104 protein-coding genes, 1 tRNA gene and 1 pseudogene (1 of these 106 running past the window's edge) are annotated in these 114,590 nt (G+C 60.3%); 47 read left to right on the top strand and 59 right to left on the bottom strand.

The window, feature by feature from the left end:
• The 3 genes from E1K68_RS25470 to E1K68_RS25460 all read right to left on the bottom strand — a co-directional run.
• Window positions 1-304, bottom strand: partial view of a hypothetical protein gene (locus E1K68_RS25470; protein WP_003194866.1) — the 5' portion only. 230 nt of this gene lie to the left of the window's left edge; only the first 304 of its 534 coding nucleotides appear in the window; it begins with the start codon at window positions 302-304; its stop codon lies beyond the left edge, outside the window.
• Window positions 305-435: 131 nt separating this feature from the next.
• Window positions 436-636, bottom strand: coding sequence for a hypothetical protein (locus E1K68_RS25465; RefSeq protein ID WP_003194864.1), 201 nt, complete (start codon window positions 634-636; stop codon window positions 436-438).
• A gap of 193 nt (window positions 637-829) precedes the next feature.
• Complete coding sequence (locus E1K68_RS25460; RefSeq protein ID WP_003194862.1) at window positions 830-1,870, bottom strand: low specificity L-threonine aldolase; 1,041 nt, start codon at window positions 1,868-1,870, stop codon at window positions 830-832.
• 90 nt (window positions 1,871-1,960) lie between these two features.
• Between E1K68_RS25460 and E1K68_RS25455 the strand changes: the two genes are divergently transcribed.
• The 8 genes from E1K68_RS25455 (at window position 1,961) to fdhA (ending at window position 11,807) form a co-directional block, all read left to right on the top strand.
• Window positions 1,961-2,689 (top strand): TraX family protein, encoded by a 729-nt coding sequence (locus E1K68_RS25455; RefSeq protein WP_003194860.1) that lies wholly within the window; start codon window positions 1,961-1,963, stop codon window positions 2,687-2,689.
• 236 nt (window positions 2,690-2,925) lie between these two features.
• Window positions 2,926-4,179 carry a serine hydroxymethyltransferase gene (gene glyA / locus E1K68_RS25450; RefSeq protein ID WP_003194857.1) on the top strand — a complete coding sequence of 418 codons (1,254 nt, stop codon included), beginning with the start codon at window positions 2,926-2,928 and terminating at the stop codon, window positions 4,177-4,179.
• A gap of 22 nt (window positions 4,180-4,201) precedes the next feature.
• The gene (locus E1K68_RS25445; RefSeq protein ID WP_003176546.1) at window positions 4,202-5,452 is read left to right on the top strand and encodes a sarcosine oxidase subunit beta; all 1,251 of its coding nucleotides are present in this window, start codon (window positions 4,202-4,204) and stop codon (window positions 5,450-5,452) included.
• 15 nt (window positions 5,453-5,467) lie between these two features.
• Window positions 5,468-5,770 carry a sarcosine oxidase subunit delta gene (locus E1K68_RS25440; protein ID WP_003194855.1) on the top strand — a complete coding sequence of 101 codons (303 nt, stop codon included), beginning with the start codon at window positions 5,468-5,470 and terminating at the stop codon, window positions 5,768-5,770.
• Window positions 5,767-8,784, top strand: a complete 3,018-nt coding sequence (locus E1K68_RS25435) for a sarcosine oxidase subunit alpha (RefSeq protein WP_192002872.1) — start codon at window positions 5,767-5,769, stop codon at window positions 8,782-8,784. The genes E1K68_RS25440 and E1K68_RS25435 overlap by 4 nt, the downstream gene beginning before the upstream one ends.
• Before the next feature lie 136 nt (window positions 8,785-8,920).
• Window positions 8,921-9,553: a sarcosine oxidase subunit gamma family protein gene (gene soxG, locus E1K68_RS25430; protein ID WP_003194852.1), complete on the top strand. Its 633-nt coding sequence runs from the start codon at window positions 8,921-8,923 to the stop codon at window positions 9,551-9,553.
• 10 nt (window positions 9,554-9,563) lie between these two features.
• Window positions 9,564-10,421 carry a formyltetrahydrofolate deformylase gene (gene purU / locus E1K68_RS25425; RefSeq protein ID WP_057702207.1) on the top strand — a complete coding sequence of 286 codons (858 nt, stop codon included), beginning with the start codon at window positions 9,564-9,566 and terminating at the stop codon, window positions 10,419-10,421.
• Window positions 10,422-10,607: 186 nt separating this feature from the next.
• The gene (fdhA, locus tag E1K68_RS25420) at window positions 10,608-11,807 is read left to right on the top strand and encodes a formaldehyde dehydrogenase, glutathione-independent (RefSeq protein WP_003194849.1); all 1,200 of its coding nucleotides are present in this window, start codon (window positions 10,608-10,610) and stop codon (window positions 11,805-11,807) included.
• Window positions 11,808-11,944: 137 nt separating this feature from the next.
• On the opposite strand, the gene E1K68_RS25415 is transcribed toward fdhA, so the two are convergent.
• Complete coding sequence (locus tag E1K68_RS25415) at window positions 11,945-12,448, bottom strand: hypothetical protein (RefSeq protein ID WP_144020179.1); 504 nt, start codon at window positions 12,446-12,448, stop codon at window positions 11,945-11,947.
• Between the two features lie 221 nt (window positions 12,449-12,669).
• Entirely contained in the window at window positions 12,670-13,128 is a 459-nt protein-coding gene (locus E1K68_RS25410) for an anti-sigma factor (RefSeq protein ID WP_003194846.1), read from the bottom strand.
• A 135-nt stretch (window positions 13,129-13,263) separates the two neighbouring features.
• Between E1K68_RS25410 and E1K68_RS25405 the strand changes: the two genes are divergently transcribed.
• Entirely contained in the window at window positions 13,264-13,836 is a 573-nt protein-coding gene (locus tag E1K68_RS25405; RefSeq protein ID WP_003194844.1) for a DUF2780 domain-containing protein, read from the top strand.
• Here E1K68_RS25405 and E1K68_RS25400 read toward each other — a convergent pair.
• The gene (locus E1K68_RS25400; RefSeq protein ID WP_212614804.1) at window positions 13,833-14,717 is read right to left on the bottom strand and encodes an acyltransferase; all 885 of its coding nucleotides are present in this window, start codon (window positions 14,715-14,717) and stop codon (window positions 13,833-13,835) included. The genes E1K68_RS25405 and E1K68_RS25400 overlap by 4 nt on opposite strands.
• Window positions 14,718-14,888: 171 nt before the next feature.
• Here E1K68_RS25400 and E1K68_RS25395 point away from each other — a divergent pair, with 171 nt between their 5' ends.
• From E1K68_RS25395 to creD, 4 genes are read left to right on the top strand one after another with little or no spacing between them, the layout of a single operon-like run.
• A complete protein-coding gene (locus E1K68_RS25395) occupies window positions 14,889-15,389 on the top strand; it encodes an ATP-dependent zinc protease (RefSeq protein ID WP_212614803.1) in 501 nt (166 codons plus the stop codon).
• An 8-nt stretch (window positions 15,390-15,397) separates the two neighbouring features.
• Entirely contained in the window at window positions 15,398-16,066 is a 669-nt protein-coding gene (gene creB / locus E1K68_RS25390) for a two-component system response regulator CreB (RefSeq protein WP_003194839.1), read from the top strand.
• Window positions 16,066-17,505: a two-component system sensor histidine kinase CreC gene (gene creC, locus E1K68_RS25385; protein WP_212614802.1), complete on the top strand. Its 1,440-nt coding sequence runs from the start codon at window positions 16,066-16,068 to the stop codon at window positions 17,503-17,505. Before creB ends, creC begins: the two co-directional genes overlap by 1 nt.
• A 51-nt stretch (window positions 17,506-17,556) precedes the next feature.
• On the top strand, window positions 17,557-18,906 hold the full coding sequence (gene creD, locus E1K68_RS25380) for a cell envelope integrity protein CreD (RefSeq protein ID WP_034133932.1): 1,350 nt from the start codon (window positions 17,557-17,559) through the stop codon (window positions 18,904-18,906).
• 65 nt (window positions 18,907-18,971) lie between these two features.
• Here creD and E1K68_RS27985 read toward each other — a convergent pair.
• The 9 genes and pseudogenes from E1K68_RS27985 to E1K68_RS25335 all read right to left on the bottom strand — a co-directional run.
• A pseudogene (locus E1K68_RS27985) lies at window positions 18,972-19,061 on the bottom strand (outer membrane lipoprotein carrier protein LolA); the annotation flags it as partial.
• 8 nt (window positions 19,062-19,069) lie between these two features.
• A complete protein-coding gene (locus E1K68_RS25370) occupies window positions 19,070-19,699 on the bottom strand; it encodes a glutathione S-transferase family protein (protein ID WP_094773880.1) in 630 nt (209 codons plus the stop codon).
• 161 nt (window positions 19,700-19,860) lie between these two features.
• Window positions 19,861-20,043 carry a hypothetical protein gene (locus E1K68_RS25365; protein WP_003194833.1) on the bottom strand — a complete coding sequence of 61 codons (183 nt, stop codon included), beginning with the start codon at window positions 20,041-20,043 and terminating at the stop codon, window positions 19,861-19,863.
• On the bottom strand, window positions 20,040-21,143 hold the full coding sequence (locus E1K68_RS25360) for a PepSY-associated TM helix domain-containing protein (protein WP_212614801.1): 1,104 nt from the start codon (window positions 21,141-21,143) through the stop codon (window positions 20,040-20,042). The genes E1K68_RS25365 and E1K68_RS25360 overlap by 4 nt, the downstream gene beginning before the upstream one ends.
• A gap of 62 nt (window positions 21,144-21,205) precedes the next feature.
• Window positions 21,206-23,635, bottom strand: a complete 2,430-nt coding sequence (locus E1K68_RS25355) for a TonB-dependent siderophore receptor (protein ID WP_212614800.1) — start codon at window positions 23,633-23,635, stop codon at window positions 21,206-21,208.
• A 207-nt stretch (window positions 23,636-23,842) separates the two neighbouring features.
• Window positions 23,843-24,811 (bottom strand): FecR family protein, encoded by a 969-nt coding sequence (locus E1K68_RS25350; RefSeq protein ID WP_212614799.1) that lies wholly within the window; start codon window positions 24,809-24,811, stop codon window positions 23,843-23,845.
• A complete protein-coding gene (locus E1K68_RS25345; RefSeq protein ID WP_212614798.1) occupies window positions 24,808-25,326 on the bottom strand; it encodes an RNA polymerase sigma factor in 519 nt (172 codons plus the stop codon). The genes E1K68_RS25350 and E1K68_RS25345 overlap by 4 nt, the downstream gene beginning before the upstream one ends.
• A 154-nt stretch (window positions 25,327-25,480) precedes the next feature.
• Entirely contained in the window at window positions 25,481-26,188 is a 708-nt protein-coding gene (locus tag E1K68_RS25340; RefSeq protein ID WP_212614797.1) for a 3'-5' exonuclease, read from the bottom strand.
• A complete protein-coding gene (locus tag E1K68_RS25335; protein WP_212614796.1) occupies window positions 26,185-28,107 on the bottom strand; it encodes a putative nucleotidyltransferase substrate binding domain-containing protein in 1,923 nt (640 codons plus the stop codon). Before E1K68_RS25335 ends, E1K68_RS25340 begins: the two co-directional genes overlap by 4 nt.
• 246 nt (window positions 28,108-28,353) lie before the next feature.
• On the opposite strand from E1K68_RS25335, the gene E1K68_RS25330 reads away from it, so the two are divergent.
• Window positions 28,354-28,800 carry a response regulator gene (locus E1K68_RS25330; protein WP_019817416.1) on the top strand — a complete coding sequence of 149 codons (447 nt, stop codon included), beginning with the start codon at window positions 28,354-28,356 and terminating at the stop codon, window positions 28,798-28,800.
• 156 nt (window positions 28,801-28,956) lie between these two features.
• On the opposite strand, the gene E1K68_RS25325 is transcribed toward E1K68_RS25330, so the two are convergent.
• Window positions 28,957-31,134, bottom strand: coding sequence for a malate synthase G (locus E1K68_RS25325; protein WP_044271764.1), 2,178 nt, complete (start codon window positions 31,132-31,134; stop codon window positions 28,957-28,959).
• Between the two features lie 320 nt (window positions 31,135-31,454).
• On the opposite strand from E1K68_RS25325, the gene E1K68_RS25320 reads away from it, so the two are divergent.
• Window positions 31,455-31,967, top strand: coding sequence for an ACT domain-containing protein (locus E1K68_RS25320; RefSeq protein ID WP_003194815.1), 513 nt, complete (start codon window positions 31,455-31,457; stop codon window positions 31,965-31,967).
• A 222-nt stretch (window positions 31,968-32,189) separates the two neighbouring features.
• Here the strand turns inward: E1K68_RS25320 and rarD are convergent, their stop codons facing one another.
• From rarD to E1K68_RS25295, 5 genes are all read right to left on the bottom strand, one after another.
• Window positions 32,190-33,074 (bottom strand): EamA family transporter RarD, encoded by an 885-nt coding sequence (rarD, locus tag E1K68_RS25315; protein ID WP_212614795.1) that lies wholly within the window; start codon window positions 33,072-33,074, stop codon window positions 32,190-32,192.
• A 207-nt stretch (window positions 33,075-33,281) separates the two neighbouring features.
• Window positions 33,282-34,256 (bottom strand): serine/threonine protein kinase, encoded by a 975-nt coding sequence (locus E1K68_RS25310; RefSeq protein WP_034128855.1) that lies wholly within the window; start codon window positions 34,254-34,256, stop codon window positions 33,282-33,284.
• 161 nt (window positions 34,257-34,417) lie between these two features.
• Window positions 34,418-36,316 (bottom strand): PhoX family phosphatase, encoded by a 1,899-nt coding sequence (locus E1K68_RS25305; protein WP_003194810.1) that lies wholly within the window; start codon window positions 36,314-36,316, stop codon window positions 34,418-34,420.
• A 79-nt stretch (window positions 36,317-36,395) separates the two neighbouring features.
• On the bottom strand, window positions 36,396-37,160 hold the full coding sequence (locus E1K68_RS25300; protein WP_212614794.1) for a TOBE domain-containing protein: 765 nt from the start codon (window positions 37,158-37,160) through the stop codon (window positions 36,396-36,398).
• Window positions 37,161-37,218: 58 nt separating this feature from the next.
• The gene (locus E1K68_RS25295; RefSeq protein ID WP_212614793.1) at window positions 37,219-37,956 is read right to left on the bottom strand and encodes a ComF family protein; all 738 of its coding nucleotides are present in this window, start codon (window positions 37,954-37,956) and stop codon (window positions 37,219-37,221) included.
• Between the two features lie 92 nt (window positions 37,957-38,048).
• On the opposite strand from E1K68_RS25295, the gene bioB reads away from it, so the two are divergent.
• The 10 genes from bioB (at window position 38,049) to E1K68_RS25245 (ending at window position 50,653) form a co-directional block, all read left to right on the top strand.
• The gene (gene bioB, locus E1K68_RS25290) at window positions 38,049-39,104 is read left to right on the top strand and encodes a biotin synthase BioB (protein WP_014720209.1); all 1,056 of its coding nucleotides are present in this window, start codon (window positions 38,049-38,051) and stop codon (window positions 39,102-39,104) included.
• 146 nt (window positions 39,105-39,250) lie between these two features.
• Complete coding sequence (gene bioF / locus E1K68_RS25285; RefSeq protein ID WP_003194799.1) at window positions 39,251-40,432, top strand: 8-amino-7-oxononanoate synthase; 1,182 nt, start codon at window positions 39,251-39,253, stop codon at window positions 40,430-40,432.
• A complete protein-coding gene (locus E1K68_RS25280) occupies window positions 40,425-41,156 on the top strand; it encodes an alpha/beta fold hydrolase (RefSeq protein WP_137204203.1) in 732 nt (243 codons plus the stop codon). Before bioF ends, E1K68_RS25280 begins: the two co-directional genes overlap by 8 nt.
• The gene (gene bioC / locus E1K68_RS25275; protein WP_212614792.1) at window positions 41,149-41,961 is read left to right on the top strand and encodes a malonyl-ACP O-methyltransferase BioC; all 813 of its coding nucleotides are present in this window, start codon (window positions 41,149-41,151) and stop codon (window positions 41,959-41,961) included. Before E1K68_RS25280 ends, bioC begins: the two co-directional genes overlap by 8 nt.
• Window positions 41,958-42,638, top strand: coding sequence for a dethiobiotin synthase (gene bioD / locus E1K68_RS25270; protein WP_003194794.1), 681 nt, complete (start codon window positions 41,958-41,960; stop codon window positions 42,636-42,638). Before bioC ends, bioD begins: the two co-directional genes overlap by 4 nt.
• A gap of 106 nt (window positions 42,639-42,744) precedes the next feature.
• Window positions 42,745-43,026, top strand: a complete 282-nt coding sequence (locus E1K68_RS25265; protein ID WP_003194792.1) for a hypothetical protein — start codon at window positions 42,745-42,747, stop codon at window positions 43,024-43,026.
• A 326-nt stretch (window positions 43,027-43,352) separates the two neighbouring features.
• Window positions 43,353-45,158, top strand: a complete 1,806-nt coding sequence (locus E1K68_RS25260) for a phenylacyl-CoA dehydrogenase (RefSeq protein WP_003194790.1) — start codon at window positions 43,353-43,355, stop codon at window positions 45,156-45,158.
• A 318-nt stretch (window positions 45,159-45,476) separates the two neighbouring features.
• Window positions 45,477-46,766, top strand: coding sequence for a GGDEF domain-containing protein (locus E1K68_RS25255; RefSeq protein ID WP_212614791.1), 1,290 nt, complete (start codon window positions 45,477-45,479; stop codon window positions 46,764-46,766).
• Between the two features lie 90 nt (window positions 46,767-46,856).
• A complete protein-coding gene (locus tag E1K68_RS25250) occupies window positions 46,857-48,626 on the top strand; it encodes an acyl-CoA dehydrogenase C-terminal domain-containing protein (RefSeq protein ID WP_212614790.1) in 1,770 nt (589 codons plus the stop codon).
• 248 nt (window positions 48,627-48,874) lie between these two features.
• The gene (locus E1K68_RS25245) at window positions 48,875-50,653 is read left to right on the top strand and encodes an acyl-CoA dehydrogenase C-terminal domain-containing protein (protein ID WP_212614789.1); all 1,779 of its coding nucleotides are present in this window, start codon (window positions 48,875-48,877) and stop codon (window positions 50,651-50,653) included.
• Between the two features lie 226 nt (window positions 50,654-50,879).
• Here E1K68_RS25245 and E1K68_RS25240 read toward each other — a convergent pair whose 3' ends face one another.
• Complete coding sequence (locus E1K68_RS25240; RefSeq protein ID WP_003194779.1) at window positions 50,880-51,779, bottom strand: LysR family transcriptional regulator; 900 nt, start codon at window positions 51,777-51,779, stop codon at window positions 50,880-50,882.
• A gap of 209 nt (window positions 51,780-51,988) precedes the next feature.
• On the opposite strand from E1K68_RS25240, the gene E1K68_RS25235 reads away from it, so the two are divergent.
• The 4 genes from E1K68_RS25235 (at window position 51,989) to E1K68_RS25220 (ending at window position 54,395) form a co-directional block, all read left to right on the top strand.
• Entirely contained in the window at window positions 51,989-53,251 is a 1,263-nt protein-coding gene (locus tag E1K68_RS25235) for an aminotransferase class III-fold pyridoxal phosphate-dependent enzyme (RefSeq protein WP_212614788.1), read from the top strand.
• 225 nt (window positions 53,252-53,476) lie between these two features.
• On the top strand, window positions 53,477-53,842 hold the full coding sequence (locus E1K68_RS25230; RefSeq protein ID WP_212614787.1) for a type II toxin-antitoxin system RelE/ParE family toxin: 366 nt from the start codon (window positions 53,477-53,479) through the stop codon (window positions 53,840-53,842).
• Window positions 53,826-54,143: a DNA-binding transcriptional regulator gene (locus tag E1K68_RS25225; RefSeq protein WP_034133912.1), complete on the top strand. Its 318-nt coding sequence runs from the start codon at window positions 53,826-53,828 to the stop codon at window positions 54,141-54,143. Before E1K68_RS25230 ends, E1K68_RS25225 begins: the two co-directional genes overlap by 17 nt.
• 93 nt (window positions 54,144-54,236) lie before the next feature.
• Window positions 54,237-54,395, top strand: coding sequence for a YqaE/Pmp3 family membrane protein (locus tag E1K68_RS25220; protein WP_003194776.1), 159 nt, complete (start codon window positions 54,237-54,239; stop codon window positions 54,393-54,395).
• Between the two features lie 5 nt (window positions 54,396-54,400).
• On the opposite strand, the gene pqqE is transcribed toward E1K68_RS25220, so the two are convergent.
• From pqqE to rpsU, 14 genes are all read right to left on the bottom strand, one after another.
• Complete coding sequence (pqqE, locus tag E1K68_RS25215; protein ID WP_181004902.1) at window positions 54,401-55,552, bottom strand: pyrroloquinoline quinone biosynthesis protein PqqE; 1,152 nt, start codon at window positions 55,550-55,552, stop codon at window positions 54,401-54,403.
• Window positions 55,524-55,799 carry a pyrroloquinoline quinone biosynthesis peptide chaperone PqqD gene (pqqD, locus tag E1K68_RS25210; RefSeq protein WP_003194772.1) on the bottom strand — a complete coding sequence of 92 codons (276 nt, stop codon included), beginning with the start codon at window positions 55,797-55,799 and terminating at the stop codon, window positions 55,524-55,526. The genes pqqE and pqqD overlap by 29 nt, the downstream gene beginning before the upstream one ends.
• Complete coding sequence (pqqC, locus tag E1K68_RS25205) at window positions 55,796-56,548, bottom strand: pyrroloquinoline-quinone synthase PqqC (RefSeq protein WP_003194770.1); 753 nt, start codon at window positions 56,546-56,548, stop codon at window positions 55,796-55,798. The genes pqqD and pqqC overlap by 4 nt, the downstream gene beginning before the upstream one ends.
• An 11-nt stretch (window positions 56,549-56,559) precedes the next feature.
• Window positions 56,560-57,471 carry a pyrroloquinoline quinone biosynthesis protein PqqB gene (gene pqqB, locus E1K68_RS25200; protein WP_003194767.1) on the bottom strand — a complete coding sequence of 304 codons (912 nt, stop codon included), beginning with the start codon at window positions 57,469-57,471 and terminating at the stop codon, window positions 56,560-56,562.
• A 71-nt stretch (window positions 57,472-57,542) separates the two neighbouring features.
• Entirely contained in the window at window positions 57,543-57,617 is a 75-nt protein-coding gene (pqqA, locus tag E1K68_RS25195) for a pyrroloquinoline quinone precursor peptide PqqA (RefSeq protein WP_003194766.1), read from the bottom strand.
• 158 nt (window positions 57,618-57,775) lie between these two features.
• Window positions 57,776-60,145, bottom strand: a complete 2,370-nt coding sequence (gene pqqF, locus E1K68_RS25190; protein WP_212614786.1) for a pyrroloquinoline quinone biosynthesis protein PqqF — start codon at window positions 60,143-60,145, stop codon at window positions 57,776-57,778.
• A gap of 48 nt (window positions 60,146-60,193) precedes the next feature.
• A complete protein-coding gene (locus E1K68_RS25185; RefSeq protein ID WP_212614785.1) occupies window positions 60,194-60,988 on the bottom strand; it encodes a carbon-nitrogen hydrolase family protein in 795 nt (264 codons plus the stop codon).
• Between the two features lie 10 nt (window positions 60,989-60,998).
• A complete protein-coding gene (locus E1K68_RS25180) occupies window positions 60,999-62,702 on the bottom strand; it encodes an NAD(P)/FAD-dependent oxidoreductase (RefSeq protein ID WP_003194758.1) in 1,704 nt (567 codons plus the stop codon).
• Window positions 62,703-62,849: 147 nt separating this feature from the next.
• The gene (locus E1K68_RS25175; protein ID WP_212614784.1) at window positions 62,850-63,296 is read right to left on the bottom strand and encodes an Lrp/AsnC family transcriptional regulator; all 447 of its coding nucleotides are present in this window, start codon (window positions 63,294-63,296) and stop codon (window positions 62,850-62,852) included.
• A gap of 112 nt (window positions 63,297-63,408) precedes the next feature.
• Window positions 63,409-63,485, bottom strand: a tRNA-Ile gene (locus tag E1K68_RS25170).
• A gap of 15 nt (window positions 63,486-63,500) precedes the next feature.
• The gene (locus E1K68_RS25165; RefSeq protein WP_212614783.1) at window positions 63,501-67,244 is read right to left on the bottom strand and encodes a bifunctional diguanylate cyclase/phosphodiesterase; all 3,744 of its coding nucleotides are present in this window, start codon (window positions 67,242-67,244) and stop codon (window positions 63,501-63,503) included.
• 135 nt (window positions 67,245-67,379) lie between these two features.
• Window positions 67,380-69,227 (bottom strand): RNA polymerase sigma factor RpoD, encoded by a 1,848-nt coding sequence (gene rpoD, locus E1K68_RS25160; protein ID WP_003194751.1) that lies wholly within the window; start codon window positions 69,225-69,227, stop codon window positions 67,380-67,382.
• 67 nt (window positions 69,228-69,294) lie between these two features.
• Window positions 69,295-71,265: a DNA primase gene (gene dnaG, locus E1K68_RS25155; protein ID WP_212614782.1), complete on the bottom strand. Its 1,971-nt coding sequence runs from the start codon at window positions 71,263-71,265 to the stop codon at window positions 69,295-69,297.
• A gap of 442 nt (window positions 71,266-71,707) precedes the next feature.
• Window positions 71,708-71,923 (bottom strand): 30S ribosomal protein S21, encoded by a 216-nt coding sequence (gene rpsU / locus E1K68_RS25150; protein ID WP_002551877.1) that lies wholly within the window; start codon window positions 71,921-71,923, stop codon window positions 71,708-71,710.
• 203 nt (window positions 71,924-72,126) lie between these two features.
• Here rpsU and tsaD point away from each other — a divergent pair, with 203 nt between their 5' ends.
• On the top strand, window positions 72,127-73,152 hold the full coding sequence (tsaD, locus tag E1K68_RS25145) for a tRNA (adenosine(37)-N6)-threonylcarbamoyltransferase complex transferase subunit TsaD (protein WP_003194748.1): 1,026 nt from the start codon (window positions 72,127-72,129) through the stop codon (window positions 73,150-73,152).
• Between the two features lie 31 nt (window positions 73,153-73,183).
• Here tsaD and plsY read toward each other — a convergent pair whose 3' ends face one another.
• Window positions 73,184-73,753, bottom strand: a complete 570-nt coding sequence (gene plsY / locus E1K68_RS25140) for a glycerol-3-phosphate 1-O-acyltransferase PlsY (protein ID WP_212614781.1) — start codon at window positions 73,751-73,753, stop codon at window positions 73,184-73,186.
• A gap of 74 nt (window positions 73,754-73,827) precedes the next feature.
• Between plsY and folB the strand changes: the two genes are divergently transcribed.
• Both folB and folK read left to right on the top strand, forming a co-directional pair.
• Window positions 73,828-74,181, top strand: a complete 354-nt coding sequence (folB, locus tag E1K68_RS25135; protein ID WP_032895029.1) for a dihydroneopterin aldolase — start codon at window positions 73,828-73,830, stop codon at window positions 74,179-74,181.
• On the top strand, window positions 74,172-74,690 hold the full coding sequence (gene folK, locus E1K68_RS25130) for a 2-amino-4-hydroxy-6-hydroxymethyldihydropteridine diphosphokinase (protein ID WP_003194741.1): 519 nt from the start codon (window positions 74,172-74,174) through the stop codon (window positions 74,688-74,690). Before folB ends, folK begins: the two co-directional genes overlap by 10 nt.
• A 72-nt stretch (window positions 74,691-74,762) precedes the next feature.
• Here folK and E1K68_RS25125 read toward each other — a convergent pair whose 3' ends face one another.
• The 11 genes from E1K68_RS25125 to E1K68_RS25075 all read right to left on the bottom strand — a co-directional run bounded on the left by E1K68_RS25125 (window position 74,763) and on the right by E1K68_RS25075 (window position 88,929).
• A complete protein-coding gene (locus E1K68_RS25125) occupies window positions 74,763-75,995 on the bottom strand; it encodes a multifunctional CCA addition/repair protein (protein WP_034133902.1) in 1,233 nt (410 codons plus the stop codon).
• Window positions 75,996-76,058: 63 nt separating this feature from the next.
• Window positions 76,059-77,624 carry a SpoVR family protein gene (locus E1K68_RS25120; protein ID WP_003194736.1) on the bottom strand — a complete coding sequence of 522 codons (1,566 nt, stop codon included), beginning with the start codon at window positions 77,622-77,624 and terminating at the stop codon, window positions 76,059-76,061.
• Entirely contained in the window at window positions 77,621-78,892 is a 1,272-nt protein-coding gene (locus E1K68_RS25115; RefSeq protein ID WP_003194735.1) for a YeaH/YhbH family protein, read from the bottom strand. The genes E1K68_RS25120 and E1K68_RS25115 overlap by 4 nt, the downstream gene beginning before the upstream one ends.
• Before the next feature lie 113 nt (window positions 78,893-79,005).
• Window positions 79,006-80,928, bottom strand: coding sequence for a PrkA family serine protein kinase (locus E1K68_RS25110; RefSeq protein WP_003194732.1), 1,923 nt, complete (start codon window positions 80,926-80,928; stop codon window positions 79,006-79,008).
• A gap of 285 nt (window positions 80,929-81,213) precedes the next feature.
• Entirely contained in the window at window positions 81,214-81,543 is a 330-nt protein-coding gene (glpE, locus tag E1K68_RS25105; protein WP_034133901.1) for a thiosulfate sulfurtransferase GlpE, read from the bottom strand.
• Between the two features lie 9 nt (window positions 81,544-81,552).
• Window positions 81,553-82,404: a symmetrical bis(5'-nucleosyl)-tetraphosphatase gene (locus E1K68_RS25100; RefSeq protein WP_003194727.1), complete on the bottom strand. Its 852-nt coding sequence runs from the start codon at window positions 82,402-82,404 to the stop codon at window positions 81,553-81,555.
• Entirely contained in the window at window positions 82,404-82,784 is a 381-nt protein-coding gene (apaG, locus tag E1K68_RS25095) for a Co2+/Mg2+ efflux protein ApaG (protein WP_003194726.1), read from the bottom strand. Before apaG ends, E1K68_RS25100 begins: the two co-directional genes overlap by 1 nt.
• A gap of 212 nt (window positions 82,785-82,996) precedes the next feature.
• Entirely contained in the window at window positions 82,997-83,809 is an 813-nt protein-coding gene (gene rsmA, locus E1K68_RS25090; RefSeq protein WP_003194724.1) for a 16S rRNA (adenine(1518)-N(6)/adenine(1519)-N(6))-dimethyltransferase RsmA, read from the bottom strand.
• Window positions 83,806-84,795, bottom strand: coding sequence for a 4-hydroxythreonine-4-phosphate dehydrogenase PdxA (gene pdxA, locus E1K68_RS25085; RefSeq protein ID WP_212614780.1), 990 nt, complete (start codon window positions 84,793-84,795; stop codon window positions 83,806-83,808). Before pdxA ends, rsmA begins: the two co-directional genes overlap by 4 nt.
• Window positions 84,792-86,126, bottom strand: a complete 1,335-nt coding sequence (locus tag E1K68_RS25080) for a peptidylprolyl isomerase (RefSeq protein ID WP_136624693.1) — start codon at window positions 86,124-86,126, stop codon at window positions 84,792-84,794. The genes pdxA and E1K68_RS25080 overlap by 4 nt, the downstream gene beginning before the upstream one ends.
• A complete protein-coding gene (locus E1K68_RS25075) occupies window positions 86,107-88,929 on the bottom strand; it encodes an LPS-assembly protein LptD (protein WP_212614927.1) in 2,823 nt (940 codons plus the stop codon). The genes E1K68_RS25080 and E1K68_RS25075 overlap by 20 nt, the downstream gene beginning before the upstream one ends.
• A gap of 130 nt (window positions 88,930-89,059) precedes the next feature.
• On the opposite strand from E1K68_RS25075, the gene E1K68_RS25070 reads away from it, so the two are divergent.
• Genes E1K68_RS25070 through E1K68_RS25060 form a run of 3 tightly spaced genes read left to right on the top strand, consistent with a single transcriptional unit; the run spans window position 89,060 to window position 91,525 of the window.
• A complete protein-coding gene (locus E1K68_RS25070) occupies window positions 89,060-90,085 on the top strand; it encodes a phosphotransferase (protein WP_003194714.1) in 1,026 nt (341 codons plus the stop codon).
• Window positions 90,082-90,756 carry an N-acetylmuramate alpha-1-phosphate uridylyltransferase MurU gene (gene murU, locus E1K68_RS25065; RefSeq protein ID WP_212614779.1) on the top strand — a complete coding sequence of 225 codons (675 nt, stop codon included), beginning with the start codon at window positions 90,082-90,084 and terminating at the stop codon, window positions 90,754-90,756. The genes E1K68_RS25070 and murU overlap by 4 nt, the downstream gene beginning before the upstream one ends.
• Window position 90,757: 1 nt before the next feature.
• A complete protein-coding gene (locus tag E1K68_RS25060; protein ID WP_034133895.1) occupies window positions 90,758-91,525 on the top strand; it encodes a TerB family tellurite resistance protein in 768 nt (255 codons plus the stop codon).
• Window positions 91,526-91,690: 165 nt separating this feature from the next.
• Here E1K68_RS25060 and E1K68_RS25055 read toward each other — a convergent pair whose 3' ends face one another.
• Window positions 91,691-92,665 carry an alpha/beta hydrolase family protein gene (locus E1K68_RS25055; protein WP_003194707.1) on the bottom strand — a complete coding sequence of 325 codons (975 nt, stop codon included), beginning with the start codon at window positions 92,663-92,665 and terminating at the stop codon, window positions 91,691-91,693.
• Window positions 92,666-92,878: 213 nt separating this feature from the next.
• On the opposite strand from E1K68_RS25055, the gene E1K68_RS25050 reads away from it, so the two are divergent.
• The 4 genes from E1K68_RS25050 to trpE all read left to right on the top strand — a co-directional run bounded on the left by E1K68_RS25050 (window position 92,879) and on the right by trpE (window position 97,152).
• Window positions 92,879-94,027: an iron-containing alcohol dehydrogenase gene (locus E1K68_RS25050; RefSeq protein ID WP_003194705.1), complete on the top strand. Its 1,149-nt coding sequence runs from the start codon at window positions 92,879-92,881 to the stop codon at window positions 94,025-94,027.
• An 84-nt stretch (window positions 94,028-94,111) separates the two neighbouring features.
• Entirely contained in the window at window positions 94,112-94,786 is a 675-nt protein-coding gene (gene rpe / locus E1K68_RS25045; RefSeq protein WP_094773861.1) for a ribulose-phosphate 3-epimerase, read from the top strand.
• Window positions 94,783-95,601, top strand: a complete 819-nt coding sequence (locus tag E1K68_RS25040; protein ID WP_003194702.1) for a phosphoglycolate phosphatase — start codon at window positions 94,783-94,785, stop codon at window positions 95,599-95,601. Before rpe ends, E1K68_RS25040 begins: the two co-directional genes overlap by 4 nt.
• A gap of 69 nt (window positions 95,602-95,670) precedes the next feature.
• Complete coding sequence (gene trpE, locus E1K68_RS25035; RefSeq protein ID WP_034133894.1) at window positions 95,671-97,152, top strand: anthranilate synthase component I; 1,482 nt, start codon at window positions 95,671-95,673, stop codon at window positions 97,150-97,152.
• 122 nt (window positions 97,153-97,274) lie between these two features.
• Here the strand turns inward: trpE and estP are convergent, their stop codons facing one another.
• Window positions 97,275-99,197, bottom strand: coding sequence for an esterase EstP (gene estP, locus E1K68_RS25030; RefSeq protein ID WP_212614778.1), 1,923 nt, complete (start codon window positions 99,195-99,197; stop codon window positions 97,275-97,277).
• Window positions 99,198-99,609: 412 nt separating this feature from the next.
• Between estP and E1K68_RS25025 the strand changes: the two genes are divergently transcribed.
• From E1K68_RS25025 to E1K68_RS25010, 4 genes are all read left to right on the top strand, one after another.
• Window positions 99,610-100,203, top strand: a complete 594-nt coding sequence (locus E1K68_RS25025; protein ID WP_003194696.1) for an aminodeoxychorismate/anthranilate synthase component II — start codon at window positions 99,610-99,612, stop codon at window positions 100,201-100,203.
• A 9-nt stretch (window positions 100,204-100,212) separates the two neighbouring features.
• Window positions 100,213-101,262 (top strand): anthranilate phosphoribosyltransferase, encoded by a 1,050-nt coding sequence (gene trpD, locus E1K68_RS25020; RefSeq protein WP_003194694.1) that lies wholly within the window; start codon window positions 100,213-100,215, stop codon window positions 101,260-101,262.
• Entirely contained in the window at window positions 101,259-102,095 is an 837-nt protein-coding gene (gene trpC / locus E1K68_RS25015) for an indole-3-glycerol phosphate synthase TrpC (protein WP_034133891.1), read from the top strand. Before trpD ends, trpC begins: the two co-directional genes overlap by 4 nt.
• A gap of 140 nt (window positions 102,096-102,235) precedes the next feature.
• Entirely contained in the window at window positions 102,236-102,931 is a 696-nt protein-coding gene (locus tag E1K68_RS25010; RefSeq protein WP_003194690.1) for a lipoate--protein ligase family protein, read from the top strand.
• Here E1K68_RS25010 and crp read toward each other — a convergent pair.
• On the bottom strand, window positions 102,928-103,572 hold the full coding sequence (gene crp / locus E1K68_RS25005; RefSeq protein ID WP_003194688.1) for a cAMP-activated global transcriptional regulator CRP: 645 nt from the start codon (window positions 103,570-103,572) through the stop codon (window positions 102,928-102,930). The two genes, E1K68_RS25010 and crp, sit on opposite strands and share 4 nt — an antisense overlap.
• Window positions 103,573-103,818: 246 nt before the next feature.
• Here crp and E1K68_RS25000 point away from each other — a divergent pair, with 246 nt between their 5' ends.
• Window positions 103,819-104,241 carry an OsmC family protein gene (locus E1K68_RS25000; protein ID WP_003194686.1) on the top strand — a complete coding sequence of 141 codons (423 nt, stop codon included), beginning with the start codon at window positions 103,819-103,821 and terminating at the stop codon, window positions 104,239-104,241.
• A gap of 47 nt (window positions 104,242-104,288) precedes the next feature.
• Here the strand turns inward: E1K68_RS25000 and coq7 are convergent, their stop codons facing one another.
• The 6 genes from coq7 to hemJ all read right to left on the bottom strand — a co-directional run bounded on the left by coq7 (window position 104,289) and on the right by hemJ (window position 108,695).
• Window positions 104,289-104,936: a 2-polyprenyl-3-methyl-6-methoxy-1,4-benzoquinone monooxygenase gene (gene coq7 / locus E1K68_RS24995; RefSeq protein ID WP_003194684.1), complete on the bottom strand. Its 648-nt coding sequence runs from the start codon at window positions 104,934-104,936 to the stop codon at window positions 104,289-104,291.
• 85 nt (window positions 104,937-105,021) lie between these two features.
• The gene (locus tag E1K68_RS24990; protein WP_003194682.1) at window positions 105,022-105,360 is read right to left on the bottom strand and encodes a histidine triad nucleotide-binding protein; all 339 of its coding nucleotides are present in this window, start codon (window positions 105,358-105,360) and stop codon (window positions 105,022-105,024) included.
• A gap of 44 nt (window positions 105,361-105,404) precedes the next feature.
• The gene (locus tag E1K68_RS24985; RefSeq protein WP_003194680.1) at window positions 105,405-106,193 is read right to left on the bottom strand and encodes an SDR family oxidoreductase; all 789 of its coding nucleotides are present in this window, start codon (window positions 106,191-106,193) and stop codon (window positions 105,405-105,407) included.
• 61 nt (window positions 106,194-106,254) lie between these two features.
• The gene (locus tag E1K68_RS24980; protein WP_212614777.1) at window positions 106,255-107,211 is read right to left on the bottom strand and encodes a DUF805 domain-containing protein; all 957 of its coding nucleotides are present in this window, start codon (window positions 107,209-107,211) and stop codon (window positions 106,255-106,257) included.
• A gap of 68 nt (window positions 107,212-107,279) precedes the next feature.
• On the bottom strand, window positions 107,280-108,242 hold the full coding sequence (locus E1K68_RS24975; protein WP_212614776.1) for a nitronate monooxygenase family protein: 963 nt from the start codon (window positions 108,240-108,242) through the stop codon (window positions 107,280-107,282).
• A gap of 24 nt (window positions 108,243-108,266) precedes the next feature.
• Complete coding sequence (gene hemJ / locus E1K68_RS24970; RefSeq protein WP_003194674.1) at window positions 108,267-108,695, bottom strand: protoporphyrinogen oxidase HemJ; 429 nt, start codon at window positions 108,693-108,695, stop codon at window positions 108,267-108,269.
• Window positions 108,696-108,829: 134 nt separating this feature from the next.
• Between hemJ and argC the strand changes: the two genes are divergently transcribed.
• Both argC and erpA read left to right on the top strand, forming a co-directional pair.
• Entirely contained in the window at window positions 108,830-109,864 is a 1,035-nt protein-coding gene (gene argC / locus E1K68_RS24965; protein ID WP_212614775.1) for an N-acetyl-gamma-glutamyl-phosphate reductase, read from the top strand.
• 165 nt (window positions 109,865-110,029) lie between these two features.
• Window positions 110,030-110,380 (top strand): iron-sulfur cluster insertion protein ErpA, encoded by a 351-nt coding sequence (gene erpA / locus E1K68_RS24960; protein ID WP_003176443.1) that lies wholly within the window; start codon window positions 110,030-110,032, stop codon window positions 110,378-110,380.
• 65 nt (window positions 110,381-110,445) lie between these two features.
• Here the strand turns inward: erpA and E1K68_RS24955 are convergent, their stop codons facing one another.
• Complete coding sequence (locus E1K68_RS24955) at window positions 110,446-111,537, bottom strand: anhydro-N-acetylmuramic acid kinase (RefSeq protein ID WP_212614774.1); 1,092 nt, start codon at window positions 111,535-111,537, stop codon at window positions 110,446-110,448.
• 3 nt (window positions 111,538-111,540) lie between these two features.
• Complete coding sequence (locus E1K68_RS24950; RefSeq protein ID WP_034133885.1) at window positions 111,541-112,947, bottom strand: peptidoglycan DD-metalloendopeptidase family protein; 1,407 nt, start codon at window positions 112,945-112,947, stop codon at window positions 111,541-111,543.
• Window positions 112,948-113,156: 209 nt separating this feature from the next.
• Between E1K68_RS24950 and tyrS the strand changes: the two genes are divergently transcribed.
• Window positions 113,157-114,356 (top strand): tyrosine--tRNA ligase, encoded by a 1,200-nt coding sequence (gene tyrS / locus E1K68_RS24945; RefSeq protein WP_003194666.1) that lies wholly within the window; start codon window positions 113,157-113,159, stop codon window positions 114,354-114,356.
• The last annotated feature ends 234 nt before the right edge of the window (window positions 114,357-114,590 follow it).

The raw sequence follows: 114,590 nt of genomic DNA, 5'->3' as shown, positions 1-114,590 counted from the left end.
GGCGCTGCAATACCCGCTCCGCGCCTTTGCTTTGCAGGTCGTCAATGATGGTGCGGGCGGTGAAGGATTTGAATTGGCTGACGCACTTTCCCAGATCGGGCGCTTGAGCAATAAAGTGCAAGTGATTTTCCAGGATGACGTAACCGAACAAGTTTAAAGCGTGGTTGCTTTGTTGATATCGCCAGCAATCCAGAAGATGGTCCACCAGGTAGTTGCGGGTGAAGAGGGGGAGCCATTCCATGACAGTGCAGGTGAGGAAGTGGGGTTTTTCGGGTTCGGTGATGACATAGCGGCTTCTGCCCACGTGTTCATCCTTGATTTCGGGTGGGTGCGGAGCGTCCGAGGAGGCATTCCCACGCGGAGCGCAGGAGCGATCATGATTCAGCGTCGCGTCGCAGGCCATGAATCTGCGACGCGGCGCTTAGGCGTTAACAGTTATTGGGCGTAGATATGGACAACGAAGTGCTGGCCTGAGTTTGTCAATTCGTAGGCTTTGTCGTAGATGGTCAACGTCCGTGATGGCTCTTGAATGGTGTCCCCGATTTTGGCGTGTTTCCTGAACTCGTCCCAGTCTATGACCGTGGTGCTAGTGCTGCCGCCGCTTTGCAGTGTGTTGCCATTGCTTTGATATTCCATGAGAAACCTCTCCATTGATGTGCCTTTGCGGCCGATTATTCGGCTGGCGGTGAAACCCGAAAGGTGGCAGTTATCGCTGCGTTTTCCTTGCGGGTAACAAGAGGCTAGACAATGAAAGCGAGCTACGTAGCGGTCAGAAATATCAAAAAACAGTCTCGGCAATCGGCCAGTACCAACTGGCCGAATTCGTACGTTAAGCGTTCATTACTTCCCGAATATCGGCAGCCAATTCCCTTACACGCTCTTCCTCGGTATCCCACGCACACATGAAACGCGCACCGCCTTTGCCGATGAAGGTGTAGAAGCGCCAGCCCTTGGCGGTCAGCGCTGCAATCGCGGGCTCCGAGAGTTGCAGGAATACGCCGTTGGCCTGTACCGGGAACATCAATTCCACGCCGGGAATATCTGCCACTAGGCTGCTGAGCAGTTGTGCACAGTGGTTGGCATGACGTGCATGTTTGAGCCAGGCGTCGTTTTCCAGCAGGCCCACCCACGGGGCCGAGAGGAAGCGCATTTTCGAGGCCAACTGGCCGGCCTGTTTGCAGCGGTAGTCAAAGTCTTCAGCCAGTTTGTGATTGAAGAACAGGATGGCTTCACCCACGGCCATGCCGTTTTTGGTGCCGCCAAAGCACAGCACGTCCACGCCGGCTTTCCAGGTCAGGTCGGCCGGTGAGCAACCCAGGAATGCACAGGCATTGGCGAAGCGTGCGCCGTCCATGTGCAGGTTCAGGCCCAGCTCTTTACAGGTAGCGCTGATGGCGCGGATTTCTTCCGGGGTGTACACGCTGCCGACTTCGGTGGCCTGGGTCAGGGTGACTACGCGGGGTTTGGGGTAGTGGATGTCCTGGCGCTTGAGGGCGATCTCGCGGATCGATTCCGGGGTCAGCTTGCCGTTTTCGGTGCGGGCAACCAGCAGTTTGGAGCCGTTGGAGAAAAACTCCGGCGCGCCGCATTCGTCGGTCTCGACGTGGGCGGTTTCCGAGCAAATCACGCTATGGTAGCTCTGGCACAACGAGGACAGCGCCAGGGAGTTGGCGGCCGTACCGTTGAAAGCGAAGAACACCTCGCAGTCGGTCTCGAACAGATTGCGGAAACCGTCGGCGGCGCGGTGGGTCCATTCATCATCGCCGTAGGCGCGCTGATGGCCCTGGTTGGCTTGTTCCATGGCGGCCCAGGCTTCCGGGCAGATGCCGGAATAGTTGTCACTGGCGAATTGTTGGCTCTTGTCGGTCATGGCCCGTTCCTGTGGTCGATGTTGGTGCGCACTTTACCCAAGATTGCCGGGGGCGCGCACGCACTGTAAATGCAAAGTCGTTGGGGAATTATGCACGGTACTCACACCCTGCCTGTCGGACCTGTCCGAGATGGCGCTTTGGATCTGCTCAAGTGGCTGGCGCTGCTGAGTATGGTGCTTGATCACCTGCGCTATGTGGGGCTGAGCCTGGATGGGCTATACGTGCCGGGGCGCCTGGCGTTTCCATGGTTCTGCCTGGCGATTGCGGCCAATTTGCATCGCGTCCGTTACGCCCCGGTGACCGGCCATTGGCGCTACTTGGGTTGGTTGCTGCTGTTCAGCGTGATCAGCGAAGTGCCTTATCGGATGTTTATCGAAGATGCTGATACCTTGAACGTGTTGCCGACCCTGGCGCTGGGCCTGCTGGTTGCCCGAGGTTGGCAGCAAAAGGCGTTGGTTGATCGAGGATTGGCGCTGATCGCCGCTACAATGGCAGCCGTGTTTTCACAGCATTTGATGTTCGGTTTCTTTGGTGTATTGCTGCCACTGGCGTTATTGCTGGTGTTTCGACGGCCCTGGTATTTCAGCGTGCTGCCGGGTTTGGTCTGCGTCGCCGCCAATCAGTGGCAGATTCTGCTCAATAGCGGCACGCTTGTGGCGCTGTTGGGGTTGGCTACATGTCTGAGTGCGCCGCTGGCTGGGTTGGTCTTATTGCGACACGGCAAAAACGCCAAACCCCCGGCCATGCGACGCTGGGCCTATGCCCTGTATCCCATGCATTTTCTTCTGTTGCTACTCGTTCGCAAACTCATCGCCTAACCCCTGTGGGAGCTGGCTTGCCTGCGATGCAGACACCTCGGTCTGCCCGTTGCACCGCAGCGATGCGATCGCAGGCAAGCCAGCTCCCACACAAGCTTTTGCACATTCTTCAGCCCATGTCGTAAACGCACCTTTGCGTGGCGTGCGCAGGCATTTGGCCCGCACGCGCCAGCCCTACCATCGCATCAAAGGGCCCTGCGAGGGCCTCAACAATACGAAAGGCTGGGAGAGACGCGATGTTCAGCAAACAAGACCAGATTCAGGGATATGACGACGCACTGCTGGCGGCGATGAATGCCGAGGAGCAGCGCCAGGAAGATCATATCGAGCTGATCGCGTCGGAGAACTACACCAGCAAGCGCGTGATGGAAGCTCAAGGCAGCGGTCTCACCAACAAGTACGCCGAAGGCTACCCGGGCAAGCGCTACTATGGTGGCTGCGAGCATGTGGACAAGGTCGAAGCCCTGGCCATCGAACGCGCCAAGCAGCTGTTCGGCGCCGATTACGCCAACGTGCAGCCGCACTCCGGTTCCTCGGCCAACAGCGCCGTGTACCTGGCGCTGATCAATGCCGGCGACACCATCCTGGGCATGAGCCTGGCCCACGGCGGTCACCTGACCCACGGCGCTAAAGTGTCGTCCTCGGGCAAGCTGTACAACGCGGTGCAATACGGCATCAACACCGACACCGGCTTGATCGACTACGACGAAGTCGAGCGCCTGGCGGTCGAGCATAAGCCGAAGATGGTGGTGGCGGGTTTCTCGGCCTACTCCAAAACCCTGGATTTCCCACGCTTTCGTCAGATCGCCGACAAAGTAGGCGCGCTGTTGTTCGTCGACATGGCCCACGTTGCCGGCCTGGTCGCCGCCGGCCTGTACCCCAACCCGCTGCCTTATGCCGACGTGGTCACCACCACCACCCACAAGACCCTGCGCGGTCCACGGGGCGGCCTGATTCTGGCCAAGGCCAACGAAGAAATCGAAAAGAAACTCAACGCTGCGGTATTCCCCGGCGCCCAGGGCGGCCCGCTGATGCACGTGATCGCCGGCAAGGCCGTGTGCTTCAAGGAAGCGCTGGAGCCCGGCTTCAAGGCGTACCAGCAGCAAGTGATCGATAACGCCCAGGCCATGGCCGAAGTGTTCATCAAGCGTGGCTACGATGTGGTCTCCGGCGGCACCGACAACCACCTGTTCCTGGTCAGCCTGATCCGCCAAGGCCTCACCGGCAAAGAGGCGGATGCCGCTCTGGGTCGCGCCCACATCACCGTCAACAAAAATGCGGTGCCCAATGACCCGCAGTCGCCGTTCGTGACCTCGGGCCTGCGCATCGGTACCCCGGCGGTGACCACCCGTGGCTTCAAAGTGCCGCAGTGCGTCGAGCTGGCCGGCTGGATCTGCGACATCCTCGACAACCTCGGTGACGCCGATGTCGAGGCCAACGTGGCCAAGCACGTGTCTGCCCTGTGCGCTGATTTCCCGGTTTATCGCTGAGCGCGGTTTTGGAGTAATGACTATGCAACGCTACTCAGGCTTCGGCCTCTTCAAGCACTCCCTCAGCCATCACGAAAACTGGCAGAAGATGTGGCGCACGCCGACCCCTAAAAAGGTCTACGACGTGGTCATCGTCGGCGGTGGCGGGCATGGCCTGGCGACCGCCTACTACCTGGCCAAGGAGCACGGCATCACCAACGTGGCCGTGGTCGAAAAAGGCTGGCTGGGCGGCGGTAACACCGCGCGCAACACCACCATCGTGCGTTCCAACTACCTGTGGGACGAGTCGGCGCACCTGTACGAACATGCAATGAAACTCTGGGAAGGCCTGTCCCAGGACCTGAACTACAACGTGATGTTCTCCCAGCGTGGCGTGTACAACCTGTGCCACACCCTGCAGGACATCCGTGATTCCGAACGTCGTGTGAGCGCCAACCGCCTCAACGGCGTGGACGGCGAACTGCTGAATGCCCAGCAAGTGGCCGACGAAATCCCGTATTTGGATTGCTCGAAGAACACCCGTTACCCCGTACTCGGCGCCACCGTGCAACGGCGCGGCGGCGTGGCCCGTCACGATGCCGTGGCCTGGGGTTTTGCCCGTGCCGCCGATGCCTTGGGCGTGGACTTGATCCAGCAGACCGAGGTGATCGGTTTTCGCAAGGAAAACGGCGTGTGCATCGGTGTGGAAACCAACAAGGGCTTTATCGGCGCCAAGCGCGTCGGTGTGGTCACAGCCGGTAACTCCGGGCACATGGCCTCGCTGGCGGGCTTTCGCCTGCCGATCGAATCCCACCCGCTGCAAGCCCTGGTGTCGGAGCCGATCAAGCCGATTATCGACAGCGTGATCATGTCCAACGCCGTGCACGGTTACATCAGCCAGTCCGACAAGGGCGACCTGGTGATCGGCGCCGGTATCGACGGCTACAACGGCTACGGCCAGCGTGGCTCGTACCCGGTGATCGAGCACACCATCCAGGCCATCGTCGAGATGTTCCCGGTGCTGTCGCGGGTGCGCATGAACCGCCAGTGGGGCGGCATCGTCGACACCACGCCGGATGCCTGCCCGATCATCTCCAAGACCCCGGTACCGAACATGTTCTTCAACTGCGGTTGGGGCACGGGCGGCTTCAAGGCCACTCCAGGCTCAGGCAACGTGTTTGCCGCCAGCCTGGCCAAGGGTGAAATGCACCCGCTGGCCGCACCTTTTTCCATCGACCGTTTCCACAACGGTGCGTTGATCGACGAACACGGCGCTGCGGCCGTCGCCCACTAACAGGAGAAATTCCCTATGTTGCATATCTTCTGTCCTCACTGTGGCGAACTGCGCTCCGAAGAGGAATTCCACGCGTCCGGCCAAGCGCACATCCCGCGCCCGCTGGACCCGAATGCCTGCACCGACGAGCAGTGGGGCGACTACATGTTCTTTCGCGATAACCCGCGCGGCCTGCACCACGAACTGTGGATCCACGCCGCCGGTTGCCGCCAGTATTTCAACGCCACCCGCGACACCGTCACCTACGAAATTCTTGAAACCTACAAGATCGGTGAGAAGCCTCAGTTCACCGCCAAGGCCTCTGGAGAGAAGGTATGAGCCAGATCAATCGCCTGTCCAACGGTGGCCGCATCGACCGTAATAAAGTCCTGACGTTTACGTTCAACGGTCAGAGCTACAAAGGCTTTGAAGGCGACACCCTGGCCGCAGCCCTGCTGGCCAACGGCGTCGACATCATTGGCCGCAGCTTCAAGTACTCGCGCCCACGGGGCATCTTTGCCGCAGGCGCCGAAGAGCCGAACGCGGTGCTGCAGATCGGCGCCACCGAAGCCACGCAGATCCCCAACGTGCGCGCCACCCAACAGGCGCTCTACCAGGGCTTGGTCGCCACCAGCACCAACGGCTGGCCGAGCGTGAACAACGACATGATGGGCATTCTCGGCAAGGTCGGCGGCAAGCTGATGCCGCCGGGCTTCTACTACAAAACCTTCATGTACCCACAATCGTTCTGGATGACCTACGAGAAGTACATCCGCAAGGCGGCGGGCCTTGGTCGCTCGCCCACCGAGAACGACCCGGACACCTACGACAACTTCAACCGTCATTGCGACGTGCTGGTGGTGGGCGCAGGCCCTGCGGGCCTCGCGGCTGCGCTGGCCGCTGCGCGCAGCGGTGCTCGGGTGATCATCGCCGACGAGCAGGAAGAGTTCGGTGGCTCGCTGCTCGACTCCCGTGAAAGCCTCGACGGCAAGCCGGCCACTGAATGGGTCGCCAGCGTCATTGCCGAATTGAAAGCCCTGCCGGACGTGGTGCTGCTGCCCCGCGCCACCGTCAACGGCTACCACGACCATAACTTCCTGACCATTCACGAACGCCTGACCGACCACCTGGGTGACCGTGCGCCGATTGGCGTGGTGCGTCAGCGTATCCACCGCGTACGTGCCAAGCGTGTGGTGCTGGCCACCGGTGCGTGCGAGCGTCCGCTGGTGTACGGCAACAACGATGTGCCGGGCAATATGCTCGCAGGTGCGGTGTCTACCTACGTGCGTCGTTATGGCGTGGCACCGGGTAAAAAACTGCTGCTGTCGACCAACAATGACCATGCCTATCGCGTAGCGCTGGATTGGTTCGATGCGGGCCTCACCGTTGTCGCGGTGGCCGATGCGCGCCACAACCCACGCGGTGCACTGGTGGAAGAAGCTCGTGCCAAAGGTATTCGCATCCTCACCGGCAGCGCCGTGATCGAAGCCCGTGGCAGTAAGCACGTCACTGGCGCCCGCGTAGCGGCCATTGATGTTAAAGCGCATAAAGTCACCAGCCCCGGCGAGTGGCTGGACTGCGACCTGGTCGCCAGCTCCGGCGGTTACAGCCCGGTGGTGCACCTGGCCTCGCACCTGGGCGGCAAGCCGACCTGGCGTGAAGATATCCTCGGGTTTGTACCGGGCGAAGCACCGCAAAAGCGCGTGTGCGTCGGTGGCATCAACGGCGTCTACGGCCTTGGCGATTCCCTCGCCGATGGCTTTGAAGGTGGTGTGCGTGCGGCCAGCGAAGCCGGTTTTGCCCCGGTTGAAGGCACGCTGCCAAAAGCCTTGAGCCGTCTTGAAGAGCCAACCCTGGCACTGTTCCAGGTGCCCCACGAAAAAGCCACTGCACGGGCGCCCAAGCAATTTGTCGACCTGCAAAACGACGTGACCGCCGCCGCCATCGAACTGGCCACCCGCGAAGGTTTCGAGTCGGTGGAGCACGTCAAACGCTACACCGCGCTGGGCTTCGGCACTGACCAGGGCAAGCTGGGTAACGTCAACGGCCTGGCCATCGCCGCCCGTTCGTTGAACGTGACCATCCCGCAGATGGGCACCACCATGTTCCGTCCCAACTACACGCCGGTGACGTTCGGCGCCGTAGCGGGCCGTCACTGTGGGCATATCTTCGAGCCGGTACGCTACACCGCCCTGCAGGCCTGGCACGTGAAGAACGGCGCCGAGTTTGAAGACGTCGGTCAGTGGAAACGCCCGTGGTATTTCCCGCGCAACGGTGAAGACCTGCACGCCGCGGTGAAGCGCGAATGCCTGGCGGTGCGTGACAGCGTCGGCCTGCTGGACGCCTCCACCCTCGGCAAGATCGACATTCAAGGCCCGGATGCCCGCGAGTTCCTCAACCGTATCTACAGCAACGCCTGGACCAAGCTCGACGTGGGCAAGGCGCGCTACGGCCTGATGTGCAAGGAAGATGGCATGGTCTTCGACGACGGCGTGACTGCCTGTCTGGCCGACAACCACTTCCTGATGACCACCACCACTGGCGGCGCCGCCCGCGTGTTGCAGTGGCTGGAAATCTACCAACAGACCGAATGGCCGGACCTCAAGGTGTACTTCACCTCGGTCACCGACCATTGGGCAACCATGACCTTGTCGGGCCCCAACAGCCGCAAGCTGCTGGCGGAAGTCACCGACATCGACCTGGACAAGGACGGCTTCCCGTTCATGACCTGGAAGGAAGGCCTGGTGGGCGGCGTGCCGGCGCGGGTGTTCCGTATCTCGTTTACCGGTGAGCTGTCGTACGAAGTCAACGTGCAGGCCGACTACGCCATGGGCGTGCTGGAAAAAATCGTCGAGGCCGGCAAAAAGTACAACCTGACCCCGTACGGCACCGAGACCATGCACGTCCTGCGCGCCGAGAAGGGCTTCATCATCGTCGGGCAAGACACCGACGGTTCGATGACCCCGGACGACCTGAACATGGGCTGGTGCGTCGGCCGTACCAAGCCGTTCTCGTGGATCGGCTGGCGCGGGATGAACCGTGAAGACTGCGTGCGTGAAGAACGCAAGCAGTTGGTGGGGCTCAAGCCGATTGACCCGAACGTGTGGCTGCCGGAAGGCGCGCAGTTGGTGTTCGATCCGAAGCAGACGATTCCGATGAAGATGGTGGGTCACGTTACCTCAAGTTATGCGCATAACTCCCTGGGCTATTCGTTTGCCATGGGTGTGGTGAAGGGCGGCTTGAAGCGCATCGGCGAGCGGGTGTTCTCGCCGCAAGCGGATGGCAGCGTGATCGAGGCCGAGATTGTGTCTTCGGTGTTCTTTGACCCCAAAGGTGATCGGCAGAACGTCTGACACCTGATCGTTCCCACGCTCTGCGTGGGAATGCATTCCGGGGCGCTCTGCGCCCCAAGGGCGGACGCAGAGCGTCCATGGCGGCATTCCCACGCAGAGCGTGGGAACGATCAACAGAATTCAGAACAGGTGCTTTATGACAGCAGCCAATGTTTACCAACAACGCCCCACTACCGGTGCCAAGGCCGAGTCGTCGCTGCACCATGCCGACCTCGCCAGCCTGGTCGGCAAGGGCCGCAAGAATGCCGGCGTGACCGTGCGTGAAAAGAAACTCCTCGGCCACCTGACTATCCGTGGCGATGGCCACGACGCCGCCTTCGCCGCTGGCGTACACAAGGCCGTCGGTATCGAACTGCCCGGCCCGCTGAGCGTGGTCTTCAAAGGTGAAACCAGCCTTCAGTGGCTCGGCCCGGATGAGTGGCTGTTGATTGTGCCGAGCGGTGAGGAGTTTGCTGCCGAGCAAAACCTGCGCGCCGCCCTGGGCGACCTGCATATCCAGATCGTCAACGTCAGCGGTGGTCAGCAGATTCTTGAGTTGAGCGGCCCTAACGTGCGCGATGTGCTGATGAAGTCCACCAGCTACGACGTGCACCCCAACAACTTCCCGGTGGGCAAGGCCGTGGGTACGGTGTTCGCCAAGTCGCAACTGGTGATCCGTCATACTGCTGAAGACACTTGGGAACTGTTGATCCGTCGCAGCTTCTCGGATTACTGGTGGTTGTGGTTGCAGGATGCCTCGGCCGAATTCGGTTTGAGCGTTCAAGCCTGAGGAATCGCCCATGAGCCGCGCACCCGATACATGGATTTTGACCGCCGACTGCCCCAGCGTGCTCGGCACGGTGGACGCGGTCACCCGCTACCTGTTCGAACAGGGCTGCTACGTCACCGAGCACCATTCGTTTGATGACCGCCTCTCGGGTCGGTTTTTCATTCGTGTTGAGTTCCGGCAGCCTGACGGCTTTGACGAGCAGGCGTTCCGCGACGGCTTGGCGAGCCGTGGTGAAGCTTTTGGCATGATCTTCGAACTGACGGCCCCGAACTACCGGCCCAAAGTGGTGATCATGGTCTCCAAGGCCGATCACTGCCTCAACGACCTGCTGTACCGCCAGCGCATCGGCCAGTTGTCGATGGATGTGGTCGCGGTGGTGTCCAACCACCCTGATCTGAAGCCGTTGGCCGACTGGCACCAGATTCCCTACTACCATTTCCCCCTGGACCCCAACGACAAACCGTCCCAGGAGCGCCAGGTGTGGCAAGTGGTGGAAGACACCGGCGCCGAATTGGTGATCCTTGCGCGCTACATGCAAGTGCTGTCACCAGAGCTGTGCCGCAAGCTGGACGGCAAGGCCATCAACATTCACCACTCGTTGCTGCCGGGCTTCAAGGGCGCCAAGCCGTATCACCAGGCGTACAACAAGGGCGTGAAACTGGTGGGCGCCACGGCGCATTACATCAACAACGATCTGGATGAAGGGCCGATCATCGCCCAAGGCGTGGAGGTGGTGGATCACAGCCACTATCCCGAGGACTTGATTGCCAAGGGCCGGGATATCGAAGGGCTCACGTTGGCGCGGGCGGTGGGGTATCACATTGAGCGGCGGGTGTTTTTGAACGCCAATCGCACCGTCGTTCTTTAGATCGCTATCGCAGGCAAGCCAGCTCCCACAGTGGAACGGGTTCACACCCCCAGAATGTGGGAGCTGGCTTGCCTGCGATGAGGCCCTTACAAGCAACACAAGAAACAGCATCTGTACCCGAGCACTCAATGCGCTGCCCATCCAAGCGGCAACGCAGTTCCATAAAAACAACAGCGAGGTGAAAGCATGTCTGGTAATCGTGGTGTCGTGTATCTCGGCAACGGCAAGGTCGAAGTACAGAAAATCGACTATCCCAAAATGCAGGACCCCCGTGGCAGGAAGATTGAGCACGGCGTCATCCTGCGCGTGGTCTCCACCAACATCTGCGGCTCCGACCAACACATGGTGCGTGGCCGCACCACGGCCCAGACCGGCCTGGTGCTGGGGCATGAAATCACCGGTGAAGTGATCGAGAAGGGCAGCGACGTCGAGAACCTGAAAATCGGTGACCTGGTGTCCGTGCCGTTCAACGTCGCGTGCGGCCGCTGCCGTTCGTGTAAGGAACAACACACCGGCGTCTGCCTGACCGTCAACCCGGCCCGTGCCGGTGGTGCCTACGGCTACGTGGACATGGGCGACTGGACCGGCGGCCAGGCCGAGTACGTGCTGGTGCCGTATGCCGACTTCAACCTGCTGAAACTGCCGGATCGCGACAAGGCCATGGAGAAGATCCGTGACCTGACCTGCCTCTCTGACATCCTGCCCACCGGCTATCACGGCGCCGTCACGGCCGGCGTCGGCCCAGGCAGCACCGTGTACATCGCTGGCGCCGGCCCGGTGGGCCTGGCTGCTGCGGCCTCCGCTCGTTTGCTGGGTGCAGCGGTGGTGATCATCGGTGACGTCAACTCAATCCGCCTGGCGCACGCCAAGGCCCAGGGTTTTGAAGTGGTCGACCTGTCCACCGACACCCCGCTGCACGAACAGATTGCCGCGTTGCTCGGCGAGCCGGAAGTGGACTGCGCCGTTGACTGCGTGGGCTTTGAAGCGCGCGGCCACGGCCACGATGGCGTCAAGGCCGAAGCCCCGGCCACGGTGCTCAACTCGCTGATGGGCGTGGTACGCGTGGCGGGTAAGATCGGTATCCCAGGTCTGTACGTGACCGAAGACCCAGGTGCGGTCGATGCAGCCGCGAAAATGGGCAGCCTGAGCATTCGCTTCGGCTTGGGTTGGGCCAAATCCCACAGCTTCCACACCGGGCAGACGCCAGTGATGAAATACAACCGCCAACTGATGCAGGCGATCATGTGGGACCGTATCAACATTGCCGAGATCGTCGGCGTGCAGGTGATCAGCCTGGATGACGCGCCACGCGGGTATGGCGAGTTCGATGCGGGTGTGCCGAAGAAGTTTGTGATTGATCCGCATAGTTTGTTTAGTGCAGCTTGAGTTCAAGATAAAAGGGCGGCCAACGGCCGCCCTGCTGCATTATTTGAAAGCTAGGACTTTCATAGTGAGGTAACGCGCGTTTAGCGGCTTTGAATTCTCCACGCGACAACCCACGCTGAGAGGTCTGGTAGTCGTATTTATTTAAAAGAGCAACTTGTATGGGTGCAGTACTTGTTGATCGTGCCGGCTGTATTAGTGGTGGTTTCATTTTCCCAAGTGCCAGCATCCGGTTTAGGTAGCTCGCCGACGCGTTTGACCAGTCGGATTCGAGCGTCATCTCCCGCGCCAACATAATCGCATCTGATGTAGGCGACAGTTGTGCCCGGACTTTCTGTTTCATTGGGATCCTCCGATCCCTCTGTGCTTGAAATTACCCGTTGCGCCAGTGTGACCCTGTCAAAGTGTAGCCCTGCATTCAGGTAAGACTTCTCAGCGTCGGGTGCGCCGGGCTGATTGGAGCCTTTCCAATTACCAAACTGGTATTTGTAGGTTCCGTTGTCCAAAGAACCAGTGACCTGACTGAGATCTGGACAGCTTTCCGCCGACGCGTAAGTGGCTCCAAATAACGCAGCCAGCGATATAAAACCTGACAGGCAGAACATGCTCAGAGAAGGCTGTTTTTTGAATGTTGAGGGGTTCATCCTTGTTTGCTCCAGTGCTTGAAGGAGTCTCCATCATCAATATTTAATTTGATATGAGCTACTGTGAATGTTGACAGGTTTTTAGATTCATTTTTTATACGGTCTATAATCAAATTGAATAAGTATTCAAAATGTCTGATCGTGTGATGGGCGATTTACAGGTGACGTTGGAGCGGGCAAGCCCGCTCCGACAGTTTGAACCGAGTTTGCGCAGCCGATGATTAGCGAGTGGCCAGTGCCCCTTGATACACCGTAGGCCCGGTTGGCTGCTTACTCACTGAACCACCTTTGGTTTCAGAACTTACCATCAACTCCACCGGTTGTTTGATCGTCTCCTGCTGGCGGGGGTTCAGGCCAATGATGCCTTTGCCATCCTCCGGTAACAGGCCAAGTGACACCGGTGCGCCATCTTTAGGGATCGCCCAGAGTTCAAGGCTTTGGTCCGGTGCTGGCGCCGTGGAGGCAATCGGTTCTACTTCCAGGTAATCCTTGTGGGCCATGATCTGTGCGGCTGGCTGCTGGGTCGTGGTCACCAATGTCGCCGCGGATTTGACGCTGTCCTGGGTGTAGAGCGCGCCGCCGATACCGGCAACCACCACCACGCAGGCGCCGATGAACAGGCGAGGGCGGCTCCAGAACGCAGGCTTGTGCTCAATCACTGGGGGTTGGATCGCAGTCATAAGTCTCTTCTCGACAAATTCTATAGTCAGTTCATGGACCCGCTTATCCTCGATGGGTTCCTGAGGGGCTTTGGAACAACCGACGGGATACCCAGTCCAACGCCTGCTTTACCCCTATATCCAGAGGTTGTTTCGATGAAGATTTCACGCGGTTTTGCCCTGTCCTGCCTGTTGACCGTGGCCGCCGGCCCGGTATTCGCCGCAGGTTTCAGCCTTGGCGATGCAGCCAACGCCATTTCCGGCATGCAGGGTGGCAACAACAAGGCCGCTGCCGCCGCGCCCACGTCGCAGACGGCCGACCTGCTGACGGCCTTGACCTCGCAACTGAACATCACCCCCGAGCAAGCGGTGGGCGGCACGGGCGCTATGCTGGGCCTGGCCAAGAACAAATTGAGCGGCAATGACTTCTCGCAGCTGAGTAACAGTGTGCCGGGCCTCGACAAGCTGTCGGGTAATAACGCATTGGGCAGCCTCGGTGCCTTGAGCGGGATGCTCGGCCAAACCGGCGGCAGCAAGACCAGCGGCCTGGACGGCCTGTTGGGCAACGTGAAAAGCACCAATGACTTGAACACCGCCTTCAGCGCCTTGGGCATGGACAGCGGCATGGTCGGTCAGTTTGCCCCGGTGATCCTGAAATACCTCGGCGGCGAGGGCGCCAGCAGCTCCGTACTGGGTAAATTGGCTCAGGCTTGGGGCACCGGCAGCTAAGGCTCCTCGCGCAGTTGCTCGATGCGCGCATCCTTTTCCATCCAGAGCTGGTTGACCCAGTTCTGGACGGTCTGGCGAAAGGCCGGATCATTCTCGTAATCCCCTTGCCACAACGCCGAGCCCAGCTCGCGGGTGCGGATATCCACGATCACCTTCGGCACCGCGCCGCTGATCAAGTCCCAGAACCCCGGAATCTTTTGCTGCGGGTACACCACGGTCACGTCGAGGATCGCGTCCAACTGTTCGCCCATCGCCGCCAGCACAAAGGCCACACCGCCCGCCTTGGGCTTGAGCAACCGGTTATACGGTGAAGCCTGTTGCGTGCGCTTGGCCTCGTTGAACCGCGTGCCCTCCAGGTAATTGACCACGGTGACCGGCTGGCGTTTGAACAGCTCGCACGCTTGCTTTGTGATCTTCAAATCCTGCCCCGCCAGCTCCGGGTGCTTGGCCAGGAACGCCTTGGTGTAGCGCTTCATGAAGGGGTAATCCAGCGCCCACCAGGCCAGGCCGAGGAAGGGCACCCAGATCAGTTCTTTTTTCAGGAAGAACTTGAAGAACGGTGTGCGCCGGTTCAATGCCTGGATGAGTGCGGGAATGTCGACCCAGGATTGGTGGTTGCTGATCACCAGGTAAGAGGTATCGCCGCGCAGGTCCTCGCCACCGCGAATATCCCATTGGGTGGGGATGCACGCGGCGAAGATCAGCTTGTCGATCTCGGCCCAGGTCTCGGCGATCCACATCACCGCCCATGAGGCATAGTCACGCGAGCGCCCTGGCGCCACCAGCTTGAGCAGGGCGAAGACCATCAAGGGGCCGATCAGGATCAGCGTGTTGAGTAACAGCAGCAGTGTAACCAGACAGCCGGTGAGCAGGCGGCGCATAAGCAACTCTTGGAATTCTGTGGGCGGGCCATGATAAGCAAGGTGAGTCTAGAGGCCAAATCGCAAAATGCCCGACGAATGTTTCACACTGTGCGCGATATGCTCGGTCATCCAACTAAGTGCTGTGTTTGCGGTCTAGACTCCGCCCACTTCTTTCGAGGAAATCCTGCCGTGAAATTACTCCTTGCCGCGTTCGCCCTGGTTGCCGTACCTGTCATGGCGGCCGAGCCGACCCTTTACGGTCGCTATGAATACATCCAGTTGCCGGAGATCGGCCAGACCTTCAAGGCCAAGATGGACACCGGCGCACTGACCGCCTCGCTGTCGGCGCGTGACATCGAAACCTTCAAGCGCGACGGCGATGACTGGGTGCGCTTCCGCCTCGGCGGTGAAGACGCGGGCAACAAAGTGTATGAGCACAAGGTGTCGCGCATCAGCAAGATCAAGAGCCGCGCCGACGAAGATGATGACAAGGACGAAGCCAGCGTGGCCGAGCGCCCGGTGATCGACCTGGAAATGTGCCTGGGCGACGTCAAGCGCACCGTCGAGGTCAACCTCACCGACCGCAGCAGCTTCAACTACCCGCTGCTGATCGGCGCCAAGGCCCTGCGTGAATTTGGCGCTGCAGTTAACCCGGCGCGTCGTTACACTGCCGACAAACCGGACTGCTGATTGAACCCATGCCGCACATCCTGATTGTCGAAGACGAAGCGGCAATAGCCGACACGCTGATCTTTGCCCTGCAAGGCGAAGGCTTCACCACTACCTGGCTGACGCTCGGCCAGGCCGCGCTGGAACATCAGCGCCAGACCCCGGCCGACCTGGTCATCCTCGACATCGGCCTGCCGGACATCACTGGCTTTGAAACCTGCAAACAATTGCGCCGGTTCAGCGAAGTGCCGGTGATGTTCCTCAGTGCCCGGGATGCCGAGATCGACCGGGTGGTGGGGCTGGAGATCGGCGCCGACGATTATGTGGTCAAGCCTTTCAGCCCACGGGAAGTGGCGGCGCGGGTCAGGGCGATTCTCAAGCGGGTCGGCCCGGGTGTGGCGCCAACCCTGTTCCAAGTGGATCTGGAGCGCATGCAGATTCTCTATCGCGGCCAACCCTTGAGCCTCACGCGTCATGAGTTCCGCCTGCTGCAAAGCCTGCTGGAACAACCCGAGCGCGTGTTCAGCCGCGAACAATTGCTGGACGCGGTGGGCGTACCCTTTGATGCCGGTTACGAGCGCAATATCGACAGCCATATCAAAAGCCTGCGCAGCAAGCTTCGGAGTGTGGCGGCGGACGCCGAGCCGATCCAGACCCATCGTGGCCTTGGCTATAGCTACAGCCCGAGCCACAGCTGATGCGCCTGGGGCTGCGGATTTTCCTGGTGTATGCGCTGTTTATCGGCCTGACCGGCTACTTCGTGCTCAACACCGTGATGAAGGAAGTCCGCCCCGGCGTGCGCCAGTCCACCGAAGAAACCCTGGTGGACACCGCTAACCTGTTGGCCGAGATCCTGCGCGAGGACGTGAAGAACGGCACCCTTGGCCAGAGTCATTGGCCAGCGCTGCTCAAGGCCTATGGCAACCGTCAACCGGGTGCGGTGATCTGGGGGCTGCCGAAAAACCAGGTCAACCATCGCATCTACGTGACTGACGCCAAGGGCAGGGTATTGCTCGACTCCAGCGGTGAAGCGGTGGGCCAGGACTATTCGAAATGGAACGACGTGTACCTGACCCTGCGTGGCGAATACGGCGCGCGCTCCACCCGCAGCGATGTGGACGACCCGACTTCATCAGTGATGCACGTGGGGGCGCCGATTCGCGATAACGGCCAGATCATCGGCGTGGTCACCGTGGCCAAGCCCAACAGCTCGTTGCAACCCTACGTGGATCGCACCGAGCGGCGCCTGCTGTGGTACGGCGCCGGGCTGGTCACCCTGGGGCTGCTGCTGGGCGCGCTATTGTCGTGGTGGCTGACGGTGGCCCTCAGACGCCTTACCGCCTATGCCGAAGCCGTGAGCGAGGGCCGCCGCGCCGAGTTGCCGCATTATCGCGGCGGCGAGCTCAAGCAGTTATCCACCGCCGTGGAACACATGCGCACGCAGCTGGAAGGCAAGGCTTACGTAGAGCGCTACGTGCATACCCTGACCCATGAATTGAAAAGCCCGTTGGCGGCGATTCGCGGCGCGGCGGAGTTGTTGCAGGGCGATATGAGCCGCGAGCAGCAGCAGCGGTTTGTCGGCAATATCGACAGCGAAAGCGCGCGCCTGCAGCAGCTGATCGAACGCCTGTTGAACCTGGCCCAGGTGGAGCAGCGCCAGGGTCTGGAAGAGCAGTCGAGCATTCCTTTGGCCGCGCTGGTTGAGGATGTGCTCAAGGCTCAATGTGCGCGGATCGAAGGCGCCGGCTTGCACGTCGAGCAGGCCATCGCCGCCGATCTGCGGGTGTTTGGCGAACCCTTCCTGCTGCGCCAGGCTTTGGGTAACCTGCTGGACAATGCCCTGGATTTCACCCCGCCCGGCGGCACGCTGAGGTTCAGCGCCCAGGTGCGGCATCACGAGGTGCAGGTCAGCCTGTTCAACCAGGCCGAGGCGATTCCCGATTACGCCTTGCCGCGCCTGAGCGAGCGCTTCTACTCGCTGCCGCGCCCGGCCAGTGGGCGCAAAAGTACGGGCCTGGGGCTCAACTTTGTCGAAGAAGTGATGAAGCTGCACGGCGGCACCCTGCAGATCGGCAATGTGCCAGGCGGCGTGCAAGCGGTGCTGCATCTCCACACAGTCTCCACATTGCCCACATAAATCCCCCATACCGGCTGGGCAGACTCTCCCCATCAAAACAGGGAGAGACCCATGAACCGCAACCTGCTTTTCAAATTGGGCGCGATTGCGCTGCTGATCCTGCTGTTGCTGATTCCATTGTTGATGATCAACGGCATCATCAGCGACCGTCAGCAACTGCGCGACGGCGTATTGATGGACATTGCCAGAAGCTCAAGCTTTGCCCAGCGCCTCACCGGGCCGGTGATGGTGGTGCCGTATCGCAAGACCGTGCGTGAGTGGAAGCTCAATGAAAAGCTCAACAAGCGCTACGAAGAAACCCGTGAAGAACGCGGACGTCTGTATTTCCTGCCGGACCGTTTTGAACTCGACGGCAAGGTGCAAACCGAACTGCGCTCGCGGGGGATCTACCAGGCGCGGTTGTTCCATGCCGACAACCGTATCAGCGGGCGTTTCGAGCTGCCTGCGCAGTTGGGGATCACCGAAGACTTTGCCGATTACCGCTTTGAACCGGCGTTTCTGGCGGTGGGCATCAGTGATATTCGCGGCATTGAAAACGCGCTGAAGCTGGAACTGGGTGAGCAGCGGCTGGAGTTCTCGCCGGGTTCCCAAGTCGATTGGCTGGGCGAGGGTGTGCATGTGACGTTGCCCGAGCAAGACAGCAAGAAACCCGCCGTGGTGGAGTTCGCCTTCGACCTGCGCCTGCAAGGCACCGAGCAACTGCAAGTGGTGCCCGTGGGCAAGACCAGCCAGGTGTCACTGGCGTCCAACTGGCCGCACCCGAGCTTTATCGGCAACTTCCTGCCGGCTCAACGTGAGGTCACCGACCAGGGTTTCAGCGCCAATTGGCAGACGACATTCTTCTCCACCAATCTGGAACAAGCCCTGCAGAACTGCCTGGACGGGCAAGGCTGTGAAAACTTCAGCAACCGCAGCTTTGGCGTGAACTTCATCGACCCGGTAGACCAGTACCTCAAGAGCGACCGGGCGATTAAATATGCGCTGTTGTTTATCGCGCTGACCTTTGCTGGCTTCTTCCTGTTCGAGGTGCTCAAGAGTTTGGCGGTGCACCCGATCCAGTACGCTTTGGTGGGCGTCGCGCTGGCGTTCTTCTACCTGCTGCTGTTGTCCTTGTCCGAGCATCTGGGCTTTGCCCTGGCCTACCTGATATCCGCCAGCGCCTGTGTGGTGTTGATCGGCTTCTACGTGTGCCATGTGCTGCGCAGCGTTGCCCACGGCCTGGGGTTTTCGGCCGGACTGGCGGCGTTGTATGGCTTGCTGTACGGGTTGCTCAGTGCCGAGGATTACGCGCTGTTGATGGGCTCGCTGTTGCTGTTTGGCCTGTTGGGCACAGTGATGGTGCTGACACGCAAGCTGGATTGGTACGGCGTGGGTAAACGCAAGGTGGAGCAAGGGCAATGATCGGACTGCGCGAAGACCAGCAGATGAAGGCGAAGATGGTCAACTTCCTCAATCACACCGCCTCACACTGTAGGAGCGAGCTTGCTCGCGAAGAACGCCAAGACACCACGTTTAACCAGACTACCCGCGTTATCGTTGACGATTTTCGCGAGCAAGCTCGCTCCTACAGGGGCGGCTGAGTCTGCTGCATCGAAGGCCGCAGGCTGACCTCGGCGTACCAGGCGGCAAGCTTGGGGTTGTCCGAGCGCCACTGCATATCCGGATGACGAAAGTCGATATAACCCAGTGCACAGGCCACACTGATGGTGGCGATGTCGAAGTGGCTGGCCAGTTCGGCAATGGCGTCTCGCTCCAGCTCGGCGAGGGCGCGGCGGATCTTGTTGCGCTGTTCTTCCAGCCAGGGCGCCCAGTGTTTTTCTGGCGGGCGCATGGCGGTCTCGTAACGCACCAGCACGGCGGCATCCATGATGCCGTCAGCCATCGAGGCCAGGGTCAGGCGCCGCCAGCGGGCCGAGCCGTCGCGGGGGATCAGCGGGTTGCCGACATGCTGGTGGTCGAAGTAATCGAGGATCACCCGGCTGTCGTGCAATACCGAACCGTCGGCCAGGCGCAGGGCCGGGATCTTGCCGGTGGGGTTGCCTTGCACCACATCGGCGTCCGGGGTGATGGGCGTGGGCATGCAAGCGTGCAGGGCCACGCGGTCCTGTTGGCCGGTCTCGATCAGCAGCACGCGGACTTTGCGCACGAAGGGTGACGCTGGGTTGTGGAACAAGGTCATGCTGGGCGCGGACATGGGCATTCCTCGAGGTGAATTGTGGCTAGCCTAGAGGGTTGTGCGGTGCCTGGCGAGGGGGCCACGTTGTTTTTGCGGCCTCATCGCAGGCAAGCCAGCTCCCACATTGGACGGCGTTCACAGGTCAAAATGTGGGAGCTGGCTTGCCTGCGATAGCGACCTCAGCCGCGCCGCTTAACCAACCCCCATACACCCATCATTGCCGGTATCCCGAGCCCGATCCAACTCAACGAATCCCACCACCCATCCCCCAGCAGCGCCGCAAACAACCCGGCGGCACTGAGCAGGCCAATCCCCAGTGGTATGGCAAACACCTTCCAGAAATTCGACTGCCGCGGCTTCATACCTTGGCCGCCTTGCGCCGCACGACCCATAAGTAAATGCCGCTGACCAGCACGATGATGGTCAACACATCCAGCACCGCCCACAGGACTTTCATCGGCATGCCGCCGTAATCACCAAAATGCAGGGGTTGGGACATGCCCATGGCGTCCATGTACCACGGCCGTTCGGCGATGGCAGTGACGGCCAGGGTGCTGGCGTCGATCAGGACCGGTGTCAGCAAATGGGAGGTCAGGTGCGTGCTGCCTTTCATGAACACAGCGTAGTGATGTTCGCTGGAGAAGCGTGTGCCGGGGAAGGCGATAAAGTCTGGCTCCATACCCGGTACGGCCTTGGCGGCAATGCTCAACAGCTCGGTGGCGGTTGCGCGCTGGGTCAGCGGCGGGGCGTTCTTGTAGGGTTCGATCATGGCGCTGAGGCTGTCCTCGCGCCACGCCGCGATGATCAGGTCGGCGCAGGCGCTGATCACGCCAGTCACACCCACCACCAGCGCCCAGGTCAGGGTGACCACGCCGATCAGGTTGTGCAGGTCGAGCCAGCGCAGGCGGGTGGACTTATCCTGGCGCACCGTGGCGAACTTCAAGCGGCGCATGAACGGCAGGTACAACACCGTGCCCGAGATAATCGCCAGTACAAACAGAAGGCCCATGAACGCCAGCAGCAACTTGCCCGGCAGCCCGGCAAACATATCCACATGCAGGCGCAGCAGGAACAGGGTGAAGCCCCCATTGGCAGACGGCATTTCGACGGTTTCGCCAGTGCGGGCATCGAGCATGAAGGTGTGCGACGAGTTCGGCTCCGTGCCGGCGGTGGCCGCCATGATCGCGATCACGCCGTTGTTGTCGTCTTCGTCCCAGGCCAGGTACTGCATGGCCTCGCCGGGGCGATGGGCCTGGGCTTTGGCTACAAGCTGCTCGAGGTTGAGCCGGGGCGTATCGGCAGGCATCTGCGCCAGTTCGGGCTCATTGCCCAGCAGGTGGTCTATCTCGTGGTGAAACACCAACGGCAGGCCGGTAAGGGCGAGCAGTAGCAGGAATACGGTGCAGATCAGGCTGGTCCAGGTGTGGATGAAGGACCAGCGGCGGATGGTTTTGCTTTTCATTGTCTAGCCTTCAGATGCACCAAAGCCGCCCGGTGGGGCGGCCTGGCTGTTAACTCAGCTGATTACCACTGGTAGGTGGCGCTGGCGACGACGCTGCGTTGGTCGCCGAAGTAGCAATAGGAGCCATCACAGGTGGAAATGTAGTCCTTGTTGAACAGGTTGGTCGCGTTCACTTTCACCGACGCGCCCTTGAGGCTGTTGTCCAGGCGGCCGAGGTCATAGTGCACCGCGCCGTCGAACACAGTGTAGGCGTTGGCCTTGCCGGCCCAGGTATTGGCCTGGTCGCCGTAGGTGTTGCCGGTGTAGCGGGCGCCGAAGCCGATACCGAAACCGTCGAGCGCGCCGGTGTGCCAGGTGTAGTCGGTCCACAAGGACGCTTGCTGGTTAGGCATCAGTTGCAGGCGGTTGCCTTTGAACTCGCCTTTTTGCACTTCGGATTTGGCCAGCGTGTAGGCGGCGATCACTTTGAGGTTTTCGGTCACGTCAGATACGGCTTCCAGCTCCAGGCCTTTGACTTTCACTTCGCCGGTCTGGTCGGTGACAGACACACCACCGGACTGGAAGCTGCTGACCAGAACGTTCTTCTGGGTCAGGTCATACAGCGCGGCACTGAGTAGCGTGTTCGAACCCGGCGGTTGGTACTTGATCCCCAATTCCCACTGCTTGCCTTCGGTAGGTTTATAGGACTCTGTAGGAGAGGCACTGGCGTTGCTCGCCGGCTGGAAAGATTCGGCGTAGGAGATATACGGTACGAAGCCCGAGTCGAACACATAGCTCAGTGCCGCGTTCCCGCTGAAATTCTTGCTGCGGTCAGTATTGGTCGCGTCGTTTTTGTTGAAGTACGTGGTGCCCTGGTGCACCCAGTCTTCACGGCCCCCCAGGGTCAGGCGCCAGTTATCAAGAGCCATCTGGTCCTGGACGTAGAGACCGGTCTGGACGGTTTTCTGATTGTAGTCGTAGAAAGCGCCGGAGCGTGCGGGGCGTTCAACTGGCGTGGTGTTGACCGGGTTGAAGATGTTGACTCGTCCGGCCTGCCCGTAAATCGACAGGTACGAGGTATCGGTACGCTGGTGGTCAAGCCCGAGTAGAAGGGTGTGGGTGACGTCGCCGGTGGAGAAGTCGGCCTGAAAGTTGTTATCTACCGCCAATTGTCCGATGTTCTCGTCCACGTTGGTCGAAGAACGGTCCATATTGCCTTCGGCGTCGACCGGTGCCCAGGCAAAGGCGCCCACGGTCAATTGTTGGAACGACAATTCTGATTTGGTGTAACGCAGATTCTGTTTGAACTGCCAGGTATCGTTGAAGCGGTGCTCGAATGCGTAGCCGAGTGCGTAATAGGTACGGTCGTAGAACTCGTAGTCCGGATCGCCCAGGTTTTTATGATGCGAAACGTCACCCAGTGGCGACTTGATCTTGGTGCCGACTATCGGCAGGAACTGGCTGGTCGCCCCGGTATCGTCGCGGGTGAACTGCGACAGCAAGGTCAACTTGGTATCGGTGTCGATATTCCAGGTCAAGCTCGGTGCGATGTTGTACCGCTTGTTGTCGATGTGATCGACCTGGGTACCGGCATCGCGCACCACGCCGCCAACGCTGTAGAGAAACTGGCCCTCATCATCGATCTTGCCAGTGCTTTCGAAATTGATCTGGCGGTGGTTGTCACTGCCGTATTGCACCTGGATAGCACTGCTCTGTTCGGCGCTGGGACGGCGGCTGACCATGTCCAGCAAGCCACCAGGTGGAGTTTGACCATAAACCGATGAAGCCGGGCCGCGCAGCAGGGCGAGGCGATCGAGGTTCCAGGTTTCGGCTTTTGGGTTGGCGTACACGCCACGGGGCAGTGGCAGGCCATCAAGGAATTGCGTCGGCTCGAAGCCGCGCACACGCATCCAGTCGTAACGGGTGTCGCTGCCGTAGCTGGCGGACACGATGCCGGGCATGTACTTGACCGCGTCGTCGAGGTTCTGCACGTTACGGTCCTGCATCTGCTCGCGGGTGGCAACCGAGATCGAGCGTGGTGCCTCAACCAGCGCGGTATCGGTTTTGGTGCCGGCGGCGGTGCGCTTTGCTACATATCCCTCCACCGGCCCCCAAGCGCTTTCATAGCTGCCTTGGCCGGTGATGTTGGTGGTCGGCAAGGCGACGACGCCCTCCGGAACCGGCATCAGGGTGTAAGTGCCCGCACTGCTTTGCTCCAACTGCAACCCCGTCCCCCGCAAGGCCTCACGCAACGCGCCCTGCGCATCGAACTGGCCTTTGACCGGCGCCGAGGTCTTGCCGGCGGCGAGTGCGGGGTTGAGGGTCAGCGCCAGGCCGGCCTGGCTGGCGATCTGGTTCAGTGTGCTGGCCAGAGGCGCAGCCGGCAGGTTGTAGGCGCGCACGCTGGACGCTTGTTCTGCGGCATACAGCGTGGTGCTGGCCAGCGGGGCGCTGAGGGCGATCGCCACGGCTAACAGGCTGGGGCGCAACAAGGTGTCTAGCGTGCGGGACATAAGGGCGGCTCCTGAATGGAAATATTTCTCAATTGCCTAGGTGCCGAGCGAGAATCGAAAAGTGATAGGGATGAGTGAAAATATTTTTCGCAGGTGTGCTTGAGGGCCTCATCGCAGGCAAGCCAGCTCCCACAGTTGAAGGTGCTCGCAATTCGAAATGTGGGAGCTGGCTTGCCTGCGATAGCAATCGCCCAGGCGCTGCAGGACCTAAGGCTTACCCTTGACGGTCACCCACCACGTCGTGTGCTGCTCGATCTGCACCGGCAAAGTCGGCAACAGCGCATTCAATGCCAACGTGGTGTCATGCAGCGGGAAACTGCCGGTGATGCGCAGGTCGGCCACGTTGTTATCCACCCCCAGGTAGCCGGTGCGATAGCGCGCCAACTCCTCGATCACATCCCCCAGCCGAGCGTTGTCCACTACCAGCATGCCGCGCGCCCAGGCATCGGTGGCCGGGGTGACGGCCAGCAACGGGCCAAGGCCGTCGCTGCGCATCAGCACCTGCTGGCCCGCCTTGAACACCTGTTCGTGGTGCAACGCCTCGGGCTGGGCGGCCACGGCTGACTGCAACACACTCAGGCGCGTAGCGTCGTCTTCGCGCTTGACGATAAACCGAGTACCCAGCGCCCGCAGGCTGCCATCGCGGGTTTGCACGTAGAAAGGGCGTGAATCGTCGTGGCCGGTTTCGACGAGAATTTCGCCTGCCTGCAACACGATCAAGCGGCGTGTTTCGTCGAAGCGCACATCAATGGCGCTGTGGGTGTTGAGGTTGATCCGCGTGCCGTCCGCCAGCTTCAGCGTGCGCTGTTCACCGGTGGCGGTGCGCTGGTCGGCCAGCCAATAGTGAATAGGCACGTAACGCTCACCGGCAAACAGCGCCAGGCCGCACACCAGCACGATACTGGCCAGGCCCCGGCCCAGTTTGCGCACGCGTTGGCGGATGCCGTGGCGCGATTGCAGCAACGCCGCCCGGGCCGGGCCCGAGGCCATGCTGAAACGCTGGTCGAGCATGCCCAACTGGCGCCAGGCGCGCGCATGTTCCTCATCGCTGGCCAGCCACTTGCTGAACTCTTCCTGTTCCACCGCGTTGCCGTTGCCCGAGTCGAGGGACAGTTGCCAGGCAATCGCGGCATCCAGCACGCGCGACGACACCGGTTTGGAGCCGATGGCGGTCACGACGGCTCGCCATACAGTGCGATGTAGCACTGGCGAATGCCCTGGGCCAGGTATTGGCGCACGCGGGCCACTGACACGCCCAGGCGCTGGGCGATTTCGGCGTGGCCCAGGCCGTCGAGGCGGTTATAGAGGAACGCGGCGCGGGCCTTGCTAGACAATTTGCCGAGCAGGCGGTCGATGGCCTTGAGGTCTTCGAGGATCAGTTGCTGGGCTTCCGGCGAAGGCTGTTCGCTTTCCGGGATCAGCATCAATTCGGTGAGGTAGGCCTGCTCCAAAGCTGCACGACGGAAGTAGTCGAACAGCAAACCCTTGGCGATCGCCACCAGGAACGCCCGCGGTTCGCGGGGCTCGCGCAACTCATCACGGCCCAGCAGGCGCATGAAGGTGTCCTGGCTCAGGTCTTCGGCACGGCTCGGGCACGCCACGTTACGTCGCAGCCAAGCCAACAGCCAGCCACGGTGGTCGCGATATAACGCACCAACAAGCTCACTGCGTGGGGTCTGGACCGACGACAAGGCATCACCGAATAAACAAGAGGTTTAAACTAACGAGAATTATTCGCGATTGTCGCAGAGGCGTGGAGTGGGCGCAATTGGCGTCTGTCGGGAGATCGTTCCCACGCTCTGCGTGGGAATGCATCCTGCGATGCTCCGCGTCGGGCGCGAAGCGTTAAAGGGAAGGCGCCTGTTTGCGCCGTTTCCATTGGGCCAAACGCGCTTGCAGCGCCTGGGGCGTGTCGATCTGTTGCTGTCGCGCACGGCTGAACAGGATCAGCATCAGCTCCGCCGTCGCCAATGCATCGGCGCTGGCGTGATGGCGTTCGCCGGCCTGTAGCCTGAAGCGGTTGAGCCAGTCATCCAGCCCGGCCTCGCGAATGTGCGCCTCGGGGCACAACAGCGGGGCCAGGTCAGCCACATCCAGGAATGGATGGGCCAGGCGATACCCCAGGCTGTCCTTGAGCGCCCGGCACAGCATGTGTTGATCAAACGGCGCATGAAAAGCCAGCAGAGGGCTGTCGCCCACGAACGCCATGAAATCCAGCAACGCCTCGGCCGGGTCGCTGCCGGCGGCAATTGCACTGGGCCCCAGCCCGTGGATCAGCACACTGGGGCTGAGCTTGGTGTCGGTGCGCTGCAGGGTGCGTTCGAACAGTTGGGAGAAATCCACCGCACCGTCTTCGATGACCACGGCGCCGATGGACAGCACCTGGTCGCGGTGAAGGTTCAGGCCGCTGGTTTCCAGGTCCACCACTACCCAGCGCTGGCTGCGCAATGGGCCGTTGCCCAGTTCGGCGGGCTTGGGTAACTGCTCCAGGCGCTGCTGTTGCGCGGGGTTGAGCCCGGGCTTTTTGGCGCGCAGCCAGCCAAACAAACTCACAGCTGATACCGCAAGCTCAGGCTGCTTTGCAGGCGTTGGGCCTGGCGCAGGGACTCACGCAGGATGCGCCGGTCCAGGTGGTTGAGGCTGTCGGGGTCGACGCGGTTGGAATAGGGCAAGTTCTCGCGGGTCTGCAATTGGTGCTGCTGCATGCGGGTCTGCTGGATAAAGTGGTAGGCCTCTTCATAGGCGGCGCCATCCAGGGGTTCGATCACGGCCTTGTCCACCAACTGGCGCAGGCGTTCCAGGGTGTTGTTGGCGTGGATGCCATTGGCCAGGGCCAACAGGCGCGCGCCGTCTACAAAAGGCGTAAGGCCCTGCACCTTGAGGTCGAGGGTGGCTTTTTCGCCATTTTTGCGGGTCAGCACGAACTCGCGGAAACGCCCCACCGGCGGGCGTCGTAGTAGCGCGTTTTCGGCCAGCATGCGTTGGAACAAGCGGTTATCCGCCACCTGATCGAGAATGCCCTGGCGCAGTTGCTCGCAACCGCGCTCTTCGCCCCACACCACGCGCAAGTCAAAATAGATGCTTGAGCCCAGCAGGTTTTCCGGCGTCGCCTCACGAATGAACGCGCCGAAGCGCCGCGCCCACTCCACGCGGGACAAGCACAGCTCGGGGTTGCCGGCCATGATATTGCCCTTGCACAGGCTGAAGCCGCACAGCGCCAGGCTTTGGTTGATGTGCTGCGCCAGGGGCAACAAGCGGCCACGAAAGTCGGCGGCTTCGACGGCGTCCTTGGCCTCGAACAGGATGCCGTTGTCCTGGTCGGTGTACAGCGTTTGTTCGCGGCGGCCTTCGCTGCCAAAACACAGCCAACTGAAAGGCACGCCGGGGTCGCCTTTTTCCGCGAGGGTCAGCTCGATCACCCGGCACACGGTGTGGTCGTTGAGCAGCGTAATGATGTGGGTGATCTGGGTGGATGAGGCGCCATGGGCGAGCATGCGCTCCACCAACTGGCCGATTTCACCGCGAATCGCCACCAGGTTTTCCACCCGGGGTGCATTGCGGATGGTGCGGGCCAGGTGCACCAGGTCCACACGCTGCAAGGAGAACAAGTCACGCTCGGAGACCACGCCACACAGGCGCTGGTCTTGCACCAGGCACACGTGGGCGATATGCCGCTCGGTCATGGCGATGGCCGCATCGAAAGCGCTGTGTTCCGGGCTCAAGTAAAACGGTGCCTGGGTCATGTGCCCGGCAATGCTCTGGCTGAAGTCGCTGGTGCCATCGGCGACCACCTGGCGCAGATCTCGCAGGGTGAAGATGCCCAGGGGCGCCTTGTGTTCGTTGACGATCACAATGCTGCCGACCTGCTGTTCGTGCATCAAAGTCACCGCTTCGCGCAACGGCGTGTGCGGGCTGCAGGTGACCGGGTGGCGCATGGCCAATTCACCCAGGCGGGTATTCAAGGAGTATTGGGTGCCGAGGGTTTCCACGGCTTTTTGCTGTACCTGCTGGTTGACCTGGTCGAGCAGGCTGCTGACCCCGCGCAAGGCGAAATCACGAAACGGGCTGGACAGCGCGAACAGCTTGATAAAGGCCGGCTTGTTCAGTTGCAGGCAAAAGGTGTCTTCAGCGGCTTTGTGTTCTGTGCGGGTCGCGCGTTCACCCAGCAAGGCGGCGAGGGGGAAGCATTCGCCGGTGGCGATTTCAAAGGTGGTGTCCGCCGAGTCTGGGCGCTCGCCCACGACCCGCCCCTGCTTGACGATATAAAAGTGCTCGACCGGGCCGCCCGACGGTTTGAGGATGCTGTCGCCGGGGCCGTAGAAACGCAGTTGGCACTGTTCCACCAGGAAAGCCAGGTGCGCCTGTTCCATCTGGTTGAACGGCGGGAAGCGTTGCAGGAATTGCAGGGTGCCGTGGATGTTCTGCAACACAGCGGTTTTACCCGCCTGTGCGAATGCATCAGCTTTACTCATAACAGTGACCGCAGTGTTTTTGTCGTTATCGTGCTGCATGGTCGACTCCTGCGCAGTGGGTGCCCATTGGACGTAAGTCTAGGTCGAGGAATACCGCGCAAAACTAGGGAAAAACCTTACATGACAATCGTCCAAAACCCGTAGAAAGCCCACTAGGCAAACTTTCCGACGAAGTGCACATTGTTCGCCCTTCCGCAGATGTCTGACGAGTGTGCTGGGAGATTGATGAGAACTGCTGAGAAACGTATGTCCGACCACGATATTTTGAGTGATGCCGAGCGCGAGGCGCTGAGCGCCGTGATGCTGGAGCCCGATTTACCCCCCCAACGCGTTTTGATCGTGGACGACGACAAGGACGCGCGTGAATTGCTGGCGGAAATCCTTGGGCTCGATGGTATTCGCTGCATGACTGCCGAAAGTGGCGAGGCTGCGTGGGATTTGTTGAAGACGAGCAGTTCCATCGGTTTGCTGATCACCGACCTGCGCATGGCGCCCAGCAATGGCCTGGAATTGATCCGCCAGGTGCGTGAGTCCACCCGTGCGGCGTTGCCGATCATCATCATGTCTGGAGACGCGGAAGCGCCGGATGTGATTGATGCGATGCATTTGAGCGTGGTGGATTTCTTGCTCAAGCCGATTGATAGCGTGAAGTTGGCGAAGTTGGTGAAGCGGGAGTTAGGGATGGTGCCCTGAGTGTGGGGTGACTGGCCTGGCCTCTTCGCGGGCAAGCCCGGCTCCCACATTTGAAATGCATTCCCCTGTGGGAGCTGGCTTGCCTGCGATTCAGGCAACGCGGTCTAACTGACACTGATAAAAAAGCCCTGATCTTTCGATCAGGGCTTTTTTCATTTACAGGCCGTTCTTGGCCTTGAACTCCCGACGCCTGCGGTGCAACACAGGCTCGGTATAGCCATTAGGCTGCTTGGTCCCTTCAATCACCAACTCCACCGCTGCCTGGAACGCGATGTTGCTGTCGAAATCCGGAGCCAGTGGGCGGTACAACGCATCCCCGGCATTCTGACGGTCTACCACCGGCGCCATGCGCTTGAGGCTTTCCATCACTTGGGCTTCGTTGACGATGCCGTGGCGCAGCCAGTTGGCGATGTGCTGGCTGGAAATACGCAGGGTGGCGCGGTCTTCCATCAGGCCGACATCGTTGATGTCCGGCACCTTGGAGCAGCCCACACCCTGGTCGATCCAACGCACCACATAGCCAAGGATGCCCTGGGCGTTGTTGTCCAGTTCGTTGCGGATCTCTTCTTCGGACCAATCGGTGTTGCTGGCCAAAGGAATGGTGAGGATATCGTCCACCGAGGCGCGCTCGCGCTTGGCCAGTTCGGCCTGGCGGGCAAACACATCGACCTTGTGATAGTGCAACGCATGCAAGGCCGCGGCGGTTGGCGAAGGTACCCAGGCGGTGTTGGCGCCGGCCAGGGGGTGAGCGATTTTCTGTTCGAGCATCGCCGCCATCAGGTCGGGCATGGCCCACATGCCCTTACCGATCTGTGCACGACCTTGCAGGCCGGTGCTCAGGCCGATATCGACGTTCCAGTTCTCATAGGCGCCGATCCATTTTTCTGCCTTCATGGCCGCCTTGCGCACCATCGCGCCGGCTTCCATGGAGGTGTGGATTTCATCGCCGGTGCGGTCGAGGAAACCGGTGTTGATAAACACCACACGCTCGCTGGCCGCCTTGATGCAGGCCTTGAGGTTGACCGTGGTGCGGCGCTCCTCGTCCATGATCCCGACCTTGAGGGTGTTGCGCGCCAGGTTCAGCACCTCTTCGATGCGACCGAACAGTTCGTTGGTGAACGCGGCTTCTTCCGGGCCGTGCATCTTCGGTTTCACGATGTACACAGAACCGGTGCGGCTGTTCTTGCGGGTGTTGTTGCCGTTGAGGCTGTGGATCGCCGCCAGGCTGGTGATCAGGCCGTCGAGGATGCCTTCGGGCACTTCGTTGCCGTCTTTATCGAGGATCGCATCGATGGTCATCAAGTGGCCAACGTTGCGCACGAACAACAGCGAACGGCCGTGCAGGGTCACGTCGCTGCCATCCACGCCGGTGTAGACGCGGTCAGGGTTCATGGTGCGGGTGAAGGTCTGGCCGCCCTTGGCCACTTCTTCGGCCAGGTCGCCCTTCATCAGGCCGAGCCAGTTGCGGTAGATCACCACTTTGTCGTCGGCGTCCACAGCGGCCACGGAGTCTTCGCAGTCCATGATGGTGGTCAGCGCGGCTTCCATCAGCACGTCTTTGACGCCGGCAGCGTCGGTCTGGCCGACTGGGGTGCTGGCGTCGATCTGGATTTCGAAGTGCAGGCCATTGTGCTTGAGCAAGATTGCAATCGGCTCGGCCGCAGGGCCCTGGAAACCGATCAACTGGGCATCGTCACGCAGGCCGCTGTTGCTGCCGCCTTTGAGGCTGACGATCAGCTTGCCATCGACGATCTTGTAGCCGGTGGAATCGACGTGGCTGCCGGCGCTGAGCGGTGCGGCTTCGTCGAGGAAGGCGCGGGCGAAGGCAATGACCTTGTCGCCACGTACTTTGTTGTAGCCCTTGCCCTTCTCGGCGCCGTTGGCTTCGCTGATGGCGTCGGTGCCATACAGCGCGTCGTACAGCGAGCCCCAGCGCGCATTCGAGGCATTGAGGGCGAAACGGGCATTCATCACCGGCACGACCAGCTGTGGGCCGGCCATGCGTGCGATCTCGTCATCGACGTTTTGGGTCGAAGCCTGGAAGTCTGCGGCTTCTGGCAGCAGGTAGCCGATGTCTTGCAGGAAGGCTTTGTAGGCCACCGGGTCATGGGCCTGGCCTGCGTGGGTCTGGTGCCAGGTATCGATCCGCGCCTGGAAGTCGTCGCGTTTGGCGAGTAGGGCTTTGTTCTTCGGGGCCAGGTCATGGATGACCTTGTCGGCACCGGCCCAGAACTGGTCGGCAGTGATGCCGGTACCGGGAATGGCTTCGTTGTTCACGAAGTCGAACAGGACTTTGGCGACCTGCAGGCCACCGACTTGAACGTGTTCAGTCATTGCTTGCCTCACTCTGCGGAGCTTATGCGCTTTTTCAGATTTTCATTATGTAGTGCACGGTTGGGCATACTACATGATGACTTGCGGTTGTGAAAATTAGACTAAATACGTCGTTTAGCGACCCACTTTGGTCGTACGGTCACAGCGGAGAACCGGATGTTCTCAAAAAACTATTAGATTGTTCCAGATAAATATCAAAATGGTACACGATTTGTCTGTGGGAGCTGGCTTGCCTGCGACGGCCGTTGACGATCACGCATACGTTCTGGATAAACGCGGCATGTCTATAATCGAGGATCAACCAACCGAGGGACTGCGCCATGGACCATCTTGTACTCACTATTATCGCCGCCGACAAACCCGGCCTGGTTGAACGCATCGCGCAGAACATTGCCAGCCATGGTGGTAACTGGCTGGAAAGCCGCATGGCGCACATGGCCGGGCAGTTTGCCGGGATCCTGCGGGTCAGTGTGCCGAGCGAGCAGCGCCAGGCATTGGTGGGGGCGCTGGAGGACTTATCCACCCACGGCATTCGCGTGTTGGTGGGTGAGGGCAGCAGCGGCCAGGCATCGGCGTCCAAGCCGATCCTGATGACCCTGGTGGGCAATGACCGCTCGGGCATCGTGCGTGAGATCACCGCGTTGTTGAGTCAGCAGGGCGTCAACCTGGAACGCCTGAGCACCGATGTGCGCCCGGCGCCCATGAGTGGTGATCCGCTGTTCAACGCCGAGGCGTTGTTGCAAGTGCCGGCCACGCTGTCGTTGGAAACCTTGCAAGAGGCTTTGGAAACCTTGGCCGATGACTTGATGGTGGAGCTGCGTCAGGAAGAGTAACAATCCACAAGGTTATGCATCGAAATCTTGCATGGGCCTGTGGATAACCTGTAGAGACCCGACGCCAGGCCACGCCCGCCGGGCATCTGCGCAAGTTGAGCAAAAAACGAGCAGTTTCAAGGGCTTGTGCACAAATGGCGGGGATCAGGTTGTGGATAACCTTGGGGTGGAACGCTGCAAGCCACGAATGCTGTGGCTTGCAGAGGGTTGTACGTTATTTGATCAGCGTTTGCGCACGGTCATCCAGGCATCCAGGCTGTACACCACCAGCCCGGCCCAGATAAAGGCGAAGGCGATCAACGTGCTCGGCGCCAGGTGTTCACCGAACAACAGCACGGCTTCGAGCAACACCAGCGTCGGCGCCACGTACTGCAAAAAGCCCAGGGCGGTGTAGGGCAAATGCCGTGCAGCGGCGTTGAAACACACCAGGGGAATCAGCGTCACCGGGCCTGCGGCTACCAGCCACCAGGCTTCGGAGGTGCTCCAGAACGCCAGTTGCGCGCTGTGGGCGGTCGGGTTGAACAGCAACCAGGCGACGGCAATCGGTACCAGCATCCAGGTTTCCACCACCAGCCCTGGCAGCGCCTTGACCGGTGCCTGCTTGCGGATCAAACCGTAGAAGCCAAACGTCAGCGCCAGTGCCAACGACACCCACGGCAGGCTACCGACCTGCCACACCTGCTGCGCCACACCCGCCGCAGCCAACCCGACAGCCACCCACTGCAAACGACGCAGGCGCTCGCCGAGGATCAGCATGCCCAGCAGCACATTCACCAGCGGGTTGATGTAATAACCCAGGCTGGCTTCAAGCATGCGCCCGGTGTTCACCGACCACACATAGGTCAGCCAGTTAGCGGCAATCAACGAACCACTGAGGGCCAGGATCGCCAGACGCTTGGGGTTGTCGCGCAGCTCGCGAAACCAGCCGGGATGTTTCCACACCATCAGCAACAGCCCACCGAACAGCGCCGACCACAACACGCGGTGCACGATGATCTCGGCGGCGGGCACGCTGGCGATGGCTTTGAAGTAGAGCGGGAACAGACCCCAGATGACATAGGCGCTCAGGCCCAGGATGTACCCCTTGCGGGGGTTGGCGGCTTGCATTGCAGAATCCTTGCTTAGGCAGCTAACAAAGCGCAATTGTAAGGATATTTGTCAGACAACGCTCGTTCCCACGCTCTGCGTGGTAACGCCGCCTTGGACGCTCTGCGTCTGCTTTTAAATCGTGACGCGGAGCGTCACAGGATGCGCGCCCACGCGGAGCGTGGGGGCGAGCATGGACAGCCAGCTCCCACAGGAGGCAGGGCCAGGTCAGAAGAGCTTCAGCGGTTCTTCATTGAGCGCCGACAGTTGCTCGCGCAACGCCAGCACCTGGTCGCCCCAATACCGCTCGCTGCCAAACCACGGAAAGCTATGGGGGAATGCGGGATCGTCCCAGCGTCGCGCCAGCCAGGCACTGTAGTGCATCAGGCGCAGGGCGCGCAGCGGTTCGATCAGCGCCAGTTCGCGGGGGTCGAAGTCGTGGAATTCCTGGTAGCCGTCCATCAGTTCCGAGAGCTGGCCGAGGCATTCCTGGCGGTCGCCAGCCAGCATCATCCACAGGTCTTGCACCGCCGGGCCCATGCGGCAGTCATCCAGGTCGACGATATGGAACATCTCGTCGCGGCACATCATGTTGCCGGGGTGGCAGTCACCGTGCATGCGGATGTTCTTGTGCGGCGTGGCCTTGTAAACCTCTTCCACACGCTTGAGCAGGTCGCGGGCCACGGACTCGTAGGCCGGCAACAGGCTTTTGGGAATGAAGTTGCCTTCAAGCAGGGTGGTGAGGGAGTCGTGACCGAAATTCTTCACCCCCAGGGCTTCGCGGTGTTCGAATGGGCGAGTGGAGCCTACGGCGTGCAAGCGACCGAGCAGTTGCCCGAGCCGGTAAAGCTGATCGAGGTTGCCCGGCTCTGGCGCGCGGCCGCCACGGCGGGGAAACAGGGTGAAGCGGAAACCTGCGTGTTCGAACAGGCTCTCGCCGTTGTGGATCAACGGCGCGACCACCGGTACATCGCACTCGGCCAGTTCGAAGGTGAAGCGGTGTTCTTCCAGGATCGCCTCGTTGGTCCAGCGCTGGGGACGATAGAACTTGGCGATCAGCGGTTCGGCGTCTTCGATGCCCACTTGGTACACACGGTTTTCGTAGCTGTTGAGCGCTAGAACTCGCGCGTCGCTGAGAAAACCGATGCTTTCGACGGCGTCGAGCACCAGGTCTGGGGTGAGTGTTTCAAACGGGTGGGCCATGCGAACTCCTGCGCGCAGCAGGGCGCCGCGTCCGGCCGGGTATGGTAACAGCATAGATAGCCGGTGGCTGTGCGGACGCCTTCGCAGGCAAGCCAGCTCCCACACTGGCATGTATTTACACATCAAAATGCGGGAGCTGGCTTGCCTGCGATAGCGGTGTATCAGGCGCCTACGATCCCGCCGTCGTCCCGACGAATCGCCATCACCGACGACCGCGGCTTGCCATTGGGCAAGTGTTCCGGCCAGGTCGAGCCACCGGTTTCACCCGGGTGTTGAATGCCCACGAACAGCGTCTTCTGGTCCGGCGAGAAACTGATCCCCGTCACCTCACACGCCACCGGCCCCACCATGAAGCGACGGATTTCACCGGTGCTCGGGTCGGCACACAGCATCTGGTTATTGCCCATGCCCGCAAAGTCGCCAGCGTTGCTGTAGTCGCCATCGGTGAGGATCCACAGGCGCCCGGCTTTGTCGAAGCCCAGGCCGTCGGGGCTGTTGAACATGTTTTGCGGGTTGATGTTGGACGAGCCGCCCTTGGGGTTGCCGGCATGTACGCCGGGGTTGCCGGCCACCACGAACAGGTCCCAGGTGAAGTCCGTGGCACCGTGGTTATCGGCGTCGGCTTTCCAGCGCAGGATCTGGCCGTAGACGTTTTTCTCCCGTGGGTTGGGGCCGCCCACTGGCTGGCCCTCTTCGCCGCGCTTGGCGTTGTTGGTCAGGGTGCAATAAACCTGGCCGTCGGTGGGGCTGACCACGATCCATTCCGGGCGGTCCATGCGTGTGGCTTTCACCACGCTGGCGGCCAGGCGTGCGTGAATCAGCACCTCGGCCTGGTTGGCGAACCCGCTGCTGGCGTCGATGCCGTTCTTGCCATGGGTGAGTTCAACCCACTGGCCTTTGCCCTTGGGATGGTCGGCGTTGCCGTCGCCCGCGTCGAAGATCGCCACGTACAAGGTGCCGTGGTCGAGCAGGTCTTTATTGGCCTTCGGGTTGCTGTGGTTGATCTGATCGCGGCTGACGAACTTGTAGATGAACTCACCGCGTTCATCGTCGCCCATGTACACCACGGCGCGGCCATCACGGGTTTCGGCGAGGGCCGCGTTTTCGTGTTTGAAGCGCCCCAGGGCCGTGCGCTTGACCGGGGTGGACTGCGGATCGAACGGGTCGATTTCCACCACCCAGCCATGGCGATTGAGTTCGTTGGGGTTCTTGGCCATATCAAAGCGCGGGTCGTGCGGATGCCAGTTGATGTCCTTGCTGGCGGCCACCACGCCGTAGCGCTTCTGCCCTGCGTCGAAGGTTTGCTGCGGGTTGCTGCTGCCGAAGCAGTCGGTAAAGTTTTCTTCGCAGGTCAGGTAGGTGCCCCACGGCGTCTTGCCGTTGGCGCAGTTCTGGAACGTGCCAAGGACTTTTTTGCCGGTCTTGTCGGCGCCGGTTTTCAGCCAGTCATGGCCGGCGGCAGGGCCACTCAAACGGATCGGTGAATTGCCGTGGATGCGCCGGTTGTAGCGCGAGTCCTGGACGAACTGCCAGGTGTCACCCTGACGCCGCACTTCGATCACCGACACGCCTTCGCTGGCCAGGGCCTTGCGCACGTCTTCGGCAGATTGTGGCGCGCCGCCGTGGGCGTAGAGGTAGCGATAGTTGGTGTATTCGTTGTTGATCGCAATCAGTGCGCGGTTGTCGTCGCCTGGGAACGCAAACAGGCTCATGCCGTCGTTGTTGTCGCCGAACTGTTGTTCCTGGGCCTTGGCGGTGCCATGGCCGGACGGGTCGAAAGCCGGGGCGTGCTTGTGCAGGGGCTGGCCCCAACTGATCAGCACCGAAGCGCTGTAGCCCGGTGGCAGGGTGATGGTATCGCTGGTGGCAGCGGCAATGCTGGTGAACCCGAGCAGCGGGCTGGCGGAAGCGGCATTCACCGCCAGCGCGCTACGGCTCAACAGGTTGCCGCCAAGGAACATCGCGGCGCCGCACAGGGCGCCTGCGCCGATAAAGCGACGGCGGGTCAGGCCCACCATCTGTTCAAGGTCGGTGGCTTGGTTTTCTTCTAATAGGCTCATCACAGGCTCCTTAAGGTTTTTGCAGACACCTTAAGCAGCGCTTGTGACCGAATTGTTGCAGCTTGAAGACGCGGGCCCGTTACACCGGGGTGCCGAGCAATACATGGCTGGGTGCAAACTGCACGCGGATCGGCTGGCCCTGCGCTGCGTCGATGGCCTTGAGTGCGACGGGCTGCGCCAGCGCGCACAACACTTGGCCGTTGGGCAGGGCGATACGTACCTCGCTGGGGCCGTCTTCGGCGGCGAGAATGGTCTCGATACTGCCTTCCAGGCAATTGTGTCCAAGTGTTTCGGTTTGCCCCTCCGCCAGTAATTCCAGCCATCCGGCCTTGATCAGCGCGACCACTTCCACGCCGGTCTGCAGTTCCAGGCGCAGGGTGCTGTCGTGTGTAATCTGCGCGTCGAGGTGCAGGCCTCCGGCCAGTTGCAGGCGGATCATGTCGTTGTGGCCATGGCTCTCTATGGCGCTGACCTGGCCGTGCAATTGGTTGCGCGCGCTGGTGCGCAGCATCAAGCGGCCCAGCAGGTCGAAGTCGCTGGCCGCTTCGTCAGAGCCAAGGATCTCGGCCTGTAGCAGTTGCAGGCGCTGATAAAGGCGCAGCACCCGTTCACCTTCTTGCGTCAGTTTGGCGCCGCCACCGCCCTTGCCGCCGACGCTGCGTTGCACCAGCGGTTTTTGCGCCAGGTTGTTCAGCTCATCAATGGCGTCCCAGGCGGCCTTGTAACTCAACCCGGCACTCTTGGCCGCACGGGTGATGGAGCCCTGCTCGGCGATATGCCCCAGCAAGGCAATACGCTGGGGGCGGCGGATGATGTGTTGGTTGAGAGGGTTGGGCACAGACATGGCAGATACGCTTGGGTGAGATGCGCCGACGTTGCCGCGATGGCGCAGGGGAGTCAAGTCAGCTGCCGGGCTTGGGCGTACGGGCCAGGCAATACACGTCCACCTGGCGTGCGCCGGCATTTATCAACAAGCGCGCCAAGCCGTGGGCGGTGGCGCCGGTGGTGAGGACGTCGTCTACCAGCGCCACATGTTGCCCGGCAACCCGGATGCCGGGGGCCAGTGCGAAGGCGTTGAGCAGGTTGCGTTTGCGGGTCTTGGCATCAAGGTCTTGCTGCGCCACGGTTTCATGGGGGCGCAACAGCGCGTGTTCATCAATGGGAATGTCGAGGGCGTGACTGAGCCAGCGGGCCAGCATCAACGCTTGATTAAAGCCGCGTTCGCGCAGGCGTTTACGCGCCATGGGCACCGGCAGCAGGCAGTTGGGGCGCTCCAGTTCGGCGTTATCGAAGCGATGCTGCAAGTGCTGCCCCAGCAGGCGCGCCAGCAAGTGCCCCAGCGGCCAACGCGCCTGATGCTTGAAGCGGCTGATCAGGGTGTCCACTGGAAAACTGTAGGTCCATGGCGCGATCACTTGGTGAAAGGCCGGAGGCTGTTTTTGGCACTGGCCGCAGATCAACCCATCCATGGGCAAGGGCAGTGCGCAACGCTCGCATTGTTCCATCAGCCATGGCAATTCTGTTTCGCAGGCGCTGCACACGGCCTCGGCTAATTCAGTGCTCTCATCGCAAATCAGGCAGGGCTGTATGCTTTTTGACCAGATGTAAACTTGGTGTTTGTACTCAGGTTGACAGTGCATGAATCTTCCTTAAATATGCCGAGCATCCGTGTCGTGCCTGTGGGTATTGCCCTTCCCACAGCGCTTGCCAAAGCATAATCAAGGAATCGCCCATGAGCGCCAGCACCTCTGCCACCCTGCGTCACGATTGGTCTTTAGCTGAAGTCAAAGCCTTGTTCGTGCAGCCCTTCAACGACCTGTTGTTCCAGGCGCAGACCGTGCACCGCGCGCATTTCGACGCCAACCGCGTGCAGGTCTCGACCCTGCTGTCGATCAAGACCGGCGCCTGCCCGGAAGATTGCAAATATTGTCCGCAGTCGGGCCACTACAACACTGGCCTGGAAAAAGAGAAGCTGATGGAGGTGCAGAAGGTCCTCGAAGAGGCCGCGCGCGCCAAGGCCATCGGTTCGACGCGTTTCTGCATGGGCGCGGCGTGGAAGCATCCATCGGCCAAAGATATGCCCTACGTGCTGGAAATGGTCAAAGGCGTGAAGGCCATGGGCCTGGAAACCTGCATGACCCTTGGTCGCCTCGACCAGGACCAGACCGAAGCCCTGGCCCAGGCCGGCCTGGACTACTACAACCACAACCTCGATACGTCGCCGGAGTTTTACGGCTCGATCATCACCACCCGCACCTACAGCGAGCGCCTGCAAACCCTGGCGTACGTGCGTGATTCGGGGATGAAGATCTGCTCGGGCGGCATCCTCGGCATGGGCGAATCTCTCGATGACCGCGCCAACTTGCTGATCCAACTGGCTAACCTGCCGGAGCATCCGGAATCGGTGCCGATCAACATGCTGGTGAAGGTAGCGGGTACGCCGTTGGAAAACGCCGATGACATCGACCCCTTCGATTTCATCCGCATGCTGGCGGTGGCGCGCATCCTGATGCCGCAGTCCCACGTGCGCCTGTCGGCCGGCCGCGAAGCCATGAATGAGCAGATGCAGGCCCTGGCGTTTTTTGCCGGCGCCAACTCGATCTTCTACGGCGACAAACTGCTGACCACCGCCAACCCCCAGGCTGACAAGGACATGCAATTGTTCGCACGCCTGGGCATCCTGCCCGAAGCCCGTGAAGAGCATGCCGACGAAGTGCACCAGGCGGCGATCGAGCAGGCGTTGGTGGAGCAAAAGAGCAGCGAGCAGTTCTACAACGCTGTGGTGTAACCACCTTTGGAATGCATTCCAGTGTAGGAGCTGGCTTGCCTGCGATGACGGCGGCACTTTCAGCGTAGAAGTGTCAGAAGGACCGCTATCGCAGGCAAGCCAGCTCCCACATTGGACGCAGTTGAACCTGTTGAATCGAGGCCAGCATGTCATTCGATCTCGCCGCGCGCCTCGCTGCCCGCCGTGCCGACCATCTTTACCGCCAGCGCCCCTTGCTGCAGAGCCCCCAAGGCCCGCAGGTGGTGGTGGACGGGCAACCGTTGTTGGCGTTCTGCAATAACGATTACCTGGGCCTTGCCAATCACCCGCAAGTGATCGAAGCCTGGCGCGCCGGTGCGTCCCGCTGGGGCGTGGGCGGTGGCGCTTCGCATTTAGTGGTGGGCCACGCCACACCGCACCATGAGCTGGAAGAAGCCCTGGCTGACTTGACCGGTCGCCCGCGTGCCTTGCTGTTCACCACCGGCTACATGGCCAACCTCGGCGCGGTCACGGCGCTGGTGGGGCAGGGCGATACGGTACTGGAAGACCGGCTTAACCACGCGTCTTTGCTGGATGCCGGCTTACTGTCCGGTGCGCGTTTCAACCGCTACCTGCATAACGACGCGGGTAGCCTGGCCAAGCGCCTGGAGAAAGCCACCGGCAATACCTTGGTGGTCACCGACGGTGTGTTCAGCATGGACGGCGACCTTGCCGACCTGCCCGCGCTGGCCCGTGAAACCCGGGCCAAAGGGGCCTGGCTGATGGTGGATGACGCCCATGGCTTCGGCCCGCTGGGCGCCAATGGCGGCGGTATCGTCGAGCATTTCGGCTTGAGCCAGGACGACGTGCCCGTGCTGGTTGGCACCTTGGGCAAAGCGTTCGGCACCGCCGGGGCCTTTGTGGCTGGCAGTGAGGACTTGATCGAGAGCCTGATCCAATTCGCCCGCCCGTATATCTACACCACCAGCCAACCACCGGCACTGGCCTGCGCCACCCTCAAAAGCCTGGAACTGCTGCGCAGCGAACATTGGCGACGCGAGCACCTCAACGCGTTGATCCGCCAGTTTCGCCATGGCGCGCAGCAGATAGGCCTGGCGTTGATGGACAGTTTTACGCCGATCCAGCCGATCCTGATTGGCGACAGCGCCCGGGCACTGCGCCTCTCGCAGATGCTGCGCGAGCGCGGCCTGATGGTGACCGCCATTCGCCCACCCACCGTGCCCGCCGGCAGTGCCCGTCTGCGGGTGACATTGACGGCAGCCCACAGCGAAGCGCAGGTGCAGCTACTGTTAGAAGGGTTGCAAGCGTGTTTTCGCTTATTAGGCGACTCGGAGTCTGGCCATGCGTAATCGACTGATCCTGCTACCGGGCTGGGGCCTGGGTGTGTCACCGCTGGAGCCGTTGGCCGCTGCGCTGCACGGCCTGAACGAGCATTTGCAGGTACAGATCGAACCCTTGCCGGTGCTGCAGGCCAGTGAACTCGGTGAATGGCTCGATGAACTCGATGCGACGCTGCCGGACAATGCCTGGCTCGGGGGCTGGTCGCTGGGCGGCATGCTCGCGTCCGAGTTGGCGGCACGCCGTGGCGAGCGGTGCTGCGGTTTGCTGACCCTGGCGAGCAACCCGTGTTTCGTCGCCCATGACGGCTGGCCTCACGGGATGCCTGCCGAAACCTTCGATGCATTTTTGGCCGGCTGCCACGCCGATTCCCAAGTCACGCTCAAGCGTTTTGGCCTGTTGTGTGCCAAGGGGGCCGAAGACCCACGCGGCTTGTCGCGCTTATTGGTCAGCGGTGCGCCGAATACTTCCTCCAGCGTCTTGATGCCCGGCCTGGAACTGCTGGCCCAACTGGATACGCGGGCGGCCTTGCAGGCTTTTCGCGGCCCTCAGTTGCACCTGTTTGCCGGCCTGGATGAGCTGGTGCCTGCCGAAGCCGCCAGCGACCTGCTGGCCTTGCTCCCCGATGTAGAAATCGGCCTGATTGAACAGGCCGGTCACGCGTTTCTTCTGGAAGACCCTCACGGAGTCGCCGGGGCTATCCAGGCTTTTTTGCATGAGTGTGTTGATGACTGACCTATCCCACCCGCCCTTGCCTGGGGGCTTGCCGGACAAGCGCCAGGTTGCGGCCTCGTTCTCCCGTGCGGCGGCCAGTTACGACAGCGTGGCCGAGTTGCAGCGTGCGGTCGGGCATGAACTGCTCAGCCGCTTGCCGCACGGCCTGGTGCCCCAGCGTTGGCTGGACATGGGCTGTGGCACGGGTTACTTCAGCCGCGTATTGGGCGAGCGTTTGCCCGGCAGCCAGGGTGTGGCGTTGGATATTGCCGAGGGTATGCTCAACCACGCGCGTCCACGGGGTGGCGCTGCGCACTTTATAGCCGGCGATGCAGAACGCTTGCCGCTTGCAGCTGACAGCTTCGAGCTGTTCTTCTCCAGTCTCGCGGTGCAGTGGTGTGCCCATTTTGATGCGGTGCTCAGTGAAGCCAGGCGTGTGCTGCGACCAGGTGGCGTGCTGGCCTTTGCCAGCCTGTGCGTAGGCACCCTGGATGAGTTGCGCGAGAGTTGGCGGGCGGCGGATGGCCTGGTCCACGTCAATCGCTTCCGCACCTTCGAGGCTTATCAGCAACTGTGTGCGGCCAGTGGTTTGCGCGTGATCAGCCTGGAGCGAAAGCCCCATGTGTTGCATTACCCGGATGTGCGCAGCCTGACCCATGAACTCAAGGCACTGGGCGCCCATAACCTCAACCCAGGCCGCCCGGGAGGGTTGACGGGCCGTGCGCGGATTGTCGCGCTGGTAGAGGCCTACGAGCAGTTCCGCCAGGCCCAGGGCCTGCCCGCCACGTACCAGGTGGTGTATGCCGTACTGGAGAAACCGTTATGAGCGCCGCTTACTTCATCACCGGTACAGACACCGATGTTGGCAAGACCACCATCGCCGCCGGCCTGTTGCATGCGGCCAGGCTTTGCGGCAAAAGCACGGCCGCCGGAAAGCCGGTGGCGTCGGGCTGCCAACTGACGGCCCAGGGCCTGCGCAATGCCGATGCGTTGGCGTTGCTGGCCGAGTGTTCCGTGCCGCTCAGTTATGCCGAGGTCAACCCGGTGGCCTTCGAGCCAGCTATCGCGCCGCATCTGGCGGCGCGCGAGGCGGGCGTCGGGCTCACGGTGCAATCGCTGCTCAAACCGATGCAGCAGGTCCTGGCACGGGGCGCGGACTTCACCTTGATCGAAGGGGCAGGCGGTTGGCGCGTGCCCTTGGCCGACCAGGCCAACCTGTCGGACCTGGCCATGGCGCTCAAGCTGCCGGTGATCCTGGTGGTGGGCGTGCGCCTGGGGTGCATCAGCCATGCACTGCTCACCGCCGAAGCCATCGCACGGGATGGCTTGCCGCTGGCGGGCTGGGTGGCAAATATCATCGACCCCAAGACCTCTCGTCTGGAAGAAAACCTCGCCACCCTGGCTGAGCGCCTGCCCGCACCTTGCCTGGGGCGAGTGCCGAAACTCAAGCATGCCGGGGCCGCCGCAGTGGCCGAGTACCTGGAGCTGGACCTGCTTGACTGATTTTGGCTATCGATAAGGCAATATGCCATTAGTGTTTTTGACGGGCCTTTTGCCAGGATGTCTGGTTCAATCGGGCTTCACGATTCTCTAAAGGCAGGCTTACGCCATGGACATCTCTGGAAGCAGCGCGTTTTATTCGGGCCTGAGCACTATTCAGACCGGGCAGAACCGTGTCGACCAGGCGGCCGGCAAGATTGCCAGCGCCGGAACCACCCAGCCATCGGCCGCGCAAAGCGACCGTCTGCAAGCCAATGACCGCGCCCAAGCGTCCAACTCGGCGAGCAACATGGTGGAAATGGCTCAGGGCAAGTTTCAAGTCGAACTGGGGGCGAAAGTCGCCAAGGCTTCGGATGAAATGCTCGGTACCTTGATCGATACCTACGCTTAACTTATCTATCGCACGCCCGCTCCTCTCTGTGGGAGCTGGCTTGCCTGCGATAGCATCAACGCGTACTGCCTGATACACCCTGGCGCCTGCATCGCAGGCAAGCCAGCTCCCACAGTCGTTCTGCGACATTCTGCTCGTCCTTAAATCCATGAGGCATCCCGCCGCAGGCCTCGCCGTGCCTGACGCTGACCCGCGTCAAGACAAACGGCATCTGGCCGACGCTTGACAACCCTGGGTCGTAAACGTATGTTTCAAACACCTGTTTGACCGCCATAACAAATCCACGCGGTTGTTCATCCCAGATACATCAGCAGAGGTTTATCGCTATGCCTGACTACAAGGCCCCCTTGCGTGATATTCGCTTCGTTCGTGACGAACTGCTCGGTTATGAAGCGCACTATCAGAGCCTGCCGGCTTGCCAGGACGCTACTCCGGACATGGTCGACGCCATCCTCGAAGAAGGCGCCAAGTTCTGTGAGCAAGTACTGGCACCGTTGAACCGCGTGGGCGACATCGAAGGGTGTACCTGGAGTGAGTCAGGCGTTAAAACCCCTGCGGGTTTCAAAGAAGCCTACAAACAATTCGTCGAAGGCGGCTGGCCAAGCCTGGCCCACGACGTGGAGCACGGTGGCCAAGGCCTGCCGGAATCCCTGGGCCTGGCCGTGAGCGAAATGGTCGGCGAAGCCAACTGGTCGTGGGGCATGTACCCTGGCCTATCCCATGGCGCGATGAACACCATTTCCGAGCACGGCACCCCCGAGCAGCAAGACGCTTACCTGACCAAGCTGGTGTCGGGCGAATGGACCGGCACCATGTGCCTGACCGAGCCACACTGCGGCACCGACCTGGGCATGCTGCGCACCAAGGCCGAGCCTCAGGCTGACGGTTCCTACAAAGTCTCCGGTACCAAGATCTTCATCTCGGCCGGCGAACACGACATGGCCGACAACATCGTCCACATCGTACTGGCCCGCCTGCCGGACGCGCCGGCTGGCACCAAAGGTATCTCGCTGTTTATCGTGCCCAAGTTCCTGCCCAACGCCGATGGTTCGGTGGGCGAGCGCAACGCGGTCACCTGTGGTTCCCTGGAACACAAGATGGGCATCCACGGCAACGCCACCTGCGTGATGAACTTCGACGCGGCCACCGGTTTCCTGATCGGCCCGGCGAACAAAGGCCTGAACTGCATGTTCACCTTTATGAACACCGCTCGCCTGGGCACCGCGCTGCAAGGCCTGGCCCACGCCGAGATCGGCTTCCAGGGCGGCTTGAAATATGCGCGTGACCGCCTGCAAATGCGCTCCCTGACCGGCCCGAAAGCACCGGATAAAGCCGCTGACCCGATCATCGTGCACCCTGACGTACGCCGCATGCTGCTGACCATGAAAGCCTTCGCCGAAGGTAACCGTGCAATGGTGTACTTCACCGCCAAGCAAGTGGACATCGTCAAGTACGGCACCGACGACGAAGCCAAGAAGCAGGCCGATGCCCTGTTGGCCTTCATGACCCCGATCGCCAAGGCGTTCATGACCGAAGTCGGGTTTGAATCGGCCAACCACGGCGTGCAGATCTACGGTGGCCACGGCTTTATCGCTGAGTGGGGCATGGAGCAGAACGTGCGCGACAGCCGCATTTCGATGCTGTACGAAGGCACCACCGGCATCCAGGCGCTGGACCTGCTCGGCCGTAAAGTGCTGATGACCCAAGGCGAAGCGCTCAAGGGCTTCACCAAGATCGTGCACAAGTTCTGCCAGGCCAACGAAGGCAACGAAGCGGTTAACGAGTTCGTGGCACCGCTGGCGGCATTGAACAAAGAGTGGGGCGAGTTGACCATGAAGGTCGGTATGGCCGCGATGAAAGACCGTGAAGAAGTCGGTGCTGCTTCGGTGGACTACCTGATGTACTCCGGCTACGCGTGCCTGGCTTATTTCTGGGCCGACATGGCACGCCTGGCTGCCGAGAAACTGGCCGCCGGCACCAGCGAAGAGGCGTTCTACACCGCGAAATTGCAGACTGCGCGCTTCTACTTCCAACGCATCCTGCCGCGTACCCGCACCCACGTGGCAACCATGCTGTCGGGCGCCAACAACCTGATGGACATGAAAGAAGAAGACTTCGGTCTGGCTTACTAAGCCTTACCCGGTTCTTCTAAAAACCGCCGCCTCCTTCGGGAAGCGGCGGTTTTTTTTGCCCTTGTGTAGGAGCGAGCTTGCTCGCGAAGGTCGTTAACGATAACGCGGGCATTCTGGATAAGCGCGGTGCCTATGGGATCTTCGCGAGCAAGCTCGCTCCTACAGAAGGCGCGCATAAAAAACCGCAGTAACGCACTCAGGGATTGCGGTGAGCTGCCGTTACAGTGATGGCAATGTGATACATGATCGGTCAGTTGTGCTTAACTGACCGCTTAGAGGCACAGTGCCATTATTTGTTTGCGGGTCGGAGTTTTACCCTTGTCACGCGTGTCCGCTGTACGTTTCAGCCATTTTCTCCCTTCGCTGCTGCTGTTGCTGGCCGGGCTCTCGGCTGCGTACGTCAAGGACCTCAGCGTCTTCTTCACCTCGCTGTTCAACGTGTTGCCCACCCTGGTCCTGTTGCTTGGCGGCGCCTATTGCGCGGTGTATCGACGCCAGCGTGAACTGTTCCTGATGGTCACGGTGTACGTCGCCTATTTCCTGCTGGATACCCAGACCGACTTCTACCGCGACAACGGCCGCGTGCGTGAAGACGCTGCGGTGGTGTTCCACCTGTGTTGCCTGCTGTTGCCCTTGCTGTTCAGCATCTATGCGCTGTGGCAGGAAAAAACCCATCTGTTCCGTGACTTCGTCGCCCGCTGCGCGGTGCTGCTGGCGGTGGGCAGTGTGGCGCTGGCCCTGAAGCAGAGTTTTCCCCAGGCCTTGCTGGGCTGGTTGGCGGAGATTCGCTGGCCGATGCTGCACGGCGCGTGGATGAGCCTGATCCAGCTCTCGTACCCGATGTTCCTGATCGGTTTTCTCACCCTGGCCGCCCAATACTGGTACCAGCCGCGCCCGCTGCACGCCGCGCAACTGGTGGGGTTGCTGGGCATGTTCTGGATGTTGCCGCAAACCTTCATCCTGCCGTTCACCCTCAACATCATGTGCAGCCAGGTGATGTTGATGATCGCTGCGGGGGTGGCGCACGAGGCGTATCAGATGGCGTTCCGTGATGAGCTCACCGGCTTGCCGGGGCGACGTGCGCTCAACGAGCGCATGCAGCGGCTGGGGCGTAACTATGTGCTGGCGATGAGCGACGTCGATCACTTCAAGCGTTTCAATGACACCCACGGCCACGACGTCGGCGACCAGGTGCTGCGCCTGGTGGCGAGCAAGCTGTCCAAGGTCAACGGTGGTGGGCGGGCCTACCGTTACGGCGGTGAAGAGTTTGCCGTGGTGTTTGCCGGCAAGACCTTGGATGAGTGCATGCCGCACCTGGAGGAGATCCGCGAGATCATCGCCAGCTACGACATCAAGTTGCGCAACCCGGACCGCCCCCAGGACGACCATCAAGGCCGCCAACGCCGTGCGGGCAGCGGAGCATCCAGTGTGTCGGTGACGGTAAGCATCGGCGTGGCCGAGCGCCAGGCCGAGCAGCGCAGCCCCGACGAGGTGCTCAAATCCGCCGACCAGGCGCTGTACGCCGCCAAGGGGGCGGGGCGTAATTGTGTAGTCGCAGCCGGGCAAACCCGCCGTGGCGCGGTGCGCATGCAAAGCGCTGCCAGTTGAGTAATGGCGCTGTATTCAGCAGCGCTACAGTGATTGTCCACGGCCATGGCCGGCAGTAGGTTAACCCTATCTGCTGCCGGAGACATTGCCATGCCTGAGTACAAAGCTCCCCTGCGCGACATGCGCTTTCTGATCGACACCGTATTCGATTTCCACGGCCACTACGCGGCCCTGGGTGCCACGGATGCCAGCCCGGACATGGTCAGTGCGATCCTCGAAGAAGGCGCCAAATTCTGCGAAAACGTACTCGCGCCGCTCAATCGCAGCGGCGATGAAGAGGGCTGCCATTTCGATAATGGCGTGGTAACCACGCCTAAAGGCTTCAAGCAAGCCTTCGCCCAGTATGTGGAAGGCGGCTGGCATGGCGTGGCGGCAGACCCGGCCTACGGTGGCCAGGGCCTGCCCCATTCCCTGGGCCTGGTGCTGAGCGAGATGATCGGCTCCAGCAACACTTCCTGGGGCATGTACCCAGGCCTGACCCACGGCGCGATGTCGGCCATCCATGCCCACGGCACCGACGAACAGAAAGCCACCTACCTGAGCAAACTCACCGCCGGCGAATGGACCGGCACCATGTGCCTGACCGAAGCCCACTGCGGCACCGACCTGGGCTTGATCAAGACCCGCGCCGTGCCACAGGCGGACGGCAGTTACGCGGTCACCGGCAGCAAGATCTTCATCTCGGCCGGCGAGCACGACATGAGCGCCAATATCATCCACCTGGTGCTGGCCAAACTGCCGGATGCGCCGGCGGGCACCAAGGGCATCTCATTGTTTATCGTGCCCAAGTTCCATGCCGACTCCGGCGAGCGCAATGCGGTGCACTGCGGCTCTATCGAACACAAGATGGGTATCAAGGCTTCGGCCACCTGCGTGCTGAACTTCGATGGCGCCAAAGGCTTTTTGATTGGCGAGGCGAACAAGGGCCTCAACTGCATGTTCACCATGATGAACCACGCACGCCTGGGCACCGGCATGCAGGGCCTGTGCAACGGCGAGGCGAGCTTCCAGGGCGCGATCAAGTACGCCAATGACCGTTTGCAGATGCGCTCGCTGACCGGTGCCAAGGCCCCGGAGAAAGCCGCCGACCCGATCATCGTGCACGCCGATGTCCGCCGCATGTTGCTGACCATGAAAGCCTTCAACGAAGGCAACCGCGCCTTGACCTATTTCACCGCGCAACTGCTCGACACCGCGCACCTGGGCAGCGACGCCGGCCAACGCCAGGAAGCCGAGGACCTGTTGGCCTTCCTCACGCCGATCTGCAAAGCCTTCATGACCGAAACCGGCCTGGAGGTGACCAACCACGGCATGCAGGTATTCGGTGGCCATGGCTATATTCGTGAGTGGGGCATGGAGCAACTGGCCCGTGACGCACGTATCGCCCCGATCTATGAAGGCACCAACGGCATCCAGGCTCTGGACCTGCTCGGGCGCAAGGTATTGGGCAGCCAGGGCAAGTTGCTGCGTGGGTTTACCAAAATTGTGCATAAGTTCTGCGCGGCCAATGCCGAGCATGCGCAGTTCAAGGCCCATGTGGCGCAACTCAATGAGCTGAACCAGCAATGGGGCGAACTGACCCTGAAGGTCGGCACGGCAGCGATGAAAAACCCTGACGAAGTGGGCGCGGCGGCCATGGATTACCTGATGTACAGCGGTTACATCATCCTTGCCTACCTGTGGTTGCGCATGGCGATCGCGGCGCAAGCCCAGGATGACCCAGGGTTTGCCCAGGCGAAGCTTGCGACCTGCGACTTTTATTTCAAGCGCCTGTTGCCGCGTACGGCCATGCACCGTGCTGCGGTGGAGGCGGGGAGCGAATGCCTGATGAGCTTACCGGCGCAGGCCTTTGCACTGTAGAGGTCACTGATTGCTCGGGGTCAAAATGTGGGAGCGAGCTTGCTCGCGAATGCGCTGGTACAGTCAAAGATGTAGCGACTGACACGCCGCATTCGCGAGCAAGCCCGCCACACAATGGTTTGTATGTGACTTATAAATACTTAATGGTCACGAATGGACCCTATGTGTCTGAAAAGTTGTTCGGGTACACTCGACGCCTGTAAAACCGATCCTATCGAATCATTTTTCACGTTCTCACGAGGTTTGCCATGGCTGATTACAAAGCGCCGTTGCGTGATATGCGCTTCGTCCTCAACGAAGTTTTTGAGGTCGCTAATACTTGGGCCCAGTTACCGGCATTGGCAGACAGCGTTGACGCCGAAACTGTCGAGGCGATCCTGGAGGAGGCCGGCAAGGTCACCGCCAAATCCATTGCCCCACTCAGCCGCGGCGGCGATGAGCAAGGCTGCCAGTGGGCAGACGGCGCCGTCACGACGCCCGACGGTTTCCCTCAAGCCTACAGCACCTACGCCGAAGGCGGCTGGGTGGGGGTGGGCGGCGACCCGACCTACGGCGGCATGGGCATGCCCAAGGCCGTGTCGGCGCAGGTTGAAGAAATGATCAACTCATCGAGCCTGGCTTTCGGCCTGTACCCGATGTTGACCTCCGGCGCTTGTGTCTCCATCAACACTCACGCCAGTGATGAACTCAAGGCCACCTACCTGCCGAAGATGTATTCCGGTGAGTGGGCCGGTTCCATGTGCCTGACGGAAGCCCATGCCGGTACCGACCTGGGGATGATCCGCACCAAGGCCGAGCCTCAGGCGGACGGCTCCTACAAGGTCAGCGGCACCAAGATCTTCATCACCGGTGGCGAGCACGACCTCACCGAAAATATCATCCACCTGGTGCTGGCCAAACTGCCGGACGCACCGGCCGGGCCCAAGGGCATCTCGCTGTTCCTGGTACCGAAGTTCCTGGTAAATGCCGATGGCAGCCTGGGCGCGCGTAACCCGGTGAATTGCGGCTCCATTGAACACAAGATGGGCATCCAGGCCTCCGCTACCTGTGTGATGAACTTCGACGAAGCCGTGGGTTACCTGGTCGGTGAGCCCAACCGGGGCTTGGCGGCGATGTTCACCATGATGAACTATGAGCGCCTGGGTGTTGGCATTCAGGGCCTGGCGTCGGGTGAGCGGTCCTATCAGAACGCGATTGAATATGCCCGCGACCGTCTGCAGAGCCGTTCCCCGCTAGGCGCGCAGGCCAAGGACAAGCCGGCAGACCCGATCATCGTGCATCCGGATGTCCGTCGCATGTTGCTGACCATGAAGGCGGCGAACGAAGGCGGCCGGGCGTTCTCCACCTACGTGGCGACGCAGTTGGACATCGCCAAGTTCAGCGACGATGCCCAGGCGCGCGAGCGTGCCGATAACCTGGTGGCGTTGCTGACGCCGGTGGCCAAGGCGTTCCTTACTGACCTGGGCCTGGAAACCACCGTGCTTGGCCAGCAGGTGTTTGGCGGCCACGGTTACATCCGCGAGTGGGGCCAGGAGCAATTGGTGCGTGACGTGCGCATCACCCAGATCTACGAAGGCACCAACGGCATTCAGGCCCTGGACCTGATGGGTCGCAAGATCGTCGGCAGCGGCGGTGCGTTCTATACCTTGTTCGCCGATGAGATCCGCCAGTTCATCGCCGCATCGGGCCCTGATTTGGCCGAGTTCACCACGCCGCTGAGTGCGGCTGTGGATAACCTGGATGAGCTGACGGCCTGGGTGCTGGACCGCGCCAAGAGCGACGCCAATGAAATCGGCGCGGCCTCGGTGGAATATCTGCATGCGTTCGGCTACATGGCCTATGCCTATATGTGGGCGCGCATGGCCAAGGCGGCGTTGGGTAAAGAGGGCGAAGAGGATTTCTACGCCAGCAAACTGGGGACTGCGCGTTTCTACTTTGCCCGTCTGTTGCCGCGTATCCACTCGTTGAGTGCGTCGGTAAAAGCCGGTAGCGAATCACTGTTCCTGATGGATGAAGCCCTGTTTTAAGGGCGCGGAGGGCGTGTAAGCATTCTCTTACATGACGTGCTGCTAATCGTCCTCTATCGCCACATTGGATCCACGGCTAATCTACTTCACATGGACGTCGCGCAGGAAGCGCAAAGCAACAACACGGACACGTAGGATTCTGCCAGGATGGCGGAGTGAAATGGATGTCAGGGAAACAGTCTGCAAAGCCCCGCTTCGGCGGGGTTTTCTTTTGCCCGCGAAAAAGTCAGGCGCTTGCCGACGGGGCATTCATTACGTCTTCCAGCAGGGTTCGCAATAACGCCACCGTCGCCTGCTGGCGTTGCACATCGCGGCATACCAACCCGACTTTCAGCGGTACCCTGGGCTCGCTCAAGGGTTTCCACAGCAGTGCCTTGCTGTTGTGCTCGTCCTGGGAGCGCCCAGGCAGCACCGTCGCCAGCCGGGTGTGAGGCAGGCTGTCGAGAATGCCCACCATGGTATTGAGCTCCGCCTGCACTTGCGGACGCCGCCCGAGGTTGGACAGTTGGCCTTGCCAGATCTGCCGAACCTGAAACTCTTCCCCCAACAGCAACATCGGTAACTCGGCGGCTTGTTTGAGCGAGACTTTCTTGAACTCGCGCAACGGATGGTCTTCGGGAATCACCACTTTCAACTCGTCTTCATACAGCAGCACGCCATGCAGGCCCGGTTGACGGGGTGGCAGGTAGCTGATGCCGATATCGAGGGAGCCATTGAGCAACCGCCGTTCAATCTCAAGCCCGGTCAGCTCGTAGATCTGCACCACCAGATGGGGCTGGGCTTTGCGCACGCGCTCAAGCATCTGTGGCACCAGGCTGGTGTGCACGGTTTGCAGCACGCCGATGGCCAGGGTGCGCATGGCTTGGCCCTTGAAATTGCGCAGCGCCTCCACGGCTTGCTGCATGCCATCAATCAGCGGCAATGCGTGGTTGTATAAGGTGTGGGCCGCCAGGGTCGGCAACAGGCGCTTGCTGCTGCGTTCGAACAGGCTGACGTCGAGGTTCTGTTCCAGTTGGCGAATCTGTTGCGACAGCGCTGGCTGGGAGATGGACAGACGCTCCGCGGCACGGCCTACGTGGCCTTCCTCATACACCGCGACGAAATAACGCAGTTGCTTGAAATCCATAAGGTTTGCTTATCGAAAAAGCTGGAAAATCGAAATGGCCGCTGGCCCCCGAGGCGCCTAGTCTAGCGCCTATTCGCAGGGCTTACAGGGCCGGATCGGACAATGAACAGCGTTTTTGTTGATAGCGTTTACATAGGCAACGCAAAAAATCTGAAGGCCTTATTGGCAGGCGGCATCGACCAAGGTCAGGTTGCCAACGGAGGTGAAGTGTGAACTTGTTCCGTCGCTCTGCGCCGAGTCTGGATGACCTGGTTGTGCATGCCCCGCGTGCAGAGGTTTCCAGCCAGTGCCTGATGCCCACTGTGGCGCGCCCGCCCCACGTATTTGTGCAGGGGCACGGCTCCTGGCTTTCGGACGCTGACGACCGCGCCTATCTGGATTTCAGTCAAGGCGGCGGCGCCAACAGCCTGGGCCACAGTCCCCAGGCCGTGCGCGACGCCATTGCCGAACAGATGCTCACCGTGATCAACCCCGGCCTGGGCTTGCACAACCGCGCGCAACTGGACCTCGTCGACCGTCTGTGCCACCACACCGGCAGCGACCAGGCCTACTTGCTCAACAGCGGTGCGGAAGCCTGTGAAGCGGCCATCAAGTTGGCACGCAAGTGGGGCCAACTGCATCGCGGGGGCGCTTACCACATCATCACCGTAAGCAACGGCTGTCATGGCCGTAGCTTGGGGGCGATGTCGGCGTCGGATGTGGCCTGCGAAAACCGTTTCGAACCGCAGTTGCCAGGTTTCAGCCAGGTGCCGTTCAACGATCTACCGGCCCTGCATGCAGCGGTGGATGCGCAGACCGTCGCTATCATGCTGGAGCCGATACAAAGCGGCGGCGGTGTCATCCCCGCGACCGAACATTACCTCAAGGGCGTCGAACGCCTGTGTCGTGAGCTGGGGATCCTGCTGATCTTCGACGAAGTGCAAACCGGTGTGGGCCGCTGTGGCAGCTTGCTGGCCGAACAACAATACGGCGTGCGCGCCGACATCATTGCCCTGGGCAAAGGCCTGGGCGGTGGCGTGCCCCTGGCGGCGCTGCTGGCGCGTGGTACTGCCTGTTGCTTCGAACCAGGCGAGTTGGACGGTACGCATCATGGCAATGCGCTGATGGCATCTGCGGGTATCGCGGTACTCGACGCTGTATTGGCGAACGGCTTTCTCGAGCATCTGCGCGAATCCGGCTTGTACCTGGCAGAAGGCCTTGCCCGCCTGGCCTACCGTTACGACCATGGGCCCTTGCGCGGCAACGGGCTGCTTTGGGGCTTGACACTGTCGGACGATTGCGCCGCAGCAGTGGTCAAGGCCGCGCTGCACGAAGGCCTGATTCTCACCGCCTCACAACCTGACTGCCTGCGCTTTACCCCTGCGCTGAACATCAGCAAAACCCACATCGACGAAATGCTGCTGCGGCTTGCCCGCGCCTTTTCTCGGGTGCGCACCGCTCAAGTGCAATGCCGCAAGGGCATCGCCGTTTGACCCCAGTTTCCTGAACCGTCTCGCGGCATACGCGGCGCCTCCAGCCTGATTCTTTTGGCTGGGGGCGTTTTTTTGTCTGGGTAATTTCTGGTGTGAAAACGTTGATTGAGCCTCCCTGGGAACAGTGGTTTCTTAGCGGACGTCGGCAAGGACCGCCGATGGGGCACAGCGTGCTCGACTTTTAATCTATACCACTGGGTGGTATGTTTTTGGGAAGGGACCTCCATGAAGCTCAGGTTGTTTAAAACACGGCGATTTGCCGAGGCGGCCAACAAAGCCTGGATCTGCGATTCGGAGTTGAGGGAGGCGTTTGGCGAAATGCTGAGGGGGCAGGCAGATAATCTGGGCGGTGGTGTCTGGAAAAAACGCCTCAATCAAAATCGACATCGTTCAATCATATTGGCCAAGGGTAGGCACTATTGGGTTTATCAGTTGCTGTTCGCGAAGAAGGATCAAGGCAACATTACGCAGAGCGAACTTGTTTGGTTTCGATCACTGGCCAAAACTTATGAAAGGTTAAACGAAGCACAGATTCAGCAAATGCTGGATCTCAAGGAGTTTGTGGAGATACATCATGACGAAGAAGTATAAAAGCGAGGCGTTTGAGTCCATTCACGAGTCAGCCAAAGCGCTTCATGCTGTCGGCGCCATCAGCAAAACCACTTTGCGAGAATATGATGAGGCATGTTTATCCATGCCAGACCAAATCCCTGCCGAACAGATCAAGCAACTACGGGAAAGCAGCCATGTCAGCCAGCCTGTATTCGCCCGCTACCTGAACACCAGCGCGTCCACGGTCAAAAAATGGGAGTCGGGAGAGAAACGGCCCAGTGGCATGGCGCTCAAGTTATTGAGCATCGTGCAAAAACATGGGCTGGAGATTCTGGCCTGAGATGGCCCAATGCCAGAATCCACTGAACCCTCACGAACCGCCAAGGTCGATTAGCTACACGGCTCACACGAGCCGATTTTCTGGAGCTGACCCATGGACATCATTCGTATCATCATCGCCATTCTGCTGCCGCCATTGGGTGTGTTCCTGCAAGTAGGTTTCGGCGGTGCCTTCTGGCTGAATATCCTGCTGACCCTGTGCGGTTACTTCCCTGGCATCATCCACGCGGTGTACATCATCGCCAAGCGTTGAGGCCCTCAGCCTTTTGCAATGAGCCGTGAGTTGCGCTCATTGCGAAAGGCCAGTTGCTCGATGGTCTGGGTGGCCCGTTCGGCCTCTTCCCGCGCCTGAAGGATGATGCCGTGCTGCTCGGATTTGCTGCATACCGGGTCGGCATTGCTGGCGTCACCGGTGAGCATGAAGGCCTGGCAACGGCAGCCGCCGAAGTCCTTTTCTTTTTCGTCGCATGAACGGCATGGCTCGGGCATCCAGTCGTAGCCACGAAAGCGATTGAAGCCAAACGAGTCGTACCAGATGTGCTGCATGCTGTGGTCGCGCACATTGGGAAACTGCACGGGCATCTGCCTTGCGCCGTGACAAGGCAGGGCGGTGCCGTCAGGCGTGACGGTCAGGAAGATGCTGCCCCAGCCGTTCATGCAGGCTTTGGGGCGCTCCTCGTAATAATCCGGTGTCACGAAGATCAGCTTGCAGGGGTGGCCTTCGGCTTCCAGCTTGGCGCGGTATTCATTGGTGATGCGTTCGGCGCGCACCAACTGCTCGCGGGTGGGCAGCAAACCCACGCGATTGAGCTGTGCCCAGCCGTAGAACTGGCAGGTGGCGAGTTCGACGAAGTCCGCTTCCAGCGCAATGCACAGTTCGATGATGCGGTCGATCTTGTCGATATTGTGCCGATGGGTGACGAAGTTCAGCACCATCGGGTAGCCGTGGGCTTTCACCGCTCGGGCCATTTCCAGTTTTTGCGCGAAGGCTTTTTTGGAGCCGGCCAGCAGGTTGTTCACCTGTTCGTCACTGGCCTGGAAGCTGATCTGGATATGGTCCAGGCCGGCTTTCTTGAAGTCGCTGATTTTTTGTTCGGTGAGGCCGATGCCAGAGGTGATCAGGTTGGTGTAGAAACCCAGCTTGCGGGCCTCGCCGATCAGTTCGGCCAGGTCCTGGCGCACCAGCGGCTCGCCGCCGGAAAACCCCAACTGCGCCGCGCCCATTTCACGGGCTTCGCGAAATACCTTGATCCATTGTTCGGTGCTCAGCTCTTTGCCCTGCTCGGCGAAATCCAGCGGGTTGGAGCAATACGGGCACTGCAGCGGGCAGCGATAGGTCAGCTCGGCCAGCAGCCACAGAGGCAGGCCGATGGCTGGTTTTTCAGGCAAGGGTGATCCAGTGCTCAGCACGGGCGACCTCCATGAATTGCTCGATGTCGTCACCCAGCTCCGGTACGCCGGGGAACTGCTTGTCCAGCTCGGCAATGATGGCCGCCACGTCGCGCTCGCCGTCGATCAGGCCGCCGATCAATGCGGCGCTATCGTTGAGCTTGATCATGCCTTCGGGGTAGAGCAGAACATGGCCTTTTTGTGCAGGCTCGTACTGGTAGCGATAGCCCTGGCGCCAGGTCGGTTTTTTACTGCGATCAAAGCTCATAGGGTGATCCCTTTATGCCATACCCGCTGTTCGGTGACGCTGTGATACGGCGGGCGTTTGAGTTCGTAGGCCATGCTCATGGCGTCCAGCATGCTCCACAGGATGTCCAGTTTGAACTGGAGAATTTCCAGCATGCGCTCCTGCCCCTCGCGGGTGGTGTAGTGCTGCAGGGTGATCGCCAAGCCGTGTTCCACATCGCGACGGGCCTGGCCCAGGCGTGTGCGGAAGTACTCGTAACCGGCCGGGTCGATCCACGGGTAATGCTGGGGCCAACTGTCGAGACGCGACTGGTGGATTTGCGGCGCGAACAGCTCGGTCAACGAGCTGCTGGCGGCTTCTTGCCAGCTGGCGCGGCGGGCGAAGTTGACATAGGCGTCCACGGCGAAGCGTACGCCGGGCAGCACCAACTCTTGGGAGCGCAGTTGGTCGGGGTCCAGGCCCACAGCCTGGCCCAGGCGCAGCCAGGCTTCGATACCGCCGTCTTCACCGGGCGCGCCGTCGTGGTCGAGCAGGCGCTGGATCCATTCGCGACGGATTTCACGGTCTGGGCAGTTGGCCAGGATCGCCGCGTCTTTCAGCGGGATATTCACCTGATAGTAGAAGCGATTGGCGACCCAGCCCTGGATCTGCTCACGGCTGGCGCGGCCTTCGTACATCGCCACATGATAGGGGTGATGGATATGGTAGAAGGCGCCCTTGGCGCGCAAGGCGGCTTCGAACTCCGCCTTGCTCAACGGTGTGTCGGTCATTTCGAATGCTCCTACAATTCAATGCTCATGCCGTCGTAAGCCACTTCGACATTGCGCCGCATCAGCTCCGCTCGCTCGGGAGAGTCTTCATCGAGGATCGGGTTGGTGTTGTTGATGTGGATAAGCACTTTGCGCTGTTTGGGCAGTTGCTCCAGCACTTCAAGCATGCCGCCGGGGCCGTTCTGTGCCAGGTGGCCCATCTCACGCCCGGTGCGGGTGCCGACGCCACGGCGCTGCATTTCATCGTCGTCCCACATCGTGCCGTCGACCAGCAGGCAGTCGCTGCCGGCCATGATCTCCAGCAACGGTGCGTCGACCTTGCCCAGGCCCGGGGCGTAGAACAATTTGCCGCCGGTGCGCAGGTCTTCGACGATCAGGCCAATGTTGTCACCGGGGTGCGGGTCGAAACGATGTGGCGAATAGGGCGGTGCGGCGCTACGCAACGGCAGCGGGGTGAAGCGCAGGTTGGGGCAGGCCGGGATGGTGAAGCTGGCGTCCAGCTCGATGCGGTTCCAGGCCAGGCCACCGTTCCAGTGGGTCAGCATGGTGAACAATGGGAAGCCGGTGCTCAGGTCTTCATGGACCATGTCGGTGCACCACACCTGGTGTGGGCAGCCTTCGCGCAGGCTCAGCAGGCCAGTGGTGTGGTCGATCTGGCTGTCCATCAGGATGATTGCGCTGATGCCGGTATCGCGCAGGGCGCGGCCCGGTTGCATGGGCGCAAAGCCCTGGAGCTGCGCGCGGATATCCGGCGATGCATTGCAGAGCACCCAGTTCACGCCATCGTCGGAGATCGCGATGGACGACTGGGTACGCGCGTGGGCCCGCAGGCTGCCATTACGAAAACCTGCGCAGTTCACGCAGTTGCAGTTCCACTGCGGGAAGCCACCGCCGGCGGCGGAACCTAGAATCTGGACAAACATGATCGCTCCCTCAAGCACAGCTCAAAACAAAAACGCCCCGGGCGAACCGAGGCGTTGTATTACTCAGCCAATCAACGGCTGGCGAAGTACATGGTGACTTCGAAACCGATACGCAGATCAGTGTAAGCAGGTTTGGACCAGGTCATATTCTTACTCCTATCAAGGGATGGGACGTTCACTACCAAGTAATACATATAGTCCACCTCCCATTGGAGATGTTCAGATATTGCTGCGCAATGTTACGCAATTTTATTCAAGTTAGCGCTGTCTCGGTGGAGAAAGCCTGTTGCAGGGTTGGCAATGATCACGACGCCGCTTGCCAGTCGTCGTTGATACACCGCCCGTTGGCCACGCATTGCCAGCCGCCTGCGGCGTCATTGAGTTGCTGCGCGGCGTGCTGCACATCCTCGCGTGTGCGCTGTTGAATCAACTGTTGAAGCTGATCCAGATAACGCGACGAATGACCTGCCAAGTGCGCATGCCAGAGCAACTCGGCAGCCTGGTTGACGGGTAGCGCCTGGGCCGCGAACTGCTGCGCAAGGGCCTGGTTACCCAAGTCGGGGCAGCGCTCGATCAACGACGGCAGTTGTTCGAGGAAGGCCTGCAACTGTTCGACGATGCCGTCCAGGGAAGTGCTGGGCGATTGCACCCCAAACAGCAGGCCGGTTTGGCCGTTGATTTGTCGGATGCCACTGAACACGGCGTAGCCGATTTGCAGTTCGACTCTCAAGCGCTGGTAGAACGGCCCTTGCAGCACGTGCCCGAGTAACCGCCAGTTGGCTTCATCGGCGAGGGTTTGCGCAGGCGTTGGGCAAAATAGCAGTAGCGCCGCCTCGCTGGATTCGGTGTTGACTGCGTGCCAGCGCTTTTGTCCGTCAAGGGCCTGAGGTGTGAAAGGCAGAGTTGCCGGTTGCCCAGGCAACCGGGCCGCTGCGGCTTTGATCGCCGCTTCACAGCTGGCGGGCAAGCCTGTGACCAGCCCCTGCCAGCGTGCTGTGGCCCAGGACGCTGTCGTCCCCTGAGGCTCGGGTTGAACACCGGCACAGCAAGTAGGCAACGCCTTGAGCAGTTCCCGGATGGCGATCATCGGCGCGGGAGCGGGCGACGGTTCATCCGAGCCACTCAGGCACCGCGCCAACGCTTCGAGCACCGCCGGCATGGGCTCGTGGAGGCCGTGCATCTTCACCTGCCAGTCAGTGGCGATCGTTTCGCAAGACAACTCGACGCCCGCCTGCCGTGCCTGTTCGCACAACGGCCGCAACAGGCTTTCCAGCCCGGTGGGTACCGCCGAGTCAAACCGCCAGTGCAGGTACAGCGCACCTTCGCCCGTGTCATCCGCCAACGCCTGGCTGAAGGTCAGCGCCGACAGCTCCCGTCGGCCCCGTGAGCGATCCTGGGCAAAGGTACGCAAGCCACGATGGGCGCTGGTTTGGCCGCGAATCAGGCCGGCGCGTTCTTCCTTGGCGGGCGCACGAAGCAAAGGATTGTTAGGCGGCAGTTGCCAAGGGTGCCGGGAGGCGGGCAGGTGCAGTGAATCGAGCATGGCCTTGAGGGCAGCGGCGCCTTGTTCCGACAGATCGTGGGCGTCGTTGCGCGCCAAGGCCAGGGCGCCTTGGACCTGTTGCTGGCGAGCATTGAGCAAGGCGAATTCTTCGCGTAACGCTGTCCAGTCGCTGTGTGCGAAGAAGCTCAGCCAGTCGTGCAGTAACTCTTCGATCTGCGTGGCCGGTTCGCGCTCGCTGCCGAGAGTGAAGTGGATATCCAGCACGGCTTGATCCGCAAACTGGTACAGCACGGACGCCTGCAGCGCGGTGGCCAGTCGTCGAGCTTGCAGTTCGGCGAGCAACCCGCCGGGGGCCGAGGCGTTGAGCCAGGTGCAGAGAAACGCCAACGCTTCCCGTGGTGCGTCACAGGTAATGACCTGATGCAGGTGGCGATCGGCGGCGTGTTGATAGCAGCGTGCGGAGCCTTGCATCAAGGCCGGTGGAGCGGCCTGCGGGTGCAATGGCCCGGGTGTCAGTTGGTCACTGAACTGCTGGGCCATGGCCTGCAGGTCGGTCAGCGATTGTGGGCCGGCAAGGCTCAAAGTCATCTGCCCGCTTTGATAAAAGTGTGCGTGGAACCCGCGCAAGGCTTGCTGAAAGGCCTCGCTTTCCACCGGCAGGCTGTCGCGGTTGCCGGCATGAAAACCGCGCAACGGATGATCTGCTGCCAAGCCTTGCAGCAGCGCCACTTGTTGTTGGGCCTTGGCATCCTGGGACCAGGCGATGAACTCCGCGTCGAGCACTTCGCGCTCACGCTGTTGATCGTCGAGGGCCAGGCGTGGGTGAGTCAGCATATCCGCCAACCGCATCAGCCCGTCTGTAAAAACCGGCACCGGCAGTTCAAAGAAAAACTCGGTGGTGCGCTCACGGGTGCTGGCATTGACCTGCCCACCGTGTCGTTGCACGTAGGCCATCAGCCCTTCGCCGGCTGGAAAGCGCTCGGTACCGAGAAACAGCAAGTGCTCAAGAAAATGCGCCAGCCCAGGCCAAGCCAATGGCACGTCATGGCTGCCGGCAGCCACCTGTAAAACGGCGGCGCAGCGCTTCAAGCGTGGCGCATGGCGCAGGCAGACCCGCAGGCCATTGGCGAGGGTCAGGTGAACGGGATGAGGGTGAACCGGCGCAGGCATGGGCACTTCCGAGGCGTGGGAAGTGCCTATGCTAGCAAACCCAATGGGTCAGGGCTTGTGCAGCGCGCCGTAGAGTTCGGCGCGACGGTCTTGTAGGTAGTGGTTGGCGGCGCGGGCATCGAAGATCGATTGGCGCTCCAGGGTGCCGACGATCAAGGCTTCATCCAGGCCGGCCTGGGCAATTCGCTGGCCGTCCGGCGCGGCAATGCTGCTTTGCCCGCAGTAGTGAATCTCGTCTTCGTGGCCGCAGTAGTTGGCATAGGCCACAAAACACTGGTTTTCAAAGGCTCGCGCCCGCACGGTGACGTCGGCAACAAAGTCGAACGGCACCATATTGGCGGTGGGCACCAGGATCAGTTCGGCACCGGCCAGGGCCAGGCGCCGGGTGTTTTCCGGAAATTCCAGGTCGTAGCAAATCAGCATGCCCACCTTCCACCCGTTCAACTCCACCACCGGGAAATCATCGGGGCCGGCGCTGAACATCGAGTGGTCAAGGTCGCCAAACAGGTGGGTCTTACGGTAGTTGCACAGGCGCTTGCCGTGGGCGTCAATCAACTGCACGGCGTTGTAGATCTGGCCGTCCTCGGCCCGCTCCGGGTAGCCATACAGAATCGCCAGCCCGGCACCTTGCGCCAGTTCGGCAATTGCCTGCGCCGACGGCCCGTCCTGTGCCTCGGCCAGTGCGCTAACGGCTTCGGCGCCAATGTTATAGCCGCTGAGAAACATCTCTGGCAGCACCAGCACATCGGCGCCGTGTGCTTCATGGGCCAACTGGTGCAGGCGCTGCAGGTTAGCGGCCACATCCAGCGGCAGCGGCGGGCATTGGTACAAGGCGACACGCATGCTCAACTCCTTATTCTGCCAGGGCGATGGGCCCAATTTCATCGAACACGTCGCCCGGGCCTGGGTTCTGCGGGTGGGTGCTGCCACCGAAGTGGTTCATGATGCCCCACACCGCGTTGAGCGAGGTTTGTACCGCGCCTTCGACCCAGGCGGGCGTCCACGATACATCATCACCCGCGATGAAGATCCCGCGTTGTTCGGCGGGCATATCCTTTTGCATGAAGTGCGCATACATCCGCTGGTTATAGCGATAGTGACCGGGCAAGGCACCTTTGAAAGCCCCGAGGAAATGCGGGTCGGCTTCCCAGGACACGGTGATCGGGTCGCCGATGATGCGCGCCTTGATGTCGACCTTGGGGTAGATCTTCTTCAGTGCATCGAGGGCCAGTTTCACCCGCTTGTCGATGGGCTGGGGCAGCATCTTCAGCGCATCGCTCATCCACGAGTAGGACAGGCAGATCACCCCCGGCTTGTCGTCACCGTTATCGAACAGGTAGGTGCCTCGGGTCAGGCGGTCGGTGAGGGTCATGCTCATCAAGTCGCGACCAGTTTGCGGGTCTTTGTCTTTCCAGAATGGGCGGTCAACCATCACGAAGGTTTTCGATGACTGCATGTAGCGAGTGCGGTCCAGGGCCATCCACATTTTTTGCGAGAACAGGGTTTCGTCGCATTCGATCTGGGTGGTCAGCAGCCAGCTTTGGCAGGTGGTCAGCACCGCCGCGTATTCACGGGTGTCGCCGTAGTTGTCGGTAACGGCGAAACGGCCATCGGCGGCGTGGGCAATGCGCTTCACGCCGGCCCGTGGCGCACCTCTATGCAGCGAGCTCAGGCTGGTACCGGCCGGCCAGTGGGCGCAGCGTTCCGGCACATGGCGCCAGATGCCCATGGGCACTTGGGCCACGCCACCGACGATCAGGTGTTGATGATCATCGCAGTTGGTCATCACCACGCGGAAGATTTCCAGCATCGAGTTGGGGAAGTCCGAGTCCCAGCCGCCGGTGCCGAAACCGACCTGGCCAAACACCTCACGGTGGTGGAACGACAACTTGGCGAAGGCCTTGGAGGTGGCGACGAAGTCGTAGAAGGTACGGTCATCCCACAGCGGCACGAGCTTGTTCCACAGTTCCTTGAGCCGTGGCACGTCGCGGTCGCGGATTGCCTGCTGGATATCGCCGAACTGTGAACCGGCTTCCAGGGCGTCGGCCCAGGCATCGGCCACTTCCTGGAACAGTGCAGGTAAATCGGCGAGTTTTTGCGCGTAGTGGGTCTGGCCTTCCAGATCGATCACGGTGCTGCCGGACGCCGGTGTCAGCGGGTTGGGAAAGGGCTTGGTCTCCAGTCCCAGCTTGTCCACGTAATGGTAGAACGCGGTGGACGACACCGGGAACCGCATGCCGCCCAGCTCGGCGATGATGCCTTCGGCGCCTTCAAAGGCCTGCGAGCGCAAGCGGCCACCCATCTTCGAGGCTTCATACACAACGGGCTTGAGCCCGAGCTTCATCAGCTCGTAGGCCGCAACCAGGCCCGCGATCCCGGCTCCCACAATTGCCACTTCGGCGCCGTGATTAACCGCAGGAATACTGCCCAGCCCGGCGGGGTGTTCGATCCAGTCATCAAAGGCAAACGGGAAATCCGGGCCGAAGATAGTGATGGGTTTCTTGCCGTCGCCCGGGTGGCGATTAGGCTTGCTGAGGGTGCTGGACGGAATGCTCATGGCTGACCTTACTGACGGCTCGGCGGGAGGAGGGCCCGTTGAGTATAGGAAAAGATGGCAGCCAGTTTAGGGAGCGTTGCGCTCGTTAATAAGACGCAATGTGTCGTCGTATTGCGCTGGTTTTAGTCAATATGACGCAGGTAGTGATCAGATTGGTTGTCCGCGATCCAATTTGTTACTGAGGATGATCGAGGTGGTGGTTTTTTCCACGCCGTCAACACTGCCGATCTGGTCCAGCAATTGGTCCAGTTGCTCTGGCGAATCGGTGCGCAGCCAAGCCACGTAATCGAACTCTCCACTTACCGCGCACAACTGCTGCACTTGCGCCATGGTGCTCAGCCTGCGCAACACCTCTTTGCCCGAACGGGGTTGCACGGTAATGCCCACATAAGCATGCAACCCCCCATCCGCAACGCGCTGGCCCAGGCGCACGCCGTAACCGGTGATGACCTGGGTTTTCTCCAGGCGGGCCAGACGCGACGTGACGGTGGTGCGCGCGATGCCCAACTGCCTGGCGAGCATGGCCACGCTTTCACGGGCGTTGAGCTGCAGGGCGGCGATCAGTTGGCGGTCGATTTCGTCTAGGGCGGGCAAGGGGGGGGCTCCAGTGCGGGGGCAATGAGCAAGCATGGTACAGGCTTGGCCTGGCTGAAAGAACCGTGATGCCAGATACGCAAAAGCCGCGCAATGCGCGGCTTTTTTTGTGTGGTGGGCCCAGTAGGACTCGAACCTACGACCAAGGGATTATGAGTCCCCTGCTCTAACCAACTGAGCTATAGGCCCTCAGTAGGTCGCGGATTATAGCGATGGTTTGTTCACTGTGCCATCCGAAAAATCCTTGTGCCGTGTACGAAGGAAGCTGGCGGCAAAAAGCTCCGGCGGGAGGGGCAGGCTGACGATGTAGCCTTGCATCTGTTCACACCCCTCGCTTGCGAGGAATGCTTGTTGCGCCGGAGTCTCCACGCCTTCGGCGATGATGGTGAATTGCATGCTGTGGCCGAGGGCGATGATGGCGCGCACGATGGCTGCATCGTGAGGGTCGTCGGGCAAGCCGCGCACGAAGGATTGGTCGATTTTGAGGAAGTCCAGGGGCAGGCGTTTGAGGTAGCTGAGGGACGAGTAGCCGGTGCCGAAATCATCGATCGCCAATTGGACGCCTAGGCGCTTGAGTTGGTGCAACACCGCCAGTGCTTCTTCGGCTTGGCTCATGATGAAGTTTTCGGTGATTTCCAGTTGCAGGCAGCCGGGTTCGAGGCGGTAATCGCGCAGCAGTTGTTCGATACGTGACAGCAGGTTGGGGTGACGCAGTTGCGCGCCTGCGAGGTTGACCGACAGGGGGCCGAAGTCCTCGAAAGCCGTTTGCCAGGCGTGCAGCTGTCGGCAGGCCTGTTCCAGTACCCAGTCGCCGATTTGCAGGATCATGCCGTTCTCTTCGGCCAGGGCAATAAAGTGCTCGGGCGGGACCTCGCCCAGAGTCGGGTGATGCCAGCGGATCAAGGCTTCGGCGCCGATCAGTTGCTGGGTGACCAGGCTGCGTTTGGGTTGGTAATACAGGCTCAATTCTTCACGCTCGATGGCGCGGCGCAGTTCGTGCTCCAGCGCTACGCGTTCATTGGCTTGGGCAGTCAGGTCGCGGGTATAGCGCTCGACCCGGTTACGCCCCTTGGCCTTGGAGCGATACATTGCGGCGTCGGCATTTTTGACCAGGGTGGCGACGTCGGTACCGTCTTGCGGATACAGGCTGGTGCCGATACTGGCGCTGATAAAAAACTCATGCTCGCCGGCTTGGAATGGCGGGGTAAAACAGTCGAGCAGTTTGTTCGCCAAGTGCTGGGCGTCGCTGGCCTGTTGCAAGCCGGGCAACAGGATAATGAATTCGTCGCCGCCCAAGCGAGCAACGGTGTCCACGTCCCGCAACTGCTCCTTGAGGCGTACGGCGATGTCTTTGAGCAGCAGGTCGCCGACCGGGTGGCCGAGGCTGTCGTTGATGTGTTTGAAGCGATCAAGGTCGAGAAACAACACCGCGCCCTGTTTACCACTTTCCTGCTGGCCGTTGAGGGCGGCCTGCAACCGGTTTTCAAACAGGGTGCGGTTGGGCAGGCCGGTCAATGGGTCGTGGTGGGCCTGATAATCCAGGCGTGCCTGGGCCAGCTTGAGGCTGGAGATGTCGGCGAACACGGCAACGAAGTGCGTGACCAATTGCTCGCGGTTACGCACGGCGCTGATGGTCAGCCAGCTCGGATACACCTCGCCGTTCTTGCGGCGGTTGGAGATCTCTCCTTGCCAATGACCGTGGGCCGTCAACTGGTGCCACATCGCCGCATAGAACGCGCTGTCATGCAGGCCGGAGGCGAGCAGGCGCGGGGTATGACCAAGGGCTTCAACCTCGCTGTAGCCGGTTATCTCAGTGAAGGCGCGGTTGACGGCGCTGATGTTCTGCCGTGTGTCGGTGATCAAGACGCCTTCGGCGGTGCTTTCGAACACCGTGGCGGCCTGCTGCAGTTTTTCCTGCATCAACTGGCGTTCGGTGATGTCCCGGGCGATGGTCAGCATGCAATCTTCGTCGCCAATCGGCAGTGGGCGGCTGGACACTTCGCACAGGCGAATCTGGCCGTCGGCACGACGGATATGACAGATGAAATCGCGCACAAAACCGTCGCGCTGCATCAACTCCAGCATGTGTTTGCGTTCGTTGAGGTCGACCCAGATGCCTAGGTCCAGGGTTGATTGGTCAAGTGAGGAGGCGCTGGTGAAACCGGTCAGGTGGCTGAAACCTTCGTTCACTTCAATCAGCAGGCCATCTCTTTGGCGACTCAGTAGTAAACCGTCGGGGGAAGCATGGAATGCCTTGGCGAATTTCTCTTCGGAGGTTTGCAGCTGCTGTTGGGTTTCCTTGAGCTCGGTGATATCGCGCACCACCACCACCAGGGCTTCAGTGGTATCGAGTTGGAACGGCTCAGCTGAGATCAGCCCGGTAAATGCCTGACCATTGCTGCGCAGAAAGGACATTTCCAGGTTACGGATACTGGTGGTCTGTACCCGCTGCAGCAAATCCGGACCGACGCCCTGAATGCCCCATATATTCAGATCTGAGGCGGTTTTGCCTACCACCTCGTCGGCGCGCAGCCCAATCTGGTCCTCGAATGCCTTGTTGACCTCCAGCAGGCAGCCATCAGACAACTGGGCAATCACCAGGATGTCTGGGCACTGCTGAAACACCGAGGCAAATTTCTGCTCGGACAGTTGCAGGGCTTCCTCGGTGCGCTTGGCTTCGCTGATGTCGATCATCAGGCCGCGCAGCACTGGCTCGTGGCCGTGTTCGATCAGGCTGACAATGTCACGTACCCACAGACAGCGGCCATCAGCGGTGATGACCCGGTAATCAATGCTGTGATCACGGTTAGCGCGAGTTTCCCGATAGCAATAGGCCTCGGCGCGGGTCAGGTCGGCGGGGTGGATGATGTTGCGCCAGAAGCCTGGAATCAGCCAATGGGCGCGGGGATAACCGAGCAGGTCTTCGGCATGGGGCGACACATAGCTGTAGGTGAAATCGCTGATGCTTGCTTCCCAGGCGATGGCGGACAAGCTCTCCACCAGGCCGCGATAGTGGTATTCGCTGCTTCGCAGTTCTTGCTCAAGGGCGACCCGGCGGGAAATTTCCGAGCTGAGCCGGCGATTGATCCGAATCACGATTGCCAGCACCGTACTCAATAGCAGCACCGCTGGCAGGCCGTACGTGAGCAAGTCAGCCCAGAAGGTGCGGTGATCGGTGAAGCTGCCGACCCAGTGTTGCTGGATCGCATCCGTTTCGGCTGAGCTGAGGTCGGCGAGGACTTTGTCCAGGATGCCCACCAGGATTTTCTCATCCCGCGGTACGCCCATCGCCAGTTGGTAGCGATAGGGTGTTTCGCCGCTGACGTACAGGCCGTCGAGCTTGAGTTGGCGCAGGCTCCAGACGCTGGAGGCGAGGTCGCCGACCACGGCATCCACTTCATCGGTGGCCAGGGCTTGCAGCGTCGAACTGACGTTGGGCATCGCCACCAAATTCAGGTCCGGATGGTGGGTACGCAGCAGTTCATGGGGCGCGTAGTTTTCCACCACGGCAATTTTCAGGCCGTACAAATCCTTGAGGCTGCGTGGTTTCGCGCCGCCTTCATGGGCCAGGATGACGATGGGAAAGTCGAGATAGGGGCGTGTGAAGGCCAGGAAGTTTTGGCGTTCGGGGGTGGACATGATGCCAGGCAGCAGGTCGAGCTGATTATTGCGGGCTTGTTCAAGCACCGCGGTCCAGTTAACGGGTTCGATCAGTTTGATTCGAACGCCCAGACGGTCCTGGAGTAGGCGTACGTAATCGGCAGCCAAGCCCTGATATCGGCCATTTTCATCGCGATATTCAAAAGGTGGCCAAGACGCATCCACGCCTAGGCGCAGCTCCTGATGGTCCGCCAACCAGCTACGCTCATCATCCGTAAGAGTCAACGCGCCAGCCGTTGCGGTCCAGGTCAGCAGCGACAGCAGTATCACGGTCGGCAATCTGGGCATAACGGTCTCGTTATGGCACGGGGAATGTCTCGAGTGTAGACGGGCATTGCGAGGGCGGGGTGGTGCGGGGCAGTTAATCTGTGGAAAGCGGTCGGTAGAAAGCAAAACCCCCGGCCTGGGCCGGGGGTTCTGGTATCACTCGTCGAGGAAGGAGCGCAGATGCTCGCTTCGCGTCGGGTGGCGCAACTTGCGCAGCGCCTTGGCTTCGATCTGACGGATCCGCTCACGGGTCACGTCAAACTGCTTACCGACTTCCTCAAGGGTGTGGTCGGTATTCATGTCGATGCCGAAACGCATGCGCAGTACCTTGGCTTCACGGGCAGTGAGGCCGGACAGTACGTCGCGAGTCGCTTCTTTCAAGCTCTCAACAGTGGCGACATCGATTGGCGACTGCATGGTCGAGTCTTCGATGAAGTCACCCAGATGGGAGTCTTCGTCATCACCAATCGGCGTTTCCATGGAGATCGGCTCTTTAGCGATCTTCAATACCTTGCGGATTTTATCCTCAGGCATTTCCATGCGTTCGCCCAGCTCTTCCGGGGTCGGTTCGCGACCCATTTCCTGCAACATCTGCCGGGAAATACGGTTGAGCTTGTTGATGGTCTCGATCATGTGCACCGGAATACGGATGGTGCGGGCCTGGTCGGCGATCGAGCGAGTGATCGCCTGACGGATCCACCAGGTGGCATAAGTCGAGAACTTGTAGCCGCGACGGTATTCGAACTTGTCCACCGCCTTCATCAAGCCGATGTTGCCTTCCTGGATCAGATCAAGGAATTGCAGGCCACGGTTGGTGTACTTCTTGGCGATGGAGATCACCAGACGCAAGTTCGCTTCAACCATCTCTTTCTTCGCGCGGCGGGCCTTGGCCTCGCCGATCGACATGCGACGGTTGATGTCTTTGATTTCTGCAATCGTCAGGCCGGTTTCGGTTTCAAGCGCGGTCAGCTTCTGCTGGCAACGGATGATATCGGGCTGCAGGCGGCCGATGGCTTCGGCGTATTTCGCCTTGCCCTTGGCCAGTGCGTCGCTCCAGCTTTCGTCAACTTCGTTGCCCGGGAACTGGCGCAGGAAATCGGTACGCGGCATGCGCGCATCACGCACACAGAGCTGCATGATCGCACGCTCTTGGGCACGCAGACGCTCAAGGGCGCTGCGAACACGCTCAACTAGGCCTTCGAATTGCTTGGGCACCAGCTTGATCGGCATGAACAGCTCAGCCAGGGCCACCAGCTCGGCAATCGCCTGCTTGTTGCCACGACCGTGCTTTTTCAGGGCCTTGCGGGTGATTTCCATTTGATCGGAAACCGCACCGAAGCGCTGGGCAGCGATGACCGGGTCTGGACCGCTTTCGGCTTCTTCTTCGTCGTCGCTGCTTTCAGCTTCGTCGTCGTCGGTGTCGTCGTCCGCTTTTGCGGCTTTCGCATCAACAGGCGGCGGCACTTCGGCGGCAGGCGGCGCAATGCCGTCGTCCGGGTCGATATAACCGCTCAGGACGTCGGACAGGCGGCCACCTTCGGTGGTGACGCGGGTGTACTCGGAGAGAATGTGGTCAACCGTGCCAGGGAAGTGCGCAATGGCGCCCATCACTTCGCGGATGCCCTCTTCGATACGCTTGGCGATTTCGATTTCGCCTTCGCGTGTCAGCAGCTCGACGGTACCCATTTCGCGCATATACATGCGCACCGGGTCTGTCGTGCGGCCGATATCGGTCTCTACTGCAGCCAGCGCGGCAGCAGCTTCCTCAGCGGCGGCCTCGTCGGTATCAGCGTCGGCCAGCATAAGGGAATCCTTATCTGGCGCGACTTCGAATACGTTGATCCCCATGTCGTTAATCATGCGGATGATGTCTTCCACCTGCTCAGGATCTGAAATATCCTCAGGCAGGTGGTCGTTGACCTCCGCGTAAGTCAGGTAACCCTGCTCACGACCAAGAAGTATCAACTCTTTGATACGAGACTGCTGTTGCGCTTTTCCGGACATAACACCCTATCCACTGAAGGTCTTGGCGGGCAAAAAACAAGCCGAGGATTATACCCGAGCTATGACCTCACACGCCAGCTGAGGTCGGGTTTGATGCGTAAACATTCTGTTTTAAGAGGTCGCGCATCTGTTTTGCTATCTGAATTTGCTCTTCAGCCGATAATCCCGGCTGCCTCGCTCTCTTGATAAGTTCGTCGAGGGTCTGAGTGTGTTGACCCGCGGATAACCTATTAATGGTGTCTAAAAACTGTTGTTCAAGGTTGTCGCCGTCAATTAGCCACTCCTTTTCCGCCAGTGCCCGCAATAAACGGCCCTGTTCCGTGCCATGCCAGCGAGCCATCAACTGAATTGAGTTTAGCTTAGGGTTTTTCTGCACGGCTTCGATCAGTGCGATAAGCACCTGAGCGTAGGTGTTGCTCTCGTTGGCAAAGTGGTCGGCACTTTCAACCTTGCCGGCCAATTGCGGGTGGTGAATCAGTGTGCGCAGTGCAATCAGTGTGGGGGCTTCCACCGCTACGGGTGTGCGTGGCGCGTAGGCTTCATCGCGATCACCGCGTTTGCCGTTTTTGCTCCAGGGCTTTTTGTCCCACTTCTTGCCGCCGGCGCCCGGCTTCTTCGGCGTCCATTCCTGCTGGGGCGCGAAGGCCTCCTGAGGTTGGTGAAAGTCAGCGTAGTCCGGCATGGCGTCGTAATCCATGCCGGGGTCGTAGGTTGGCGGTGCATCCTGTGGTGCGCTGTGCACCAGCTGGCTCACGGCTTCGCCGCTCAAGCCAGTGATCTCCAGCAGACGCTGACGCATCAGTGTGCGCAAGTTGGCGCCCGGGACCTTGTCGATCAGCGGCGCCGCGAGGGTGGCCATGTGGGCCTTGCCTTCGAGGGAGCGCGGGTCGGCCTCTTCGGTCAGTTGCTGAAAAAAATAATCCGCAAGCGGCTGCCCATGTTGATTGATGCGTGCACGGAACGCGTCGGTACCTTCCGAACGCACCAGGGTGTCCGGGTCTTCGCCTTCGGGCAGGAACAGGAAGCGAGCGCGGCGCCCATCCTGCAGGCTCGACAGCGTGGCTTCGAGCGCGCGCCAGGCGGCGTTGCGGCCAGCTTGGTCGCCATCGAAGCAAAACAGCACGCTGGGCACGACGCGAAACAGGCGCTTCAAATGTTCTTCGCTGGTGGCGGTGCCGAGGGTGGCGACCGCGTTGCGCAGGCCTTGTTGGGCCAGGGCGATCACGTCCATATAGCCTTCAACCACGATGATCTCGTCGAGGTTGCGGTTGTTCTTGCGCGCTTCGAACAGGCCGTAGAGTTCCTGGCCCTTGTGGAATACCGGGGTTTCCGGGGAGTTCAGGTACTTGGGCTTGTCGTCTCCAAGCACGCGGCCACCAAAGGCGATGATACGGCCACGGCTGTCGCGGATCGGGAACATCACGCGGTCGCGGAAGCGGTCATAGCGCTTGCCGGTCTCGGCGTTTTCCACCAGCAGGCCGGCATCGATCATGGCCTTTTGCTGGAGGGTGTCGCTGCTCAGGTGCTTATACAGGTTGTCCCAGCCCGGCGGGGCGAAGCCGAGACCGAAGTCCCGAGCGATTTCGCCGGTGAGGCCGCGCCCTTTGAGGTAGTCGACAGCGGCCTTGCGCTGCGGATGGCTCTTGAGTGCCTGGCGGTAAAAGTCGGCAGCGGCGGTCAGTAGCGGATACAGCGGCGAATCGGTGGGTTGCCGGGGTTTGTGCGGGCGACCACTTTCTTCGCGGGGCACTTCCATGCCGGCGGCTTTCGCCAGGTCCTCGACAGCTTGGGGGAAATCCAGGTTGTCGTGGTCCATCAGGAAGCCCAGGGCATTCCCGCCCGCGCCGCAACCGAAGCAGTAATAAAACTGTTTGTCGGGGCTGACGCTGAACGATGGGGTTTTTTCTTTATGGAACGGGCAGCAGGCGGTGTAGTTTTTGCCGGCTTTTTTCAGCTGTACGCGTGAGCTGACAACATCGACGATGTCGGTGCGGTTCAGAAGGTCGTCAATAAAGCTCTGGGGAATCAGCCCGGCCATGGCGTTCTCGTCATCACTGCGTGTAAATGAGGGCCCGTGACGTGTTCAAGCGCACGTATGGAGTGCTCGATCATCATCGTCTGCATGGGTCATCAGGAAGTGTATCTGCCGAATATTCACTGAGGGTAGTTTCTGATCAGTCTTCGGCATGGAAATGTTGCCCGGGCGTCCGGTCTTGGCCAATGGCGGCCTCGGAAACGCATCGATGGGCACAGCCGACACGGTTGATCGTCTGTTTGAAGAATAGGTGTGCTCGTCAGTAGCCTTGTTAGGCTCGTCAGAAGAGACGTGCACCGCTGGCAAAAGAGCCAGCCCTGACGTGTGAAGCAGTGTCTCGGTCGCATGTGCGGCGTCGACGGTGAAGCATCAAGCGATATCCGCAAATGCCAACAGCCCGGCTGAGGGCCGGGCTTGGCAGAAGCTTGCTACGAACGTCTGTGTATTAGTACAGACGAACGGCGCGGCGCTGTTCGCGCTGAACTTTCTTAGCGTGACGCTTAACAGCGGCTGCTGCTTTGCGCTTACGCTCAGAAGTTGGCTTCTCATAAAATTCGCGGCTACGAACTTCAGCCAGAACACCGGCTTTTTCGCAGGAGCGCTTGAAACGACGCAGAGCTACGTCGAAGGGTTCGTTCTCTTTTACTTTGACGGCTGGCATCCAGAGCTACCTTCTTTCATTACCGGGAATCAACGTTCTCGTCGCAAAAAATTCGCGGCTGAGGTCGTCGGTTTTTAAGGGTTGCGGATGTTAACCCCTCATTGCCCGGAATGCAAAGCCTCTGATCGAAAACCGCTAGTCGGGAGGGGGAGTGGCGACTATTATGCGCGCCTTCGAATTCAGCCTCTACAAGGCGCAAACCCATGCTAGTACTGGGACTTGAAACCTCCTGCGACGAAACCGGAGTCGCACTATACGACAGTGAACGCGGGCTTTTGGCCGATGCACTGTTCAGTCAGATCGACCTGCATCGCGCCTATGGCGGCGTGGTGCCGGAGCTTGCCAGCCGCGATCACGTCAAGCGCATGCTGCCGCTGATCCGCCAGGTGCTGGATGAGGCCGGCTGTGTGGCAACCGAGATCGATGCCATCGCCTACACGGCAGGGCCCGGATTGGTCGGAGCCCTGCTAGTTGGGGCTTCTTGCGCCCAGGCGCTGGCCTTTGCCTGGGGTATTCCTGCCCTTGGCGTGCACCATATGGAAGGCCATTTATTGGCACCCATGCTGGAAAAAACACCGCCAGAGTTCCCGTTCGTCGCTTTGTTGGTTTCGGGGGGGCATACGCAGCTGGTTCAGGTGGATGGGATCGGCCAATACACGCTGTTAGGCGAGTCGCTGGACGATGCTGCCGGCGAAGCGTTCGACAAAACCGCGAAGATGATGGGGCTTAATTATCCTGGCGGTCCGGAAATCGCCCGCCTGGCCGAGAACGGCGTTGCCGGTCGCTATACCTTCCCGCGGCCGATGTGTGATCGTCCTGGCTTGATGTTCAGTTTCAGCGGCTTGAAAACCTCTGCCTTGAACACCTGGCAGCAGAGCGTCAGCGCCGGGGACGACGGCCAACAAGCCCGTTGCGACATCGCGCTGGCGTTCCAGCAGGCTGTGGTGGAGACTTTGACCATCAAGTGCAAGCGCGCCCTGAAACAGGCGGGCATGAAGCGGCTGGTGATCGCAGGCGGCGTCAGCGCCAACAAGGCGTTGCGCAGTTCCCTGGAAAAAATGCTCGGCGATATGAATGGCAATGTGTTCTACGCACGCCCTGAGTTCTGCACTGACAACGGCGCAATGATCGCCTACGCCGGTTGCCAGCGCTTGCAGGCCGGGCAGCACGAAAGCCTGGCGATCAGCGTGCAGGCGCGCTGGCCGATGGAGCAATTGCCGCCGTTGTAGGGTTCAAGGGCGCCGGGCCCAGGCGGGGTATTTAAAAATGCCGTTCGCGCCCGGCAAAGAGGTCGCGTAGATTGCCGCGGTGGCGCCAGACGATCAGCAGTGTCAGTACGCTCATCGGCACCAGTGCTTGCGGTTCCTGCCAGGCCAGCAACGGTAGGGTCAGTGGCGTAGCAATCAGCGCGGCCAGCGAGCTGGTGCGGGTCAGGTAGAACGTCAGCAGCCAGGCGAGCATGGCCAGTAACGCCGCCGGTGGGTATATGCCCAGCAGCATGCCGGCCGCCGTGGCGACGCCCTTGCCGCCGCGAAAGCGGAAGTACAACGGGAACAGGTGGCCCAAGACGGCACATAGGCCCACCCAGGCTTGCTGTTGCAAGCTAAGGCCGACGAGGCTGGCGATCAGCACGGGCAGCAGGCCCTTGCACAGGTCGCCCAGCAAGGTCAGGACGGCGAGTTTCTTGCCGGCCAGGCGCAACATATTGGTGGCCCCGGCATTGCCTGAGCCACTCATTCGCGGATCGGGATTTCCCGTCAAGCGGCTGAGCAAAATGGCGAAGGACAGCGAGCCGAGCAGGTAGGCGAGAATCGCCAGTGACCAAAACATGCTAACTATTCCGGGCGAGGACGCCCTGATTCTAACGGGGCATCGCGCCCTTGTCGTGCTGCGGAGAAAAGTGCTTGGACAGAGTGTTTATCGAAGGCCTGGAAGTCGACACCGTGATCGGGGCTTACGACTGGGAGCGCGGAATCCGGCAATGCCTGCGCCTGGACCTTAGCTTCGCCTGGGATAATCGCCCAGCCGCGGCCGGTGATGACCTGACCCTGGCACTGGATTACGCCAGGGTGTCTGCGCGTATCCAGGCCTTCGCCGAGCAGTCCCAGTACCAGTTGGTGGAAACCTTTGCCGAGCGCCTGGCCGAAGTGCTGATGAGTGAATTCCAGATTCCCTGGTTGCACCTCAAGTTGACCAAGCCCGGCGCGGTACCGGCTGCCAAGGGCGTGGGCGTGGAGATCGAGCGCGGATGTCGTTGACTCAGGTTTACCTCGGGCTTGGCAGCAATATCGACCGCGAGGCTCGTCTATGTGCCGGCTTGGATGCGTTGGCGGGTTTCTTGACGGATATGCGCTGTTCGGCGGTGTTCGAAAGCCAGCCGGTGGGGATCAAAAGTGGGCCGTTTTTCAATCTGGTGGTTTCGGCTTATACCGACCTGCCGTTGATGGAGTTAGATCGTCGTTTGAAATCCATCGAGGCTGACAATGGCCGCTACGCGCCAGACCGCAAAGGCCTGCCGCTGGATATCGATGTGTTGTTGTATGGCGATCTGGTGGGCGATTTTGATGGCTTGGTCCTACCGCGAGCCGAAATTCTGAAAAACGCCTTTGTGTTGTGGCCGCTGTCGATGATGGCGCCGCAGCGTATGCACCCTGAGGCCGGCAAGACGATGGCCCAGTTGTGGCGAGACGCGCAGATTGATCAGGTGCTGGCACCTGTGGCGTTCGAGTGGCAGGGGCGGCCACTCACGCCACAAGCTCTTTTGTAGGCGCCGAGCTTGCTCGCGAAGAACCTGAGGGCGCTGCGTCATCGTTGAGGTTCTTCGCGAGCAAGCTCGCTCCTACAGGGGCTTTTGCTGTTCCTTGTAGGCTTTAAGCGCTTTGAGTCGTTCGCGCTTGAGCGCCTCGCCCAGCTCGGGGCCCTTGAAACCTTTTTCCAGCAGTGGCGCGACCGGCACTTCGCGTGCAGCCTTTGCCGCTGCGCGCAAGTAATCGGCCTGTGGATAACTGCGTTGCTCAAAACCCTTGCGGCCCCGAGCGTCCATTTCGCAGGCCACCACGAACTCTTCAAAGCGTTGCGGCCGACGGTACACGTCGAAGCTTTGCAGCAACTCCAGCAATGTCGAGGGCTTGAGCTCCAGCGCACGATGCCCATGGGTATGATATTGCCCCACGAGTAAGGCCAATTCCTGGCAATCCCTCGGTACCTTGAAACGCTCATTCACCGCTTTGATCAGCTTCAGGCCGCGTTGCTCGTGGGCAATATGCTGCGGCAACTTATCCACAGGCGTCAGGCCTTTGCCCAAATCATGCAGCAGGCAGGCCCAGCGCACGCTCAGCGGTTGCTTGTGCTGGGCGGCCTGCTCCAGCACGCTCAAGGTGTGCACGCCGGTGTCTATTTCCGGGTGGTGAGCTGCGGGCTGCGGCACGCCGAACAGCGCATTCACTTCCGGCATCAAGGTTTTCAGCGCGTCGCAGTCACGCAGCACTTGAATAAATACCTGGGGTTGAGCTTCCATCAGCGCCCGTGAGATTTCCTTCCAGCTGCGCTCGGGGGTAAGGGCCTCCAACTCGCCGGACTCACTGAGTTGGCGCATTAACGCCAGCGTCTCGGGGGCGACTGTGAAGCCAAGAGGCGCATAGCGCGCGGCGAAGCGTGCAACACGCAGCACTCGGAGTGGATCTTCGGCGAACGCAGGAGAAACATGCCGCAAAATACGCGCTTCAAGGTCGCGTTGGCCATGGTAAGGGTCAGTCAGATTACCTTCGTCGTCCTCTGCCATGGCATTGATGGTCAGGTCACGCCGTATAAGGTCTTCTTCCAGTGTAACGTCGGGGCTCGCATGGAATATGAAGCCACCGTAACCCCGGCCATTCTTGCGTTCGGTGCGAGCGAGGGCGTATTCGTCACCGTTCTTCGGGTCGAGAAATACCGGGAAATCGGCGCCCACCGGTTTATAACCCTTGGCGAGCATCTCTTCGGCCGTCGCGCCAACGACGACACGGTCTATATCAGTGACCTCGATGCCCAGAAGGCGATCACGCACGGCGCCGCCGACTTTGTAGATTTTCATGAAAAAGCCTCCATTAGCGGCACAGGATAACGCCTGAGCCTGGCCAATGGAGGCTTTGCTGTTTCAGAGGTGAACGACGGCCATGTCCAGGCGGCCGTAGTCGTTGTCGTTATGATCGCTGCGGGGTGGCACATGGTGGGTTTTCATCACCTGGTCGCCCTGCAGGGTTTCCAGATGAATATCAAAACCCCAGAGCCGATGCAGGTGCTTGAGCACTTCCTCAGTGGATTCGCCCAAGGGTTTGCGGTCGTGCTGCTGGTGACGCAAGGTCAGCGAACGGTCTCCACGCACGTCGATGCTGTAGATCTGCACGTTAGGCTCGCGGTTACCCAGGTTGTATTGCGCGGCCAGGGTTTCGCGAATGATGCGGTAGCCGGGTTCGTCGTGGATGGCAGGCACCACCAGGTCATCCTTGAGGTCGTCGTCCAGGATGCTGAACAGCTTGAGGTCGCGAATCACCTGGGGCGACAGGTACTGCAGGATAAAACTCTCATCCTTGAAGCTGCTCATGGCGAACTTGATGGTCGATAGCCAGTCGCTGCCGGCGATTTCCGGGAACCAGCGGCGGTCTTCCTCTGTGGGGTGCTCGCACATACGGCGAATATCGCGGTACATGGCAAAACCCAGCGCATAGGGGTTGATGCCGTTGTAATACGGGCTGTCGAAGCCTGGTTGGAAGACCACGCTGGTGTGGGACGTGAGGAACTCCATCATAAAGCCGTCCGTGACCAGGCCTTCGTCGTACAGGTCGTTCATCAGGGTGTAATGCCAGAAGGTAGCCCAGCCTTCGTTCATCACCTGGGTTTGGCGCTGTGGATAAAAGTATTGCGCGATCTTGCGTACGATGCGCACGATTTCGCGCTGCCAGGGTTCCAGCAGCGGGGCATGCTTTTCCAGGAAATACAGGATGTTTTCCTGCGGTTCGGCGGGGAAGCGTGCATTGTCTTTGTCGCTGTTCTTGTCGGCGCGCTTGGGGATGGTGCGCCACAGGTCGTTGATCTGTTTCTGCAAGTGCTCCTCGCGTTCCTTCTGGCGCAGGCGCTCCTCTTCGGCGGAAATAGGATAGGGGCGCTTATAGCGATCGACCCCGTAATTCATCAGCGCATGGCAGGAGTCCAACAGGTCTTCCACCGCATCGATACCGTGGCGCTCCTCGCACTGCATGATGTATTGCTTGGCGAACACCAGGTAATCAATGATCGAACTGGCATCGGTCCAGGTGCGAAACAAGTAGTTGCCCTTGAAGAAACTGTTATGCCCATAGCAGGCATGGGCCACTACCAGCGCCTGCATGCAGATGGTGTTTTCTTCCATCAGGTACGCGATGCACGGGTCGGAGTTGATCACGATCTCGTAGGCCAGGCCCATCTGGCCGCGTGTGTAGGACTTCTCGGTACTGAGGAAGTGTTTCCCGTAGGACCAATGGTGATAGCCCAGCGGCATGCCCACCGAGGCATAGGCATCCATCATCTGTTCAGCGGTGATGACTTCTATCTGGTTGGGGTAGGTGTCCAGGGCATAACCCGCCGCGATACGGCTGATTTCCCGGTCATAGGCCTGGATCAGTTCGAAGGTCCACTCGGAGCCAGTGGAAATGGGTTGGCGCTTGTTCTCTTTTTTGGCGGTCATGTCACTAACCTGCGCTGGAAGAGTTCACGGAAGACCGGGTAGATATCGCCGGCCGAGACCAGTTGCTGCTGGGCGAACGTGTCGGCAAAGGCTTCGCCGATGCGCTCGTATTCGAACCACAGGGCCTGGTGCTCACGGGGGGTGATTTCGACGTAAGTGTAGTACTGCACGAACGGCATGATCTGGTTGATCAAAATGTCCCGGCAGATCGGCGAGTCGTCGTTCCAGTTATCGCCGTCGGAAGCTTGGGCGGCGTAGATGTTCCACTCGTTGGCGGGGTAGCGCTCAGCCATGATCTCCTGCATCAGCTTCAGTGCACTGGAAACGATGGTGCCGCCGGTTTCCCGCGAGTAGAAAAACTCCTCTTCGTCCACTTCTCGGGCGCTGGTGTGATGGCGGATGAATACTACGTCGATCTTGTCGTAGTTCCGTTTCAGGAACAGGTACAGCAGGATAAAGAAACGCTTGGCGATGTCCTTGGTGGCCTGGGTCATGGAGCCGGAAACGTCCATCAGGCAGAACATCACCGCCTTGGAGCTGGGGTTGGGTTGCTTGACCAGCAGGTTGTACTTCAAGTCAAAGGTATCGAGGAACGGCACGCGGTGAATGCGCGCGCTGAGTTTTTCGATTTCTGCCTCGATTTCCTGGATATCGCCGAAGTTGTCCGGTTCTTCACGCTTCAAACGTGCCAACTCTTCCTTGGCCTGCTTGAGTTTGGCGCGGCTGCTGCCCGACAGGGCGATGCGCCGTGCATGGGCTGAGCGCAGGGTACGGATGATGTTGATGCGCGAAGGGTTGCCCTCGTTGCTGATCCCTGCGCGTACGGTCTTGAAGGTGTCGGTGCCGGTGAGGTTGCGCTTGACCAGGTTGGGCAGTTCCAGGTCTTCGAACATGAATTCGAGGAATTCTTCCTGGGTGATCTGGAAGACGAATTCGTCCATGCCTTCGCCAGAGTTGCCGGCTTTGCCCGGGCCTTTGCCACCGCCACCGCCTTGTGGGCGCTGGATATGTTCGCCGGTGGTAAATTCCTTGTTTCCGGGGTGCACGACGGTCTGTTTGCCGCCGCGACCATGGTGAAGCACCGGTTCGTCGATGTCCCGGCCGGGAATACTGATTTGTTCGCCATGCTCCATGTCGGTGATGGAACGGCGGCTGACGGCCTCTTCTACCGCCTTTTTGATGTGGTCACGGTAACGCCGCAGGAAACGCTGGCGGTTTACCGTGCTTTTGTTCTTGCCATTGAGGCGTCGGTCGATCACATAGCTCATGGGGAGCCCTCCGGGCAGCTTCACGTTACAAGCTTCAAGCCGCGAGCTGGAAGCTTAGAGACAAGCGGTCAACTGCCAGGCCGGATGCCTGGCAGTGTGCGCTTGCCGCTGCCTTACTGTGATTTGCGAACCCGCAGGTACCACTCGGAGAGCAGCCGTACCTGTTTGTCGGTGTAGCCTCGCTCGACCATGCGTGTGACGAAGTCGTTGTGTTTTTGTTGATCCTCCTTGCTGGCCTTGGCGTTGAAGCTGATGACGGGCAGCAGGTCCTCGGTGTTGGAGAACATTTTCTTCTCGATGACCACCCGCAGCTTCTCGTAGCTGAGCCAGGTGGGGTTCTTGCCGTTGTTGTTGGCACGGGCCCGCAGTACGAAGTTGACGATTTCGTTGCGGAAATCCTTCGGATTGCTGATGCCAGCGGGTTTCTCGATCTTTTCCAATTCTTCGTTGAGGGCAACTCGGTTGAGGATTTCGCCGGTTTCCGGGTCGCGGTATTCCTGGTCCTGAATCCAGAAATCGGCGTACAGCACGTAGCGGTCGAAGATGTTCTGGCCGTACTCGCTGTAAGACTCCAGGTAAGCGGTCTGGATTTCCTTGCCGATAAACTCGATGTAGCGCGGCGCCAGGTATTCCTTGAGAAAGCGCAGGTAGCGCTCACGGGTTTCGGCCTGGAACTGCTCCTGTTCAATCTGCTGTTCCAGCACATAGAGCAAGTGCACCGGGTTGGCGGCAATTTCGTGGGGGTCGAAGTTGAAGACCTTGGACAGGATCTTGAACGCAAAGCGGGTCGACAGGCCATTCATGCCCTCGTCCACACCGGCTGTGTCACGGTACTCCTGGATCGACTTGGCCTTGGGGTCGGTGTCCTTGAGGTTTTCGCCGTCGTAGACGCGCATCTTCGAATAGATGTTCGAGTTTTCCGGCTCCTTGAGGCGCGACAGCACGGTGAACTGGGCAAGCATCTTCAGGGTGTCGGGCGCGCAATGGGCCTTGGCCAGGGAGCTGTTGAACAGCAGTTTGTCGTAAATCTTGATTTCGTCGCTGACCCGCAAGCAGTACGGCACCTTGACGATATAGATACGGTCGATGAAGGCTTCGTTGTTCTTGTTGTTACGGAAGGTATGCCATTCCGATTCGTTGGAGTGGGCTAGCAGGATCCCGGTAAATGGAATCGCCCCCAGGCCTTCGGTACTGTTGTAGTTACCTTCCTGGGTAGCGGTGAGCAGTGGGTGCAGCACCTTGATCGGTGCCTTGAACATCTCCACGAACTCCATCAGGCCCTGGTTGGCCCGGCACAGTGCGCCCGAGTAACTGTAGGCATCGGCATCGTTTTGTGGGAATTCTTCCAGTTTGCGGATATCGACCTTGCCCACCAGCGCTGAAATGTCCTGGTTGTTTTCATCGCCCGGTTCGGTCTTGGCTACGCCGATCTGGTTGAGGATCGACGGGTAGAGTTTCACCACGCGGAACTGGCTGATATCACCACCGAACTCGGCCAGGCGCTTGGTGGCCCAGGGCGACATGATGGTGTTGAGGTAGCGCCGCGGTATGCCAAAGTCTTCCTCCAGGATCGCGCCATCTTCCGTGGCGTTGAACAGGCCCAGGGGCGACTCGAAGACGGGCGAGCCCTTGATCGCATAGAAGGGCACCTTCTCGATCAATTGCTTGAGCTTTTCCGCCAGGGACGACTTGCCGCCGCCGACCGGGCCGAGCAGATAGAGGATCTGCTTCTTCTCTTCCAGGCCTTGGGCGGCATGGCGGAAGTAGGAAACGATCTGGTCGATGCATTCTTCCATCCCATGGAAGTCTTCAAAGGCCGGATAGCGGCGGATCACCTTGTTGGAAAATATCCGCGACAGGCGCGAATTATTGGCGGTTTCCACCAGTTCTGGCTCGCCAATCGCCAGTAGCAGGCGTTCGGCGGCAGAAGCGTAGGTGCTGCGGTCCTGTTTGCACAGCTCGAGATACTCCTGAAGCGTGAGTTCTTCCTGCTGTGTGGACGCGAAGCGTTGTTGGAAGTGGCTAAAAATACTCATGACGTCGTCACCTCGCTCGATACGTGGAGCCGACGCCGGATCAATCAGTCGATGCTGGCAGCCATTGACGCACGCCAATGGCTGTTTTCCCCCCAGAACACCCTGAAACGCTACCGATGACCCGTACGCCGGTGTACCGGCTCTCCCCTGATTCGGATGGCCTGCGCTTAAGGATAGTTCGGAATCCGGGAGGTCAAGGCGCGATGCGTAATTAGTTTGGCTGCGCCGTTCGTCAGAAACGGCGCAAGCCCAAGCGTCACGCGGGGTAGCGGGGTGTGAAAAAAATTATTGCGAATCGCCTGAAGAAATTTCCGCGGGAAAGGTCGCACGCCACAGCTCAAACCCGCCGTCCAGGCTATAGACGTCGCAGAAACCCTGGCTGACCAGATACGCGGCAGCGCTCTGGCTGGAATTACCGTGGTAGCAGGCCACGATCAGCGGGGCATCGAGGTCGGCTGCGCGGATGAAGTCGGCGATGTTGACGTTGTCCAAGTGCTGGGCGCCGGTGATGTGAGCGGCGGCATAAGTAGGCTGGTCGCGGATGTCGACGACTACAGCACCTTGCTCGCGCAGGGCCTGGGCTTGTTCGGGGGGGATACGTTTGAATTCGGTCATGGCGGGCTCCTATGGCTTGGTGGCGGCCGGCTGGGTAATGGAAAGGGGGGATTGGCACTGGCAGTCGAGGCGCTCGCCCGTGTCGATGTTCATCAGGGTCATGGCGCCACCCCACACGCAACCGGTGTCGAGGGCGAACACGCCGGGTTCATCGCACTTGCCTTCCAGCGCGGCCCAGTGGCCAAAGATGATCTTTGTGTCACGGGTCTTGCGTTCCTTGTGGGCGAACCAGGGCTTGTAGCCGGGGAGGGCGGTGTCGGCGCCTTCCTTGCTCTTGAGGTCCAGTTTGCCTTCGGCCGTACAGAAGCGCATCCGCGTGAAGTAGTTGGTGATGACTCGCAGGCGGGCCACGCCCGTGAGGTCGTTGTCCCACTTCACCGGATCGTTGCCGTACATGCCGTCGAGGTAAGCGGTGTACAGGTTGTCATCGGCCAACGCACTTTCAACTTCGGCGGCGCACTTGAGGGCTTTTTTCAGCGTCCACTGCGGCGGGATACCGGCATGCACCAAGGCCATGTTGCGGTCCTCGTCATAGTGCATGAGTTTTTGCCGGCGCAGCCAGTCGAGCAGTTGAGCGCGGTCCGGGGCGTCGAGGATTTCCCGCAGGGTGTCGCCTTTTTTGAGGCGCTCGATGTTGTTGCCGGCCGCAAGCAAGTGCAGGTCATGGTTGCCCAGCACGCATACCAAAGAATCACGCAGGCTATAGAGGTAGCGCAGGGTTTCCAGGGACTGTGGGCCGCGGTTGACCAGGTCGCCCACCAACCACAAGCGATCATTTGCCGGGTCGAAGGCTGCGCGCTCCAGCAGGCGCTTGAGAGGGTCCAGGCAGCCTTGCAGATCGCCGACCGCGTACGTCGCCATCAGTGCAGGGCTCCGGGCACGGCCAGGCGGAAGGGCTTGATGATTGCATCGAACAGTTGGCCGTCGGTGGCCTTCATCTGATACGAGCCTTGCATGGTGCCGACCTTGGAGGTCATCACCGTGCCGCTGCTATAAGTGTGGCTGGCGCCGCTGTCGATCAACGGCTGCTGGCCGACAACGCCTGCCCCGCGCACTTCCTCGACCTGGCCGTCGCCATCGGTGATGACCCAGTGGCGCGACAGCAGCTTGGCCGGCACCAGCCCGTTGTTCTTCACTGTAATGGTGTAGGCAAAGGCGAAGCGGTTATGTTCGGGTTGCGATTGGTCCGCCAGGAAGCGGGTGACGACGCTGACGTCGATCTGATAACGAGGATCGGACATGCAAGAGGCCTTAAAAGCGAAGGACAGCAGATGCGGGTCAGTCTAGGCCAAGAGGAGGGCACTAGGCCAGACATGCTGTCTGGGCTCTTGAAACGCGGTTAAACCTGTGGGAGCGGGGTTGCTCGCGAATGCGGTGTATCAGTTGACGAAAATGTTGACTGACACACCGCATTCGCGAGCAAGCCCGCTCCCAGATTGGAGGGTGTTGAACCTTATTCCGCTGTTGGCGCTGGCTGGATGGCAAGCTGGTCAGCTAGGCGCACGAACGCGGCCAGGTCCAGTTGCTCGGGGCGCAGGCCGCCGTCGACGCCGGCGGCTTCGATCTCGGCATTGCTCAGCAGGGCCTTGAGGGTGTTACGCAAGGTCTTGCGGCGCTGGTTGAAGGCTTCACGCACAACGCGCTCCAGCAGTTTGTGATCCTTGGCCGGGTGCGGCAGCACGGCATGCGGCACCAGGCGCACGATGGCCGAATCAACCTTCGGCGGCGGGTTGAACGCGCCCGGGCCGACGTTGAACAGGTGCTCTACGCGGCAGTGATACTGGACCATGATCGACAAGCGGCCCCAGTCACCACCGCCAGGGCCCGCGGCCAGGCGCTCCACCACTTCCTTTTGCAGCATGAAGTGCATGTCGCGAATGATCCCTGCGTTATTCAGCAGATGGAAAATCAGCGGCGTGGAAATGTTGTAGGGCAGGTTGCCGACTACCCGCAGGCTGTTAGGCGCGGCGTTAAGGCTATTGAAGTCGAACTTCAGCGCGTCGCCCTGGTGCAGGTTGAAGTTGGCTTTGCCAGCGAACTGCTGGTTGAGGATCGGGATCAAGTCCTTGTCCAGTTCCACCACGTCCAGTTGCCCACCGCTGGCCAGCAAGCCTTGGGTCAGCGCGCCCTGGCCCGGACCGATTTCCAGCAGGCGGTCTTCAGGCTTGGCATGAATGGAGCGCAGGATGCGATCGATCACGCCAGCGTCGTGCAGGAAGTTTTGCCCGAAGCGCTTGCGCGCCCGGTGTTGGTAATGCTCAGTCATATACGGGTCTCGGCCATCTGATAGGCGGTTTCCAGGGCCACGTGCAGGCTGCCGGTATCGATCTTGCCGCTGCCTGCGAGGTCCAGGGCGGTGCCATGGTCGACGGAGGTGCGGATGATCGGCAGGCCCAGTGTCACGTTGACTGCGGCGCCGAAGCCTTTGTATTTCAGCACGGGCAGCCCCTGGTCGTGGTACATCGCCAGCACTGCATCGCAGTGCTCCAGATATTTGGGGGTGAACAGAGTGTCTGCAGGCAATGGGCCGCGTAGGTCCATGCCTTCTTGGCGCAGGCGCTCTAATGTCGGTTCAATGATGTCGATTTCTTCATGGCCCAAGTGGCCGCCTTCACCGGCGTGGGGGTTGAGCCCACAGACCAGGATACGCGGTTGGGCAATGCCGAATTTGTGTTGCAGGTCGCTGTGCAGGATGCGCGTGACACGCTCCACACGTTCGGCAGTGATGGCGTCGGCAATTTCACGCAGCGGCAAGTGGGTGGTCACCAGGGCCACGCGCAGGCCACGGGTGGCGAGCATCATCACCACTTGAGCGGTATGGGTCAGTTCGGCGAGGAATTCGGTATGGCCGGAAAAGGCGATGCCGGATTCGTTGATCACGCCTTTGTGCACCGGTGCGGTGATCATGCCGGCGAAGTCGCCGTCGATGCAGCCTTGGCCCGCACGGGTCAACGTCTCCAGCACAAATGCCGCGTTGGCCGTATTCAACTGCCCGGCAACCACTTTGGCTTGCAGCGGGGTGTCCCACACATACAGGCTGCCGGCGGGGGCCGGCAGGTCGGGCCAGTTGCCTGGCCCCACGTCCAGCAGGTTGACGGTCACACCCAGCTGCGCGGCCCGCTCGAGGAGCAGGTCGCGGCTGGTAATGGCAATCAGGGGGTGTGGCTGGGGTTGCGAGGCGAGCAGCAGGCACAGGTCTGGACCAATGCCGGCCGGCTCGCCGGGTGTCACCGCGAAACACTGGGGTTTCACTGGGTTGCCTGGTCGGTGCCTGTTTGCTCGGCGCCTGGCAGCTTGTTCTCTACATAAGCTTCGTCACGGATCTGACGCAGCCAGGTTTGCAGCTCTTCGTCGTATTTGCGGTTACGCAACACGGTCAGGGCTTGCTGCTCGCGCGCCTGGGTGGTGTTGTCAGTGGCGCGACGGCCAAGGACTTCCAGGACATGCCAACCGTATTGGGTCTTGAACGGCTTGGACAATACACCTTGTGGCGTGTCGGCCATGACCTGCTGGAACTCGGGCACCAGTGCCCTCGGGTCGATCCAGTTCAGGTCGCCGCCGTTAAGGGCAGAGCCTGGGTCTTCCGAGAAGCTTTTAGCCAGGGTGGCGAAGTCTTCACCGCTTTCAATGCGGTCATAGATCTTCTGGGCCAGTTCCTTGGTTTGTGCTTCGGTGCGGATTTCGCTCGGTTTGACCAGGATGTGACGAACATGAACTTCGTCTTTCAACGAGGTTTCGCCGCCGCGACGTTCCAGTAGCTTGAGGATGATGAAACCACCCGGGGTGCGGGCTGGCTGGGTAATGCCGCCGACTTCCATGGCGCTCAATTCGCGATCAAACGGAGGTGGCAATTGAGCCGCTTTACGCCAGCCCATGTCACCGCCTTCGAGGGCGTTATCGCTGCCGGATTGAGCAATGGCCATCTGGGCAAAATCTGCACCCGCTTTCAGGCGCTCGTAGATCGCCTGGGTTTTAGCGGCGGCGGCATTGAGCTGCTCAGAGTTGGCTCCGTCCGGGGTTGGAATCAGGATATTGGCCAAGTGCAACTCTTCGGAAAGCTGCATCTTGCCCAGGTCCGAAGCCAGGAAGTTCTTCACTTCCTGCTCGGACACCTGAACCCGTTCGGCCACACGGCGCTGGCGCACACGGCTGATGATCATTTCGCGCTTGATCTGGTCACGGGCGTCCTCATAGGACAGGCCATCGTGGGCCAGGGCTGCGCGGAACTGATCAATGCTCATGTTGTTGCGTTGAGCAATGGTGCCAACAGCCTGGTTCAGTTCCTCGTCCGAAATACGGATGCCAGAACGTTCGCCAATCTGCAGTTGCAGGTTTTCGACGATCAGGCGTTCCAGTACCTGAGATTCCAGGACGCTAGTCGGTGGCACCCCACCGCCACGTTTGGCGATGGTCTGCTGAACTTCCTTGACCCGCTGGTCCAGCTGGCTCTGCATGATCACGTCGTTGTCGACGATGGCCGCTACTTTATCCAGCTGTTGAACTGCGGCGTGTGCCGAAACAGTACCCAGGAACAGCGCGCCCAGCACTAGCGGGCGCAAACACTCAGAAAGCTTTGTCTTCACGTTCACGATAACCTTCAATGCCTTTGTCGAGGAAGCTCTCTACCTTGGCGCCGGTCAGGCCGCCGAGTCCTTTGAGGACGATCTGGAAGAAGAGCCCGTGGTCACCCTTTTCGTTAAGGGGGGCGATCTGGGTATATTCGTCGTTGGAAACCCAGTAACGGTTGATGACGCGCAGTTTCCAGCAGCAGTTGTCGTACTCGAAGCCACCAAAGGCTTCCAGGGTACGGTTGCGGGCATAGTCATACTGCCAGCGAGTGATCAGGTTCCACTGCGGAATGATCGGCCACATCATCGAGAAGTCGTGTTGTTGGATTTTGTAGTAATCCTTCACGTAGTTCTCTTGACCTGGTGTGCCGTAGTCCCCACCGAACTGCCATTTGCCGGTCAGCTGGTTGTAGACCACTTGGTCGTTGCGGTAGCGATAGCCAAGGTTGACGACCTTGTTAGGGTTGTCTTCAGGCTGGTAGTGGAACATCGCGCTGCCGGAACGTGGGGCGTGGCTTTCGGTGTCCCAGTTGTAGTCAGCTGTGGCGCGCCAGTCGCGGTTGAAGCGGAATTCATATTCAAGCGCGATTGGCGAGACGTCTGTACGAGCATCATCTCGGTCGGCGGCCAGAATTCCTGGCAGTTGAACCTCGCGATCCTTGAAGAACAGCGCTTGGCCGACGGAAACGCGTTGGCGTTCGAAACCATTCTCTTCAATCCACCGGCTGGTTACTCCGAGAGAAAGCTTGTTCTCGTCGCCGATCCGGTCTGTGCCACTAAAGCGGTTGTCACGGAATAGAGAAGCGTAGCTGAACGAGTACTCGCTTGTGTCGAATACCGGAATATCGCCCTGGTCTTTATTCGGCACATAGAGGTAGTACGCGCGGGGCTCAAGAGTCTGGTTATAGTCTTTGCCGAACCAATTGGTCTTCCGGTCGAAGTACAGGCCGCTGTCGATGCTGGCAATTGGAATTGCCCGATCCTGAGAGCTATTAAACGTGCCGCCTGCATACTTGCTGCCACTGGCCACAGCCGCTGCTTGTGCCGCGACGATATCGTTCTTGCCTTTACTGTCAAGATCAAGGTCGTACTTGGTGTAAACGTATTTCAGTTTTGGCGTTATGAAACCATAGGTCCAGTTCATCGGATATTCGACGCTCGGCGCCACGTTAAGGCGAGTGCCGTTTGCGCGGGTTAGGCCGTTTACGTATTCATCCAGGCGCAGATCGCCGCCGGGTGGGCCGCCATCTTCACCAAAAACTCTGCCGCTTCTGAGATCGCGATCAAACCTTACAGCTTCTGTTTCATACGCGAAATTCAGCCCGCCCGGATGATACGGCAGCTGACCATTGAAGGTAATCTGCGGTAGTCGATCATACGGAGTGATCTGGGAAATCGTCGCCAACTGGTACGACTGCAAGTTCAGACGAGCCTGATAGCTATCGCCACGGTAACTCACAGAACCCTGCTGGTTCAGGAAGTCCTGGCTTTCAACACCTTCCTGGTACGACTTCAAATCCTGGAAGTAGAACGGATCGCTGATCTTGGTGTAATCGACCTGGGTCGTCAGACGCGAATCCAACCCGCCCTTATGCTGCCAATTGAGCATATAGCGGGTTTTTTCGTAATCGGTCTGCTTCTTCCGCTCGTCATTGTCGTCGTTGAGGTACGCCCCACCAAACTGCCCTTCACTCGACTTGGTCAGATAGCGGAATTCGCCCTCCATCAACATGCCGCGCTTGGTCATGTACTGCGGGTACAACGTGGCATCGTAGTTCGGTGCCAAGTTGAAGTAGTACGGCGTTACCAGCGTAAAGCCAGTTTCCCCACCGGTGCTGAAGCTCGGCGGCAGGAAGCCGGATTGGCGACGGTCGTCGATCGGGAAGTAGATATACGGGGTGTACAGGATCGGGATGTTCTTGACCCGCAACGTCGCGTTGGTCGCCGTACCGAAACCAGTGGCCGGGTTCAACGTGATGTTGTTGCCCTTGAGCTGCCAGGCGTTGCTGTCCGGCTCGCAGGTGGTGTACGTACCGTCCTTGAGACGGATGATCGCGTTCTCTGCACGCTTGGCGTACAGCGCGTTACCGCGGATGCGTGACTTGTGCATCACGTATTCGGCGTTGTCGATCTGGGCGGCGCCGGTGTCGAGCTGGACCTGGGCATGGTCGCCCACGATCAGGGCGCCGTTGTCGCGCAGGCGCACCTTGCCATTTAGTTCGCCACGGTTCTCAGCCTGGTACAGGCTGGCTTCGTCCGCTTCCAGTTGCATGCTGCCTTGGCGCATGACCACGTCACCGGCCAGGGTAGCGACCTGCTGCTCCTGCTCGTAACGCGAGGCCTTGGCGCCGATGAAGGTCGGTGCATCGCTCTTGTTCGTCTTGTCGTTCATGCCAGGACGAGTCGGCTCGATGTAGGCGCCGCCGCAGTAAGGGCCGGTTTCGGCCAACTGTGCTGCGGTCAGCTTGTCGCGAGGTACCCAGTCCAGGTGGCTGTAGTCGGCACTGCGCGAACGCAGGCCACGGCCCTTGGACTCGGTGACCAGCATGGTCTTGGGCTCGGCGTCGACGCTGCCGCCAGCTTTGCCTTGCGGCGTGCTGTTGGCCGAGCTGACGGCAGCGCCGTCATGCACCGGGCGCGGTGGCAATGGGGCGGCGGCCGTCTTCGGCGCGCAATCCCAGGCACCCGAAGCAGAGACTGAGCAGTCATACTGTTCCGCGGCGACCACGAATGAGGTGGCGAAAGGTTGCAAGGCCAGCAGACTGCCGGTTACCAGCAACGGAAATTTTCTACGAAACGCGGGGGATTTCAATGCCATCTTATTAGTCCGGGCTTCCTGCGTGCCATCTGCCCGCGGTTTGGGCCGCACGCCTCTCGATGGTCTGAAAAAGATGCGTGATAATAAAGCATGCCCCGCTTGACGGCTAGCGCCGTCGGAGACCCTTGTAATGCCCGAGCACGATCTACGTTTACAACAGCTGGAAGTCTGGCTGGATGAGCAGTTGCCGATCCTCTTCAACGCTCAGGACTGGGGCCCCGTGCCCCCGGCCACATTGACCGCGGCCAGCAGCGACGCGAGTTTCAGGCGTTACTTCCGATGGGAGGGCGGTGCCCATACGTTCGTCGTCATGGACGCGCCACCCCCCCAGGAAAACTGCAAACCTTTCGTCGATATCGCGCATTTGCTCGCGAAATCGGGAATAAATGTGCCAAAAATTTATGCAGAAGATTTGCCCCGAGGCTTTCTTTTGCTCAATGACCTGGGCACAAAAACCTATCTGGACGTGATTGACGGTGAAAACGCCGACCAATTATTTGCCGATGCCATCGACGCGTTGTTGGCTTTTCAGCAATTGCCGATGGATGCCCCATTGCCCAGCTACGACGTGGCGTTATTGCGTCGCGAGCTGGAATTGTTCCCGGAATGGTACGTGCGCCGTCACCTGGGCATCGACCTCGATGCTGAGCAACAGGCCCTCTGGCAACGCGCCAGCCAGCAGTTGATCGACAGCGCCCTGGCCCAGCCCAAGGTGCTGGTGCACCGCGACTACATGCCGCGCAACCTGATGATCAGTGAGCCGAGCCCTGGCGTGCTGGATTTCCAGGACGCGGTCTACGGCCCGGTGACCTACGACATTACCTGCCTGTTCAAGGACGCCTTCCTCAGTTGGCCCCAGGCCCGCGTGCGCGAATGGCAGCGTGGCTATTGGCAGCGCGCCGGGCAGTTGGGGATTCCCGTGCAGGACGACTTTGAAGAGTTTCTGCGTGCCAGCGACCTGATGGGCGTGCAGCGTCACCTCAAGGTCATCGGCATCTTTTCGCGTATCTGCCACCGCGACGGCAAGCCACGCTACCTGGCCGACGTGCCGCGTTTCTTTGCTTATATAGAAGCGGTGCTGGCCGACCGACCTGAGTTGAGTGACCTGGGCGAGTTACTCGCCAGTCTGCGCGAACCTGCCGAGGCCAGCGTATGAAGGCGATGATCCTGGCGGCGGGGAAGGGCGAACGCATGCGTCCGCTCACCCTGCATACGCCCAAGCCGCTGGTGCAAGCCGGCGGCAAGCGGCTGATCGAGTATCACCTTGAAGCCTTGGCTAAGGCCGGCTTTACCGAGATCGTGATCAACCATGCATGGCTAGGCCAGCAGATTGAAAACTACTTGGGCGACGGCGCCCAGTTTGGTCTGCGCATCCGCTACTCCCCAGAGGGTGAACCGCTGGAAACGGGGGGTGGGATATTCCAGGCGTTGCCGCTGTTGGGCGACGAACCATTTCTGGTGGTCAATGGCGATATCTGGACAGACTACGAGTTCACCCAGCTCAAGCAGCCGATCCGGGGCCTGGCGCACTTGGTGATGGTCGACAACCCTGCACACCACCCGTCGGGCGGGGATTTCTACCTGGATCACGGTGTGCTTCATGATGCCGCGCCCGGTGCCGATAACCTGACCTTCAGTGGCATTTCAGTGCTCGACCCTAAATTGTTCGCGGGTTGCAGCGCCGGTGCCTTCAAGTTGGCCCCGCTGTTGCGCGCGGCCATGGCCAAAGGTTTGGTAACGGGGGAGCACATGGCAGGACGCTGGGTGGATGTGGGGACGCTGGAGCGACTGGCGCAGGTCGAAACCTTGCTGATAGCGGGGCAGTAGGATGTTGTGGCCAGGGACGCTGATCGGCGCCGGGGTTGGCTTTGCCATTGCCAGTATTCCGGGGGCTTTGTTGGGGGCATTGCTGGGGCAGGCGCTGGACCGCCGTTTGCAACTGCACAGCTGGGCGCAGTTACGTGAGCGCCTGGGTGGGCGCCCGGCCTTGCGCAACGATGAACTGTTGTTTGTGCTGCTGGGGCGCTTGGCCAAGAGTAACGGCCGGGTAGTCGATGGGCATATCCAGCAAGCGCGCCAGGAAATGCGTGCACTGGACATGACTGAGCCGGCCCAGCGCCGCGCGATCAGCGCCTTCAACCGTGGCAAGTCCGGCAGCGACCGGGTACGCAGTTACCTGCGGGTGCTCAAGGCGCAGCCCCATGCGGCGGAAGGCGTGCTGCGCGCCTGTTGGCGCATGGCGTGGGCGGACGGTCGAGCGGATGCTGCCGAGCGCGACCTGATCGACCAGTGGGGCAAGTGGTTGGGCTGGACGCCGCAACAGCTACAGGCATTGGCGAGCGATTACGCGCCGGAGCGCAAGCCGGTGGCCAATCGTGGCGGTGCCTATCAGGAGGCGTTGCGTATCCTGGGGGTGACGGCAACCACTGAACCTTCGGTGATCAAGCGCGCCTACCGTCGACTGCTCAGCCGCCACCATCCGGACAAGATCGCCGGCACGGGTGCCAGCCCCGCGCAAGTGCGGGAGGCGACCGAACGAACCCGTGAATTGCATAACGCCTATGCGTTGATTCGCGAGCGGCGGGATTTTCGCTGAGGCCATCGCCATTCAACTCCCTGTGGAAGGGGCAAGCCCTAATACCCTGTAGGAGCGAGCTTGCTCGCGAAAAACTCCCAGGCACCGCGTTTATTCAGGACGCACGCATTATCGTTGACGTTTTTCGCGAGCGAGCTCGCTCCTACAGAAAGCGATGTTGCCCTGTCAGTCTGCGCCGCCCTGCGGGCTCAACCACCCGCGAACCCTGCGGTACAACTGCTCTTGCTGCGCGGCGCTATTACCGGGCAACGCTGTGAGCGACACCTGCTTATAGCCGTCATTCTTCGAGCGCTTGGCCGTCTGAAGTCGTTCCTGAGCGTTTTTGCGATCCTGAGCGCCCTCTTGATAGAACACATCCGCTGTGGGCACCTTCAAGGCCGGCGCCAGTTGTTGCAGGTCCGGTTGGCGAGCCGCAGGCGTCTTGCCGGCTACCATCACCAACCTCTGCACTTGAGAAGGTTGTTTCTCGCTCAGGTAGCGGGCTGCCCACCAGGCGCCGGTGCCATGGCCGAGCAACACCACGCTGCGGGCGCTTTGGGTCTGGGCGAAGGCGACGGCGGCGTCGATACGGTCGAAGATGCGCTTGGCGTCGGTCTTGTCCTGCTCATCCGCCCCCGGCACCACCGCCGGGTCAGTGCCTTCGGCCTCGGCGCTGGCGGCCTGTTCGACCGGCTTGGCAGCGGTGCTGCCTTCCTTGCTGCTGGTATCGACCGCCGCTGTCGGCGGTTCGATGACCCGTGGCGGCAGGGTGTCTACATTGACGTCAGGCAATGACAGGCTGAGGGTGCCCCAGGCGGCGTCAGGCAACTTGCGCCGCAGAGGCGCGATGGCCTGCGGCCAGTCCGCGTTCTCCCCAGCACCTGGTATGAGGATCACCACACCCTCGGCTTCGGCGCTGTTGGCAGGTTTCCACAGCGCCAGGAACGAATCGCTACCCGCCTGCAATTGCTGTTGCTCCTGCTGCGGCACCTGCCGTTCGAGCGCACTGGCTTCTTGCTGGCTACGCTCGGGCAAGGGCTGGCGTTCAGCCGGTTTTTCGACGGCAGGCGAGGGTGCATCCTCGGCCTGAACAGGCAAGACGCTGGTAAACAGGAGTGACAGGCACAGTGCTGGCAGTGCCGAACGGTGAATAAAAAGCATCGTTGATTCCCGGCCAGAAGTGATTCCAGCAGCCTAATGGGTTGGTCGGTATTTGTCAGGGGGATGAGGGGCGGTTCTCGTTACCAACAGGCTATCGGCGGTTTGTTAGCTGCCTTGATGGGCGCGGCGCGACCATTCAACCAATGAATGGCAGACAACACGCCAGGGGCAGCTATTCTTGTGCCAGCCCACCCTTCATAAGAGGCCGCGCACATGAGTACATCCTCATTTAAGATCGCCCACAAACTGCTGACCGGCGCAGGTGCCATCGAACAACTGGCTGCCGAGCTCACGCGCCTGGATGTGGATAACCCGCTGATCGTCACCGACGCCGCGCTGGTCCAGTCCGGCACCGTAGCGCTGGCCTTGGAGCATCTGGGTGATCGAGCCTACGAAATTTTCGACCGCGTGCTGCCCGATCCGGAAATTGCCATCGTCGAAGACTGCATGCGTGCGTACCGCGAAGGCGGGCATGACGGCCTGATCGGTGTGGGCGGCGGCAGTGCTATCGACATCGCCAAGAGCGTGGCGGCCTATGCCGGTTATCACGGCGCGCTGGCGGACCTGTTCGGCGTTGATCAGGTGCCGCGCAAAGGCCCGCCGTTGATCGCCATCCCCACCACGGCGGGCACCGGCTCGGAGGTGACCAATGTGGCGATACTGTCCGACAAGGCGGCACAGCTGAAAAAAGGCATTGTCAGCGATTACCTGCTGCCGGATGTCGCGCTGATCAGCCCGCAAATGACCTTGACCTGCCCACGCGGTGTCACGGCCGCCAGTGGCGTGGACGCCTTGGTGCACGCCATCGAATCCTACCTGTCGCTGAATGCTTCGCCGATTACCGACGCCTTGGCTATCGGTGCGATCAAATTGATTGCCAGCGCGTTGCCCAAGGCCTACGCCAACCCGGCCAACCTGCAAGCCCGTGACGACATGGCCACCGCCAGCTTGATGGCCGGCATGGCCTTTGGCAACGCGGGCGTCGGTGCCGTGCATGCGCTGGCGTACCCGTTGGGTGGGCGCTTCAATATTGCCCATGGCGTCAGTAATGCGCTGTTGCTGCCGTATGTCATGCATTGGAACAAATTGGCCTGCGTGGAGCGCATGCAGGACATTGCCCAGGCCATGGGCGTCAATATCGCCGGTCTGAGTGTGAATGACGCTGCCGACCAGGCTGTAGCGGCGATGACGCGGCTGTGTGCGGCGGTGGAGATCCCGTCCGGCCTGCGCAGTTTCGGCGTGCCCGAGGACGCCATCCCGGCCATGGCCAGTGAAGCCGCAGGTATTGAGCGCTTGATGCGCAACAACCCGCGCAAGCTCAGTGCCGCCGATATCGAAAAAATCTACCGGGCAGCTTACTAACCGTTGAGATAGGTCACGGTGCGCGCAGCAAAGCATGAGGTATACAATGCGCGCCATCGTGATTTAGCTCAAAAAAGGTGCGTCATGCAGCCCTTCGTCATTGCTCCATCGATTCTCTCTGCCGACTTCGCCCGCCTGGGTGAGGAAGTGGACAAGGTGTTGGCCGCTGGTGCCGACTTCGTGCACTTCGATGTCATGGACAACCACTACGTACCCAACCTGACCATCGGCCCGATGGTGTGCGCCGCATTGCGCAAGTACGGCATCACCGCGCCGATTGATGCGCACCTGATGGTCAGCCCCGTGGACCGTATCGTCGGTGACTTCATCGAGGCGGGTGCGACTTACATCACCTTCCACCCGGAAGCCACGTTGCACGTTGACCGCACCTTGCAACTGATCCGCGAAGGCGGCTGCAAGGCAGGCCTGGTATTCAACCCGGCCACGCCGCTTAGCGTGCTTGAGTACGTGATGGACAAGGTCGACATGGTCTTGCTGATGAGCGTCAACCCAGGTTTCGGCGGGCAGAAGTTCATCCCTGGCACCTTGAACAAGCTGCGTGAGGCACGTGCGCTGATCGACGCGTCGGGGCGTGACATCCGCCTGGAGATCGACGGCGGGGTCAACGTCAACAATATCCGTGAGATCGCCGCAGCGGGTGCCGATACTTTCGTGGCCGGCTCGGCGATCTTCAACGCCCCGGACTACCAGACCGTCATCGACAAGATGCGTGCCGAACTGGCGCTGGCGCGTCCATGAGCGGTTTTGAGCAGTTGTTCCCCGGCAAATTGCCACGGCTGGTGATGTTCGATCTGGACGGTACCTTGATCGACTCGGTGCCCGACCTGGCAGCCGCGGTGGACCAGATGCTGCTCAAGCTGGGGCGCAAGCCGGCGGGGATCGAGTCGGTGCGCGAATGGGTTGGCAATGGCGCCCCGATGTTGGTGCGCCGGGCCTTGGCCAACAACATCGATGCCACGGGTGTGGATGAGGTCGAGGCAGAACATGCCTTGGAACTGTTCAATGCCGCTTATGAAAGCAGCCACGAGCTGACCGTGGTTTACCCCGGCGTGCGCGACACCCTCAAGTGGTTGAGCAAGCAGGGCGTGGAAATGGCCCTGATCACCAACAAGCCGGAGCGCTTCGTTGCGCCGTTGTTGGACCAGATGAAAATCGGTCGCTACTTCCGCTGGATCATCGGCGGCGATACCTTGCCGCAGAAAAAGCCCGACCCGGCGGCCCTGTTTTTCGTGATGAAAATGGCCAATATCCCGGCGTCTCAATCGCTGTTTGTCGGCGATTCGCGCAGTGATGTGCTGGCGGCGAAAGCGGCGGGCGTGCAGTGCGTGGCCTTGAGTTATGGTTACAACCATGGCCGGCCGATTGCGGAGGAGTCCCCTGCGCTGGTGATTGATGACCTGCGACTGCTAATCCCCGGTTGCTTGGGCGCTGGCGCTGAGATAACGTTGCCCGATATTGATTCGTCCCCTTCTGGAAATTCCATCGTGGTGGTCACTCGCAAACTCTGGATGAAAGTCATCAAGGCCCTGGCCCGCTGGCGTTGGCGCGCCTGACTGATCCTGGCCGCGTGTGCGGCACGTTTGCCTACCTGACTGTTTGACCCTCACACCACGAGGCACCTCATGACCCGCGAAAAATTCCTGCGTTTAGCCGCTGCCGGCTATAACCGTATCCCCATGGCTTGCGAAACCCTGGCCGACTTCGACACGCCGCTGTCGATCTACCTGAAGCTGGCCGACGAGCCCAACTCTTACCTGCTCGAGTCGGTACAGGGCGGGGAGAAGTGGGGCCGTTACTCGATCATTGGCCTGCCATGCCGCACGGTGCTGCGGGTACACGACCATCATGTGAGCATCACTCATGACGGCGTAGAGATCGAAAGCCATGACGTAGAAGACCCGCTGGCGTTTGTCGAAGCCTTCAAGGCGCGCTACAACGTGCCGACCATTGCTGGCCTGCCGCGTTTCAATGGCGGGCTGGTGGGATACTTCGGCTATGACTGCGTGCGCTATGTAGAGAAGCGCCTGGGCAAATGCCCGAACCCGGACCCGCTGGGCGTGCCGGATATTTTGCTGATGGTGTCCGACGCGGTAGTGGTGTTCGACAACCTCGCCGGCAAGATGCATGCGATTGTCCTCGCCGATCCTGCCCAGGCTGATGCCTTCGAACAAGGCCAGGCCAACCTGGAAGCGCTGCTGGAAAAACTCCGCCAGCCGATCACCCCGCGTCGCGGCCTGGACCTCAGCCGCCCCCCGGCGGCCGACCCGGTGTTCCGCTCAAGCTTTACCCAGGATGACTACGAGCGCGCCGTCGATACCATCAAGGAATACATCCTCGCCGGTGACTGCATGCAAGTGGTGCCGTCGCAACGCATGTCCATCGACTTCAAGGCGGCGCCGATTGACCTGTACCGCGCACTGCGTTGCTTCAACCCGACGCCGTATATGTACTTCTTCAATTTTGGCGACTTCCACGTCGTGGGCAGTTCGCCGGAAGTGCTGGTGCGGGTTGAAGACAACCTGATCACCGTGCGCCCGATTGCCGGCACGCGCCCCCGTGGCGCGACTGAAGAGGCCGACGTGGCGCTGGAAGAAGACCTGCTCAGCGACGAAAAGGAAATCGCCGAACACCTGATGTTGATCGACCTGGGGCGCAACGACACCGGGCGTGTCTCGGAAATCGGCTCGGTGAAACTGACTGAGAAGATGGTCATCGAGCGGTATTCCAATGTGATGCATATCGTGTCCAACGTCACCGGCGAACTGAAAGCCGGGCTGACGGCGATGGACGCCCTGCGGGCGATTTTGCCGGCGGGCACCTTGTCGGGGGCGCCGAAGATCCGTGCGATGGAAATCATCGACGAGCTGGAGCCGGTCAAGCGTGGTGTCTATGGTGGCGCCGTCGGGTATTTCGCCTGGAACGGCAATATGGACACCGCCATTGCGATCCGCACGGCGGTGATCAAGGATGGCGAACTGCATGTGCAGGCCGGTGGCGGGATTGTGGCGGACTCGGTGCCGGCCCTTGAATGGGAAGAAACCCTGAACAAGCGCCGGGCGATGTTCCGTGCCGTGGCGTTGGCAGAGCAAACCCCACAAGACTAAAGCTGGAATAAAAAATGTGGGAGCGGGCTTGCCCGCGATGGCGGTGTGTCACTTGAGCTATTCAGTGACTGATCCACCGCTATCGCAGGCAAGCCAGCTCCCACATTTATTTTGCGCAGTATTTAGAAATCCAGACTGACTCCGACATTGATGCCTTGCTGGGTCAAGTTGTCATCCCTCCTCACGTTATACGCCGCCCGCAACGCCAGGTCCTGAGTCAGCTTGTGGCTGACACCCAGGCTCAAGCGGTCAGAGTTACTGCGAGGCGTATACCCGTCCAGTTTGAAGTCGATCCCCTGCACGCTGTTGAGCGAAATGTTCACCTTCTGGGTGTCATTTTCAAACTCATGCTCGTGGGCCACTTCGCCAAAGACCTGGGTTTGCGGCGTGATGCGGTAACTGCCTTGCAGGCCGACGCCCAGGCGCTTGGAGTCGCGTTGTTGATCATCAAAGGTCAGAGCGGTGGAGCGGCTGCTTTTTTCCGAGTAGCCATTGACTTCAACCCGCGCGTAATCGGCGCTGATGAATGGCGACAGGTGCCAGTCGCTGCCCGGTGCGGCGATGTCATACCCCACGCGGCCGCTCAGGGCCCAGAGCCAGCCATCGGTGTCACCTTTCTCCGAGCCTTCGCTGACACCCAGGGCAAACTTGCGTTTGAGGCTGTCAAAGTCCAGCTTGCCGCCGGTCAATGCGGCATCGGCCCACCAGTGGTTCTGCTGATACTGAGCGAATGCCGTGCCCATATAGCTGTTGAGCTTGTAGTCCGAATCATTGGCACCGGCTTCGAGTGTCTGCCGATACAGGCCGGCGGCAACACCCACGCGCCAGCTCTCATCGAGCCGGTAGCTGCCACCGATATTCAGGTTGTAGCCGCTGCCGTCGCCACTGGCCGAGCTGCTCTGATCATCGAAATCCAGGCGTTGGCCGCCACCGGCCACTATGGCGCGCCATTGGCCGACGGCTTGCCAACTGCCGTTGTCTGCTTGCCATTGGTTGCGCAACTCGTCTTGATGCGCCCGCAATGTGCCTTGGGCCATTTCCGGCAGCAAGGTCAGTTCCCACGGCGCGGCGAGTAGCGAATAGGCGTAGTCGGCAATCAAGCGTTGCCCGGCCACGGTAGGGTGGACCGAGTCGTTGTAGATCAGCTTGGTTGGGTCCGGGTTGGTGCCGCCGATGCCATAGGTTGGGTTGGCGGTGCAACTGTTACCGCTGAAGCAGGTGCCGGTCAGGTTCTGCCCGGTGGCGAGGCCGAAGCGGGCCGGATCGGCGAAAGCCTCGTTCAACAACAGCGGGATGTTCAGCGGGATAACCTGCGCATCCACTTGTGACAGGCGCTGTACCAGGGACTGGTTGAAAATAGTGCTCAGGGCCGAGGTCGCTGCTTGCTGTGGGGTGCCGTTGATGGCCGGCGTCAGCCCCAGGTCGGGTAGCATCCATACCATGATGTAACGAGCGCCGGCTTGTTGCAGAGCCTGGGCGCTGTCCGCCAGCCTGCCACCGGCGGCGACCGCTTGAGCGGGGCTGAGGACCCGGCCTTGCAGGAAGTCGTTGCCACCACCGGAAAGGAAGTAGAGCGCGTTCGGGTCGGCTCTCCCACCATTGGCCGGCAGATAGCCCTGCCGGCTGCGCAACACAGTGCCGGCCCCGGGGTTGCCTGGGGGAATCGCAGCATCAGAGACTGAGGTAATAGAGTCGAGGATGTTGTCGGTACGGTAGCCACCCACTGCCCAGTTGTTTCCGTCTGGCAAACCCTGGGCTGCGCGGACCGGTGAGGTGGAGGCATTCAGGTCGTTGGGGGCGACGCCCAGTTTCGCGCCCAGCAGGGTCGATGAGACTAGGCCGTACTCACCCTGGAAGGTCGGCCCGGTGCGGTTGGTAAAGCGCAATGTGGCGCCGGCCGAACCGTCGGGGAACTGGCCTGCATCCGCCAGGCTGTCGCCGAAAACCACCATGGTTGAATAAGGTGACGGGGCTGCGAACGCCTGGGCGCAGGCCAATGACAGGAGGCAGCCGGCAAGGGGCGCGAAAAACGCTGGTCTGAGCATGCAAGATTCCATTGGGTTGTTTTTATGTCGGAAGTGAAACACTAGCAAAATTTCTGGCATTTTCTGTAGGGAAATCCGGAATCTGCCTACGTTGCATCCCCGTATTTGCGGCTCCATATTGCACCGCTGGCGAGCCTACGTTACTGTGCCTGAACGTATGAATGAGACCCTCCCCGTGTTGATCATCAGCAAACTCTTGATGCGAGTAGTCAAGGCACACGCCCGTTGGCGTTGGCGCGCCTGACATTTTTCTCTGCCGGCCTGGCCGGACCTGTACCGATTTGCCTTCTTCACCCGTTGTCTGACGCCCCTTGCCAACTCACCCTGGCAACCGGAACGTGCGTCTGGCAGCGGGTCACACGCTTGGAAGGCGGTCATTTGAAATCAGTGAATTCAAGAGGTTTGAACCCACATGTTGCTGATGATTGATAACTACGACTCCTTTACCTACAACGTTGTGCAGTACCTGGGCGAGCTGGGTGCCGAGGTCAAGGTGGTGCGCAACGATGAACTCAGCGTTGCCGAAATCGCCGCGTTGAACCCCGAGCGCATCGTCGTCTCACCTGGCCCGTGCACGCCCACCGAGGCGGGCATCTCTCTGGAAGCTATCCAGTACTTCGCCGGCAAACTGCCGATCCTGGGCGTCTGCCTGGGGCACCAGTCGATCGGCCAGGCGTTTGGCGGTGATGTGGTGCGCGCGCGCGAGGTTATGCACGGCAAGACCAGCCCGGTGTTCCATCGCGACCTGGGTGTGTTCCATGGCCTGAACCTGCCGGTGACCGTGACCCGTTACCACTCACTGGTGGTCAAGCGTGAAACCTTGCCCGAATGCCTGGAGCTGACCGCCTGGACCCAATTGGAAGACGGCTCGGTCGACGAGATCATGGGCCTGCGCCACAAGACACTGAACATCGAAGGGGTGCAATTTCACCCTGAATCAATCCTGACCGAGCAGGGCTACGAGCTGTTCGCCAACTTTCTCAAGCAGAGCGGCGGCACGCGCTAAGGACTTTTCATGGATATCAAGACTGCCCTGAGCCGTATCGTCGGCCATCTGGACCTGAGCACCGCGGAAATGAGCGATGTGATGCGCGAGATCATGACCGGTCAATGCACCGATGCTCAGATCGGCGCTTTTATGATGGCGATGCGCATGAAGAGCGAAAGCATCGACGAAATCGTCGGTGCGGTGTCGGTGATGCGTGAGCTGGCGGACAAGGTCGAACTCAAGACCCTCGACGGCGTGGTCGATGTGGTGGGTACTGGCGGTGACGGTGCGAATATTTTCAACGTGTCGACCGCCTCATCCTTCGTGGTGGCCGCCGCTGGTTGCACCGTCGCCAAGCACGGTAACCGGGCAGTGTCTGGCAAGAGCGGCAGTGCCGACTTGCTGGAAGCGGCCGGTATTTACCTGAACCTCACGCCGGTGCAAGTAGCGCGCTGCATTGACAGCGTTGGCATTGGCTTCATGTTTGCCCAGTCCCATCACGGCGCGATGAAGCACGCTGCCGGCCCGCGCAAGGACCTTGGCCTGCGTACCCTGTTCAACATGCTCGGCCCGCTTACGAATCCGGCCGGTGTGAAGCACCAAGTGGTGGGTGTGTTCAGCCAGGCGCTGTGCCGGCCGTTGGCCGAAGTCTTGCAGCGCTTGGGCAGCAAGCATGTGCTGGTGGTGCATTCCAAGGATGGCCTCGACGAATTCAGCCTGGCGGCGCCGACCTTTGTGGCGGAGCTCAAGAACGACGAGGTCACCGAATATTGGGTCGAGCCCGAAGACCTGGGTATGAAAAGCCAGAGCCTGCACGGCCTGGCGGTGGAAAGCCCGGCGGCTTCGTTGGAGCTGATTCGTGATGCCCTGGGGCGTCGCAAGACCGAAAACGGTCAGAAAGCTGCGGAAATGATTGTGCTCAATGCTGGCGCAGCCCTTTATGCCGCCGACCATGCCTATAGTCTCAAGGAAGGTGTTGCCTTGGCCCACGATGCGCTGCACACCGGCCTGGCTCGTGAGAAGCTCGAAGAGCTGGGAGCATTCACCGCCGTATTCAAGATGGAGAATGAAGGATGAGTGTGCCAACCGTTCTGGAAAAGATCCTGGCCCGCAAGGCTGAAGAAGTGGCCGAGCGCCGCGCCCGTGTGAGCCTGGCCGAGTTGGAAGCGCAGGCGAAAAGCGCCGAGGCGCCACGCGGCTTTGCCAATGCCTTGATCGCTCAGGCCAAGCTCAAGCAGCCGGCCGTGATCGCCGAGGTCAAAAAGGCTTCGCCGAGCAAAGGGGTGATTCGCGAACACTTTGTACCTGCTGAAATCGCCGCCAGTTATGAGAAGGGTGGGGCGACCTGCCTGTCTGTGCTGACCGATATTGACTACTTCCAGGGTTCCGACCTGTTCCTGCAACAGGCGCGCGCTGCGTGCAAGTTGCCGGTGATCCGCAAGGATTTCATGGTTGACCCGTACCAGATCGTTGAAGCGCGTGCCCTGGGCGCTGACTGTGTGCTGCTGATCGTTTCCGCGCTGGATGACGTGAAGATGGCCGAGCTGGCGGCCGTGGCCAAAAGCGTCGGCCTGGATGTGTTGGTTGAAGTGCACAACGGCGACGAGCTGGAGCGCGCATTGAAGACCCTCGATACTCCGCTGGTGGGCGTCAACAACCGTAACCTGCATACCTTCGACGTCAGTCTGGAAACCACCCTCGACCTGCTGCCGCGTATCCCTCGCGATCGTCTGGTGATTACCGAAAGTGGCATCGTCAACCGCGCCGATGTGGAGTTGATGGAAATCAGCGGCGTGTACTCGTTCCTGGTAGGCGAGACCTTTATGCGCGCCGAGAACCCGGGGGCGGAGTTGCAGCGTTTGTTCTTCCCGGAGCGCGGTACGACGATCAGCGGTTCGACGTTGGATTGATTTGAAATACGCTCGAAACTGTGGGAGCTGGCTTGCCTGCGATAGCGGCGGGTCAGCCAATCTCTGTGTAGCTGACACACCGCTATCGCAGGCAAGCCAGCTCCCACATTAGGTTTTGTGTTTATTCAGGTAGGTGTTCGATGCTCCAGCCCGTGATCATGACTGTCGAAGCAGGCCTTGCAGCCGAGCAAGACCTATTGGCAGCCGTTTGCGCGGGGGAGCAAGAGTTCGGATTGCTGTTCTGGCAGCCCAGTGACCAAGCGCTGGTCATGCCGCGCCGTTTGAGCCGGTTGCCGGCATTCGAGGCGGCGAGCCAGGTCTCGGCCGATGCGGGTTGGCCGGTATTGCTGCGTGAAACCGGCGGTGAGCCGGTGCCGCAGTCCGGCGCCACGGTCAATATCGCCCTGGTCTATGCCCCGCCGCGCAGTGAAGGCGACCAGGGGCGTATCGAAACCGGCTATCGGCGCTTGTGCCAACCGATCTGTGATCTGTTGATCGAGTTGGGCGGCGATGCGTCCGTCGGCGAAATTGACGGTGCCTTTTGCGACGGCCGTTACAACGTCAACCTCAATGGCCGCAAAATGGTGGGCACTGCCCAGCGTTGGCGGCAAAGCGGTGGCCGCCCGGTCGGGTTGGTGCATGGGGCGATGTTGCTGGAAAATGATCGTGAGGAATTGATTGCGGCGGTCAACCGCTTCAATCAAGCCTGCGGCTTGGAGCAGCGGGTTCGCGCCGATAGCCATATCGCACTGCACGAAGCGTTTCCCGCACCGGATGCGATCAGTCGGCTCGACATCTTGTACCGGCAGATGCTGGCTGGCTTCCTGCCGGTTTAACGGGTACCGAACACCACCATCGTCTTGCCTTTGACGTGCACCAGGTTGCGTTCTTCCAAGTCCTTGAGCACGCGGCCGACCATTTCCCGCGAACACCCGACAATACGTCCGATCTCCTGGCGCGTGACTTTGATCTGCATGCCGTCGGGATGGGTCATGGCATCGGGTTGCTTGCATAGCTCCAGCAGGCAGCGAGCGACGCGACCGGTGACATCAAAGAACGCCAGATCGCCGACTTTGCGCGTGGTGTCACGCAGGCGCTGGGCGATCTGTCCGCTCAGGGCATACAAGATATCCGGATCATGCTGGGCCAGTTCGCGAAATTTCGAATAGCTGATCTCGGCCACTTCGCATTCAACTTTGGTCCTTACCCAAGCGCTGCGTTCCTGCTCTTTGCCTGCTTGTTCAAACAGGCCCAGCTCCCCGAAGAAATCCCCGGTGTTGAGGTAGGCAATGATCATCTCACGGCCATCTTCATCCTCGATCAGGATGGTGACCGAGCCCTTGATAATGAAGAACAGGGTTTCTGAACGCTCGCCGGCGCAGATGATGTTGTGCTTGGCCGGATGACGCCGGCGCTGGCAATGCAACAGCAGCTTGTCGAGGTTTTTGATCTTGGGTGTGGGAGTAAGAGCAACCATGGTTGTATCCCGAAAAGACTGCGCGGTGTAGTTGGCGTTGTTTTTATCCAGCGGCATCTCATTGATAGACGCTGTACAAGTCATGGCAATGCGCCATTCATTTGGCGCCAGCTTACCAGACACCTTCTGTCACGATTAGCCAATTTACCGGGCAAACGCTGTCATTTATCGAATTTATGCAGGGCGCTGCTGTTTCAAAGCCCTGTGCTAAGCTGGCGACCCTTTTTTAGCAGTGGAGTCTGGGCGATGAAGGCACGCATCCAATGGGCGGGCGAAGCCATGTTCCTCGGTGAGTCGGGCAGCGGCCACGTGGTGGTCATGGACGGTCCGCCGGAAGCCGGCGGGCGTAACCTGGGTGTACGCCCGATGGAAATGTTGCTGCTGGGTGTGGGCGGTTGCAGCAATTTTGACGTGGTCAGCATCTTGAAGAAGTCGCGCCAGGCCGTGGAAAGCTGTGAAGCCTTCCTGGAAGCCGAACGCGCCACTGAAGACCCCAAGGTTTTTACCAAGATCCATATGCATTTCGTGGTCAAGGGCCGGGCGCTGAAAGAAGCCCAGGTCAAGCGTGCCATCGAGCTGTCGGCCGAGAAGTACTGCTCAGCATCGATCATGCTGGGGGCGGCGGGCGTGGTCATTACCCACGACTACGAAATCATCGAGCTGGGTTGATTGCAGCAGGCAAAAGAAAGGGCGCTTCGGGCGCCCTTTTTTTCGGTTCAGATTCGATAGGTGCTTTTGGTCATGACCTTGGCCAACAGGCTCATGCCGAACCGTACCGGGGCTGGAAAGCGGAAGCCTCCCGCGTCCAGCGCGCTTTCTGCATGGTGTTCTTCGTCGATGCGCATCTGCTCAAGAATGGCCCGGGACTTTTCGTCTTCGGCCGGCAGTTGCTCCAGGTGTTCATCCAGGTGCTTGCACACCTGATGTTCTGTCGCGGCCACAAACCCCAGGCTGACTTTGTCGCTGATCAGCCCGGCAGCCGCGCCGATACCAAACGACAAGCCATAAAACAGTGGGTTGAGCACGCTGGGATGGCTGCCCAACTGGCGGATGCGTTGTTCGCACCAGGCTAGGTGGTCGATCTCTTCCTCGGCCGCATGCTCCATCGCCGTGCGTACCTGCGGCAATTTGGCGGTCAGCGCCTGGCCCTGGTACAACGCCTGGGCACAGACTTCACCGGTATGGTTGATGCGCATCAGGCCAGCGACGTGTCGAGTGTCGGTCTCGCTTAGCTGTACATCTGGCTGCACGATGGCGGGCGATGGACGGTAGGGCTGGCCGCTGAACGGCAGCAGGGTGCGCATGGCCATGTCGGCTTGCAGCAACAGACGGTCAATCGGCGAGTAGTGACGTTGGGTAGTCATGCTGACCTCCGGGAAGAATCTCGGCGGCCAGTTTACCGCAAGAGAGCGTCCAGCGTTTGTGCTGAGTCAATTTGCCCCTGTGCACTCAGCCCGGCGGCCAGTTCATCTGGCGCTGACCCAGCACGTGCATATGAATGTGGTAAACGGTTTGCCCGCCGTCTTCATTGCAGTTCATCACCACGCGAAAGCCTTTTTCGCAGCCTTGTTCCACGGCCAGGCGCTGGGCGGTGAACAGGATATGGCCGGCCAGCGCCTTATCGTCTTCGGTCAAGTCGTTGAGGGTACGAATGGGCTTTTTCGGGATAACCAGGAAATGCACTGGCGCCTGCGGGGCGATATCGTGAAAAGCCAGGACTTGGTCATCTTCATAGATGATCTTCGCCGGTATTTCTCTGTTGATGATCTTGGTGAACAGAGTATCCACAGCCGTTTCTCCATCGTGAAAGTTAGGTGAGTGTACCCAGGCCGTCAGCGTGGGCAATAGGCCTTGTTGATGGCGCCGGCAATTTTGCGGGTCAGCCAGCGCGGGCTCAGGCGTGGGCTGAACGTCAGCCAACGGTTGCGGCGCCCGGGAATGATGATGGCTTTGTTCTTTTCCAGTGCGCGTACGGTGTAGAGCGCGACTTCTTCCGGGCTCATCAGTTGCTGGCTGCGGTCGAGTTTCGCCGTATCCATCTGTGCAGTGCCGAAGAATGCGGTGCGCGTAGGGCCGGGGCACAGCACTGACACCTTGATGCCGCAGGTCTTCAATTCTTCGCGCAACCCTTCGGAGAAGTGCAGCACGTAGGCTTTGCTGGCGTAGTAGCTGCTCATCCACGGCCCGGGCTGGAAGGCGGCGACGGAAGCAACGTTGAGGATTTGCCCACCGCCATGCAGGGCCATGGCATTGCCGAGTGCGTGGCACATGCGGGTCAGGGCCAGGATGTTGACTTCGATGAGGTCCTGCTCGGTCATCCAGTCCTGGGCCAGGAACGGCCCGCTGGTGCCGATGCCGGCGCAGTTGACCAGCAGGTCGATCTGCCGCTCACCCTCTTCGAGTTCCAGCAAAAAGCCGGACAAACGCAGCGGTTCGCCCAGGTCACAGGCACGAAACAGCACCTCTACGCCGAAGCGTTGGGTCAATTCCAATGCAATGCTTTCCAACTGATCACGCTGGCGGGCCACCAGAATCAAGCTGCGGCCGCGCCGTGCCAAGGCTTCGGCCAATGCCAGGCCGATGCCGCTGGAGGCGCCGGTGATCAGAGCGTAACGGGTCATGCCTTTCTCCATCGCAACGCCGCCGGCCCATGACAGTGCGTCACAGGCGGCGGGCGTTTCTTCACTGTTCTGGAGAGTCTACAGGTTCGGCTGCATCGTCAGCACTTTGCGCTGCGGCTTCATCAACGATAACGCTTTGATCGGCGTCTGCATCGGAGGTGATGGAGCTGCTTTCGTAGCTGCTGTCCATGTTGGCTTCAAGCTGGTCCAGGTAGCCGTTCATGCCCAGGGTAACAACGATGATGAGCATCAAAGGAATGAACGCCAGCCACAGCGAGGCCAGGATTTTCACCGCAGTAGAGTTGCGCGGTGGTGGCGCGCCGTATTGGTTGGCGCCCGTGTTGCCCGGCAATACCAGCAACAGCAGAGGGAACACACTGTTCACCAGCGGAACCAGGTTGAGCAGGTACAGCCAGCCAGACCAGCCCAGGTCATGCAGGCGCTGCACGCCGATTTGCACGCTCACCACTACCAGTGCCACAAACAGCGCGAAACCCAGCAGTGAGCCAATAATGATGGCGATGGTTGGCGAGGCTGTCGCCACCGCGAAGCCCACCGTACTGATGATGCCCGCTGCCACCAGCATCGCGACGGTCAGCGCCAGCGTCCAGGCCAGGTAGCGCAGGCGCCCGATGCGCCCGTGGATGGTGAACACCTTTAGAGTGGCGAACTCCGGCAGGTCGTCGCCAACGGCAGCGCGTGGCGGTGCATAAGGTGACGCGGCGGCGCGGTCAGCGGTTGACGAGCCTGTTTCGTGGGTTTCTGCCAGGCTGAATGCCACGGGTTGTTCGACTTCGATGCGTGCGTCCACCCCGGCATTGTGCAGTGCCGTGAGGTAGGTTTCAGCGTCGGAGTGGGACAGGTCGCGTTTGAGCGCGACGGGGCGGCCGGTGAAGAGCTTTTCGATCGCTTCAACATCGCTTTTGAATAACTCGGCGAGGTTCAGCTTAGCGGTGGTGCTTTCGACACCTGGGCGCAAGGCTCCGTCAAACACAATCTTGAAACGGCTGTCGCTCATGCGGGCATCCTTGTCACTTAATCAGGGAGAGTATGCAGGCCTGTCCAGTTGGCAGGCCCGGCAATGTGTCAGCGTGGCCAGCGCAGTTGCGCGGCGTGCTCGCGTGCTTTGCGGTATTCGGCATCCAGGCGCGCTATGAGCTCATCCACAGTGGGTACATCATTGATCTCACCGACGCCTTGGCCAGCAGACCATACAGTTTTCCACGCTTTGGCCTCATCGCTCAATGGCTTGAGCTTGGAACCGAAGTTGACTTCACCTTTGCCTTGAAGCGCAGCAAGGTCAAAACCGGCATTTTCCAGGCTCTGGCGCATGAAGCTTGCAGGTACGCCGGAGACTGCTGGAGTGTGCACGATGTCGGCGGCGCGCGATGTGAGCAGCATCTCTTTATACGCATCCGGTGCCTGGCTTTCGGTGGTGCCGATAAAGCGCGTGCCGAAATAAGCGAGGTCTGCCCCCAGCACCTGGGCGGCAAGAATTTCGTGCCCATGGTTAAGGCAGCCCGCCAGCAGTAGCGTTTTGTCGAAGAACTGGCGAATTTCGGCAATCAGTGAAAAGGGGCTCCAGGTGCCAGCGTGGCCACCTGCGCCAGCGGCTACGGCAATGAGGCCGTCGACGCCCGCTTCAGCGGCTTTCTCGGCATGGCGTCGGGTAGTGACGTCATGAAATACCAGGCCGCCGTAGCTGTGAACGGCATCTACCAATTCCTTTACCGCACCGAGGCTGGTGATGACGATGGGCACCTTGTGCTCGACGCAAATCGCCAGGTCGGCCTCCAGCCGTGGATTGCTGTTATGCACGATCAGGTTCACGGCATAGGGCGCAGGGTTGTCCAACTGCGTCAAGCCCGCTTCGATTTCTTCCAGCCAGGCCTTGAAGCTACTGCTTTCGCGTTGGTTGAGCGCCGGGAAACTGCCAACTACCCCGTTGCGGCAGCAGGCCAGGACCAGTTGCGGATTGGAGATCAGAAACATCGGCGCGGCCACCACGGGCAGGCGCAGACGTTGTTCCAGCAGAGCGGGCAGCGACATTGGAGGTTCCCCGAGTAATTGAAGTTAGAACGGTTTGACCACGACCAAAATTACGATAGCCAGCAATATCAGAACCGGGACTTCATTGAACCAGCGATAAAAGACATGGCTGCGGGTGTTTTCGCCACGGGCGAAGCGCTTTACCTGTGCGCCGCACATGTGATGGTAGCCAATCAGCAGGACGACCAGGGTCAGCTTGGCGTGGATCCAGGCGCCCGACTGGAAAATGCCGGGGTTGAGGGCCAGCATCCAGATGCCGAAGACCAGTGTGGCAACCATCGCCGGGCCCATGATGCCCCGGTACAACTTGCGCTCCATGATGCTGAAACGTTCCTTGCTGACGGTGTCTTCGCTTTGGGCGTGGTAGACGAACAGGCGCGGCAGGTAGAACAGCCCGGCAAACCAGCAAACGATGCTGACGATGTGGAAGGCTTTGACCCATAGATAGAGCATTTTAGTTATTCCCAGGTTCACGGTAGCGAAGATAGTAGTGGCTCATGCGCCCGTACGTCACGTTGACGGTTGTCGCAGGACGATACGGCCCCTATTATCGACGGCTTTCCAGTGGGTTCGTTGAGGGCAGGTTTATGGTCAAGGTCGGTATCGTCGGCGGCACGGGTTACACCGGTGTCGAATTGCTGCGTCTGTTGGCTCAGCATCCGCAAGCTGAGGTGGTGGTTATCACTTCCCGATCCGAAGCCGGGCTGGCCGTGGCCGATATGTACCCCAACTTGCGAGGCCACTATGACGGCCTGGCGTTCAGTGTGCCGGACACCAAGACCCTGGGTGCCTGCGACGTGGTGTTCTTCGCCACGCCTCACGGTGTCGCCCATGCTCTGGCCGGTGAGTTGCTGGCGGCCGGTACGAAGGTTATCGACTTGTCGGCAGACTTCCGTCTGCAAGACGCCGATGAGTGGGCCAAATGGTACGGCCAGCCCCATGGTGCGCCGCAACTGTTGGAAGAGGCGGTTTACGGCTTGCCGGAGGTCAACCGCGAGCAAATCAAGCAAGCACGCCTGATTGCGGTGCCGGGTTGCTATCCGACAGCCACGCAATTGGGTTTCCTGCCATTGCTGGAAGCGGGCTTGGCGGATGTGTCGCGCCTGATCGCCGACTGCAAGTCGGGCGTCAGTGGTGCTGGCCGTGGTGCGGCGGTAGGTTCTCTGTACTCCGAAACGTCGGAAAGCATGAAAGCCTATGCGGTAAAAGGTCATCGGCACTTGCCGGAAATCCGCCAGGGCTTGCGTCGCGCTGCCGGCCAGGATGTGGGGCTGACCTTCGTGCCGCACCTGACGCCGATGATCCGTGGGATCCACTCCACGCTGTATGCGACCGTCACCGATCGCTCGGTAGACCTGCAGGCGCTGTTTGAAAAACGTTATGCCAATGAGCCGTTCGTCGAAGTGATGCCGGCCGGCAGCCATCCGGAAACGCGCAGCGTGCGTGGTGCCAATGTGTGCCGTATTGCGGTGCATCGTCCGCAGGATGGCGACCTGGTGGTGGTGTTGTCGGTGATCGACAACTTGGTCAAGGGCGCGTCGGGCCAGGCGGTGCAGAACATGAACATCCTGTTCGGCCTGGACGAGAAGTTGGGCCTGTCCCACGCGGGGATGTTGCCTTAACGCGGGCTTACCGTTGCGCGAAAGGCCCGTTGATCGGGCCTTTTGCATTTTTAATGGTCGCTGGGCAGATTGATATACCGTAACAATAGTTGACCGCTTTTCTAGGAGAAGCGGATAATACCGGCCATTACGCATATGGCGGCGCTACGCCGGGAGATTATCAGCATGAGCGTTGAATCCTTCACCCCCACGGCTTTGCAATTCACCCACGGTGCTGCGCACAAGGTGAAGAGCCTGGTCGATGAAGAGGGTAATGATCGCTTGAAGCTGCGCGTATTCGTTACGGGCGGCGGTTGTTCAGGGTTTCAGTACGGTTTTACCTTCGATGAAGATGTGGCCGATGACGACACTATCGTTGAGCGCGAGGGTGTGAGCCTGGTCGTGGATCCGATGAGCTTCCAATACCTGGCGGGTGCCGAGGTGGATTATCAGGAAGGTCTGGAAGGCTCGCGTTTCGTGATCAAGAACCCTAATGCCACCACGACGTGTGGTTGCGGGTCTTCGTTCTCGATCTGATCGATAGCAGATACAAAAACGCCGCTTGGCTTTTACGGGCCAAGCGGCGTTTTGCTGTCTGGGGGTCAGGCGGGGTAGATCGCGCCAAGCACTCGAAGCCCACGTGCGCCAGTGACGCTGGGGCGATTGGCGGCAATGCCTTCAAGGCAGCAATGGGCCAGCCAGGCGAAGGCCATTGCCTCTACCCAGTCAGGATCTACGCCGTAGGCCGCTGTAGTGCTGACATGGGTGGAAGGCAGCAGCGCGGTCAGCCGGCTCATCAGTGCCCCGTTATGGGCGCCGCCGCCACAGATCAGCAAGGTTGTTGTGTCAGTCTGGGCGCTTTGCAGGGACTCGACGATGGTCAGGGCCGTCAGCTCCAGCAGGGTGGCCTGCACGTCTTGGGGTTCAAAGGCGGGCAAGCGGCCAAGGTGCTGCTGCAGCCAGGCCAGGTTGAACACCTCTCGGCCCGTGCTTTTCGGGCCCTTGGTCAAGAAAAACGGATCGCTGAGCAACGTGGTGAGCAACTGGGGCTGTACCTTTCCGCTGGCCGCCCATTGCCCGTCCCGATCAAAGTGTTCGCCGCGCTGCAGGTGAATCCAGGCATCGAGCAGCACGTTCCCTGGGCCGCAGTCGAAACCGGCGACAGGCTTGCCCGTCTCGATCAGGCTGAGGTTGCTGAACCCGCCGATATTCAATACCGCGCGATTGCCCCTCTGCTCGCCGAACAAGGCTTCATGAAAGGCAGGAACCAAAGGAGCGCCTTGGCCGCCGGCAGCGACATCGCGGCTGCGGAAATCGCTGACGACGGTGATGCCTGTGAGTTCGGTGAGGAGGGCAGGGTTGCCGACTTGAACAGTAAAACCTCGGGCGGGTTCATGGCGAATCGTCTGGCCATGGCTGCCAATCGCCCGAATGTCCTGAGGCTTGAGGTTCTGTTGATCCAGCAAGGCGTGGATGCCTTGAGCCGCAAGCGTTACCCACTGCTGCTGGGCAATTGCCGAGCGGGCGATTTCATCCGGGCCACTGGCGCATAGGCTCAGCAGTTCTGTGCGCAAGGCGTCAGGCATTGGGATATAGCGGGTGGCGATCAGATTGATCGCCGCGCCTTGTTCGATTAGGGCGATATCCAGGCCGTCGAGGCTGGTCCCGGACATCACGCCGATATAGAGCGGCATACCTTAACGCTTCGCCGAAGCCAGCAAGGTGGAGCGCTCTTGATCCATCCGTGCCATCAGCGGCTGGCTCTGTTGCATGAAGCGCGCGCGTTCGGCCTTGGCAATCGGGTCGGCCATCGGCAGCTTCTGGCCCAATGGGTCGACGTGTACGCCGTTGACCTGGAACTCGTAGTGCAAGTGCGGGCCGGTGGAGAGGCCGGTGGTACCGATGTAGCCGATCACTTGGCCCTGTTTCACGTTGCCGCCTGTCTTGACGCCCTTGGCGAACCCTTGCATGTGGCCGTACAGCGTGCGGTAAGTGTTGCCGTGCTGGATGATCACCGTATTGCCGTAACCACCACGGCGCCCCGCCAACAAGACCTTGCCGTCGCCCGCCGCTTTGATTGGCGTGCCACGCGGCGCGGCATAGTCGACGCCCTTGTGTGCGCGAATTTTGTTCAGAATTGGATGCTTGCGGCCCATGGAGAAACGCGAGCTAATACGGGCAAAGTCAACGGGTGTACGGATGAAGGCCTTACGCATGCTGTTGCCATCAGCCGTGTAGTAGCTGCTGTTGCCTTGTTTGTTGGTGTAGCGCACGGCGGTGTAGGTTTTGCCACGGTTTGTGAAGCGTGCAGAAAGAATGTTGCCAGTGCCGACCACTTTTCCGTTGGCTACTTTCTGTTCGTAGATCACGTCGAATTCGTCGCCTTGACGGATGTCCTGGGCGAAGTCGATGTCGTAGCCAAATACGCTGGCCATGTCCATGGTCATGCTATGCGACAGGCCCGCACGCGCGGCCGACTGCGACAGGGAGCTGTTGATCACGCCATGTACGTAGGCGGAACGCATGACGGGTTTGGTGGTGATTCTGTTGAATGCGAAGCCTTTGGCGCCTTTGCTCAGGCTGATGCTTTCCAAGTCACTGATGCTGGTGTGCAGGTTGTTCAACTGGCCGTCTGGCGTCAGCTCAAATTCAAGCTTTTGACCACGTTTGAGCTGAGTGAATTGCTTGGCTTGCTTATCGCTGGCGAGCACGTCATTTACAGCGGCGGCAGGCAACCCAACTTTTTCGAACAGGGTCGAGAGTGTGTCGCCTTTGCCCACGATGACTTCGCGATGCTGGGGACTCTTGGCTGCTGCAGGTGCTTCCTGGGCGGCTTGCTGGGTGTCTTCGGGTGTGCTTTCGATCTGGGCGAAAGGTGATTCAGTTGCAGTGTTTGTGGCTTGTTGAGCGTCGGAAGCGTCTTGATCTTGTGTCAGTTGTTCAACTGGGCTTTCCAGATCAAGGCTCAGGGATGTTCGTTTGGCTTCAACGTCACTGGAAGGGAATACCAGCAGTGCCAGGCTGAGAAGGGCGGCGATACCACTTGCGGCGAGCAGGTGGGTCTTCGGGTAAAGCGGCGGCGCTTTAGACGGTTCAGTGGTCATAAGTAATTTTGACTTTGAAGATGAAATGGAAAAGATGAATGACATGATGAAGATGAAATAACTGTATAAAATATAACCAAATCATCTGTGGCGCAAGCTCGCGAACGCTGGGCTTGCTGAACGGTGTCCGTGCGCAGGGCAAAACTTGTAATTAGTCCCTGATCTTGTATGGTTGGTTCCCTTTTGAATCTGAGCCTTGCGGGTCTGTTATGAAGTCGGTTGAAGAGCAGCTAGCGCTGATAAAACGTGGTGCGGAAGAACTGTTGGTCGAGTCCGAGCTGATCGAAAAACTCAAGCGTGGCCAACCCCTGCGTATCAAGGCTGGCTTTGATCCGACTGCGCCGGATCTGCACCTGGGTCATACCGTGCTTATTAATAAGCTGCGTCAGTTCCAGGAGCTGGGCCATCAGGTCATCTTCCTTATAGGTGACTTCACTGGGATGATCGGTGATCCAAGCGGCAAGAGCGCTACGCGCCCGCCGCTGACTCGCGAACAGGTGCTCGATAATGCCGAGACCTATAAGACCCAGGTATTCAAGATCCTTGATCCAGCCAAGACCGAGGTGGCGTTCAACTCCACCTGGATGGACAAAATGGGGCCGGCAGATTTCATTCGCCTGACTTCCCAGTACACCGTGGCGCGCATGCTTGAGCGCGACGACTTCGACAAGCGCTACTCGACCAATCAGCCAATCGCCATCCATGAGTTCCTTTATCCGCTGGTTCAGGGGTACGACTCGGTGGCGCTGCGTGCGGACGTTGAGTTGGGCGGCACCGATCAGAAGTTCAACCTGTTGATGGGGCGTGAATTGCAGCGCGCCTATGGTCAGGAGGCTCAGTGCATTCTGACCATGCCATTGTTGGAAGGCTTGGATGGCGTCAAGAAGATGTCCAAGTCCTTGGGTAACTATGTCGGTATCCAGGAAGCACCGGGTGTGATGTACGGCAAGCTGGTGTCTATTCCGGATGCACTGATGTGGCGCTACTTCGAGTTGTTGAGCTTCCGCTCGATGGACGAAATCAATGCGCTGCGTGCGGATGTCGAGGCGGGCGCTAATCCTCGGGATGTGAAGATTAAGCTGGCTGAAGAAATCGTTGCGCGCTTCCATGGTGAGGAGGCTGCGGCCAGCGCTCACCGTGCGGCAGGTAATCGCATGAAAGATGGCGAGCTGCCCGATGATCTGCCGGAGATTGAGCTGACTGCTGCCGAGGCTATGCCGATTGCGGCTGTGCTTAATAAGGCTGGCCTGGTGAAGAATTCGGCGGTAGCGCGTGATCTCTTGGGTTCGGGCGGTGTGCGTATAGATGGTGAGGTGGTTGATCGCACCTTTATATATGAGCTGGGCGCCACTCACGTTTGCCAGGCGGGTAAGAAGGCATTTGCGCGTATTACGCTCAAATCCGAATAAGTCTGAAATAGGTGTTGACGGCGAATTATATCTGTCTATAATTCGCCCCACTTCCGGCGCAGTCGAAACGGAAAACTCCTTGGTAAACAATGAGTTATGCAGTTTTCGACAGCAAGTTGCTTCAGTTCATCGAAGCCAAAAGGAAGTTGAAAAAGAGGTGTTGACAGCAGCGTGTAACGCTGTAGAATTCGCCTCCCGCTTACGAGAGATCGAAAGCGCAAGTGGTTGAAGTTG

Origin of the sequence: Pseudomonas sp. B2021, assembly GCF_018135665.1 — a bacterium.
Taxonomy (GTDB): domain Bacteria; phylum Pseudomonadota; class Gammaproteobacteria; order Pseudomonadales; family Pseudomonadaceae; genus Aquipseudomonas; species Aquipseudomonas lactis.
The sequence above is the reverse complement of the archived record's forward strand: the minus strand, read 5'-3'. Positions and strand labels throughout refer to the sequence as shown.

Coding starts and splice junctions, on each gene's coding strand:
- E1K68_RS25325 (WP_044271764.1), bottom strand. CDS start 31,134: ATGACTGAACACGTTCAAGTCGGTGGCCTGCAGGTCGCCAAAGTCCTG.
- E1K68_RS25280 (WP_137204203.1), top strand. CDS start 40,425: ATGCGTAATCGACTGATCCTGCTACCGGGCTGGGGCCTGGGTGTGTCA.
- creD (WP_034133932.1), top strand. CDS start 17,557: ATGAACCGCAACCTGCTTTTCAAATTGGGCGCGATTGCGCTGCTGATC.
- E1K68_RS25435 (WP_192002872.1), top strand. CDS start 5,767: ATGAGCCAGATCAATCGCCTGTCCAACGGTGGCCGCATCGACCGTAAT.
- erpA (WP_003176443.1), top strand. CDS start 110,030: ATGAGCGTTGAATCCTTCACCCCCACGGCTTTGCAATTCACCCACGGT.
- E1K68_RS25250 (WP_212614790.1), top strand. CDS start 46,857: ATGCCTGAGTACAAAGCTCCCCTGCGCGACATGCGCTTTCTGATCGAC.
- E1K68_RS25300 (WP_212614794.1), bottom strand. CDS start 37,160: ATGTCTGTGCCCAACCCTCTCAACCAACACATCATCCGCCGCCCCCAG.
- E1K68_RS25025 (WP_003194696.1), top strand. CDS start 99,610: ATGTTGCTGATGATTGATAACTACGACTCCTTTACCTACAACGTTGTG.
- purU (WP_057702207.1), top strand. CDS start 9,564: ATGAGCCGCGCACCCGATACATGGATTTTGACCGCCGACTGCCCCAGC.
- E1K68_RS24985 (WP_003194680.1), bottom strand. CDS start 106,193: ATGACCCGTTACGCTCTGATCACCGGCGCCTCCAGCGGCATCGGCCTG.
- E1K68_RS25110 (WP_003194732.1), bottom strand. CDS start 80,928: ATGAGTATTTTTAGCCACTTCCAACAACGCTTCGCGTCCACACAGCAG.
- creB (WP_003194839.1), top strand. CDS start 15,398: ATGCCGCACATCCTGATTGTCGAAGACGAAGCGGCAATAGCCGACACG.
- trpE (WP_034133894.1), top strand. CDS start 95,671: ATGACCCGCGAAAAATTCCTGCGTTTAGCCGCTGCCGGCTATAACCGT.
- E1K68_RS25010 (WP_003194690.1), top strand. CDS start 102,236: ATGCTCCAGCCCGTGATCATGACTGTCGAAGCAGGCCTTGCAGCCGAG.
- rarD (WP_212614795.1), bottom strand. CDS start 33,074: ATGCAAGCCGCCAACCCCCGCAAGGGGTACATCCTGGGCCTGAGCGCC.
- E1K68_RS25100 (WP_003194727.1), bottom strand. CDS start 82,404: ATGGCGACGTACGCGGTCGGCGATCTGCAAGGCTGCCTGGACCCTCTC.
- E1K68_RS24955 (WP_212614774.1), bottom strand. CDS start 111,537: ATGCCGCTCTATATCGGCGTGATGTCCGGGACCAGCCTCGACGGCCTG.
- bioC (WP_212614792.1), top strand. CDS start 41,149: ATGACTGACCTATCCCACCCGCCCTTGCCTGGGGGCTTGCCGGACAAG.
- rsmA (WP_003194724.1), bottom strand. CDS start 83,809: ATGACTGAGCATTACCAACACCGGGCGCGCAAGCGCTTCGGGCAAAAC.
- E1K68_RS25120 (WP_003194736.1), bottom strand. CDS start 77,624: ATGACCGCCAAAAAAGAGAACAAGCGCCAACCCATTTCCACTGGCTCC.
- E1K68_RS25165 (WP_212614783.1), bottom strand. CDS start 67,244: ATGCCCAGATTGCCGACCGTGATACTGCTGTCGCTGCTGACCTGGACC.
- bioD (WP_003194794.1), top strand. CDS start 41,958: ATGAGCGCCGCTTACTTCATCACCGGTACAGACACCGATGTTGGCAAG.
- dnaG (WP_212614782.1), bottom strand. CDS start 71,265: ATGGCCGGGCTGATTCCCCAGAGCTTTATTGACGACCTTCTGAACCGC.
- pqqF (WP_212614786.1), bottom strand. CDS start 60,145: ATGCCTGCGCCGGTTCACCCTCATCCCGTTCACCTGACCCTCGCCAAT.
- E1K68_RS25410 (WP_003194846.1), bottom strand. CDS start 13,128: ATGACTGCGATCCAACCCCCAGTGATTGAGCACAAGCCTGCGTTCTGG.
- E1K68_RS25050 (WP_003194705.1), top strand. CDS start 92,879: ATGAGTACATCCTCATTTAAGATCGCCCACAAACTGCTGACCGGCGCA.
- trpD (WP_003194694.1), top strand. CDS start 100,213: ATGGATATCAAGACTGCCCTGAGCCGTATCGTCGGCCATCTGGACCTG.
- E1K68_RS25405 (WP_003194844.1), top strand. CDS start 13,264: ATGAAGATTTCACGCGGTTTTGCCCTGTCCTGCCTGTTGACCGTGGCC.
- E1K68_RS25460 (WP_003194862.1), bottom strand. CDS start 1,870: ATGACCGACAAGAGCCAACAATTCGCCAGTGACAACTATTCCGGCATC.
- E1K68_RS25225 (WP_034133912.1), top strand. CDS start 53,826: ATGACGAAGAAGTATAAAAGCGAGGCGTTTGAGTCCATTCACGAGTCA.
- E1K68_RS25365 (WP_003194833.1), bottom strand. CDS start 20,043: ATGAAGCCGCGGCAGTCGAATTTCTGGAAGGTGTTTGCCATACCACTG.
- tsaD (WP_003194748.1), top strand. CDS start 72,127: ATGCTAGTACTGGGACTTGAAACCTCCTGCGACGAAACCGGAGTCGCA.
- E1K68_RS25400 (WP_212614804.1), bottom strand. CDS start 14,717: ATGCGCCGCCTGCTCACCGGCTGTCTGGTTACACTGCTGCTGTTACTC.
- apaG (WP_003194726.1), bottom strand. CDS start 82,784: ATGTCCGATCCTCGTTATCAGATCGACGTCAGCGTCGTCACCCGCTTC.
- pqqC (WP_003194770.1), bottom strand. CDS start 56,548: ATGACCGACACACCGTTGAGCAAGGCGGAGTTCGAAGCCGCCTTGCGC.
- E1K68_RS24950 (WP_034133885.1), bottom strand. CDS start 112,947: ATGACCACTGAACCGTCTAAAGCGCCGCCGCTTTACCCGAAGACCCAC.
- E1K68_RS25230 (WP_212614787.1), top strand. CDS start 53,477: ATGAAGCTCAGGTTGTTTAAAACACGGCGATTTGCCGAGGCGGCCAAC.
- rpoD (WP_003194751.1), bottom strand. CDS start 69,227: ATGTCCGGAAAAGCGCAACAGCAGTCTCGTATCAAAGAGTTGATACTT.
- E1K68_RS25060 (WP_034133895.1), top strand. CDS start 90,758: ATGTTGTGGCCAGGGACGCTGATCGGCGCCGGGGTTGGCTTTGCCATT.
- E1K68_RS25115 (WP_003194735.1), bottom strand. CDS start 78,892: ATGAGCTATGTGATCGACCGACGCCTCAATGGCAAGAACAAAAGCACG.
- E1K68_RS25415 (WP_144020179.1), bottom strand. CDS start 12,448: ATGAACCCCTCAACATTCAAAAAACAGCCTTCTCTGAGCATGTTCTGC.
- E1K68_RS25260 (WP_003194790.1), top strand. CDS start 43,353: ATGCCTGACTACAAGGCCCCCTTGCGTGATATTCGCTTCGTTCGTGAC.
- hemJ (WP_003194674.1), bottom strand. CDS start 108,695: ATGCTCTATCTATGGGTCAAAGCCTTCCACATCGTCAGCATCGTTTGC.
- E1K68_RS25055 (WP_003194707.1), bottom strand. CDS start 92,665: ATGCTTTTTATTCACCGTTCGGCACTGCCAGCACTGTGCCTGTCACTC.
- E1K68_RS25075 (WP_212614927.1), bottom strand. CDS start 88,929: ATGGCATTGAAATCCCCCGCGTTTCGTAGAAAATTTCCGTTGCTGGTA.
- E1K68_RS25440 (WP_003194855.1), top strand. CDS start 5,468: ATGTTGCATATCTTCTGTCCTCACTGTGGCGAACTGCGCTCCGAAGAG.
- E1K68_RS25370 (WP_094773880.1), bottom strand. CDS start 19,699: ATGTCCGCGCCCAGCATGACCTTGTTCCACAACCCAGCGTCACCCTTC.
- E1K68_RS25185 (WP_212614785.1), bottom strand. CDS start 60,988: ATGCGTGTCGCCTTGTACCAATGCCCGCCGCTGCCGCTGGATGTGGCC.
- plsY (WP_212614781.1), bottom strand. CDS start 73,753: ATGTTTTGGTCACTGGCGATTCTCGCCTACCTGCTCGGCTCGCTGTCC.
- E1K68_RS25465 (WP_003194864.1), bottom strand. CDS start 636: ATGGAATATCAAAGCAATGGCAACACACTGCAAAGCGGCGGCAGCACT.
- E1K68_RS25240 (WP_003194779.1), bottom strand. CDS start 51,779: ATGGATTTCAAGCAACTGCGTTATTTCGTCGCGGTGTATGAGGAAGGC.
- glpE (WP_034133901.1), bottom strand. CDS start 81,543: ATGACCGAATTCAAACGTATCCCCCCCGAACAAGCCCAGGCCCTGCGC.
- estP (WP_212614778.1), bottom strand. CDS start 99,197: ATGCTCAGACCAGCGTTTTTCGCGCCCCTTGCCGGCTGCCTCCTGTCA.
- E1K68_RS25330 (WP_019817416.1), top strand. CDS start 28,354: ATGTCCGACCACGATATTTTGAGTGATGCCGAGCGCGAGGCGCTGAGC.
- soxG (WP_003194852.1), top strand. CDS start 8,921: ATGACAGCAGCCAATGTTTACCAACAACGCCCCACTACCGGTGCCAAG.
- argC (WP_212614775.1), top strand. CDS start 108,830: ATGGTCAAGGTCGGTATCGTCGGCGGCACGGGTTACACCGGTGTCGAA.
- rpe (WP_094773861.1), top strand. CDS start 94,112: ATGCAGCCCTTCGTCATTGCTCCATCGATTCTCTCTGCCGACTTCGCC.
- E1K68_RS25310 (WP_034128855.1), bottom strand. CDS start 34,256: ATGGCCCACCCGTTTGAAACACTCACCCCAGACCTGGTGCTCGACGCC.
- E1K68_RS25295 (WP_212614793.1), bottom strand. CDS start 37,956: ATGCACTGTCAACCTGAGTACAAACACCAAGTTTACATCTGGTCAAAA.
- murU (WP_212614779.1), top strand. CDS start 90,082: ATGAAGGCGATGATCCTGGCGGCGGGGAAGGGCGAACGCATGCGTCCG.
- E1K68_RS25125 (WP_034133902.1), bottom strand. CDS start 75,995: ATGAAAATCTACAAAGTCGGCGGCGCCGTGCGTGATCGCCTTCTGGGC.
- E1K68_RS25000 (WP_003194686.1), top strand. CDS start 103,819: ATGAAGGCACGCATCCAATGGGCGGGCGAAGCCATGTTCCTCGGTGAG.
- E1K68_RS25070 (WP_003194714.1), top strand. CDS start 89,060: ATGCCCGAGCACGATCTACGTTTACAACAGCTGGAAGTCTGGCTGGAT.
- pqqD (WP_003194772.1), bottom strand. CDS start 55,799: ATGAGCTTTGATCGCAGTAAAAAACCGACCTGGCGCCAGGGCTATCGC.
- folK (WP_003194741.1), top strand. CDS start 74,172: ATGTCGTTGACTCAGGTTTACCTCGGGCTTGGCAGCAATATCGACCGC.
- fdhA (WP_003194849.1), top strand. CDS start 10,608: ATGTCTGGTAATCGTGGTGTCGTGTATCTCGGCAACGGCAAGGTCGAA.
- coq7 (WP_003194684.1), bottom strand. CDS start 104,936: ATGACTACCCAACGTCACTACTCGCCGATTGACCGTCTGTTGCTGCAA.
- E1K68_RS25265 (WP_003194792.1), top strand. CDS start 42,745: ATGGACATCTCTGGAAGCAGCGCGTTTTATTCGGGCCTGAGCACTATT.
- rpsU (WP_002551877.1), bottom strand. CDS start 71,923: ATGCCAGCCGTCAAAGTAAAAGAGAACGAACCCTTCGACGTAGCTCTG.
- E1K68_RS25445 (WP_003176546.1), top strand. CDS start 4,202: ATGCAACGCTACTCAGGCTTCGGCCTCTTCAAGCACTCCCTCAGCCAT.
- bioB (WP_014720209.1), top strand. CDS start 38,049: ATGAGCGCCAGCACCTCTGCCACCCTGCGTCACGATTGGTCTTTAGCT.
- E1K68_RS24975 (WP_212614776.1), bottom strand. CDS start 108,242: ATGTCGCTGCCCGCTCTGCTGGAACAACGTCTGCGCCTGCCCGTGGTG.
- E1K68_RS25455 (WP_003194860.1), top strand. CDS start 1,961: ATGCACGGTACTCACACCCTGCCTGTCGGACCTGTCCGAGATGGCGCT.
- E1K68_RS25245 (WP_212614789.1), top strand. CDS start 48,875: ATGGCTGATTACAAAGCGCCGTTGCGTGATATGCGCTTCGTCCTCAAC.
- E1K68_RS25180 (WP_003194758.1), bottom strand. CDS start 62,702: ATGAGCATTCCGTCCAGCACCCTCAGCAAGCCTAATCGCCACCCGGGC.
- pqqB (WP_003194767.1), bottom strand. CDS start 57,471: ATGTTTGTCCAGATTCTAGGTTCCGCCGCCGGCGGTGGCTTCCCGCAG.
- E1K68_RS25220 (WP_003194776.1), top strand. CDS start 54,237: ATGGACATCATTCGTATCATCATCGCCATTCTGCTGCCGCCATTGGGT.
- E1K68_RS25320 (WP_003194815.1), top strand. CDS start 31,455: ATGGACCATCTTGTACTCACTATTATCGCCGCCGACAAACCCGGCCTG.
- glyA (WP_003194857.1), top strand. CDS start 2,926: ATGTTCAGCAAACAAGACCAGATTCAGGGATATGACGACGCACTGCTG.
- tyrS (WP_003194666.1), top strand. CDS start 113,157: ATGAAGTCGGTTGAAGAGCAGCTAGCGCTGATAAAACGTGGTGCGGAA.
- bioF (WP_003194799.1), top strand. CDS start 39,251: ATGTCATTCGATCTCGCCGCGCGCCTCGCTGCCCGCCGTGCCGACCAT.
- E1K68_RS25355 (WP_212614800.1), bottom strand. CDS start 23,635: ATGTCCCGCACGCTAGACACCTTGTTGCGCCCCAGCCTGTTAGCCGTG.
- trpC (WP_034133891.1), top strand. CDS start 101,259: ATGAGTGTGCCAACCGTTCTGGAAAAGATCCTGGCCCGCAAGGCTGAA.
- E1K68_RS24980 (WP_212614777.1), bottom strand. CDS start 107,211: ATGAGCGACAGCCGTTTCAAGATTGTGTTTGACGGAGCCTTGCGCCCA.
- E1K68_RS25360 (WP_212614801.1), bottom strand. CDS start 21,143: ATGAAAAGCAAAACCATCCGCCGCTGGTCCTTCATCCACACCTGGACC.
- E1K68_RS25305 (WP_003194810.1), bottom strand. CDS start 36,316: ATGAGCCTATTAGAAGAAAACCAAGCCACCGACCTTGAACAGATGGTG.
- E1K68_RS25040 (WP_003194702.1), top strand. CDS start 94,783: ATGAGCGGTTTTGAGCAGTTGTTCCCCGGCAAATTGCCACGGCTGGTG.
- crp (WP_003194688.1), bottom strand. CDS start 103,572: ATGGTTGCTCTTACTCCCACACCCAAGATCAAAAACCTCGACAAGCTG.
- creC (WP_212614802.1), top strand. CDS start 16,066: ATGCGCCTGGGGCTGCGGATTTTCCTGGTGTATGCGCTGTTTATCGGC.
- E1K68_RS25335 (WP_212614796.1), bottom strand. CDS start 28,107: ATGAGTAAAGCTGATGCATTCGCACAGGCGGGTAAAACCGCTGTGTTG.